This window comes from Vibrio sp. E150_018 (genome assembly GCF_053544035.1).
This window is the reverse complement of record NZ_JBHGNY010000011.1, coordinates 1-115,343: the sequence shown is the minus strand read 5'-3', so window position 1 is coordinate 115,343 and position 115,343 is coordinate 1. Positions and strand designations below refer to the sequence as shown.

Genomic DNA, 115,343 nt, shown 5'->3' with positions numbered 1-115,343 from the left:
AACTTGGATATATTAATTCTGATCGTCATGCTAACGAAAAGCGTGACATGATGAAAGCTGAGTTTAACTCAGAAGTTCATTGCTTATATCAGTAGAATACTAACTACTCTGCATTTTGAGCTCTCTTGGGTATATAATAGCCCCTAATTGACACAAAATGACAGGTAATATCCGCGTGATCAAAAATGCTCAACTGGATTGGAATGAATCCGGCACTCCCGTTTCCCACCAATTTGATGATGTTTATTTCTCTAATGCCAATGGATTAGAAGAAAGCCGCTATGTATTCATCCAGCAAAATCATCTACCTGCGCGCTGGCAACAAGCCTCACAATCTCGTTTTGTGATTGCGGAAACCGGATTTGGTACTGGGCTTAATTTTCTCGCCGTTTGGAAAGAGTTTGAAACATTTAAACAAAACCAACCTGACTCACCATTAACTCAATTGCATTTTATTAGTTTCGAAAAATTTCCGGTGCATATAAATGATCTGATTAAGGCTCATGCCGTTTGGCCAGAACTAGCTGACTACGCAAAACAATTGCAAGCGTACTACCCTATCGCAGTTCCTGAATGTCATCGCTTAATACTCGCCGATGGCATGATCACGTTAGATTTATGGTTTGGTGATATTCATAACAGCTTGCCGAAACTGGCGCAAACCGAAGCCGGTCTTGTGGATGCTTGGTTCTTAGATGGCTTTGCACCCAGTAAAAACCAAGACATGTGGAATGATACGTTATTTCAACACATGGCACGCTTGACCAAAGATGAAGGTACTTGCGCCACTTTTACCGCGGCAGGGTTTGTGCGTCGTGGGCTAATTGAAGCAGGATTTGACATGAAAAAAGTCAAAGGCTTTGGTACTAAACGTGAAATGATTGCTGGCATATTACAACTGTCATTAACTAAACAGCAGTCGTTATCTAAAAACACCTTTGCTCCTTGGTTTCAACGCTACCCTATTAAGCAATTTGATCGTCAGAAACCTATCGCAATTATCGGTGGTGGAGTAGCGAGTGCTACATTAGCATTAGCCTTATATCGTCGAGGTCATAGTATCAGCCTTTATTGTGCAGATGATAAGCCAGCGCTGGGTGCATCAGGTAATCGACAAGGTGCACTTTACCCACTGATTGCAGAGCCAGAATCGCCGCTTAATCGTTTCTTTGCGCCCGCTTTCTTGTTTGCTCGTCAATTGGTTAAGCAAGCCGCTCAACAACTTGAATTTGATTACGACTTATGTGGCGTCACTCAATTAGCTTGGAGTGGTAAAGCCAAGAAAAAGCTCGATAAAATGCTACTCAATAATTACCCACAAGAATTGCTGCATAGTCTAACCACAGAGCAAACTGCACACATCATCGGTTTAGATATCGACCAAGAAAGTATTCACTATCCTCTTGGAGGCTGGTTATGTCCGCAGCAACTCACGCAAGCGATTATTTATGAGCTTTCCCAGCAAGCAAACGTTGATGTTCGCTTTAATACTCAAATTGAATCACTTTCTTATAATGAAATAGATCAAACTTGGACACTTCATCACTCACAGAAGAATTTCCAACACCAAGCCGTTGTGGTCGCCAATGGCCACCAGTTTTCTCGCTTTGAACAATTAAAAGCGATTGCAGCAACCTCGGTAAAGGGCCAAGTCAGTCATATTCCAACGACGGAATCGCTGAGTAAGCTCAAAACCGTCTTATGTTATGACGGCTATATGACCCCGCAAAATCCAAACAACGGTCATCATTGTATTGGCGCAAGTTATGATAGAAATAATATCGACCAAGAATTTGATCCTATGGCGCAACTCAGCAACGGCGAGCGTTTGAAGCAATGCTTACCGAATCAATCCTGGCCGAATGAGGTCGATACTAGTGAAAACCTTTCTCGACAAGGTATTCGCAGCGTCACTCGTGACCACCTACCTTTTGTTGGCAACGTGTTTAAATTCGAACCTGTGATCGAAAGCTACGCTAAACTCGACCCACAAATCTTACGGAAACGTCCCGATTTAATGCCAGAGATCCCACATTATCCGAATCTATTTTGTATGGTAGGGTTAGGTGCGCGTGGGTTGTGCTCTGCGCCATTACTAGCCGAAGTATTGGCTTCACAAATAGCTGGTGATCCACTTCCTCTTCCGCTCGAAGTATTAGAAAAAATTCATCCGGCAAGAATGTGGGTTCGTAAAATGCTAAAAGGTCGACCGATCACCGAAGAGTGAACTTGCCTCTTCGGCAAATAACTAGAAGCCATACAATATAAAAACGGGATGAACCATCACAGTTCATCCCGTTTTTGAATATATTTCGTCCTCGGATATGTTTGTTCAAAGAAGCGAATTACGCTTTTAGGCTTGCCGCGGCATCCGCTAGTTGCTTTGCAATGTCAGCATCTGTCACTTCGCCTTTTTCCATATCAAACACATCATAAAAACTTGGTACTGAAACCGATGCTTTCACTTCCGCGTGGAAAAAATCGGCGGAACCAACCGCTTGGGCTAAAACGCTTTGTGCGCCACCTGGGCCAGGGCTAGTTGAAAGATACACAACTGGCTTATGAGCAAACATTTGTTGATTAATTCGAGATGCCCAATCAAACAAGTTTTTATAAGCAGCAGTATAAGTACCATTATGTTCAGCCAAAGAAATCACAAAGGCATCAGCACTTTCTAACTTTGCAAAATAAGACTGTGCACCGTCTGGGCGACCAAGTTCTTTCTCTGTGTCTTCACTAAATAGTGGCACAGGGAAATCATTAAGATCTAACACTTCAACTTCTGCACCATCAACAAGGTTAGCAGTATAAGTCGCTAATGCTTTATTGATTGAATTAAAACTTGTACTTGCACCGAATGCGATAATTTTCATAATTAGTCCTATCAAAACTGGCTGTTGTTTACGATGGATATTACTTTACGATATTACTCATCGCTTACCAGACAACTTCCTATATCAACTTGTTCAAAAAATCAGAACAACTACATTTTCACAACCAATAATTGCCACATATCCGCTACGATCACTTGGTCCGCTGGCGTTAGCTCATTACGAGCTTGATCTAAACTACTTTGAATACGTTGCTTAAACACCTCAACATCTTGCACACCTTCTGCTTCACAACCAGCGGCAGAAAGAGAGATATGTCCTCGTAAATAACCACCTGCAAACAATTCATCGTCAGATGCCGTTGCCACAGTTTGGTCAATCGCTTCCAGAAGTTTTTCTTCCAATTCTATAATCATCTTTCTCTCTACTCTTTCATTAAATCACTATTTATCTAACTATAAACTGCTCAGGTGTTAGCGGAAGTGTTTGATAATGCGATTGTAACGCATTCGATAACATAGCAACACGTACCGGTAATCCTTGTTGTAAAATTCGCAGCACTTCGTTATGTACTTTCGTCATAAACCCTAAACGGTCTGGCTCAAAATCACCATTTAAATTGTCACAACTCACTGAAAATGGGAAACCGGCACTGGCTGATAATATCCATTCATACGCTTGAGGACGTATCTCTACTTTTTCAAACTCAGCCTGCACTCTTTCAGTTCGGCCGTCCGGTTCATACCAATAACCAAAATCTTCTAATAAGCGACGTTCAGCCCCTGCTACGCACCAATGAGCTGCCTCTAATAACATCATAATCATTAATGTACATACATAACTATATGATATGATTATAAATAACAAAAACAACCTGAGGACAGCTAATATGCTTAAAAGTGTACAAAAAAAGACTAAATGAAACTGGTTTGTACATCAAAATCAATGACTGATGTGATTTACTCAAACCGATCCATTCCGGCACGTTTATGCTAAAAATCACTCAGCGAAATGTGTATGGAAAATCGGACAAATATTGAAAGGTTAATGAATCGTGGAACTGAATTTCGAGATAATTCCCTTTCACTCAGTCATATTGATGACTATTTCATATCAGCGATAATGATCGTGACAATTCTTAATGAAGGGGAAATTAATCCGGCAAAACGAGAGATTCGATATTTGATTGATTCTAGCATGCGGTATTTGTATGTAGACCAACAACTGTGGCGTGGAACAATTAAAGAAAAGCTTGTGAATATGTTCATGCATCCACAAAGCAGATTGAGGAATGCTTCTCATTATACGAACAAGGCATTACCATCGGTCTTGATCGAGCAGAACAACTCCGAGAAGTGACTGAATTACTAATAGAGGTGTATTCCTCACTTCTGGTTTTTACATTTCACGCTGCAGGCGTAAGTACAGTAGGTGATCTTATGGTTGATATCCTCTCGCCCCAAGAGAATTGGGTATACAATAGTAATCGATATATTACTGAAATTGATCGTCACTTTGACTACAAGCATGAAAGAAAAGAGTTTCTCGCTACATTGGAAGAAACACGTTTAAGCAGAGCATGGCCTAACAAGTCAAATCACTCGGACTTGTAAATACTGTCACTTTTTTGAAAAAACACTCAAAAAACTGCCAACATTCACGAGCTGGTGTTTGAGGTGTTAGGTTTATGAGGTTCAATATGATTCACGAATACTTCACAATATCAATAAGCATTGTAAGTCTGATTGTTGCAGCATTAGCTCTTTATCTAAATTATAGAAATAATCGTGTTACACGAAACTCCTATCTTATAAACAGGGAGCGACTCCGTAATGGAAATATATATCTTGATTACATAAAAGCAACTCAACTAGATGATCGGCACGTTATACATCTGGTTGTTTTTAATCCTTCCGAAATAGGATTGCTTTTGCATAGTTTTTCAGTCTACAAACAGGTTGAACGTAAAGGCTTCATACATAGCCTGTTTAACAGGCTGGAATGGAAAAGGATTAATGAAGCGGTATGGTGGCCAACTACAAACCTTGAAGATCTGGAAGTTAAATATCGGGAAGAAGAGTATAAAAATATGTTTGTAGATAATATGCGAGACATATTTGTATCTATTCCAGGAGACATTACGGGGTCTGAACATCGGTTTGAAATTGTGACAAACCAAGGTTCTTCTTCACAAAAATTGCGTCTTTCCGTAGGGAATAGTTATTTTTCACATAATTTTCAACAGGTTTGGCATGAAAAATAAAGCTTCATACTAATTTGTACAACCGAGTTTTAATCGAGCTACCGCTGAGTATTAAAGTATCATTCTGGTTGTCATGGCCATTAAATAGAACACGTTTCATGGACAATTATCAGCTAGAGTTAGGACTCTAAACTGTAAGCATCGCATAAGCTGAGTTTGGGCAAAGAAAGGTTCGAAAGTGTCTACTGATTATGTAGCCATTCTGACAATATTATTGATAAAGGCGGGAAAATACAGAATATCTTCGCCAAACAAACGAAACAAATACAGAAAACCCCATAAATACAGTAATATGACTCCGTCACATTGGCAGCAAGGAGTTCATGTGAGTCAAGAAGATGAAAAATACCCAGTCAGCGCGATATCTTCGTGGAGCGGGTTCGTTTATCAAGGAAAAGTTGCACTATATCATTCACTTAAGCTTATTCATGGTGGTGATTTGGACTTCGAGCTTCAGCTAGATAGTAGTGACGACTTCGCTATTTATAAAGATGGAAAGCTACAAACCGTCCATCAAGTAAAAGCGAAGATTAGTAAATATCGTAGTGGCTACTCCAAGGCTCTGGAGCAATCCACGTTGATCGAACACGACAAAATAAAAGGGACGCCCCGTTACTTTCACGTATCTGTACAGCTAGACAACACTGATGATCACAAAGGCACTAGCGGAGAAATAGTGAAATTCTACCGCTATGGAGGCAACTTTCATTGTGGACTGGGTGAAATTGAGGAACTGACCAAAGCACTGATAAAAAATATATGTAAGAAACAGTCCATCACGGTCAGTGATAATCTCATAAATTTTAACTATTGCTTACTCTCAGAAAAAATAAGTACCAAGGCAATACACAATCATAAACTAAATCAAGAGGACGGCTTTTCAGAAAACAAAGCTGCTTACGAAGGCCGTATCGAGGCAAAAGATATCCTAGAGGAATTGCTGACCGAAAACCCCTATCAGAATCGCGACTACTATGCCGTTGAGTTGAAGGCCAGGCTTCAAACCTACCTAGAAGAATGGCTAGATCAGGCGCTACCAACAATGAATGACACCACCTATGAAAGAGCCAGGCGTCTGTGCGAGCACCTGCGCGATACACATATCAATGAATTAAAAAACTTATGCCAGATGATGAAGCCATCCGAGCGGTTTCAAAATATTCAGAAGAACGATATCAGGCGCTACACCAAGCTCATTCAGGTTATTTCAGTGGAGCCCATATTCAACCATCTTCCGCATTACATCGACAGCGAAAATAGGTTCTACGTACCTACAGCGCTTGACGTAGATGAAAGTGAAGAGTGTGAGTCTGACATGAACCATGAAATGAAAAACAACAGTGACCTACTGAGACTCCTTTTTGAGTACAACCATTTAATTGCCAGCAAAGTAGAAACCTCATTTACCTTTGATACAAAATTCACGAACTCAGATAACTTCGACGATAAGTTGGCTACTGAAAAGCTTGAAAGCAACATTACCAAGTCACTATGCATTAGCGTAATGACAAAAGACGACGCGGAGGGTCGATTGAATGATAAAGCAACTCATTGATGAAGCACTTGTTTCTCATGGCTTTGTGAATAAGCGTGAATTGGACACCACAAGTTTTTATATTCGTGATTCTGGGTCTGCCATTAGATTTGCCATCGTACATAACCTTGACGAACTCATTACACCAGCCGATTTGAATAGCCAGATCAACCAGCTTGCTCCTGAGGAATTTCTCCGAAACCCAAGCTTCAAGAAAAACTGTGACTTGATTTGTATTTATCGCCTTGACGTTTTGGCTGAGTTCAAAAAGTACGAAGAAGAAATCTTCGATATCGAGGAAGACCCACATTTTTATAAAAAATATGTCCTCTACTACAGTATTGCTGAAGAAAGCGCTCTCACTGATTTTACCTACGACAAACTCGTATCCGTGATTGCTGACAAAAAGGAATTTATTGATTACAAAGAAAATCCTCTTGTAGCTTCACAATACAGCTTCGCTGCGAAGACCTTTATTAAGCTTCCTTTCTTGGAGCTACCTAGTCACCAAGGAAGCCTTGTCTCCTTGAGACAGCAAGCAACTGAGGCCGTTGCAGAAGCCGGCCTGAACGATACGTATTCGACTATTCAGCAAGTCACAGACGCAAACGCCGACGAAATAATTAAGGAAATGATTAAAAATGAACTGGCAAATATCCAAGATTGAAGTCTCTAGCTTCAAAGCATTCAAGCATATCTACTTGGATCTTGGCGAGTCGTCCTTGCTAACTCTTGATGGACCGAACGGTTATGGCAAGACCAGCATATTCGACGCCATTGAACTGCTGCTCACTGGTCAAATCAATCGAATACAAAACCTGTTCTCTACATTATTAACCAAGAAAAAGAGAGACTATGCGGACAACCTCTTTTGGAACAGTCGCTCTGGTGAAAATGACTTATTGATTAAAATTGAATTTATTAATGATGGTCAAAAGCTTATTTTAGCCAGACATTGCCAAGCAGCGGTGTTCAAGAAACCAGCATACAATCGTGCTGACAAATACGAAAACTTCAAGCTTTACGAGCTACCAGAGTTTGAATCATCTGCCTTCACGAAAGCCAATCAGCGCGATGATAACTTCCTTGACGAAGTTTTTGGGAAAAATTTTAGGGAAAACTTTTCTTTCCTTAACTATCTGGAACAAGGACAAAACCGGCTGTTACATACGCGGGTAGACGAACGCAAGGAAAAACTAGGAAACCTCTTTAATATCAGTGATATTGAAGCTGAGATTGAAAACTGCAATACCATATACAATAAGTTCACAAGGTACATCAACAATCCTGAACGCGCGGCAAAAGTTATATCACTTAAAGAAGAGATAGATACCCTACAAAGCACATTACAGGCAGAGATTGGGATTGTTGAGTACAAAAAGCTCTCGACGACTGATATCCAATCAGGATGGGACAAGGAGATCTTGTTCTCAACGTACTCAGCGGTCGACCATGCTGCATACCTAGAGTCAGTTCGTAGAATTATTGCCCTTTTACCGCTCAAAGCCACGATCAAAACCAGAGTTCACAATGAGACAATCGATGCCGACATTCAACGTAACGAAGAATCTCTGAGGAACTTGGCACAGTTCGGTAAAGACCTTGGCAAACTTGATGAGCTCGAAGTAATCAAGAAGGGGATTGATGAATTGGATCGCTCAGCGACCATCATCAAGCGAGGAGCCTCGATGATCCAGGCCGAAGAAGCCCAATCACTGCCAAACTGGGGGGAAGGGCGTCTTGAGTGGTTTGAGTCAAAAATTGAAACCCGAAATAGGCTACGAGAAAAAAGTAGTGCCAACGCGAAAGTCGCTGCTGAATTGGAACGCCTAAAAAGGCAACTGCTTGAGGAGCATAAAAAGTCTTATCCTGATGATCAGATGTGCCCTCTTTGTGGAGCTGATTGGGAGACTCACAGATCAATGGTGGATGCCATTGAAACAAGAAGCAAGCAGATCTCTAACTCGCTATCTCAAGACGGCAAAGATTTACTTAACCTTATCGCAGCCATGGACGCAGAGCTGAAGCTCATCGACACCCATGTACAAAATAGGCTGAAAGTTATCAAGCCCAAATTTGAACCAAATCTTTATGCGGCACTTACAAAAGTTAGGCTTCAGCTCCCAGCTATAATTCAGTTGAAGGAGAAGCTGCAAAACGAAAACATTCAATTCACTGACCCATTTACGAAAATTGATGATGTAGTGGTGGAGCGACTGGAAAAGCTAAAGGAGACTCTAAGAAATAAAAAAGAGGTTGAATCGGATGCTTTAGCTCTGCCTGAGGACTGGCGAGACACAATAAGCATCACCTTCAAAGACCTGCAGGATTTCTACATAATCACTGCTGAGGACTTGAGGAATAAAGAGCAGTATATATCGATTAAAGCTAACGAGGCTCAAAATGTCAGGCTCCAAACCTGTATTTCCGACCTTAAACTTATCGAAAAAGAAACCTTAGCCGCGCAAAAAGCTCAAAGTAAAATCAAAAGGCTCCGAGACACACTGAAGGAGACAGAGCAAAGGTATACCGACCAGACGATTTCGGCTATTGAGCTCATATTCCATATCTACAGTGGACGACTGATCCAAAACTACCAACGTGGTTTGGGCCTATTTATCGAGAGTCGCGAAGGTACGCAGTTGAGGTTTCTGACTGCTGAGAAGTCAGAACACGACGCAGTCATGTCCATGAGTTCCGGTCAGGTGTGCGCTCTTGGCCTTGCCTTCTTTCTTTCACTCAATAAGGTCTATGCTAAGGTACCTCTTATCTTGATAGATGATCCGTCGCAGTCTCTGGATGAAATCAACGTTGCATCCTTAACCGATTTACTCCGTTGCGAACTCAAGCATTGCCAGTTGATTGTTTCCTCGCATGAGGATGATATTTCTGCCTATATGCGGTACCGGTTCGACAGAGCGGGCTTGAAAACGAGTTCACTGAACATGCAGCTCTTGGCGAAAGAAGCTTTGTAAAAGTAGCCCATAGTATGCAGTAGAGCTTGGTGACAGTGATGTTTATATTGATGGGTTAGCCATCATGAAGAAGATGTCAAAAACAACAATAGGATTTGGTTTTGCGCTTTCCTTCATTAGATTAAGTATTGCAAAATCAGATCTCTATTAATGGACCTTCTGTCAAGACATAACTTACTTTGGGGCATGCTCGTGACAGAAGTGATTGGCCTGACACGAGCGTGGACATTTGTTTGTCAGTACCTTTACTAAATTAGTATTTAATGGATTATTTTAAGTACTGCAATACCTCTAGTTAAGTAGCCAAATTCATTCATCTACTACAGTATAAACCAAAGGTGATGAATAGACGTAGGACACCCGAATTCAGCGTATTCATACGGCTTTGTTGCGTAATTCGATGGAACTAAATCAGAAAGTTACGATCTGATCGGCTAAATCAGCTAATCTTCGTAGCCTTATGCCAAAACCTCGTTACAAAACAACCAACTGGAAACAGTACAATAAAGCCTTAATCAATCGTGGCTCACTCACCTTCTGGATTGATGAAGAAGCGATAAGAGAGTGGAAACAAAGCAAACAAAAAAAACGTGGAAGACCTCGTTTCATTAGCGACCTAGCTATCACAACTGCGTTGATGATGAAGCGTATCTTTTCAATGCCTTTACGAACTCGGCAAGGATTCATTAACTCAGTATTTATGCTTGCTAGTGTTCCATTGCAGTGTCCACATTACACCTGTATCAGTCGCCGAGCTAAACAGGTCGAAGTGTCATTCAAACCTCAAACGTCTGGTGTGATAAGGCATTTGGCCATCGATGCTACTGGTCTCAAGGTTTACGGCGAAGGGGAATGGAAAGTCAAAAAGCATGGCACAGACGGTAAACGTAGAGTTTGGCGAAAGCTCCATCTTGCCGTTGATACGAATACCCACGAAATTATCGCTGCGGAATTGAGTTTATCGAACGTTACTGATGCTGAAGTGCTGCCAAATCTACTTAAGCAAACACGCAGAAAGATCGCAGAGATATCAGGTGACGGAGCTTATGACACCAAGGACTGCTACGAAGCTATCCGTATAAAACGAGCAGTCGCACTCATTCCTCCACGAGACGGAGCCGCATTCTGGGAGCGAGGTCACCCCCGAAATCTTGGTGTGGCCTGTCAGAAGTTGTATGGCTCAAATAAACACTGGAAACAGAAGTATGGTTACCACAAGCGTTCTATCTCAGAAACGGCTATGTATAGAGTGAAGCAGTTGCTAGGTAGAAAATTAAGCCTGAGAGACTACAACGCTCAGGTTGGTGAGACTTACGCCATGATCAAAGCGTTAAACAAGCTTACAGGGTTAGGTATGCCTAAAACTTGTCGTGTTGGCTAACAATCAACCGAAATGGGTCTGATCTGCTTCGAAAATGAATTACGCAACAAAGCCTATTCATACTAGGAAGCTTAACGTTAATACAAGCCGCAATATAAAACGGCTTGATGCTTCACGAATAATACCGTTACGACTCGTAACTACTTTTTGCGCTAGAAAACTCAGCTATAGTCGCATTTTTTCTCCGGTGAAGAGTCAGAATTTCGTTGAAAAACAAAATGTATAGGTAGGGCATCAGCACCGCAGATACAAGTACAAAACTAAATTTGTATCGCAAGGGCATTGTCTGCTTACGTCCTTGGTCGAAAATCGTCGACCCTGTAAAAACAAAAAATACGATAGTGTAGATTGTCGCTAGGTAACCTAAAATCAAATAGGTTATTTTTACAAAAGTATAGATATGTTCCATATTAAATCTCCTTTAAAAATGACTTATTCACCGTAGTTCTTATCAGGCTTGGCTATTTGGGCTTAGCCGGCTGATAACAAAATGTTGACTCAGCTAAAATATCGTTCGCATATATCGACTACACTGCGAAAGTTCGCTGCCATCCAAGTTGGGCTAGCTTTATTAAGTTCCGTTTCAGAATGAATACCATAATTCACAGCAATGGCTTTGCATCCGAGATTATTCGCCATAAAAATGTCATGTGTGGTATCCCCGACCATCAATGCTTGTTCTTTTGAGGCTTGGAAGTGAGCTAGAATCTTCTGACCAGATTCAGGTGCTGGCTTTTTCTCTTTAACTTCATCCGCGCAAACAACGACATCAAAAAAATCTGCGATCCCCGCTGCTGCAAGTAACGCGTTTGCACTGCGTGAAAACTTATTAGTGGTAACAGCAAGCTTAAACTGATGATTTTTTAGATGACTTAACCCATCGAGCACACCAGGAAATAACAGCTGTTTTGCGGCAGGAAGTATTAACTCCTGAAACTGACGCTGATATTCAGTTACGCACTCCGCCACAATCGGAGTGTGCTCCGGTTGATTGAGAAGGTGGGAAAACGCTTTTTCTAGCGGTAACCCTATCGTATCGCAGATATCCTTAGTCTCCTTTGCTGGCAATTGCTTAGATGCAAACGTAGCGTTAAATGCGGTAGCAATTGCTTGGGCAGTGTCGAACAATGTGCCATCTAGATCGAACATAATGATCGGGGAGCTGTGTTTCATTTATTATTCCTTCCTTAACTCAGGAGCCCCGAGTCCATCGGGGCTCTAGATGACTAGTAGTTCGGTTGCTTGATTAAGTACTGGCGTTTAGCTGCGATCTCTGGTTGATAAACATCAGCCGTCCAGTCCTCTGGCGCAACTTCCTCCATAGAAACTGAAATCACGTCTTCACTGCATTGAAGCGCGCTTTGAATAGAAGAAGAGATAACGTCGGATAAGTATTTTCTCTCCTGCAGAGTCAATTCGACAGGAAAATGCTTAATAGATATGTGTGGCATGGGGCTCTCCTTGTTACATACCAAATGGGAATTGCTGCACGTCTTCTTGCAGTGTTGCGCGAACCGTACCGATTGCTTTCGCGTAAGCCTTTAGTGACTTCATGGTGTATTTGGCTCGGCGATCGAATTGCTCATCACTGACAGCGTTATCAGATAAAAAAAGGCTCTCGCAATGACGGAAAATCAAATGATCCGGGATAAAACAGGCATGATTGTTTTTACTACCAGTCATCCGTAACTCACTGATTGGATAAACACCATTAACGCTTGCAGACACACTAACAAGTAGTACAGGCTTATGGCCCAACTCTTGATTAGTGCAAAGTAGAAGAAAGTTCTTCAAAGCCGGTGTCACCATGCCATGCCATTCTGGCGTAACCAGTACGATGGCATCTGATTGCTGCAACTCTTGAGCGATAGCTCTCCAATCGTTCCACTGTTCGCTGCCATTCCAAACGCCTTCATTCCAAAAAGGAAAATCTAGGACACTCAAATCCATGATTTGTGTCTCTTGAAACTCTTCCAACCGGGCCAGACGCTGTAAATAGGTAGCTGCCTTTAAGCTGTATGAGTTGCTTCGGTGGCTTCCTGAAATAATACTAAGTTTCATGGTTCAATCTCTTATCGGTGTAAAGATGTCACTGGCGCTTGAGTTAACGCGCTCGGTTGTTTTTCTGGTTTCGGACGAGCCATATAGACAGAGACAATAATGGCAACTGAACCAACAATTTGTAGCTGAGTAAACGACTGACCAAGGAAGATATACCCCAGCAAACAGGCGGAGACTGAACTGAGAAAACCAAGAAACGACGTCGTGACCGGATTTAACTTTTCAATACCACGGAACCAAACAAAGTAACCAAAGACCCCACCGATCAGACTTAAATAGGCATAACCAGTAATATTTAGAGCCGTCAGTGTTTGAGGGAAATCCTCATACCAAAGGGCAATCGGCAACAGCATCAAACCACCCAGCGTCAATTGCCAGCCAGTAAAACCAAGTAAAGACATGCCTTTTGGGCGTCCCCAATGCTTAGTCAGTAAAATGCCCAGTGCCATACTGCATGTACCGATTAAACCGATTAAAACTCCCCACCAATTCAATTCGACCGCGCTGTTCAGAACTAAGAGGCTAATACCAGCGACACCTACCACGGCAGAGGCGACATGAGTTACGCTGAGTTTGTTTTGAAAGAAAACCGCCCCCAATCCCATAACAATGAGCGGTTGAATCGACATAACCAGAGCTGCGAGTCCACCAGGCAAGTAGTACGCCGCGGCAAACAAGCAATAAAAGAACAACCCAATATTAAGCAGCCCAAGCACTGCTATTTTCCCCCACCAAATGCCACTTGGCCGGATCTTGCAAAACAACAATAGAACCAATCCCGCACCAAGTGCCCGAATAACAGAGGCTAATAAAGGCAGGTCTGCAGGCAGCAGCTCTGTTGTGACGATATACGTACTGCCCCATACAATGGGAGCCAGTGCTGTCAAAGCCACATTCATCAAGGTTTGATATTTATTCATAGCTTTGTACCGGGTATGTACCGAAATAGCGGTCTCCGAAATCTCCAATGCCAGGTCGCATGAAGGCTTCATCATTCATGGTCTCTTCGATAGATGCGGTGATCAGTTGAACGGAAGGATGTGTGGTCATTAACCGATCCAGCCCTGCGGGAGACGCCAGAAAATTCACCACAATAATATTTTTGATAGAAACGCCCTGATCCAGCAGTACATCGATCGCTTTAAGCAACGATCCCCCCGTTGCAAGCATAGGTTCAAACAAGAACACGGTTTTTTGTGCGATCTCTGAAGGAAAGTGAGAATAGAAATATTCTGGTAGTTTGGTGACTTTATCCCTTTGAATCAGGATCTTGCCGATAGGTTGTTCTGGAAACATCTGCTTAAACTCACGCTCCATACTTTCGCCAGCACGAATAACGGAGACGCCACAGAGACCTTTTGATAGCACTTTTCCCTGATACACATCACCAATCGGTGTAGTGACATGCTGCTCTGAATATTCCAGCAATTCTGATGCTTTAATCAGCAACTGACGAATCACCTGATCACTGAAATGCATGAATGTACTTAAGTCAGCGTGCTTGTCGCGGATTTTAGTATGCAGATAGGCCAAATAGGAGGTGTGGGGCAAAACATGAACATTTCCTTGAAGACGCATAATACTTTTCCTTTTATGCTTGTTACTGACAAGATTGGTGGTAGAATACCAATAACTTTTAAGTAAGTATCTTTATCAAAAGATACAATACAGACAATACCGATCAAAAATCTTTTTTTCAAGTATCTTTTCAAAAAAATATTTTAAGGAGTGAAAATGCATTACGATCATGTAGACCGGTTGTTGGTACAATGGCAACATCAACGACCAGATCTAGACTGCTCACCGATGGGGGTCATTGGCCGCTTAAGTCGAATGAGTAGAATCGTTGATAAGAAACTAAATAAGACATTTAAAAATAACAACTTAAGTTCAGTGGAGTTCGATATACTAGCCACATTGAGACGCTTTAACGAACCGATGACCCCCACCGAGCTGTATCAGACACTGATGCTATCCTCCGGCGCAATGAGTACGCGTATTGAGCAGTTAGTGAAACGGGAGTTGATTGAACGTATCGCAAGCCCAGAAGACAGAAGAAGCTGTAGTGTTGTACTAACAAAAGAAGGTAAGAAATTGATAGATAAGGTTCTTGAGGAGCATGTTATCAATGAAAAGGCCATCCTTGACCCACTTACTGACGAACAACGTGAGCAATTGGCCAGCCTACTTAGAACCTGGCTGTTAACCAACGAATCTTAATTTCTCAAGCCTGCAGTTTTGCAGGTTTTTTTTACTCCAACTCAATAGCTCTAAATAAAGTATCTCTTTAAAAAGATACTTGACAGAATGCAACATGTTGGTATCTTACCTTCCGACACACTAATTGCATATAGGGAAATTAACTTGCTATGAGTACTTTATTAGATCAACTTGAGACTCTGCCGGAGCTAGATTCAGAGCTCCTCACCACCATCCATCAGCCATGCTTATTCACTATGCTTGACTCTCAAGTGGAGATGTACCCAGAGCATATTGCGGTCCAAGATGGTGATTCATCTATTGATTACGCGACGTTTAAGGCATTGGTGGCACACAATGCACAGCTTATCAATCAACATATCAAAGTCGATGAGCCATATATTGGTCTTTACTGTGACCCGTCATTAGAAATGATAACGGGCGCATGGAGTATTCTCGCATCCGAGCACGCGTACCTGCCTCTGGCACCTGAATACCCAGAAGAGCGAATCAGGTATATGGTTGCCGACTCTGGTGTTCGAGTGATCCTCACTCAACCACACCTAAAATCCCAGTTAGAGTCTATTGTTCCGCGAGATGTCACTGTATTGACACAAGCTGAGCTGGAGGGCCTAGACAAGAGTGACACTATACATACGGTTGAGCGCAGTGTTCCCGATGACAATCAGCTGGCCTACATCATCTATACCTCAGGCAGCTCAGGTAAACCTAAGGGGGTGATGGTGACCTACGCCAATGTCTCTCATCAAATCGCCTTTATGAAAGAACAGTTTAATTTCAATCAGCATGATCGGATCCTTCAGAAGACGCCAGCCAGCTTTGATGCCGCTCAGTGGGAAATTCTCGCGCCAGCATTTGGTAGCCAAGTCGTGGTCGGCCCGAAAGATTGCTACCGCGATCCAGATGCCATGATTGATACTTTGCTAAATCATGATATTTCTATACTACAGTGTGTACCGACGCTCCTTCAGGCATTGGTGGACCACCCGCTATTTACTGATTGCCTTCGCTTGAACAAGGTATTTAGTGGTGGTGAAACATTAACTCGCAAGCTGGCTGGTGAATTCTTGCAATGTTTGCCTCATGCTGAGTTGACCAACCTGTACGGGCCGACTGAATGTACGATCAACTCTTCTACATTTACTCTATCTCGCGATGCGTTGGCCAATTACCCAGACGCCATTTCGATTGGTAAGCCGGTCGCGAACACCTTGTACCATGTATTGCGAGAAGATGGTCAGCCAGCGCGAGTCGGTGAAATCGGTGAATTGCATATTTCCGGCGTACAAGTTGCGAAAGGCTACTATCAACGCCCTGATATGACGAATGAAAAGTTCATTGCTAATCCAAGCCCCTATTTACCAGGTCATGAAGTGATGTATAAAACCGGAGATCTTGTGAAACAAGATATTCAGGGCTATACACACTTTGTCGGCAGATCTGATAGTCAAATAAAACTCCGTGGGTACCGCGTTGAACTCGATGAAATACGCTTGGCGATAGAGAATCATCAATGGGTTAAAAGGGTCGCTATGGTGGTCAAAAATGATCCACGTACTGGTCACCAGAGCTTAATCGCCTGCGTAGAGCTCGATGAAAGACAAGCAGCCCTGATGGATCAAGGCAATCATGACAGCCATCATCAATCAAAATCCAATAAGCTTCAGGTAAAAGCACAACTATCGAACTCCGGATGCCGCGATCTGAACCACTGTGACGCCATTGATGTCCTTCCATTACCGGGAAAAACCGCAACAGCCACTCAACGAGCGAACGCCTTTGGCCGAAAAACGTACCGTTTTTTCGAAGGCGAAACTCCCATGTCAAAAGCAATACTGCTAAGTGTATTAAAACGCCAGCCTATGTCCGCACAACCTTCACGTGATGTTGAGACTCTTTCCCTTTCTGCATTTGGTCTCCTCATAAGAAACTTTGGCCAGTTCATCAGTGAAGAGCGTCTGCTTCCAAAATACGCCTATGCATCGCCAGGTGCCTTATACGCGACACAAATGTATTTTGAGATCCGTGGACTGCTCGGGATTACACCAGGGATTTACTATTATCATCCTGCAGAACACTGCTTGATCAAAATCCACACCCTGCCAACATCACATGTTCCTACGCTGAATGTCCACTTCATCGGAAAATGGAATGCTATCGAGCCTGTATATAAAAACAATCTGTTAGAAGTACTGGAGATGGAAACTGGTCATATGCTGGGTCTATTTGATGAATTACTGCCCGAACATGGCCTCTCGCTACTTCAAGACCGCTCGATTGAACGCGACAAGTTACCGACTTGGTATGATGGGGAAAGTGAAGACGTTTACCTCGGTAACTACCGATTTGAACCCTACCGAGTCACTCATCAACCAACCAGTCCGCAATGCCTTGTACAAATACATGACGATAAAGTAGCGGGACTGCTACCTGGCCTTTATCAATATCAAGATGGTGACCTACATTGGTTAACTGAACAGATGTTACAAAAGAATGATGTCATTGCTATCAACCAGAAAGTCTTCGAACGCTCAAGTTTTGGTATCGGTCTTGTGTGTAATGACGAAAACATAGATGACCACTATATCAACCTAGGTCGTGCACTTCACCGCCTGCAAAGCAACACATCACGAATTGGGGTCATGTCTTCGGGGTACAGCTCTAAAACCAATAATGATCTTTTAGCCGCTATCAAAATGCGGACCATCCTAGCCGAGCATGGCCAACCGATGAAGAGTCTTTACTTTGGTGTCGGCGGACCGATTAGCGAAGCTCAGTATACGAGTGAAGGCATGAATGAAGATCGAGTCCATATGCAGGGGCCAACTGAAATACTCAAAGACGAACTGGCCTTATTATTGCCACAGTACATGATTCCAAACAAAGTTCTGCTGCTGAATAAATTGCCGCAAACAGCCAATGGAAAGATCGACTATATTGCTCTGTCCCAGTTAGACGAACTCAAGCAGATTAATGCTAATCGACCACTCGAGCCACTCACTACAGAGACGGAACAGAAAATTGGTGAGATTTGGTGCCGTATAATGAAATGGGAGTCGGTTTCTGCCACAGACAACTTCTTTGAGTCTGGCGGAAACTCTCTAACAGCAGTGGCTCTCGTCAACCGTATAAATAATCATTTTGGGATCAAAATGCCGCTGCAGGTTTTGTTCCATACACCAAGCGTCAGCGGTTTGGCTCATTGGATTGATAATAACTCATCAGCACAAGTCCCATGTTCAAGATTAGTCCATCTAAACCAAAGTCTTCACAGTCCAGTATTCTGCTGGCCCGGTCTTGGTGGCTATCCGCTTAATCTTAAGCACCTTGCCAATGAGTTGTTCACCGAGCGAGCCTTCTATGGCGTTCAGGCTGAAGGAATTAATGCCGATGAAACACCACTCGCGTCGATCAGTGACATGGCTAAAGCAGACATCCAACAAATGAAAAAAGTCCAACCTGAAGGTCCCTATACACTTTGGGGATACTCCTTTGGTGCGCGAGTAGCGTTCGAAGCCGCTGCACAATTGGAAAGCATGGGCGAAACTGTTGAAGCACTCTACCTGCTGGCCCCCGGTGCTCCGATCACACAGATGGAAAGAGAGCAAAAATTTGAGCATAACGCCAGCTTCAAAAATCCAGTATTTCTGGCCATTTTGTTCTCTGTGTTTGCTCACAAAGTGGACGGTCGCCTGATGGAGCGCTGTCTGGAACTGTGTCATTCAGAGCAAGACTTTGTCGCATTCATCTGTGAACGATTCCCTATGTTGGATCCCGATTTAGTCAAACGTATTATTCGTATCGTCACCATGACGTATGGCTTTAGCTATCAGTTCGAGGAGTTAAAAAATCGCTGCTTAAATGCACCAGTTACCATTGTTAAGGCACAAGATGATCATTATTCATTCCTTGAAAAAGCAACAACCTTTAGCAGAGAAAGTCCAACCTATGTTGAGCTAGATGCCGACCACTATCAGGTCCTAAAAGCCCTCGGAGTGCAGGAGCTCAAACAAAAACTGTGGGCCAACAACCAAGAACAACAAAAGTAGGATGAAGGAAATGATTACACTTGAATTTCACCCAGAAGTAAAAGCTGCACTTAAAACAGGTCAACCCGTCGTAGCACTGGAATCTAATGTGATTACTCATGGGTTAGACTATCCTGACAACGTTAACACGGCCCTCAAAGTAGAAGAAGCCGTGCGTGAATCTGGTGCCATACCCGCAACAATCGGCATCGACAATGGCGTGGTGTTAGTAGGTATGAATCGCGAACAGATCGAGCGCTTTGCATCAACCCCAAATATTCCGAAAGTCTCGAGCAGAGACCTACCTTTTATTTTGGCTTCAGGCAAAATGGGGGCAACAACCGTAGCGTCCTCCCTTGTTATAGCAGAACTCGCCGGCATCTTGTTTTTCAGTTCTGCAGGAATAGGAGGTGTTCACCGCGGAGCTGAAACCTCGATGGATATATCTTCGGATTTGATTCAATTTACGCGCTCCAAAGTGGCTATCGTCTGTGCCGGAGCAAAAAATATTCTCGATATCGGTCTGACTCTGGAATATTTAGAAACCCAATGCGTACCAGTAGTGTCATACCGATCTGACGATTTTCCAGCGTTTTACTGTCAGAGCAGTGGACACAAAAGCCCAGTGAGAATGGATCATGCAGATGAGATAGCCAGAGCCATTGAAATCAACCGATCTCTACCTGGATCAGGTGGTTTAGTGATTACAACGCCAACCCGAGATGAAGATGCTATCGATAGTCAGGATATCCAGCTGTTGGTTCAAGACGCTGTAGCGAGAGCAAAACGAGAGGTAGTAACAGGAAATTCGGTGACCAAGTTCATTATGAAAGCGATCGAAAAAGCCACTGAGGGGCGTTCTGCTGAAGCAAATCAAGCAGTGCTGATTAATACGGCTCGAGTAGCAGGAGAACTCGCAGTAGCACACCACCGTCATTATCCACAGAAATAACCCTGCTCAGATTCCCTTCTGACGCCATTCGGCCTGAAGTCACTTATCAATGAAAGGTTGCTATATGACCTTCAGGCCACAGAAACATCAAAACACATCGACAAGGAAAATGTGCTGTGATAATGAAAGATCCTGCCCGTACTGGAGACAATTGCGCGGTGCGCCTTTATCATCAGTTTAGGAAACTTACTAACTACATCAACGATCTACAACGGACAGAGCTCAAACATCATCGAATCTCCCTTAACGAGTTTACGATTCTTGACGTTTTACAACAGCATAGCACCAAGGAGGATCTCAAACCCTCTGAGCTTGCTTACTACACAGGAGTCACTACCGGGACGATTACGGGACGCTTGGACTCGCTAGAGCGCAAAGAACTCACTTTACGTTACTCTGATCCGGTTGACCGTCGAAGCATCAGAGTTCAGTTAACCGAGAAAGGTCAGGAGCGAACACTTCAATATCGCGAGGGCTTGAATCAGATTTGTAAACGTACTTTCCGCTCCCTCAGCCAAGCAGAGCTCAAGAGTACTCTATCTAAAATATCACTTAGCTCTAGTGACAAGGCCTCTTCTTGACCAAGATTAACGCGAAATTAAACAACTTTTTGGCCAACATCAAAAACTTGGTTCGCTTCTGGAAAACCGTTATCGACGATCTGAAAGAGGCTCTCGGTACAATGACATCATCAACACCTGGCATCTCACTAACCTTAGTTGATTCTCTGGTTACGTTAGAAGTCAACTCCAAAGCGAACCAACAACTTGTCGTGAGAAGGGGGTAACCTCAATGCAACTACAAATTGTTTTCACCAGAAGTCCTTTCGATCTGGAGAAGTGTTTAGATGCCACTGAATATCAGCGCTTCAATCGATTTCAGTTTGAAAAAGAACGGATCGAATACGCTTTTGCACATAGCTTGAAACGCCACATACTAAGTCAAAATTACCCAAAGAACGGAAAAATGGCCTGGCAGTTCTTTACAAATAAGAACGGTAAGCCATTTGTAAAAGAACCATTATCATTTAACTTAAGTCATAGTTCGGGAGCAGTCGCCTTAGCTGTTCTAAAGGGGAAAAGCCAACTTGAGGTAGGCATAGATATTGAGGTCTATAAAAATAGGGAGGATATATCGGAGCTCGCAGAGGCCATATTGCACCCGGCAGAAAGGAATCACTTAATTACCACTCCTAATATAAATCAGGGCTTTCTTAAAATATGGACAGCTAAAGAGTCCCTACTTAAAGCCGTTGGCTGTGGGCTAGGTGATAGGCTAAACACCATAAACTGTGCAGCGAGTTTAGAGGACCAACCGTATAAACTACGCTGGCAAGAAAAGAGCTACAAGACAAAAACCATTTGTCTAGGTTGGGGAGCTCTCAGTGTCTGCTGGCAAAGTGACATACCAATCGGGGATATTAGTTTCACACAAATCGACAACATAGGATTTTATACTCCGATAAAGTCTTGACGACCTAATTTAAAAAAGAAGGTGTAGTGGATAAAGTTTGTATTGGAATAGATATGCAAAAACTAATCACAGAAGAAATTGTTAAAAGCGAAATAAACTTGGAGGTTGTGAGCAGCACTAAACTGTACTATGCCCAGCTATAACTACAAGTATTGCAAACTCAACAGCGTGAACCATTGCTGAGTAATCGCACTAACGCGCTATGGGGCAGAACCGTCTTAGAGCCATAACATCCGTAATCACAAAAGGCAGCGTACCTATTGAAGAACTCTGCCTTTTAGTATGAAACTTTAATTCTACTCACACACAACTATTCACAGAAAACGTTCAGCACTGTAGAGGAAGCCAGTGGAAAAGTTACTCAAGTGTTTCGGCTACTCGAAACGAAAAAGAAGCGAATATGCACCAATACAGTATAAATAGCCTTTATCTCTGGAAGAGAATACGAAAGAATTTCGTAAGCTTGTTACCGACAGTAACAAATGGATTCTTCAAAGAACAACTGAAGCAAATGAGCAGATTGGACGTTTTCTTAACATTGTTCTTTTATTAGAACATAAGTTAGATTTGCTGCTGAATAGCTTCGATGTCGATATTGCAGACAAAACATTCGGTGCCAAGATAGAGACATTCAAGGACTTCATAAAAACATATAACTACGAAGATAATAGTGAAAAAAGGGAGTATAGGAAGCTAATCCCGCCTCTACATGAAATAAGACGAACTCGAAACGAACTGGCACACGATATACGAATCTCTGGTTTTTCACCATCGCAATTTCCTCAAATGCATGCGTATGTTAAGAACACCTTGCCAGAAAAGCTAGACCTACTCACTGCGTTCAATAGTGAAGAGGATAAAGCCACTCTAATCCTAGTAAACTTCTGTTTTATAGCATCTATTGAGATTGCTCATCTCCGTCTGTCAATCAAGCAATAGATATAGGAAGCACTATCTTGAGACTAGATATGCTTTTAACAGGAACAGGTCAACTGAGCTAGATTACATTCTCTAGCTCAGTTTTTATTCACAAGTAGCTTATTTGTAAGACCAATACTTATGTTTTAGGAAGCGTTAGAAACAGAGCTGTTTGCAGGAGATACTGGTTTAGAAATAACAACCTTTGGAACTATGTCATCAGTTTTAGGCTCGCTATTTTCAGGCGTTGTAGTGCTGATTGATTGTTGCGGAGCTTGCGCTTGAACTTCGCTTGCATCGTCTCTATTAAGTACAATAACAATAAAGGCTACAGCTAGAAAGCAGATAAACCAGATAGACTTTTTCATAAAGCTAGAGTTTGCCTTTGCCTTACCTAGTAAGCCTGAAAGGTCAGTTATTGTCTGTTGTGCCCTCTGTCTTATTTCTACTTTTTCATTTAAGACGTCATATCGTTTGAACTCAGCTGTAATCTGTTTCTCGATATGCATGAATGTACTGTTGTGAACCTCTAGAGAGCGATGCACAATTATAGTTGTAACCAGTATACCAATTGCAACTGCAATCCCATCTACCATCTGATCAATCTTCATCACTGCGCCAATTACGATTAAAGCACCAGGGATAGTTAAGGCTTTATTCTGGGCACTAGATAAAATTTCATTTATCTTAGAGGTGTAAGTCAAGTCTTTCTCATTAATTTCATGAAGAACTTTGTTTATGCTAAAACGCCTAACAAAAAGATCGTGATGTTCCTCATAACGTTTATGAAAATTTTCAATTGAACCTAAGATTTTTTTGAATATTTCTGAATTAGAGTGACAAGTAGAAATAATCTCATGAAATGCAGAACGCATCACAGATATTCTTTCTGAATCTTGGCTATCACCGAGAGCAATTAACTTACGCAGCTTTTCAACCAAAGAAAGTTGCCCGTTTTCGGTCAGTATTTCCTTTAGTTCACTCCACTTTAGGGTAGGTTTAAAGTCGTATTTAGCTACACCATCGTCAGTTTCGATAATATAGAATAATTTTCGAGAACCTTTTGCACATCCGTCTTGAGGAGGCTCACACTGATCAGCTAAAGAAGCAAGTAATTGTCTGACCGAACAAAATAGCTCCAGTGCTCGCTTATTTTGCGTATCGTCAAATGAGGATTGATTAGCCTCTAATATGTAAAAGTATAGTGGTAGCTTCGACGTATTTTCAACTATTGAGAATAGGTCATCCCAACTCTTGTGAATCGGGCAGGTTTCTGACCAGCTCGCTGCACTCAATGAGATATTTGCATTGCCTTGACGAATAGTTCTCACTTCATCAAATGAGTACCCAACGCTTTTTAATGTCTCTTCAACCATTTGACAAGCAGTAGCTTCTGAAGACAATAAAACCTTCAGTTCGCCATCACTAATCGATAGCGAGTTTTCACTTAAAATATTGACAAACGACTGAAAAATATCGTTATTCATCTTTGGCATTAGCAGTTGCAAGCTTCATCAACTCTTTTTTCTGCTCCTGATCAACAATTAAAAATGTTAGTCGACCATCTTCATACTCGACTACATGACCTGAACTCGCTGGTCCAATTTGCTTTTTCAAAATCTTAGCTGAAAAGCTTTTATCTCCGGCAACCAGCTCTATTGACTGTCCAGCCTTAACACTATTCAAGGTAGGCTCGATATGATGATTGATCTCATATCCGTTGTTGTTGATAAAAGACTCAAATGTTCCTTTCAATGGTGAGTCATCAGGAAGTAAGCCATCAACAGCATTACACAAAGTCGATAAAGAGATAGGTTTTCCGCTCTTATGGGCTGCTTCAAGCAGTGTTTCAACTTTAGAGGTAGCATCCATATAGAAATCGTTAGAGAGCTGGTATCGATCTTGGTAATCACTTACCGCATGGCGAAGGTTCTTGATTGAATCGACGTTACCTACGTTTCTCTCATCACACCCAAATGCGGTTTTAAAAAATGCACCTGTTGATGTTCCCTTAATAAACTTTAGATAAGTATCATCAGTCGGTACATTCGGATAAACTTCGTCAAATAACGTGAGGTCAAATAATGCAGCTTGTCTTAGCGCATCAAGATTCAAGTGACTGCTGTCCTTTGGAACCAAGCTTTCCTCGTCGAAATCGAAACCATCTTTCTTGGTCACCCAGATGGCTAGTAATCGACCGATATCAGTGTCTTCGTGGCCTTTATAGTGCATAAACACGATATTACCACCAGCAACTTTGTGTACACCGACTTCCTTCGCTGCAGCAACAAGGGAATCCATGAACGTCTTCACCAGCCCTGAGAATGTAATTTCTTTGCCAATGTAAGTTTTCAGGAGGCTAGGAGCAGAACCCAGAGAGTTGTTCTCTGTAAAATAGCCATGAAACTTGTTCTTACCTTTAAACTTTTTCTCTACTTCAGATATGAGTTTGAAACTAACATCATCATTCTTAGGCCAAAGATCACCGATCTTAGCTTCAAGCTTGGAGCTACCAGCTTGCGTGATAAATTCCGCAGTCATAGCTGCTACAGCGACAAGCTCTGGTCGCTCAACCTGTTCTAACTCAGCACAACGAGGGCACTCTTCTAAAGTATCCTCGTAGGAAAAATCACACTCAACACAACTCAGCACATGAATTCCTTAATAAAGTATATGTTTGACTATCTAAAACTGCACACCCAGAAACCTGTATATAAACACAGAGTACATTATTATTCATTATAATGAATAATACAGGGTGTTGAAATTTCTGGTCAAACAGAACATCTGAGAATTGTTCTGTTTGACGTTGTAGAGTTACAAAAGTAGAAGACACGTCGCTGCTTCTCGTCGTCAGCTTTGTTTTTCTAACCTAAATTGATAAAGTTAGAGTAAAGTATCTAGCTCATTATTGCCCAAAAATGAGATTCATACTTACTATAGCCGACTGGCTTTAAAGGTCGGTGCTGAACTGGTCTAAAGAAAATTAGACGTGATAAACATTCAAGTGACCTTGCTCATATTATTTCATGCTTGCAAGCATTAGGTAGATATTGTGGATATCGGTTTATATAACTTAATGCCCTCATCAGTACCTATACTTTGATATGTCGGTAAAACCAGGCCATTAGTTTTCCAGTAACGTTTCAAACCAGAGAGTACCTTGTCGGCGGTGGGAGGTGGACTTAACAGCATTTCTTGATAGGCTAGCTCTAAATGTTGCAGAAAGCTTTCCGACGGAGGCCGTCCTGAAAAATCGTCAAGGCTTGGTGAAAACTTAATCCCAACAATCTCACATATTGCTTTTTCCAATCCTTGTGGCCTAGCTTCAACCACTTCAAAACGTTGCTGTTCCTCCGCGTTTCTTCCGCACGGAGTATACCAGTAACCGAAATCGTCCAAACTTCTTCGCCGATCGCCAGCTAAACAATAGTGGGAAATTTCATGTAAAAGGCTGCGTGGATAGTTGCTTCTAAAATAAAGAACTGCATTGGTATTTGCCCGTGGAGCTTTGTAAAACGGCTCCTCGGCTTCGCCTTTTAATGTTAAATTAGGAAAAATACTCGCAAACGCGTCTATCAAATTTTTACAGTATTCATCATCGGTACTACTTATATTCATTTCTTTATTTCCAGATACAACTTGACTGTTCGAGATGAAACATCCAAAAAGATAAAAATTCATTAATATACGCTCATTTAGCGTACATTAGGCATTCGAGTCATTTTAACATCCTTAGCCTCTACCAACCCAGTTTCAAGCTCAAAATTACGCCTTACTACATTCAGGTACTCGACCATTAACAGGTCGTAGCCTTGCTTAAGCTGATTATAGTCTCTAATTACTTTTTGCTTTAATTCTTTCTGCTGCTCAATTTTAGCTCTAGCCGTTAGCGTTATTGGTGCGTATTTCTTTCTCGCTTCCTCAGCATCAGCAATGGCGTCACACAGTAATGGGTACCTTTCATAGCGCACATAACCTTTTCCGCGGCCAGCCTCACGCCCCACTGCATCTTTAGTGATTCTAAATCTCGTCGACTTGGTATCAACAATTTTGGTTTTTCCGCTTTTTAAGCGGTCAAGGGCTCCCCAATATTCATTTTCAATCTTACTTCGTGTCTTCAAGTGACCTCCTCGGATTCAATGAGTCTCAGCAGAAAACGATCAATTTGCTTAATATTATCCTTGTACTCTTGTCGTGCACGCTTAGGAGCACCTTTGGCTAGCTGAGCCTCATAGAACTCTTTTGTTTGCTCGAGTGCAGCTCTGGAACCAGGCAGGAATACGGCATTTTCGCAACTAATACAGGCGGATGCGAGTACACCTGCGCCTTTATTACAAGCCGCTACAGATACACATCCTCCCACCAATGTAGAACGATAACGAAACTTCCCATTTTTTACCGCTTGTTTTGTATCTTCACGATTTTTTAAGAACTGAGGCAACTCATCTCTATCCTTTTGGGCTCTCAGTCTTTTTCCTGCGATACCTTCTAATGGCTGTTCCCTTTCTAGAAGTGTGTAGAAACTATCCGCTTCAGCACGCGCTTTGGCATCTGACCACTCAGCACGTAAGGCTTTGATCTCAATTTCATCACCCAGAATATTTATGGCTCTTGAATTTGAATCTGAGTAATATACTGTCATCACCATGCTGATATGTTTAAGCTGCGCCTTGAGTACCGGATATGACACCATTCCGCTAACTGCCGCATAGACTGTCATTGACCGTCTCAACTGATGGAACGTAAGAGGCCAAGCTTTACCCAGCTTGATAGCACTTGGCACTCCCTCCCCATACAAAAACCAACTTGTTTCCGCTATATCCTGCTCTCTAATTTCCAGCTCTTTCTTGTAGATTTTTTCATTTATATACTTTAAGCATAAAAATGTTGTTGTAAAATTAAAATTCCTATGAGGAATACCGCTTATTCCTTGTTCAACGGACAAGAAAAGAGGTGTTTCCTGTTCAGAGATATCAGTTATTCGCCTGTCGCCAGACCATTCAAGTACACCTTCAGTGATTATCTTTGCAACTTTAAAAGCGACTTCTACGACAGAGCATGTCACCCACTTAGTAAACCTAGGAACTCCATTGGGCTCAAGCTTTGTTGTTGTCGACCAAACGACAGGAATAGGACCATTTTCAGTATTTATTGTTTTTAATCCGTTTAAGGGAATTGCCAACAACTCACTCTTTCTCATACCAGTAAATGCAGAAATTAAAATGGCACACCTAAGCTGCCACCCCTTTAATTTATCTACAAGCCCCCCCCAACTTTCATTTTTTGAAATACCGGCTTCATAAATCTCTTTTAAGGCTTTAGAAGCATCTACATTTTCACGCAATAATTTTCTCCAATGGTGTGGGATTCGTGCACTTTGATTCCTTGTTATTGCAGTCGCTACCAGACCTCTATCAAACTCAACGCCTTTATCTCTCGCTATACTTCGCAACGCAAAAACAAGCTTTATGGCTTTCTCGTGCTGTAAGAAACAATCTAGATCTTCGATAGTTTTCTTGAGCACACTTTGATATATTTCCGATGGAATGAGGAGAGTCTGTAATGATTCCGTGGTTTCTGGGAATTTTTTTCTGGTTCTCTTTAATCTGTCTATAAATTCAATCGACGGACTTACTTCTTGCCAGAACATATTACTACTGAGTGCCGTTGCGGTATCTGCGATGCGTTGTATTTTTCCGAGCAATAGCCCAGTCTGTTTTGTTGTTGAAGCTCGACTCGTTAGAAAATCTATTGCGTCGGGAGTAGAGAATATATTCTTAGGTGAAATACCACAATCTAGACAGTAACGTATCAAAAACGAAACTGCAGTTACATCACCGTTAAGCTTAGACATTGAGCACCCACCCACTGCACTTATCCAATATAACGTTAGAATTTTAATAAATTCATTGGCTACATCAAATTTATGTCTGCTCTCTACTCTACCTCCATCAGCAGGGGTAATGTTCTCGATCTTTGTTCTGAAATTAATGAATCGAATTGTTGAACTTGTAGCACTATAATCCCAAATATCATCACTAAATATTGATTTAGGGCTTCCATCTTTGTTAATCGTAACCACCATATCATCAGCAGGCTTTACTGATGAAAGGTCACTTGGTGGATAGACCTCCATAACAATTGGGTTACGTAACATTAATTTCGACAAACTATACCTCTCTTCCAGAACGGTTTGCTCGACGTAGCAAGATTTCAATTTGCCTACCCCAATGTTGATTGAAGTTACCCATTTCTATATTGTCCTCGGCCAGCCTTATGACTTCTCTAAGCTCATGATTATTATTGCTTACAAAATCCAAAATTTCTTCAATTCTAAATATTGCAGGCTTAACAACTGCTTCATGGTGCTCTGAATCATTTCTGATCATTGAAGTGGTATTCAACGCTTCTTTGAGACTTAAGAGTTTATGGATATCTTCAAAATCCTCATGGATTGCGAAGTATTCACAGAAAAGGCAACTTTCAAACGTACCACAGGCTGGCTCAGGAGCTTTAGAATTAAACCCCTTGGCTCTCGACGGTACTACCCCATCTATGTTAGAGCATGATCCGGTAGCTATTCTTTCCGATTCATCTTCACTTGCAAAAATCACGGGAATGGAGCTATGAGTTGTGCGATTAAAATACCGAACTTGAGAACTCAGCTCTTCATGATAACGGTTCATTTCTTGAGCCTGCGTTTCTATATCAATTGACGTATAAGATTTTGCTGTCGTTGTAATCGAATTGTTTAATTTCTTTGCAATCAAAGAAACTTTACCTTGTGATTTTCGAATGAAATATTCACCCGCCAGTTGCCTTATATCCCTTGATGAAACATTAGCAACTCCTTTAAATAAAAAAGATTTTCTGGTGAGTGATACATTGTTACTTCTATCAAATCGTTTTAACTTACTACCCTCCCCAATTTTGACGAACAAATACTTTTGCACATCCCCAGGTAGTCCAAGACTTTCAGCCCATGCTCTTAACTTTAAATATTTTAATACCTCTCGCTTCAACTGACTGGGCGCTTCAAATTTAATAGATCTGCCCGCTCGAAATTTGTGCTTCTTTGCGAAAGCGCTAAAGCCTACCTTATTGGTGTCTATATCCGATATTTGAAGATCAAGTGTGGGCTGAACATTTGCCGCAGTGAATGCAAGATAAATCTGAAAAAAGCAAAATACGCTCAAATTATAGGCGTAGATCTTTTGAGGTGTTAACTTCCCCTGTATCCATTTGTTTCTATTGTGAATAAGCGCTCTATCATAAAATTCTGCCTTCGTTGCGAACGTACCTTGAAAATTTTTTGCTAGGACATCTTTTATTTCTTGATACGGGAGCGGCTCACCTTTTTGAGTAAAGCAGTTTGGCAAACTCACCAAAGAGTTCCCTTTATATGAATGCCAATATAGATGCTCACGTTCATCATACGGAGGGCTCACCGGAATAGGGTATTGGTTATCTAAAATAGAGTCAGCAAATTGATTGAAATAAACAGCACACGTACGTAAGTAAACCTGTCCATCTTTAAGGCTTACAGACCTGCTCTCGTTTACTGTATGAGACTGCCGGCTACGTTGCTTCGGTATAAGAGCAAGAATTTCATTGTTCGATAACTGAAATGCCCACTGAATGAAGTTTCGTGCAGTATTTAAGCGTTTAAAAATAGACGATGATTTTAAAGAAGAATTACCACTCACACAGCCCCTTTGATCAAGTATGTTTTGATAACGCTGATATTCACTCACCAACTCGTCTCGTGTGATTGGCTTTAAACCTCCGTCAAAATCACAAAAATGAAAAAAGTGCCGCAAACAGTGCAGATTCTGCCGAAGCGTTTCATCACGCCACCCTCTGTGAAATGCTGTATACAAATAGTTTCGAAGCCACTCAACTCTTACTGATGATAAAGAATTTCTATTCACTGAGCTGGGGATATAGTGTTTACCACTCAGGTGGTGTGCTGAGTCCATTTCACGATCTAGATAACACACTCTGCCAATATCAACTTTAAAGTGTATACCATCTGATCTGACCCCTTTAACCACCACTGCCTGAGGAGAATACACTTTGGGCAAGTAATTAGGGTTAACTTCAATTAAGGGACGGCAGTCGATAGAGTCATTCATAGTCATCTCCACACATCATCTCGCCAAATGCTTCTTGTATGTCATTAAACTCGGAAAGTTCAGAGTCAAAGTTTAGATAACCTTCTGTCGTTTTAAAATTACTGTGATTCAAACGCTGCCTAACATGATCGAAAATCTTTGAATCAGAATAACCTTTTGCTCTCATATGCCTCACGATATTCATGCCCATAGTCGCCCTGAGGTCGTGAAAAGTGAACACTTTAAAGTTTGGTTCAGCTTTTTGGATTCGACAAATAAACCTTTTCAGTTCATTCCTAAGAGATTGACCATTCTTGGGCACCATCATAGATGCTTTAATATTCCAGGAAGCTTTAGGGTCTTGGCGAGCTAGGAGTTCTCTTTGAGCTGTATAGTAAGGATTGCCCCCTCGGGTTAAAAATACATAGTTGTCATCTGTATCACCATAAAAACTATTGTCATTGCGCCTTCGGTCTTCGGCACGCTCACAGTCAATATAAGCCATCAAATCATAAATTAGCTCACGTCTAAAAATCAGCCGATTTAATCTGCTTCCTTTAGTATCAGCTTTGTAGCGTTGACCTCCATTTATAACAACATAAGACATTGATGGGGTTGTTACTAATTCACTATAAGCTTTCTTAATACAGCCGATACTTAATGTGCATACAGTTTGTTGTCTTGCTCCTGTTTCAAGTGCTACTCGAATCATTAACTCAAGCTCTACCGATGCGTAATTTTTTCTAAAGCTATCGAACATGATCTGTTGTTCCTCTCCGGTTAGAGGACGCAATCTTCCTCCATCTCTTAGCTTCCCTATCGGAGAATTGTGATTCCTGCTGCTCTTAATTCTAAGGTCATTCGTAATGACCTGAGTGCTTCGAACTAAACCAACTCGGTTAGTAGCCATAATCGACTTTCTTATCTTTGTGAATGGCTGATTATCTAAACTAGCTTCTGTCACTAACGATTCATAGCGGATGTTTTTATAGAAATGGGCAACCGTAGAAAGTACATTATTAATGCTTTCAGCACTAAAATCATGGTTGTTCAAAGCTTGAATCATGAACAACCTGAACTTTTGGGGTGCACGCTCATAGTAAAGCTTGGGAAGATCGAGAAAATGCTGACCAGTATCCTCTAAGTACTGTAAGTAGTACTTCAAGTGAATTGCTCGAGCGGTGAGTGTTCTCATATTTGAGAGATTTGGCTTTTCTAGTTGGCCTAATAAATAGGCGTTGCCAATATCCCAAGGTAGACCGTTTGATTGAAGGATGACAGGCATCTTTGGAAAATAACCACTGCTTTCTATCTGGGAAAAGCGATATTCATATTCGTCAATCTCTTCCCCAGCCTCCCACATCAGCCACCCCTTATAAAAGTGACCTAAATGGATAACTCTCGCTGTTGATTTAAACAGATCATTGAGGGTGTTTTTCACCTATAGAATCTCCTTAGGATGTACATTATTCCTAGTATGAGTTTCTTAGTATGTCAACCTTTAAAGAGATGCATGAATTTCATGCATGGCTGAAGCAAAAAAGCCATGAGCAAAAATAATGCGGTGGTAATCTATTGTTTCATCTGCCGGCAGGTAAATAGGCTCATCATCTCCACGAATCAACTTGGTGTTATAAGAAGGGTAAAAAGTCTGATTAAAGATAGAAATAATCGCTTCTGGAGTATGACGATGTTTATTCTGATGGTTATTAGCGCTCATTGGAAATTATGACAACATAAAATAAAACACACCATCTATTGTCCTTACTTTTTCCTATAAGGTAAAGCCTCGCTACCTAACTTAACGACTCAAATGTTACGCAGCTATCTATAGGCGATAACAAAATTGTAAAACCATTATTTTTTCTAATCAATTAGCCCCAAAAATCACGATAATTCTCATTCGTCAGTCTGTCATAGAGCGCATACAATCACGGCCTTACTTCAAACCTAACAACAATGAGAATGCCATGTTATTAAGCATTATTTTTATTATTGGTATTACAGCAGAAGCCATGACAGGCGCATTAAGTGCAGGTCGTAAAAACATGGATTGGTTTGGCGTGATGTTAGTGGCAAGTGCCACGGCAATCGGCGGTGGTACCGTACGTGACATTTTATTAGGTCACTACCCTTTAACTTGGGTTAAGCATCCAGAATATTTGCTGATCACTTGCTTGGCAGGGATCTTAACCACCTGGTTGGCTAAATGGGTGGTCAAGTTTAAAGGCGTGTTCATCCGTTTAGATGCACTAGGGCTTGCTGCATTTAGCATTATTGGTTGCCAGGTCGGCCTTAATATGGGGCTGCATTTTGGTATTTGCATCGTGGCCGCCATTGTTACTGGTATCTTTGGTGGACTACTACGTGATTTAATTTGTCGACAAGTACCATTGGTATTACACCAAGAGTTATATGCTTCTGTTTCTCTGATTGTTGCTGGGTTGTATTTATTACTACAACATTATGCTGTGGATGAAAACCTAGCGATTATTGTGAGCCTCGTTTCAGGCTATTTACTACGAATGGCTTCGGTTCGCTTCAATTGGCGCCTACCTGTATTCCAACTCGAGGTTGAAGGTTCGGTTCACTAATCAGAACCTCTCACCCATAAAATATTTTGAATAAACAAAAAGCCAGCAGGTATGAATTTCCCCCTACTGGCTTTGATTTTCGATTGAAAGAAATTAGGTTATCAACTATGGCGCTACATAATCAGGGTTAGGTTGAGTGTCATCAATGTCACACGCAAGGCCTAGACCGATTAATCCCAATATCGTCACTTTAGTTAAGCAATCCGCATTAATTTCATTTTCACTCACCAATGATTGGTAAGTACCCGTGATCACCGCAGAGCCAATCACATCTGCATTCGCAAGACTAATTACATTCGCATCAATATCGATTAGCTCATTATTGCTTGAACTAAAGGTCACTTCATTCGGATCCAATACTTGCTGTGAACCATCGGAAAAATACGCGGTTGATTGTATTCTAAATAGCTCATCACCTTGGGTTAGAGTCAAGCGAATCAACCCTAGAATATTTAATGAATTATCAACGGCTTGAAGACGCAGTCTATCAGCCCGTGCAGCACCTACGGTCACGTTAACATTTGGTGATGCCACATTAACTGCAGCTACCGGATCGGAATAAGTGGCTGTTAATATTGCCGATCCCTGCTCTACCCCCTCTGCTTCATCATTGGAATTAACCCTCACAATATTAGGATCATCCGAAGCCCAAGACACTTGGCTGGTGACATCTTGAGTACTGCTGTCAGATAACGTTGCCGTTGCTATAAGTGGTTCTGTGTCCCCTTTAGCAAGACTTAATGGATTCGGTGTTACTGCCAATGAAGCAACAGTTGCACTGGTAATAACAACATTAAGGTTATCACTTTGTCCTCCGAAACTTGCCGTAACATCAGTTCCTGCGGTAACACCTTCGCCTTTGGCTAAGCCTGATGAACTGACCGACACCAAGGCAGAATCCGCGGTACTCCAACTGACCTCACTCGTTACATCACGTGAGCTAGCATCGCTGAACTCCGCTGTTGCCGTTAATTGCTGCTGAGTCCCTTTTGCTAAAGATAGCGGATCGGGAGTAATTGTTAATGTGCTCACCGTCGCATCAGTCACCGTGACCGGAATAGGATCAGAGTCGCTACTATTGAATGTCGCAGTAACATTCGCACTGCCAACACCAACCGCTTGTATTGAATTATCAGCATTAATGGATGTCACTGCAGGGGCATCGCTTGTAATTGTTGCTAGAGAGGTAACATTTTGGCTAGAACCGTTCGAATAATTCGCTGTAACCGTGATAGCCGCTTTACCACCTTTGGCGATAGTAAGTGAGTCAGGCTCAACGACTAAAGATAAAATAGTCGCATCAGTTACCGTTAAGTTAGACGTCGAGGTTTGGGCACCATATTCGGCAGTAATAACCGTGCTTCCTGTCATAGCAGCAGAAGCTAAACCTAAAGCATCAATAGAGGCAACATTAGGAGCAGAGCTTGACCAAGTTACGCTGCTCGTGACATTTTGTGTCGTCCCATCCGAAAAGTTTGCGGTTGCCGTAAATTGTTGAGTCAACCCATTGGCTAAGCTCACCGTAGCAGGAGAAATACTAATATTCGATACAGTTGCGTTGGTAACATTCACATTAGCAGTGCTTGTTGTTGCGTTATAATCGCCTGTAATGACAGCACTTCCCACTCCAGTCCCAGTGACCAAACCCGTCGAATCGACGTCGGCAATACCAGTTGCTGGGTTAGTTGTCCAAGTAGTTTGCTCAGAAACATCCACACTAGAACCATCACTAAATACAGCGGTAGCGGTTAATTTATCACTGGTACCATTAGCTAAATTTAAACTAGCAGGACTAATATTCAATGATGAAAGTGTGGCATTTGTTACCTCTAGATCTGCACTGCCAGAAAACCCTTCCCACTCTGCACTGATTTGAACGTCAGCTGGTGCAATCGTGATCACTTCACCTAAGTTGACTGTAGCAGCCGATTCATTTGAACTAGACCAAGTCGCTTGTTGCGAAACATTTTTGTTACTCCCATCAGAATACAACCCTTGAGCAACAAAATTAATCACCACTCCACTAGCTACGCTAGTCACTTGTGGCAATACCTGCAACCCTATGGGCGTAGGCGGAGAAATGGTGACCGTCACAATTGTTTCTTGGCCTTGATAAACGGCGGTCACTTTAGCAGTACCTTCTTTTATACCTTTCATCACGCCATCTTTATTAACGGTAACAATCGACTGATCACTTGAAAACCAACTGACCTCAGAAGCATCAATGTCAATAACTTCACCATCAGATTGAGTCGCCTTAACGCTTAGTTGCAACTCTTCACCAGCTGCAACACTTGGGTTTTCAGGCATAATCATTAGGCTCACGATACTGCCATCATCGCTATCGCCCACCGGCTCACCATCACCCCCCTGAGATGGTAAACCACTACTTTCATTACCACATGCAGCTAAAACTAAAAGGAAAAAAAGAGAAAATAAGGCGCTCATGTATTTTTTTAAATTTATCATTTTTCAGCTCCTTGAACAGAAGACTCACTACTTTGTGTATTTTTATTCACCACATCTTGTTTTTCAAAAGACGGCGAAAATAGCACTACACGTCGGTTTGTCGCACGATTCTCAGCCGACGTGTTGGGTACAAGAGGCCTTGTCTCGCCATAAGCGCTCACTGTAATTCGATCAGCGGAAATACCTTTATTGGTAAAATAATCTTTTAATGCATCACCACGTCGTTGTGATAATTTTTGATTATAAGCATCAGAACCTACGCTATCAGTATGGCTTTCAATAGTTAACAAAGCTTCAGGGTTATCATTCAAACGATTTTCCATTGGAGTAAGTAAAGAATACATATCAGGATTAAGTGTTGAAGAATCAAAACCAAACAGCACAGTAGAATTATTTTCTCCTAGATTCAGCGTCATACTGTTTTCTGTCACGGTGACATACTTGGTTTCGGTTACCGTCTGAACGATGGTTTCAGGTTCCGACGCGCCAAAACGATACCCTAACCCAAGAAATACTTGATTAATATCCGCGCCACCCGTTGAATCGGCTCCAACACCATACACATACTGGTAACCCAGCTCTAAATAACTACTTTTTGACATATTGTATTGGTAGGCCAATGAAGCAAAAGGCGAAATCCCTTTATTATCATTATCAACTTTACTTCCAAGTTCATCCCCTTCAACATCGATATACCAAGGCATTGCCCCTATTTGAGCAACGATATTTTGGTTTTCCGTTAGTGAAAAAATACGCCCTGCTGATACTCCAATAGCAAATACATTGCCTTTATATTTCGCGCCTACACTCGGATTGGATAATGCAGGATAGATGGCTTCATATTGGCCTAAATATTCAAAACCAATTTGATAAAAATAAGGTTGATAAATATTGTGTCGGAAATAAATCCCACCACCTAACGACTGATCATCACAATCTAAGTTGTCACTTTCACAACTAGAATGAGCAAAGTTATAATCTAACTTCACGCCAACAGACTTATTAGATTCTGCTGACACAGTGTAAAAAGGCAATCCTAACAACACCGAAACTCCACTTATATAAGCTAACTTTCTAAGCATATATTCACCACTCCGTGTGTATATTTACATGAATAATAAAAATCTGATAACTAGATTATCAACCACAAATAAAAAATCCCCAAAAATAAAAATAGATAGATATAAAAAACAAAGATAAAAAGTAAAAAATCTAACAATAAAAATATAGAAAACAGATAAAATGTAAATAAACATACATTTCAATCTAAGGTTTTAGAAAATTACCCTATCTAACAAATCTCACCAACATAAGCCCTTAACCGGTTAATATTATTTATCTTTATTGTTCCATAACCAAAGGACAGCAAGTCCAATTCAGTGTATTTATTTAGATAAGGAATGATGGACTGACGAGTTTGACCAATTAAGGCTGCAAGATGAGCTTTTGTTAGTCTAAGTTCGATGCACTCCGGAGAAGATTTGTATGAAGAAAACATCTCTATTTGATTTAAAATCTGCTTTCCTATTTTTGATAATGTGTTGTTATCAATATGACTTAATGCAAAACGACTAATTGCAAAAACCCTATCGGACAAACACATCATGACATTATTCATGATGACTCCATCTGTAGCCATTGCGTCAAACAATACTGACTTTGGAATAAAGATAACACTTGAATTTTCTGTTGTCTTTGCTGATACCAAACTATTATTTGTCGAAAAACCACTTTCACCAAACCATTCAAGTGGTTTTATTTTTGCTATTGGAATAGCTTGATCTTGATGGGTTCGATAAGTAACTTCTAATTCACCATCAACTAAAATACCAATATCGCGATTTTTATTACCTTGCCTAACAACTTCTGTATCTTTTTCAAAATGTTCTAAATTCGTATTATTGCTTAATAACAATATATTCTCACTTTTCGCACCAACAAAAAGACAGCATTGCGAAAGAACTGAATGTTTCACATAATCCATTATCATATAAGCCCCTTATCGTTCTAAGTATAGAGCTTGCTCATACATAAGTTATAGCTTCAAATTTGAAATATTCACTAATTTTAAACTAGTTACATTGTGTTCATTATTAAATGAGACATCACTAACATTTATCGAGCAATAAACACCTTAATACATACTATTTAAAAGGTTTAAACCATCATAATTAAATATAAAGAAGGAAGTAATCGGCTTCTATCCAAGCCCTAATAACGCCACCTTGTGTAACGATTAAAGCAGAAAAAGAAGAAGCAATATAAAGTGACTCACTAACATCTTGACTCATACCATCGTCCAGTATCGCGGCAAGAGTGGCTTTAATAAAGGTAATCATAGGGAATCGATCAGTTTTCTTTTTCATACAAAAACGCCCCGAAAAATATACATTTCGAGGCGCTAGGGATTAGTTTAGAAAATTAGCCCGATTAAATAATCGGAGTCTCTGTGGCCACTCCGTGATTTTGACCACGATGTCTTAAAAGATGATCCATCAACACAATCGCTAGCATAGCTTCAGCAATAGGGACGGCACGAATACCAACACATGGGTCGTGACGACCTTTAGTAATCAATGAAGTCGATTCACCTTGACGATTAATGGTTTCACCCGGTACGGTAATGCTTGAGGTTGGCTTCAATGCAATGTTCGCAACGATATCTTGCCCAGAAGAAATACCACCTAATATGCCACCAGCATGGTTCGATTTAAAACCTTGTGGCGTCATTTCATCACGGTGTTGACTGCCTTTTTGGTTGGCAACTGCAAAGCCATCGCCAATCTCAACGCCTTTAACCGCATTAATACCCATTAAAGCATGTGCAATATCGGCATCTAAACGGTCAAAAATCGGCTCGCCTAGGCCTACTGGTACATTGGTTGCGACGACAGAAAGTTTCGCCCCAATAGAATCACCCTGCTTTTTCAAGTCACGGATTAATTCATCAAGCGCATCAACTTTATCAACATCTGGGCAGAAGAATGGGTTATTTTCAATTTCATCCCAATCGACTTTATCGATCGTCACATCACCCATTTGTAATAAATAAGCACGAACTTCAATACCAAACTCTTGCTTTAAATATTTTTTAGCAATACCGCCTGCCGCAACACGCATCGCCGTTTCACGAGCAGAAGAACGACCGCCGCCACGATAATCACGTACGCCATATTTTTGATGGTAGGTATAGTCAGCGTGACCGGGACGAAATTTATCCATAATTTCAGAATAATCTTTAGAACGCTGATCGGTGTTTTTAATCATCAAGCCGATAGAAGTTCCGGTGGTTTGTCCTTCAAACACGCCTGAAAGGATTTCCACTTCATCAGGTTCGCGACGAGCAGTGGTATAACGTGAAGTGCCTGGGCGACGACGATCGAGATCTTTTTGTAAATCTTCTTCTGAAATTTGTAATCCCGGAGGACAACCGTCAACAATACAACCTAAGGCTTTACCGTGGCTTTCACCAAATGTAGTCACTCGAAAGTGCTGACCAATACTATTCCCTGCCATGAATTCCTCTTAATCAATCTTTTGCATTTATTTGCTATATCTTTAGATAGTGTCGTCAAGCCTTAAACTTGTAAACCCTATTTTTAAAAATAATCGTCACATTCTCCAGAAATCACCCAATAAAAATGCCAACCCCAGAAAAAAAGGTTGGCATTACAACGTTCATTTATCGCTAATCAAGCCTACTTTTTATAAATCGAAAACTCACTAGCATGTTCAACTAGCTGCTCACGAGTTAATAGAAATACTCCATGACCGCCATTTTCAAACTCTAACCAAGTAAACGGAACTTGTGGATATTGCTCAATCACATGCACCATTGAATTACCCACTTCACAAATTAAAATACCATTGTCGGTTAGGTAGTCTGGGGCATCGGCTAAAATACGGCGCATCAGTTTCAAACCATCGCTACCTGCTGCTAAGCCTAATTCAGGCTCATGCTTAAATTCTTCCGGTAGGCTGTCCATATCTTCTTGGTCAACATACGGCGGATTGGTCACGATGATGTTGTATTTGTCTTGCGGAATATCATTAAAGAGATCCGAACGCAGTGGGTACACTTGCTGCTCTAAGCCATGGTCGTGAATATTTTGCTCGGCCACTTCTAACGCATCAAGTGAAATATCAACCGCATCCACTTCCGCATCTTCAAAAGCATAAGCACAAGCAATCGCAATACAACCACTACCTGTACACAGATCCATAATGCGCGTTGGCTCTTCTGTTAACCAAGGTTGGAACTGCTGCTGAATAAGCTCACCGATTGGCGAACGTGGCACAAGTACGCGCTCATCCACATAAAACTCAAGACCACAAAACCATGCTTTGTTGGTTAAGTATGCGGTTGGTGTGCGTTCATTAATACGCTGAATAACACGCTCAACAATACGCATACGCTCGCTGGTAATTAAACGAGAGTTCAGGACATGCGGCGGAACATCAATTGGCAAATATAACGTTGGAAGAATTAATTGCACAGCCTCATCCCAAGAGTTATCTGTGCCATGACCATAAAACAGTCCTGCCGCATTGAATCGGCTCACTGTCCAACGAATCATGTCTTGAAGGGTATGTAGTTCTGATACCGCTTCATCTATAAAAATTTTATCCAAGAGTGCCTCCGCATGGATTTTAACCAAGTTGCTTGATTGCGATTCTAAATATTTTAGACGTTCACATCTTAGCTAAGTTACAATAGCGCCCTTATTGTAAAGGATCTGTCATGAGCGAAAAAGACACCAACATTGATGACGATTTTGCGCTATTTCAACAAGAAATGAAGGGCGTAAAAAAGTTGTCACAGGATACCATAATCCAACAACCGAAAAATAACTTACAACAAAAAGAAATTCGCCGAACATTCCGTGAAGCAAAAGATAATGAGTTTTATTTTTCTGACGAGTTCGTACCGCTATTAAATGAAGATGGCCCCACTCGTTACGCTCGTGATGATGTGTCAAAATATGAGTTGAAACGCTTACGCCGTGGTGTGTATATGCCTGATGTGTTTTTAGATTTACACGGCATGACGCAAATGGAAGCCAAACGTGAGCTTGGTGCGATGATCGCCCACTGTGTGAAAGAAGGAATTGACTGTGCCAGTGTAATGCATGGTATTGGCAAGCACATCTTAAAACAAAAAGTCCCACTATGGTTGGCGCAACATCCTGATGTAATGGCTTATCATCAAGCACCATTAGAGTTTGGCGGCAATGGGGCGTTATTAGTATTACTCAGTATTCCGGAGAAATAACAAAGGAGACGCGTTGGACTCCTTGATTAAAGTTGTAAATTCACTACAACAACTATTCATTCACTACAACTATGGCTGAGCTTGCCATAATAACTTCCCTTTACGTGTATCGACATCAAAATCAATACAAGCCATACCCGAAGTAGGGAACATTGGGGGTGGAATATCAGTGACAAAATCTGCAGTTAAATACCCGACTAGAGGTAAGTGAGAAACCAACAAGATATTTTGCAAGAATTGCGTTTCCGCTAAAGCACACACATACTCTACAACGGATTCAGAATCCCCATACGGCGTAATATCCGCACAATCTTCTACCTTTTCAACTTTCAATAAAGGTTCAATGGTTTGCCATGTTTGTTGAGCGCGTAAATATGGGCTAACTAACACCAGATCAAATTCATCATGACCCTGCTCCTTGCAATACTGCGCCATTTGATAAGAGCCATCTCGCCCCATTGAACTCAATGGACGCTCAGCATCCGATGCCGCAAAAGTTTCCGCATCACCGTGGCGCATAATAAAAATTTGCATACTCAATCCTACATAACAGCTTAAATATTGATCGAACTAGGTAGACTTTAGTATAACAACTCCAAAGTAGATGTTATCTAAAATCGTAATGTTAAGACGAAAAAATTGTAGAAATGGTCACTTGACCACAATAATCGAGACTATTATTTGATTTCATCTTAATAACTCGCATAAATCGTTTGCAGCCAAACGGCTAGGCGTCATACTTGATATTAGAATTAAGAGCTTAATAGCGTTATTAAATTTTCTATACTCAAAATCATCTATCAAAGTTGCAGTTTCACGCACTAAGTCTTCTAGCGGCTCATCGTTATTAGTGCTCTAAACGGCTCATCTCAAGGAGTGTATCGTGCACATCAGTCCAAACGATCAAAAACAATATCGTCATATTACACTCAACAACCAATTGCGCGTCTTGCTCGTCCATGATGAGCATTCGCAAAAATCCGCAACTGCTCTCGCCGTTAATGTTGGCCACTTCGATGATCCTTACCATCGTGAAGGTTTAGCCCATTATTTAGAACACATGCTGTTTCTAGGGACAGAAAAGTACCCCGCCATTGGTGAGTTTCAATCCTTTATCAATCAAAACGGTGGCAAAAATAACGCATGGACAGGCACTGAACACACTTGTTTCTTTTTTGATGTGGTTCCCGAAGCCTACCCAGAAGCACTCGATCGCTTCAGTCAGTTTTTTATCGCCCCTCTTTTCAATCAAGAAGCCTTAGAAAAAGAACGTCAAGCCGTCGAATCCGAGTTTCGCTTAAAACTTAAAGACGACATGAGACGCTTATACCAAGTGCATAAAGAAGTGGTAAACCCTGAACATCCATTCGCTAAGTTTTCGGTCGGTAATGTCGAAACACTGAGTGATTTATTTGATGAGAACGGTGAACCAACGACCTCCATTCGTGATGAAATTATCGACTTTTACCGCCAGCAATACTCGGCAGACCTAATGACCGTCACTTTAGTTGGCCCTCATTCTCTCGATCAATTAGAAGAAGCGGCTCACAACTACTTTGCTCCTATCATTAACAACCAACGCGCAGGCAAAAACATAAATATCCCACTGGTTCGTGAGCAGGATGCGGCTAAGTTTGTTTGTGTCGAGCCAGAAAAAGACTCTCGTAAATTAATGATGACGTTTAACTTTCCAAGTATGGACAAGTTCTACCAATCTAAGCCTTTATCGTACTTTGCCCATCTACTTGGAGATGAAAGCGAAGGTAGCCTACTTCAACACCTTAAAACTACAGAACTGATTACCTCGCTAACTGCCGGTGGTGGTATTAGTGGCAGTAATTTTCGAGAGTTTTCGATCAGTTGTAGCCTCACCAAACAAGGGTTAACTGAAATTGAATATATTATTCAACGTCTCTTTGAATTTATTGAGTTAATTCGCCAACAAGGACTTGCTGAATGGCGCTATAGTGAAAAACAAGCGGTACTAGAATCGGCCTTCCGTTTCCAAGAAGCATCGCGCCCTATTGATATTGCCAGTCACCTGGTCATCAATTTACAAAACTACCAACCTGATGATGTGATCTATGGCGACTACATGATGAGCCATTACGATGAAGATCATCTACGCCAACTATTACGTCATTTTACCCCGTACAATATGCGCGTTATGTTGATCGCAAAGGGTTTGCAATACGACCGCCAAGCGAAATGGTACAACACGCCTTATTCGATTCGCTCGATTGCTCAACATGAGCTTAATGCTTGGACACAACCTGAGATCACCGGTGAGCTTAAACTTCCTGAGCCCAATCCCTACATTTGTTATGAGCTTGACCCTGCACCACTAGAAAGTGAATCAGCCCTACCAGAGCTTATTGAAGATAAACCAGGCTTTCGTTTATGGCATCTACAAGAGCCAGAATTTCGCGTACCAAAAGGGCTAGCTTTTATCGCCATTGATAGTCCACATGCGGTTTCAACAGCACGAACCATAGTCAAAACTCGCTTGTGTGTTGAGATGTTCCTCGACTCGCTGGCGAAAGAAACCTACCAAGCTGAAATTGCGGGTATGGGTTACAATCTCTATGCCCACCAAGGCGGCGTGACATTGATGCTGTCTGGCTTTACACAAAAGCAAGATCAATTACTGGATGTGATTATTGAGCGCTTTGCCTCACGCGAATTTAGCCAATCACGTTTTGATTCGATTAAACGACAAATGCTGCGTAACTGGAAAAATACCGCGAAAGATCGCCCTGTTTCTCAGCTATTTAATGCGATGACCGGCATTTTGCAACCAAACAATCCACCCTATCCAGTACTGATTGAAGCATTGGAATCAATTGAAGTCGATGAACTGCCTTCTTTTGTCAGTGCGATGTTGGCTGAGTTGCATATTGAAATGTTTGTCTATGGCGATTGGACAAGGCAAGCGGCAACAAATTTGGCCACCAGCTTGAAGTCAGCCTTGCATATGAAAGATCAACAATACGAGGAGTCTCTGCGACCATTAGTGATGTTAGGTGATAGCGGAACCTTCCAACGAGAAATTCATTGTGATCAAGCAGATTCAGCTTTGGTGGTGTATTACCAATCACCAGAAATCTCGCCTGAAAATGTTGCGCTTTATACGCTCGCCAACCATTTAATGTCTGCCGGATTCTTCCATGAAATTCGCACTAAGCAACAGCTCGGTTATATGGTGGGCACAGGTAATATGCCACTCAATCGTCATCCCGGTTTGGCTCTGTATGTACAGTCACCCAATGCTGCACCGAGTGAGTTAGTCACCTCAGTCGATGAATTCTTAAATGCTTTTTATATGGTGTTATTAGAGTTAAACGAACAACAATGGCAAAACAGTAAACAAGGTTTACTCAATCAAATCATGTCGCCAGACAGTAATCTACGTGCACGAGGCCAACGTTTATGGGTAGCGATAGGTAACAAAGATTATGAATTTAATAACCGAGAAACGGTAGTTGAAGAAATCTTGAAATTAGACCGAAGTGAAATGATCCGCTTTGTCGTCAATACTTTAAAACCAAGAACCGCCAACCGCTTAATCATGCATTCAAAAGGCACCGAACATGCTGATGCACCCGATTTAGAGGCGGGCTTAGAAATTGGTTCTATCGATGAGTTTCAATTGCGACCAAAAGATGTCGATCTAGGTTAAGCCACGAGCCACGAGCCACGAGCCACGAGCCACGAGCCACGAAATAGTAAAAAAGCTTTGCACTCAACATGCAAAGCTTTTTGTTTATTATCACCGTTCAAATATAGGCTTATGGGTAGAACTTATCTCCAGTTCCAGCGCGAGTTAACAATCCATCACACGGAGCAAAACGACTGCCGTATTTCTCAGCATACTCGTTCATGATATCGACTAATTTCACTGCACCGATTTGATCAATATAACGGAACGGGCCACCTAAGAATGGTGGGAAACCAATACCAAAAATGGCACCAATATCCCCATCTCTCGGGCTAGCAATAATGCCATCATCTAATGCTCGAACCGCTTCATTGATCATTAGAAGCACACAGCGCATCGCGACCACTTCTTCATTAAGAATCGACTCAGGCGTCAGGTTGAGTAAGCGATAAACCGATTTATCGACTTCTTTCTTCTTACCTTTATAAGTGTAGAAACCTTTGCCGCTCTTACGCCCTTTACGGCCATCTTTTAGCAAGGTATCAAACACATCTGGCGCTTTAAAACGCTCGCCTAGTTCTTCAACGAGAATTGGCGTGATTTTAGCCCCAATATCAACGCCAACTTCATCTAGCAGCGCAGTTGGCCCAACCGGGAAACCAAAGTTGAGTAATGACTCGTCAATATGTTCAATCGGCTCACCAGACAGAAGAATTTTTGCCGCTTCATTCATATAAGGTGCCAAAATACGGTTCACATAGAAACCCGCTTTATCTTTAACCACTATCGGCGTTTTACCTTGCTTACGAGCAAATTTCACTGTGGTGGCAATCACTTCCTCAGAGGTACCTTGATGGGGGATCACTTCTACTAATGGCATTTTATCTACTGGACTAAAGTAATGCAGACCAATCACATTCTCAGGTTTTACCGCACCCTGAGCAATGTTACTAATGGGTAATGATGAGGTATTGGTAGCAAAGATAACACCTTTTTTAGCCTGTGCTTCAATATCACGCACCATGCTTTGTTTTAGTGATAAATCTTCAAACACCGCCTCAATAACCATATCTTTTTGGCTAAAACCGGTAAAGTCCGTACCACCAGAAATTGACTGCATCTTCTTTTGTAGCTGGGTTTTGCTAATGACGCGACGTTTAAGCAACTTGGTTAACAGATTATAGCTGTAGTTCATAGCATGTAATACGCTATCATTCGATACATCTTTAAAGCGTACTGGCACATTTGCTTTAGTAGCCGAAACATAACCAATGCCTGCGCCCATCAAGCCACCGCCAAGAACGCCAACACCTTGAATATTTTTAGGTTGTGCAGAACTACCAAAGTCTTTTTTCATTTCAGTAGTAGCAAAGAAAATCGAACGTAAAGCACGAGATTCAGAAGTCATGACCAACTGACCAAACTCTTGAGCTTCTTTAGCGAGTCCTTCTTTAATGCCTTTCTCAAGACCATATTGAATCACTTGTAAAATAGCCTTAATCGCCGGGTAGTTGCCACGGCTCTTTTGATTGGCTTTTTTCGCGGCTTGTTCAAAAATCACTTTACGACCAAACCCCGTATTGGCCATTAATGATTCTTTGATATCTTTCTTAGCTTTACGCTTTGATTTACTAATAAACTGTTGAGCAGCTTGCAACAAGATAGATTGCGGTACACAAGCGTCCACTAAGCCTAATTTTAATGCTTTCTTCGCACGCAGTTGCTTGCCAGTTAAAATCATATCTAGGCTATCAAGCAAACCCACAAGACGAGGTAAACGTTGAGTACCGCCCGATCCCGGTAACAAACCTAATTGAACTTCAGGTAAACCTAAACGCGTTGCATCACTATCACTACAAACACGGTAGTCACAAGCAAGTGCTAACTCTAAACCGCCCCCTAAACAAGGACCATGAATCGCCGCCACAACGGTAAAAGGTAGTGATGAAAGACGATTAAACATCTCTTGGCCTTGAGTGGCTAAGCTTTCTGCTTCTTGCGCAGATTGACAAGCATCCAACATGCGAACATCGGCACCAGCAATAAAGTTATCCGGTTTTAAGGAGTGAATAATCATGCCCTTAATATCTGATTTCTTTTGCTCTAATTGATCAAAAATCGCCTGCATTTGTTCAGCAAATTCTGCCTGCAACGTATTCATTTTTTCATTCGGTACATCCACCGAAAGCCAAGCGACTTGGTTATCATCCACGGTTAAGGTAAACGCATTATTGGTCGAAGCATGCTCTGCTGAAAGTTGATTATCCATTGTCATTATTCCGCTCCTTCCATTTGTGCTTCATCTTTATCTACTTCTAATTTATCAACTTCTAGAATGACAGCTGCCCCTAATCCGCCGGCCGCACATGCGGTAGTTAATGCAAGCCCTCCGCCACGACGTTTTAACTCACGTAAGGTTTGAGTCATTAAGCGAGCGCCAGTCGCAGCAAATGGGTGACCATAAGCTAATGAACCGCCTAGCACATTAAACTTCTCCATATCAATCACGCCGATTGCTTTATCTCGACCAAGCTTTTCTTTGGCGAAGGTTTCTGAAGCAAACATTTTCACATTGGCAAGGGTTTGAGCTGCGAAGGCTTCATGCATCTCGATCAAGTCAAGATCATCGAGCTCGATCCCCGCTCTATCAAGCGCAATTGGGGTGGCATAAGATGGCCCCATTAACATGTCTTCTTCTACTTGAATCGCTGAGAAAGCATAAGACCGAATATAACCAAGCACTTCTAAGCCGAGTTCTTTCGCTTTACTTTCGCTCATCATCAATACTGCCGCAGCACCATCGGTTAACGGTGTACTGGTTGCGGCGGTCACACTACCAAAATTACGGTCAAAGGCTGGGCGAAGTTTGGCATATTGCTCAACCTGTGAATTTTTCCGAATATTGTTATCCTGATGAATCCACTCTTTATAAGGTTCAGGATAAGCCGTCATTACTTCATCTTGAATGAAACCATCTTCCCACGCTTGCGTAGCTAGAGTATGAGAACGGTGCGCTAACGCGTCTTGATCTTCTCGGGCAATTTGGTAAGACTTAGCCATTTGCTCGGCCGTTTGTCCCATGGATAATCCAGTCGAATACTCGGCAACGGCAGGTGGAACTGGCATGAGATCTTTGAAAGATAATTTACGTAAAATCGATAATTTCTGAGGTAGTGTTTTGGCTTTGCTGATTTCTAATAATCCTTGAGCAAGTGATTTAGACACACCAATCGGAAGAACGGAAGACGAATCTGCTCCACCAGCAATCCCAATTTCAATATTGCCTGCCATAATACTTTCCGCGACATTAATTGCAGATTGAAAACTAGTCGCACAAGCACGCGTAACACTGTAAGCATCCGTTGAGACGTTCATGCCAGTGCCAAGCACAATTTCTCGAGCGATATTTGGCGCAGCCGGCATTTGAACGACTTGACCAAATACCACTTGATCGACCAGTTTAGGGTCAATTTGAGTACGAGCAAGTAATTCACTCACCACCATTTTACCAAGATCTACCGCGGGGACTTCTTTGAAAGCAGTGCCTTGACGAGCAAATGGGGTTCGAAGACCGGAAACAATAGCGATTCGGTCACCATTGCGAGTTTTTACTTCCTGATGAGTCATATTCTTTCCTTTTTAATGTCCATGTCTTTACGAAATGAATTGCTTAACCGTAAAGAAAAATCATGTGGTCAGACCTCTTATTGTATACAAAGCTTTTTAAACATCCAACTAAAGAGACCAGTTTACTAAAGTACAAATAAAAACTTGTGACATAAACAATCAAATGCAGAATTAACAGTAAAACAACATCACTTGACCACAAGCACTACAAATAGTTAGCAATTTTCATCTTTCCCTCTTCCTTTCTACAGTAAAAACAAACACACTAATTATATTAGAGGCAATTTTAAGGATTTAGATGGCCATTTCTAAAATATTTGGAAAGAAAACCGACCATAGCACGGTCAATAAAGATATGAATAAACAAAAACGTTATGAGTCCCTAGTGAGGGCATACCATCGCGATTTATATCGTTATGCATATTGGTTATGTAAAGATCAACATATTGCCGAAGATTTGGTGCAAGAAACTTGTCTTCGTGCTTGGAAAGCCATCGACAGCCTAAAAGATGAGAAAGCGGCAAAGCCATGGTTAATCACTATTTTACGGCGTGAAAATGCCCGACGATTTGAACGTAAACAATTCAATTTGGTTGATATTGATGAACCAGGTAATAGTGGTAAAACCGATGATAGTGAGCATCATCAGCAAAAATGGTTACAAAAGCAGATCATGAATTTAGATGTTGAATATCGAGAGCCATTATTCTTGCAAGTGATTGGAGGATTCACCGGTGATGAAATTAGCCAAATCCTTGACCTCAATAAGAACACCGTGATGACTCGTTTATTCCGTGCTCGTAATCAAATCAAAGAGCAACTTGATGCAACTTCACCATTTCAGGGGGCCAACCATGGATGATTTAGAATTTAGACGTCGTTTACTCTCTGATCCGAATGATAAGAGTGATGATATTTTGGCTGAACTTGGTACTAATCCGCAAAATAAAAAATATGCCGAAAGCCTACAAGAACTGGATAAGAAAATTGAGCAAGCATTCAAAGTCGAAGTGCCTGACGATTTGGCAGATAAAATTATTTTCCAAAATGCACCAATCCAACCTACATTGCATTTAACCAGAAAGGTTTGGGCTTTAGCGGCTTCAATTATCTTTACTTTCGGTTTATTAATTGGCCAGGTCAATTGGGGTAACTTGTTAGTGAAACCCGCTTATGCCCAACTCGATAAAATGGCAATCAACCATATTCTGAATGAAGAACCATTTATTGCCAAGATGAATGAAGGAAGCACTAAACAAGAAATACAATCAAAGCTCAATATGTATTCTTACCAACTTAATGGTGATTTCCCATATCATATCTATTATTTGAACCATTGTGGTTTTAGCCAAGATCATCATGCTCTACATATGGTGTTTCAAGGAAAAAAAGGCCGTGTTACTGCCTTTGTTTCCAACATTGAAGCTAAGAAAACCAGTCAGTTTACGCAAGATCATATGCAAGGTGAGATCATACCGCTTACCAAAGGCAGCTTAATACTAGTTGGTGAAAAAGGTGAGGATATTGCTGCTTTATCGCAAAAGATCGCGCCAATGTTTCACTTTGACCAATAAAATTCAATAAAAAGTCACCATCAATAATATAGTAACTACTGTCTCATAAAGCAGATGAGTAGTTACTATTATTGAACAATAATTCGTCAACTAAAGACTCAATCATTAGTTTTGCTTACCTATTAAGCATCAACATGGATCTTCATTAAGAGATTACAAGTATTCATGCCGTAACCTATACTGATGCTATTACCCCTTGTATTCAATATAACAAACCATTCTAGTTCGAATTAAAACTCAAAAAATGAAATCTTACTGCAAATATGTATTAAGGCTTTTTTGTTTAGTTGCTCATTTGAATTCGTCTCAAGATAGTTAGTAATCTTGCCCTAGATATTCTTCCAAAAGATCGTCGTCTAAAGCAGTTTCTGGCTGTTTGGTAATTTCAGCTTTAAAATCTTGATGTTGTATATAGATACTTTTACTTAACTGATAAGAATCCGGTGAATTACGTAACAGCTCTTCTTGGCTTATCAATTCATAGCGCGACTCTAGCCCCTGAAATGCCCACTTACCAGCTTTTTGCCAGAAGGTTAGCCAGTTTAACGGGATGTACAATCCATCGATGGTATCGGCAGCGTCACGTACGGTAACAGGCCCGTAAGCTGGCAGCATCAAGTAGGTTCCATTGCCAACTCCATAATGCCCTATTACATCACCAAACTCTCGACTCGTGCTGGATATATTAGCCATTGATGCCACATCAATTAAACCAAGTAAGCCAATCGTGCTGTTAATCCAAAAACGACTAAAATTCTCCACCGCTTGGTCACCATTGCCCATCAGCAAGTTATTCACTGCATTGGCTGGCTCATCAAGATTATTTAGAAAGTTATTCAGCCCTGTATGTATGGGCCACGGCGTCCATTCCATGTAGGCAATAGAAAGCGGTCGAACAACATAAGGGTCGAGTACTTTAAAATTAAAATCCCACATCAAACGATTGAAACCTTCAAAGAAGTCACCATCGTCATGATCTGTAGTCATTTTTTCCGAGGAAGGAGCCGTACTGCTTTGAGTTGTGGAAGCTTGTTCTTCAGGTGTAGAACTACACCCTAACATCAACGTTGATGAGAGTAAGATAAGCGAAAATGAATAATTGGTTTTTATATCACCCAAGCCACTACATCCTATGTCAACTTAAAAATTGATTAATACCAATCACACTAATTAGATAGCCAGAAATTGCGTAGGAAAAAGGCTTGAGAACAAGGCAAAAATTTTAATGCAGTTATCGAGTCTTTTAACAAGCAAGAATGATCAGATAATTAGTATGATTAGTATAACTTATCCCTGAGAAAATTAGAGTTATAGGTGCACGATCGACAAAACTATAACTTCAAATACCAATAAAATAAAAAAGGCAACGTAATTCAATACATTGCCTTTCTATAATTAAAGAAAATATGCAATAACGTTAATTGTATTGTATCTGAATATTAATTATCAATATTTCTTATCAATTGTAATTACCGCGTCATCACCAAGATGAATTGGCAAGCTTTCGCCATGCCAATCACCTTCACGAGTAGCGACATTACCATCACTATCAATACGTGCTTTCACCATGATGTCAGACAAGCTCGATAGCTTACGGCTTTCAATCATGCTGTTGTTATCATCTAAAACCACTGTCACAGGGAATTGAGAGAGCGGGTAACGTGCAGCTGCGATCGGCATTGGCGCACCATTAGCAGTATGAACAGAAACAATCAACACACCAGATTCTGGTAGCTTCACTTCTGGTGATAACGAAACCGTGACTTTAACCGGTGTACCTTGGTAAGTTTTTTGTTCTGGATGATTAATCGCATCTAACTCACGCTGAGCCGTTTTAATACTGCGAGAAAGCATGTCGTAACGAGCATCATCTTTACCAATCTTAACTTGAAGCTGTTCCCAGTAATCGACAGCTTTGGCGTAATCACCACTTTCATAAGCACTAAATGCCAACAAAGAGTAGACGCGCAAATCGACGTCAGGCTGTTTCATCAATTGCGCTAAAATCGAATCAGCTTTTTGTAAATCTGCTTGATCCGATGAGAACATTAATGCTTGAGCTAGGCTTAATTGCACATCTTGATTATTCGGCATCAGGTCATCGGCTTTAGTCAACGCACCAATCGCGGTTTCAATATCACGATTCGCTAAACCAATACGACCAAGTAATACCCACCCCGTTGCATCGTTTGCATTATATTGCAGACGAGAACGTAGTGCTAAAGTTAAATCTGTCATATCTTGTTCAGTTAATTCAACACCTTGAGGATTCATCAACTTTTGCGATAAAACAGGTAAGTTATTTTCAACTTGCTTCCAATGAACAACCTTACTATGCGCACCATATAAGGCATACCCTCCATAAGAAGCTACCGCCATAAAGATCACTAACGGTACTGCCATCCACTTAACCGCGGCAGAATCTTTCTTTTGTTGCTCGGCAACCGGAATATCATCCAATAAAGACTGTTTTAAATCTAAAACGAGATCATCTTTATTACCGACGATACCTGCCTGATCTTCAGACTCTAATTCGGCTAAACGGTCACGGAAAAACGCTTTGTTTAAATCATCACGTTGTGCCGCTTCATCCACCTCTTTTGGCTTTAGTAGTGGATATAAAACAAACACACAAGAGATGGCGAGTAAGATTATTGTACCAATCCAAAATGCTATCATGAATCACTGCCCTTCTTGTCGTTTGAATCAGATTCTTCTAAAAGCTCTTTTAAACGTTGCTCTTGTTCTTTATCCAATGATGTTGAATTTTTCACTTGAGCAGCGGCTGATTTTCGGCGGCTACGTATCACAATAAAGCCGAACCCAAAGATCACTATGCCTAACGGTGCAAGCCACAAGACTGCTGTTGATGGTGTTAATGGTGGATTGTAGGTTACGAAATTACCGTAGCGAGCCACCATGTAATCAACGATTTCTTGCTTCGACTTACCGTCTTTGGTCATTTGATACACTTTCAAACGTAAGTCTTTTGCCAATTCAGCATTGGAATCTGAAATTGAGTTATTTTGACACTTCGGACAACGCAGCGTATGGCTCAACTCTTGAAATTGCGCTTCTTGCTCTGGTGTATCAAAGTCGAACACTTCAATCGCAGACATCGCGGGCACTGCAAATAACATGCATAGCAGCATTAATAGTGAAGATTTTTTCATCATTGGGCACGCTCCATAGGAATTCGCGGCAATGCTGTTTTTTGACCTTCTAGCTTGTTATACAAAGGCAATAAAGTTTCGTTCCAGTTTTCAACATTCACATCCCCCACATGGCGGTACTGAATATGACCATTGGCATCAATCAAGAACGTTTCTGGTGCGCCGTAGACCCCAAGATCTAAGCCAAACATGCCACTACCATCAAATAGCACGACCTGATATGGGTTACCGAGATCTCTTAACCATTTCTTAGCTTTCTCACGGTCATCTTTGTAATTCAAACCAACGATTTTTACGCCTTGCTCTGAAAGCTTATTCAAGAACTGATGTTCCGCATAACACGTTGGGCACCAAGTTGCCCACACATTAAGTAATAAAGGCTGGCCTTGAAATAAACGTTGATCATAAGTTTTATTTTCTTGAAATAAATCTTCTAGCTTAAATTCAGGTACTGGCTTACCTACCAATACTGATTCTAGTTTAGTGGGATCATCACCATCAGCATTACGAGTAAGTTGCGTAGCAAATACCACAACCAAGATGGCAAATAACGCTAAAGGTGCAAACAAGATTTTACGGTTCATGATTACGCCTCCTTCTCAGCTGATTTCGTTGATTTTTCGGTTTTTTTACGAAAGCGATAACGTTTATCACTGATCGCTAATGCACCACCAATCGACATTAAAATCGCACCAAACCAAATCCAGCGAATAAACGGTTTATAGTAGATACGAACCGCCCATGCATCGGTACCTTCTAAACGCTCCCCCATTGCAACATACAAGTCACGAGTGAAACCGCGGTCAATTGCCGCTTCGGTCATCATAGAACGGGCCGTATGGTAGAAACGTTTTTCAGCATGCAGTTCGTTTACATAGTTACCATCTTCACTAATGATGAAATCAGCAATAAAGCCTTCATAGTTCGGGCCGTCATGGTCACGTACACCAGCAAAGTCAAACTGATAACCATGAATATCAAACTTATCACCCGGTGCTAAACGAACATCACGTTCAATGCTGTAGTTTTGCACCATCGCAATACCAATGATGGTTACCGCCAAGCCAATATGACCTAACATCATCGCCCAATGGCTACGCTGTAATTTGGTTAGACCTTTAAAGAAAGTATGACGGTGTGTCGCACGTTGATATAACTCAAAGCCATGCATCGTAAAAATCCAAATCGCCATGAACCAACCTAGTGTTGCAAGCGGCATAAATTGTTTAGACGAAATTAAAGCAATCACCGTTGCGCCAACGACTGAAACCACCAGTGACACTAGCATCGGTACTTTCACTTCCGCCAAGTTATCACGCTTCCAACGAACCATTGGGCCAATACCGAGAATCAAGGTAAATGGCACGATTAACCAAGTGAACAAGGTATTAAAGAATGGTGCACCAATCGATACAGACCCCATACCAATTTGCTTATGAACAAGCGGTAATAAAGTACCAATCAGAACCACGACCAATGCCGCTATTAACAAAATATTATTAGATAACAAGGCGTTCTCACGTGAGATAAGTGAGTAGTTACCACGTACACGAACTGACGCTCCTTTGAGAGCAAACAGTAGCAGCGAACCACCAATCACTAGTGCAAGGAAAGCCAGAATAAACATGCCGCGAGCTGGATCCGATGCGAATGAATGCACCGATACCAAAATCCCCGAACGAACTAAGAAGGTACCCAGTAAACTTAATGAGAATGCGCTGATCGCTAGCAATACTGTCCAAGCTTTAAAGGTGCCGCGTTTTTCGGTTACAGCCAATGAGTGCATCAGTGCGGTACCCGCTAGCCAAGGCATGAAAGATGCGTTTTCAACGGGATCCCAGAACCACCAGCCGCCCCAGCCTAATTCATAATATGCCCACCATGAACCTAGAGCGATACCAACAGTCAAAAATACCCATGCTGCCGTTGTCCAAGGACGAGACCAACGAGCCCAAGCCGTATCTAGACGACCTGTCATTAATGATGCAATAGCAAATGAGAACGCGACTGAAAAACCTACATAACCCATATACAGCATTGGTGGGTGAATAATTAAGCCCGGATCTTGTAGTAGAGGGTTTAAGTCACGGCCATCAATTGGGAAGTAAGGCAAGGTGCGTAAAAATGGATTTGAGGTCAGAATGATAAATAGCAAGAAGCCAATCGAAATCATCCCCATTACCGCTAATACGCGAGATACCGACTCTTGTGGCATTCCGCGACTAAAGGTTGCCACCGCAACAGTCCAAATAGCTTGAATAAGTACCCAAAGAAGCAGAGAGCCTTCGTGCGCGCCCCATACAGCAGTTAAGCGATAGTACCAAGGCAGCAAACTGTTCGAGTTACTCGCCACATACTGCAAGGTAAAGTCGTTACTATAAAACGCCCAAAGTAGCGTCCCGAATGAAAACGCTAGCGTTAGAAACATTCCCCAAGACAGAGGACGCGCCATGCCCATTAAAGTGCGGTTATTAACACTCGCACCATACATAGGCAATGCACTTAGTAAAATAGAAAACCCTAATGCAAGAATTAAGGCAAAATGTCCAAGTTCAGCAATCATTGCACTTATTCCTGATTTTTCATGGTGTGGGTTTCGTAGTCATAATCAGCATTATGGCCTTTCTTCATTGCATCTTCGATTTCTGAAGGCATGTAGTTTTCATCATGCTTAGCTAACACTTCAAATGCTTCAATGGTTGTTGCATCAACCAATGTTCCTTGAGCAACGATGCCCTGACCTTCACGGAATAAATCAGGCAAGATACCTTCGTAAGTTACCGTCACCGTAGGGCCAAGGTCTTTAAGATCAAAACTCACTTTTAAAGAATCAGGGTCACGTTTAACTGAACCTTCAACCACCATACCACCGATACGCAAACGCTCACCAATGTGTGGCATGGTACCATCGGGCTTACCGTTGACCAGCTCTGTCGGTGTATAAAATAAGTTCATATTCTGATTAAGCGCATACATGGTTAAACCAACCGTTCCTGCTACACCGATTAGAATAGCCAAAATGATTGCGAGTCTTTTTTTGCGTCTAGGTGTCATAATGTGTTTTCCATCTTTTTTGCCGCTTGACGACGTTCTTCACGGTCAATTTTTTGTTGGATTTCTTTCAATAAAGCTTTGCCATCTGAAGCACTTTTCCAGCACACAATAAACATACTAAAAAATGTGATCCCAAAAGAAGCCCAAACATAAGCGGCATACCCCCCCATATTTAAGAAATCACTCAATGAGTCAAAATACATTTATTTCACCTCCGTTAATTTTGAGCCTTTGGCTGCATTTTGTTTTACTAATTGCAAAACCCAAGGACGGTGACTTTCACGGCGAATAATTTCAGTACGGAAACGAATCATAGTGACCGCACCAAAGAAGAAGGCAAAACCAAAAATATTACACAATAACGGCCATAGCATGCCTGGAGCAATCGAAGGCTTACCAATTTTAGTAATGGTGGCACCTTGATGTAGGGTATTCCACCACTCTACTGAATAGTGAATGATAGGAATATTGACGACACCCACAACCGCCAAAATACCGGCGGCCTTTGCTGCTGTCTTTTGATCATCAAAGGCGTGATAAAGCGCAATCACACCTAGATAGAGAAATAATAGAATCAATTCAGAGGTTAAGCGAGCATCCCATACCCACCAAGCACCCCACATCGGTTTCCCCCAGACTGCACCGGTAATGAGAGCAATAAAGGTATAAACCGCGCCAATTGGAGCCATTGCAGAAGCGGCCATATTCGACAACTTAAGCTGCCAAACTAAGCCAATAAATGCCGCGATAGCCATTGACATATAAATTCCCATCGACCAAATAGCAGCAGGTACATGGATATAAATAATACGAAAGCTATCACCTTGTTGGTAATCAGCAGGCGCAAACGCAAGCCCCCAAATCGTACCCACCAGCAATAGTCCAAATGCCAAGACAGAAAACCAAGGCAGTAAGGTTCCGCACAACTGATAGGTTTTTTCAGCTTTTGCGTATGGATGTAACCATTTCCACATTTTGCTTCTCACTTTGTTTTGTAGGCTATTTTTGCTCTACTTTATAATTTTTTAACTTAAATCGTACTTGCTTGCCTTTGCTCATCACAAATGGTTCACCACAAGCTCTATTTATCATTAATTGATTTATTATTAATTCACACTGATACGTAACGATGCGCTAATCGCAAATGGCGTTAAGGTTGCAGCCCCCAATAACATCGCCCCTAGAATCGCGAGTTGGCCTGAATAGCCAAAACCACTAGTGGCAGCTTCAATCGCAGAAGTAGCAAAAATAAGTACCGGAATATACAAAGGTAAAACCAGTAAGCTTAACAGTACGCCACCTTTTTGCAGCCCCACCGTTAACCCAACACCAATCGCACCAATAAAACTCAAGGTCGGTGTACCAAGTAGTAAGGTAATGACCACCGCCAACCAAGTCTGAAAATCTAGCGATAGTAGTATTGCGAGTAATGGACTAATTAAAATTAACGGCAAGCCTGTCAACAACCAATGAGCAATCACTTTAGAGATCACCACCAGTGGTAAAGGAATTGGCAACAGCATTAATTGCTCTAATGCCCCATCGTTAAAGTCATCTCGAAATAAGCGCTCTAAAGATAACAGAGCCGAAAGCAAAGCAGCTACCCAAATAATGCCAGCTGCAATACGCGCTAACAAATTCGGCTCAGGACCAATACTTAAAGGAAACAGCGTAATAACAATGATAAAGAACCATAAAGGGTTAAATACATCAGCTTGACGACGATAAGCAATTAACAACTCGCGGCGAACAATGACCAGCATACTTGAGATCATTATTTACTCTCCCAACCGAATGGTTTTAAGTTGATCCATTTCGGTAAACATATCTTGGTGAGTCGTAAACAATACCATTCCACCCTTTTGTGTATGTTCAACAAACAAAGCTTCAATCACTTTTATGCCTTGCTTATCAATGGCCGTCAGCGGCTCATCTAAAATCCAAAGGGAATGACGACTTAACCATAAGCGCGCGAGTGCGACACGTCGTTGCTGCCCCGCCGATAACTTACCGGCTGGAATATCTTCTTTACCGGCCAAACCAACTTTAGCTAACGCCATCCAAATATCATCTTCTGTGACGCCTATTGAGCCATTTAGTTTCTGATAAAAGGAAAGGTTTTCAAATGCGGTCAGTTCTTTTTTAACGCCAGTTTGATGTCCGATAAACAATAAATCTTGATGAAAAGCATCGCGGTCTATACAAGTTTCAATGCCTTTCCAAAGTACTTTTCCAGCTTCACTATCGCCTAATCCAGTAATAATTCGCAACATAGTCGTTTTGCCCGAACCATTACGTCCCTCAACTTGAACGAGATCACCAGCCGAAACAGAAAAGCTCACTGACTCAAATAATTCTCTGTCATCACGAATCGCTGTTAAATCACGCACTTCCAGCATAAATCTTCATCTATAATTAAATTAAGGGGCACTCATGTTACCACAGGAAAACACTCTCGGAAGAGTTAACATGTAAAGCATTTAATGAATGTTCAGATAATCACAAAAATAACAAAAATACAGCTTATTCAGTCAATAAAAACTCAACGTCAAATTACATTACGAGTATAAATCTCTTCTCGATAATAACGGACTGATATAGCATACCCATAACCCCAAAGAGGTATAGTGGTTGTCAACTGAGATTTTAATGATTTGAGTCAAAAAGGTGTTCAAAAGCACACCGGCAAGAAGATAACAATGAGCACGGACATTAACGGTGAGTTTAAAGATAAAATGGGTAAATACCAAAAAGGGCACTTCATTTGGCTAACCGGACAACACGAGCATACTCCCACCACTACTACGGGTTGTTTATGTTTCACCATATCCAATAATGCACTACAATTTACCCAAGGGATCTCAAAGCTATTAGCCCCTATCGGGCAATTTATTAAATTCACTTAGTCTTAGGCAGCAAGGAGTCGCCATAGTATGAAGCTACTAGTGGAGGAAAAACCGACAATTGGTATCAGTGCCTGTGTCGCCGGAGAGCAAGTGCGCTTTGATAAAGGACACAAACGCTCTGATTTCTGTATGAGTCAACTCGCCCCTTTTGTTCACTACCAAACCTTTTGCCCAGAAGTGGCGATTGGCTTGCCGGTCCCTCGCCCTACTATTCGTCAGGTTCAACTAAGTGATGGCATACATGTCAGTCGTCCTGATGGCGATGGTGATGTCACACAAGACTTAACCGAATACGGTCAAACCGTTGCTAGTCAAATCGAGCACCTTAGCGGCTTTATCTTTTGTCAAAAAAGCCCTAGCTGTGGTATGGAAAGAGTTAAGGTTTATCAAGAAGACGGTAAAGGCAGCACCGCCTCTGGCATAGGCTTATTCGCCAAGCAAATCATGATGCAGAACCCAAACCTACCTTGTGAAGAAAATGGCCGTTTAATGGACCCCGCACTACGCGAGAATTTCATGATCCGAGTGTTCACTTATCGACATTGGCAAGATTTATTATCCTCTGGCCTGACTAAACACAAACTGATTGAGTTTCATAGCGAACGTAAGTACTTACTAATGAGCCACCACCTGATTAGCTATAAAGAAACTGGCCGTCTCCTTGCTCGTGCCGACCTCGAACTAGAGGAGATGGCACAACAATACATCTCGTTGTTAATGTCTGGCTTAAAGCATGTAGCAACGCATAAAAGCCACACCAATACGCTGCAACACCTGCAAGGCTACTTCAAAAAAGTGCTCACCAAACAGCAAAAAAGTGAACTATCCACTCATATTAATGACTTCCGAGCAGGGTTAGTTCCTCTACTAGTACCGCTAACTTTGATCAATCACTATCTAAAAGAATTTCCCCAACAATATTTAGCGGCTCAAGTGTATTTATCACCCTATCCACAAGAGCTGAAATTACGTTACATCTAAAATTGTTATTCTGCTCTATATAAAATTCATAAGCAAAAGGTAAGCCATGAATCTTGTTTGGTTTCGCAATGATCTAAGAATCGACGATAACCCAGCCTTATACCACGCGATTGCCGCGGGTCAGCCATTTCACGCTTTGTTTATTTCTACGCCTTCACAATGGCAAACGCATGATATGGCACCAATAAAAATTGATTTGATTGAAAGACATGTCAACTTGCTGTCTGAGCAACTCGGCCAACGTGGCATTCATTTTAAACACATTGAAGCCAGCGATTTTGCCGAGCAAGCACAAGCGCTCATCGCATATTGTCAGCAGCAAAACATCGAGACCATTTTTGCCACCCAAGAAGTTGAATTTAACGAGCAGCAGCGCGACCAAGCCTTGTTAGATGATGGCCTACCCTTAACTTTGTTTGAAGCTGACGTCATTGTATCTAAAGGAGCCGTTCTCAATGGTCGGAATGAAATGTACAAAGTATTTACGCCATTTAAAAAAGCGTGGGCAAGTTCATTAGAAAGAGCCCATGCCGCGCCTTTACAAATTTCCTTGCCATCATTAAAACCTGTTAGCAACCCTGCCATTACGTTTAACGCTACTAAGCAAGATTCTACCAAGTGGCCTTTGGCGAATACCGTATTGCAGCAAGTGCTTCCGAATTTTCTAACCATTAAATACCAAGACTACCATCAAGACCGAGACTACCCGGCGATAAAAGGAACCTCCGGTTTATCCCCCTATTTAGCCATTGGTGCAATCAGTGCAAAACGCGTGTTTGCCGAACTCTCTCACCATTACCCCAATACTCTGGAAATGATTTCACAGCCGCACGGGAGTTGGCTCAACGAATTAGCGTGGCGTGATTTTTATCGTCATTTACTACACCACTTTCCAAAGCTCAATAAGCATCATAATTTCAATGACAAATATGACCATTTGCCTTGGCCCAATTCGCCTCAATTATTAGCCGCCTGGCAACAAGCCAAAACTGGTTATCCAATTGTCGATGCCGCAATGAGGCAGTTAGTACAAACCGGTTGGATGCATAATCGCTTAAGAATGATTGTCGCGAGCTTTCTCACCAAGCATTGCCTAGTGGATTGGCGACTAGGTGAAAAATTTTTCATGCAACACTTAATTGATGGCGATCTCAGTGCCAATAACGGCGGTTGGCAATGGGCGGCAGGCACAGGTTGTGATGCTCAGCCCTACTTTCGAATATTTAACCCCATCACTCAAAGTGAAAAATATGATCCAGATGGCAGCTTCATCCGTAAGTATTTACCAGAGTTAGAAAATGTACCTTTGAAACACCTACATTTTCCACACGAATATATAAAACAAAACAATATTGATACTTATTGGCCAGCCATTGTCGACCATCCAACCGCAAGACAACAAGCATTAAATTTCTATAAAGCAGAATAGAAGATCGATAAAGGGACAAGACATGATGCTGGCTTCGGAACGGATTTCCAGCCTTATTATTTACAACTTTATAGAAACCTACCAAACACTTAATAAAGACCATTTGTATTTATTAGCAGAGATCTATGATTCGTCAATCGAATTTCAAAATCCACTATACCAAATTAGTGGCCTAGATAGCCTTCATTGCGACTTTGAAAAACGGTAATGGGCGAAAGGTAATCGTGAGCGATATGCTTAAACTGATTAATCTCGCCCAAGCATACTGGCACTTTTAACGGCTTGTAGATCTTCATCTAAGGACAACGCTATCTGACTACGTTTTAATGAAAGCTCAACATGACGTTTCGCTGCCGCTTTCATTTTATCATCGCCAACCATGCACAACGCAGTCAGTGCTTTTTGTAAATGAATTTCACGAATTAATTAAAGAGTTAAGGAAGACATTAAGCAATTAAAATTCATCAAGAATTGAACTTGTGAACAAAAAAACAACGCTTGTGCAGCATTCAGCTGTAGAAAACTATATGAGTATTGGATTATCTAGTTAAAATCCGTATTATTCTCAAGGTTAGTCTTTTGGTCCCCATAGCTCAGCTGGATAGAGCGTCCCCCTCCTAAGGGGAAGGCCGTAGGTTCGACTCCTACTGGGGACGCCATAAGACATGAAAAACCACCAAAAAAAGACCTGCCACCGAAGCAACAAGCCTTTCATTTAATATATACCCAATTAATCAGCTACGATACTGTTTCATCCTCAACTGAATCATCTTCATCGCTCCCTAAGAACCCACCAGTTTGGTGTGCCCAAAGTTGTGCGTAAATACCGCCTTGTGACAATAGCTCTTGATGCGAGCCTTGCTCCAAAATTTCACCTTGATCAAGTACGATTAAGCGATCCATTGCCGCAATGGTGGATAAACGGTGTGCAATCGCGATAACGGTTTTACCTTCCATCAATTCATATAAGCTTTCTTGAATCGCGGCTTCGACTTCTGAATCAAGTGCTGATGTGGCTTCATCCATAATTAAGATTGGTGCATCTTTTAACAACACGCGAGAAATCGCGATACGTTGACGTTGACCACCAGACAATTTCACCCCACGTTCACCCACTTGAGCATCGTAGCCTACGTTGCCAAAAGTATCGGTTAAGCTTTCAATAAACTCATGCGCATGAGCTTGCTTGGTTGCCGCAAGAAGTTCTTCTTCTGTCGCATCAGGACGACCATATAGAATATTCTCACGAATCGTGCGGTGCAATAACGAGGTATCTTGCGTGATCATACCAATCTTGCCGCGCAGCGAGTCTTGTTGAACTTTAGAAATGTCTTGGCCATCAATACGGATCGTGCCACTTTCCAAATCATAAAAACGCAGCAGTAGGTTAACCAGTGTCGATTTACCCGCACCTGAACGCCCGACTAAACCAACCTTTTCACCCGGCTTAATATTCAAGTTCAAATCAGTGATCACAGCTTTGTTTGATTCCCCATAGTGGAAGCTGATCTTATCAAATTCAATTTGACCTTTATCGACTTTAAGTGCTGGCGCATTTTCAACATCTTGAGTGACTACTGGTTTAGAAAGCGTATTCATGCCATCGACTACGGTACCGATATTTTCAAAAATGGCGCTGATTTCCCACATAATCCATTTCGACATACCTTGAATACGCAAAGCTAAGCTGATCGCCACCGCAATGGCACCAACGGTGATCATGCTGTTCATCCATAAGCCAATAGACAGAGCGGCTACCGAGAAAAGCAGCATGTAATTAAGCATGTCAATACTGAATAAGAACACGGTTGCGAGACGCATTTGCGCGTACACTGTTTTCAAAAATGACTTCATGCCTTTTTCTGCATAGTCCGTTTCACGGTTAGTGTGTGAGAACAGTTTCACCGTCGCAATATTGGTATAACTATCAACGATACGGCCAGTCATTAATGAACGTGCATCAGCCTGTTCAGTGGCAATTCGCTTCATTTTTGGAACAAAATAAACCTGAGTCAGAACATAAGCCACTAGCCAAACAAATACCGGAACCATCAGCCATAAATCAGCCTGCGCCATTAATACAAACATCGACACAAAATAGACAGTGATATAAACCAGCATATCGGCGAACTTCATCACTGTTTCACGGATAGCGAGCGACGTTTGCATCACTTTAGTGGCAATTCGCCCGGCAAAATCATCTTGGTAGAAAGTCACACTTTGATTGAGTAGGTACCGGTGCGCTAACCAACGAATCGACATTGGGAAGTTACCTAGTAACGTTTGGTGCATGATCATCGAGTGGAAGAAGCCAATTACAGGAATCACCACAACAATCACCAAACCCATACCGATAATGCGCATGCCCTCTGCATCCCATAATGTTTCTGGGGTATGAGTTGAAAGCATATCTACAATCGAACCCATGAAGCCCATCAACGAGACTTCAATAATGGCGATACACGCACTCAAAATCGACATAAATAGAATAGGTAATAAAAAATCACGGCTGTAATGCATGCAAAAAGCAAACAAGGTACTCGGCGGAGTGTTGACTGTATCTTTAGGAAAAGGTTTCGTTAAACCTTCAAAAAACTTGAACATAAAGTAGTTCCATTCAGAAATGAGACGTTCAAAAATTAAATCGAGTGAAACTCAATAAAGACATGTGCTACCGACTAATGCCACAGTAGAAATGTGCCGCTATCATAAAGGGAAAATGGTTAATTTCCCACCCCCTATTGATATCGGTCATGATCTACTTTCCTTTATTCATGATTTTGCAAATAAACTCTAGGCAGAACCTATAAAAATGAATACAATTCTAAACAATAATGATTATCAATTAATGAAACAATGGATTGATTTATGTCTTTCACTTTGAACCCTACTTCACAAGCCGTTTCTCACATTATGAAACCTGCTCTTGGACTTTCTTTAGCCCTTATCGCTCTCCCTTCTTTTGCTGAAGAAAAAGCTACAACAGAAAATTTAGATACCATCACAGTAACCGCTTCAGCATTAAAAGTTGAGACACCACTCGCCGAAACTCCGCGCAGTGTATCCGTGATCGATGAAGAGCAACTATCTGTTCAACAACCAACAAAATTAGACGAAGTCTTGCGTTATCAACCAGGTGTTATGACTCAACCGTATGGTTCTGATAATGATACCGATTGGTTTAAAATCCGTGGTTTTGATGCCGCAACTTATTTAGATGGAAATCGCCTTTATCAAGTAGGCTACTACGTTTGGACATTGGAGCCTTACGGTCTAGAACAAGTTGAAGTATTAAAAGGTCCTGCTGCGATCTTATATGGTGAAGCGCCTCCAGGTGGTGTAGTTAATGCTGTAAGCAAACACCCTGGGTATACAGAAGGTGGAGAATTACAACTCCAAGCAGGTACGAACAATCAGCAACAAGTTGGCGTCGATGTCACAAGCTTTGTTGATCAAGATGGTGATGTTCGTTTTCGTTTAGTCGGTATGATGAGCCACCGTGATGGTACTCTAGATGAAACTTACACCGACCGTGTTTATCTTGCTCCTAGCCTAGCCTGGGATATCAGCCCTGATACCAATATCACTTTCCTTGCCTCTTATAAAAAAGATGATGGCGTACCGACTAACCCATTTAAACCCGCTTACGGCACCTTGATTGATACGCCACAAGGTAAGCTCGACCCAAGCACCAATTTAGGTGAGCCTGATTATGATAAAAATGAAAATGAACAGTTCTCTCTTGCTTACGAATTAGAACATCACTTTAATGACATTTGGCAATTCAAGCAAAACACTCGTTATGCCCATACAGATTTACTATTACGTAGCACTTACGCTTTCGGCAGTGAAACAAGTGCCGATCTATCAAGAGGGATCATCTATCGAAATGGTTCAACTGATTCCTATAGTATGGATAACCAAACTATCGCTAATTGGAGCACATCTAGAACAGATAATACTTTCTTATTTGGCATTGATTTACAGCACTATCAAAATGACAGTATGGAAGCAGATGATTGGGGGGTAGCTTGGGGGGGGACTACTGGTAGTATCAACGCATTCAACCCGGAATATGGCAATTATCAACCTATTGATGACCGTGCTACCCCTGTTGATATCACTAAGGATCAAGCAGGATTTTATGCTCAACAACAAATTAAATTAGATAATAAGTGGATTATGAAAGTCGGTGGTCGTTATGACATCGTACGTCTTCAAAATGACAGTGCTGGTACCAAAGAAGATTTGCATAATACCAACTTTGCTTTAAGTGGTGGTCTTATGTATGTCAGTGATTTCGGTGTAACACCATACATTAGCTACGATGAATCCTTTGAAGTTCTGGCCTCCGTTGATCCGACAACAGGAAAAGCCTACAAACCACTTGAAGGACAACAAACAGAAGCGGGTTTCAAATATGAGCCAAGCTTTATCAATGGCTACTTTAATCTCGCTTGGTTCAATATTACTCAGAAAAATGGCCTGGTCACAACTCAAAGTGTCGCTACACAAAGCGGTGAATTAACCTCTCAAGGTGTTGAGTTTGATGCTGTCGTATATGTGACCGAAGATTTACTCGCAAAAGCAAACTATACCTATACAGATGCTAAAACAGATATGAGTGCGGATAGCGATCCCATTCGTACCCCACTCATTCCTCGTCATATGGCATCATCTTGGTTAGAGTATGATTTTAGCCACTTAGGTTTAGATAGCTTTGTTCTTGGTGCAGGTGTTCGCTATATGGGTAGTTCTGTTGGACACGATTCTACTGGTGTTGGAATACTCAATGTTCCAAGTGTCACCTTATTCGACGCCATGGCTCGCTACGACATTACACCTAAATGGCGTGCGCAAGTTAATGTTAATAATGTGACTGATAAAAAGTACGTTTCTAGCTGTGATTACTACTGTTACTACGGTGAAGAATTGACCGCTACCGCTACTATTAACTATACGTGGTAACGAAACACCTTAAACGCACTAGGGCTATTGAGTTCAATGGCCCTAGTTTTTGTTTTCTAGTACCCAATAAATAACCCCAGAGAAAAAGATGTTCAAACTCAACCAAGTTCGTGTTCACCGAAATAATCGCGATATTTTATCGATTGATGAACTTTCCATTCCGAGTGATGGATTGACGGTTATGCTGGGCCATAATGGTAGCGGTAAATCGACACTGGTTAACCTGCTTTCAGGACAATCGAAAGCCGACTCTGGACAAGTGACACTCAACGAGACTGAAATTTCAACTTTTTCTCAAAAACAATTAGCCAAAGAAATTGCTTTTTTACCGCAAAAATTGCCAGATGTTGCAGGGCTTACGGTGCAAGAATTGGTACGCTTAGGTCGTTTCCCTTGGCGTGGTGTGTTTGGTCGTTGGCAAAATGATGATGAGAAAATTATTGTCGAAGCGATGCAAAAAACTGGCGTTGAACAATATGCTAATAACCTTGCCGATAAACTCTCTGGCGGTGAACGTCAGCGCGCTTGGGTTGCCATGTTATTGGCGCAGCAATCTCCAGTGCTGATCCTCGATGAACCGACCTCTGCCCTCGATATTCATCATCAATACCATTTAATGGATTTGCTACAAGAACTGAATCAGCAAACTGGCTGCGGCATTTTAGTTATCTTACACGATCTGAATTTGGCGCTCCGTTATGCCACTCATATCGTGGCGCTAAAGCAAGGCAAGGTAGCTTTTAGCGGCGCAAAAGAATTACTACTCGATGATCAACGACTAACGGATTTATACGAAACCGATATTCAACTTTTAGATCACCCACAGCAAGATGATCAAAAAATAGCCGTCGTGATTTAAAAGCCCAAAAGATTTACCAATGATCGCTGTTCCCAGAACCTAGGAAACATTTTCAATATGAAAACATTCTTGAAACTATTCTCTTTAATCATAGCGTTATTTAGCCTACCAAGTTTCGCGTCGATTACCGTCACCGATAGTCTAGGTGAACATCAATTAGATAGTCACCCGAAACGTATTGTCGCTTTAAACTGGGATCTCGCTGAACAATTACTCGAACTTGATGTTACTCCCATTGGTGTGCCAAATATCAAAGACTACACCACTTGGGTCGTCAAACCGGCCATTCCTGAATCTGTACAAGATCTCGGCACCCGCGCTGAACCGAATATGCAAAAGCTAGCGGAATTAAAACCAGACCTCATTTTGGCAGCTTCACCACAAAAAGATCTGATCCCTCGTCTGCAGACCATTGCACCAGTGTTGTATTATCAAACCTACAATGCCGATCAAGACAGCGCTAAAGCCGCCATTGAGAATTTCCGCAACATTGCAGTCGTGGTTAACAAAAGCGATTTAGCAGAACAAAAACTCAATACCATGTATCAGCGCTTTGCCGACTTAAAAGTACAACTCGAAACCGCATTTAATGGTGAAATGCCAAGTGTCGCGGCAATGCGCTTTGCTAACCAAACCTCAATTTATTTATATGCGAACAACTCGACTACTGACTACGTGATCCACCAACTCGGTTTAAGCACTGCACTTCCTCAACCAGCTAAAGAATGGGGTATCGTGCAAAAACGAATGACCGACCTACAGCATATTAAAGATGGTTATGTAATCTACTTTGGCCCATTTACCGACGCGCAAAAAGCTCAATTAAATAAATCTATGCTCTGGAAAGCGATGCCATTTGTTCGTAATGGCCATGTTAATGAAGCAGACTCAGTATGGAATTATGGTGGTGCAATGTCGATGTTGTATATTGCAGAATCAATTACCAAAAGTTTGTTGGAAGTAAAGGGTCCCTAGGTTCTAGTCCCTAGATTCGAGTTCCTAGACTCTAGGAAAAGAAATAAGTCGCAGACACACCACTTCACGAAAAATTAAATATAAACACCTAGTTCTTTACGTGCACACTTAGGAACTAGGTACTAGAAACCTAGGAACTCTTGATGCTCCGCTTTCCAACGATTATCACAATTGTCCTCGCATTCGCTATTATCGCGGTCGCTAGCCTACAAATCGCCAATCCACTTACCATTTCTCAACAATGGCATTTATTGATGGGTGCGGAAGCGCAAGAGTTTGCTGATTTCAATTTTGTTTACGCGCAACTTCCTCGTGCGGTGATGGCGATTATCGTAGGTGCGATGCTTGGTTTAGTTGGCAGCTTGATGCAGCAATTAACTCAAAACTCGCTGACTTCCCCACTTACGCTTGGAACTTCTTCTGGTGCTTGGCTGGCTCTCATCGTGGTCAACGTCTGGTTTCCGAATCTTGCTAGCGATTACATGGCACTTTCCGCAATGGTCGGGGCAATGTTTGCGATGGGACTGGTAATTACTATTGCTGGGCCGAAAAACATCACTGGTCTACCGCTTATTTTATCCGGTATGGTCGTCAACATATTGTTTGGCGCAATTGCCACAGCGATTATTTTGCTGAACGACCAATACGCTAAAAATGTATTTATTTGGGGTGCTGGCGATCTTGCGCAAAATGGCTGGGAAATGGTGCAATGGCTCTTCCCTAGACTCTCGGTTGCTCTAGTCTTACTGGTTATCGCGCCACGTATTTTAAATTTAATGCGTTTAGGGCATCAGGGAGCAGCCGCTCGTGGTCTCAATGTTATTCCTTATTTCATTGTTTTGATCGCACTGGGCCTATGGGTAGTTTCCGCTTCGATTACTGCGGTTGGTGTAATTAGCTTTATTGGTTTATTGTCACCTAATATTGCCCGCGCTATTGGTGCAAGAACACCGAAAGCTGAGCTGTATACCAGCATGCTCATTGGTAGTATCGCCCTTCTAGCCACTGACATACTGGCGCTGTTAATTAGCCAATTCACTCAAGAAATGATACCAAGTGGCACAACTGCGGCAGCCATCGGTGCGCCCGCCTTGGTTTGGTTCAGCCGCCGAGCATTAAAAGCACAAGACCAGATCTCCATAAAACTTCCGCCAAGTAAGACGCAGCTTTCAAATTTAGTGATACCCAGCTTAATTATCATGACAAGCGTGATGTTAATTATCAGCGCCACACTATCAATGACAGACAATGGCTTACTCTGGGCGATTCCCGATAGCTTTACGTGGGACTTGCGCTGGCCTCGCTTTGTGACTGCGCTTGCTGCAGGTGTTGCCTTAGCGGCCGCCGGTACTGTATTGCAACGCCTGATTTACAACCCATTAGCGAGCCCTGATATTCTTGGTATTTCCGCTGGCGCAACCTTCGCATTAGTCGGTTCGACCGTATTTTTAGGTACGAATATTTTTGCATCAGGTTCATTCATTGCCTTTGCCGGCAGTATGATTGTACTTGCTGTTCTACTACTTCTAGGGCGTAAAAATCAATTTGCGCCATCGAGTATGATCTTAATTGGTATCGCCATCAGTGCATTAATCGAATCTTTGGTTCAATTTGCACTAGCAAAAGGTACTCAGGATAGTTACACCATTATCGGTTGGCTAGCGGGTTCAACATACCGAGTTTCCGGAAAAAGTGCCATTATGTTAGCGCTTAGCGTCACCGTCATTTTTGCTGCATTAGTCAGCGTTTCTCGGTGGTTAACACTTATTTCTGCAGGCCGCCAATTTGCTTCCGCTCGCGGTTTGAATGTACAAGCTACTAGCGTCATTCTACTTTGTAGTGTCGCTCTACTTTGCGCTTTGGTTACCAGCACCATGGGCCCTGTTGCATTTGTTGGTTTATTAGCACCACATATGGCTGTAATGCTTGGCGCGAAACAAGCACGGTCTCAATTATTAGTTGCTGGGCTTACAGGTGGTTTACTTATGTTAATTGCTGATTGGATTGGGCAGAGCATTTTATTCCCAATGCAAGTGGCAGCGGGTACCGTTGTTTCAATTGTTGGTGGAAGCTACTTCTTACTATTATTAATTAGAGGGCAAAAGAGACATTAATATTCCCGTGATATTTTTTAAAAAAAATCAGGATAAGGTAAGTACCTCAACCCAAATATCACTCTTTTTATGAAAAATAACATACATTTAACAGGGTTTAATTGGTAAATGCTTGTTTTTCATTTATGATTACCCATACTATAAGTGGATGTTGAAGCCATACATAAATAAAATACAACTAGTTGTAATTAAATGTCATCTTCAACTATATTTAGAATCTCTCATTGATGGCTCTAAAGGAATCTGCTTAGTTGTAGAGCTACAAAACGACAACGTTTTATAGTTAAAATCGGAGTAACAATAATGGAAAAAAATATGAAAAAGAATGTTTTAGGAATGGCTTGTGCTCTAGGTCTAATGGCAACACTAGCAGGTTGTAGCTCAAGTGAAGAAGTAGCAGAAGCTCCAACGACTACACAAACTGAAGCGCCAGCACCAGTAATGGCTCCTGTAAGTCTAAGTGCAGACCTACTATTTGATTTCGATTCTGCAAAACTAAAAACAACGGATGAAATTGATCAAGCTGTTAGCCAAGCAACGGCTGCTAACCTAAAATCAATCACTATTGTTGGTCACACTGACAGCGTTGGTACTGAAGAATACAACCAAAAGCTATCTGAAGAGCGTGCTCAAGCAGTTGCAGATTACCTAACGAGTAAAGGTTTTGACGCTAACCTAATGTCAGTAAGCGGTGACGGTGAAATGTCCCCAGTTGCTGACAATAATACTTCTGATGGCCGCGCTAAAAACCGTCGTGCAGACGTAAGCGTGACAATTGAAGTTGAGCAACCTGTTGAAATGCCGACAGATACTATGGCGGAATAATCAAGAGTACGACTCCTCACTATATCTTCTATAAATAGTGAATTCGAGTACACAAAAAGAGTGGAGCCTTCATAGCTCCACCTTTTTATTACATTGAACAGATACCCATTCAAACTTTGAACCAAACTAAAAGAAAATTATTAGCAGGCATTAGAAAAATACGGAGCAATCACATCTAAAATCGGTTGTTTATTTCTCTCACACGATGGTGCATTTTGCTTAGCCATTTATAAAACTCCCCAAATTAGAATAGCAAAATCAGCATAACATTTGTTATTCGTTAATCCTGAACTTTCTTGTCTGTTCTTTAAGCAATAAGTCTGTATAATCCGCCGCCTATTTACACTTCAATTTTGATGCGTTCTACCTGCTATTCAGTGCTACCCATCACCTAAGGATATTTCTTTGATTTCAACCGCAAACATCACCATGCAATTTGGTGCTGAACCTTTATTCGAAAACATCTCAGCCAAGTTTGGCAACGGCAATCGTTATGGCTTAATTGGCGCTAATGGCTGCGGCAAGTCAACTTTCATGAAAATCCTTAGTGGTGCACTTACTCCTAGTTCAGGTAATGTTTCTATTACTCCAGGATTAAAACTTGGCGTACTAAGCCAAGATCAATTTGCCTTTGAACAGCATAATGTTATTGATGTTGTGATCATGGGAGATCGCAAATTATGGGAAATCAAACAAGAGCGTGACCGCATTTATTCTTTACTTGAAATGAGTGAAGAAGAGGGTATGAAAGTCGCAGAACTTGAAAGCGAATTTGCCGAGATGGATGGCTACACTGCCGAAAGCCGTGCCGGTGATATTCTGATCCAAGCGGGTATCGAAGAAGAATTCCATTTTGACTTAATGCAGCGTGTTGCACCGGGTTGGAAATTACGTGTGTTGCTAGCTCAAGCGCTATTTGCTAACCCAGATATTTTGTTGCTCGATGAGCCAACCAATAACTTGGACATTCACACCATCAACTGGCTAGCAGAAGAATTGAACCAGCGTAAGTGCACGATGATCATCATCTCGCATGACCGCCACTTCTTAAACTCAGTGTGTACTCACATGGCGGATATCGATTATGGCGAACTGCGTATTTATCCGGGTAATTACGAATATTTCCTTGAAGCATCGAGCTTGATCCGTGAGCAATTACTTTCAAGTAACGCTAAGAAAGAAGCCGAAATTAACGAACTACAAGATTTTGTGAACCGTTTTGGTGCTAATGCATCTAAAGCTAAGCAAGCTAGCTCTCGTGCTAAGAAAATGGATAAAATCAAACTCGATGAAGTGAAATCATCAAGTCGTATTAGCCCATCAATTGATTTTGGTGAAGGAAAAAAACTGCACCGTTTAGCATTAGAGCTTCAAGAACTCGGCCACGCGTTTGAAGATGAATTACTGTTTGAAGGCGGTAATCTATTACTTGAAGCCGGAACTCGCCTTGCAGTCATTGGTGAGAACGGTGTAGGTAAAACCACTCTACTACGTTGCCTAGTTAAAGATTTAGAGCAAAACCAAGGTGTGGTGAAATGGTCGGAAAATGCCTCTATCGGTTACTGCCCACAAGACAGCACCAAAGATTTCGATAACGACTTGAGCATCTTTGACTGGATTTCACAATGGCGTACCACCAAGCATGATGACTTAATGGTGCGTGGCATTTTAGGTCGTCTACTCTTTACTGCGGATGACGCGAATAAAAAAGCGCGTAACTGTTCTGGTGGTGAAAAGAACCGTCTATTGTTTGGCAAGCTAATGATGCAAGACATTAACGTATTAGTGATGGATGAGCCAACCAACCATATGGATATGGAAGCGATTGAAGCTTTAAACTCAGCGCTTAAAGTCTACAAAGGTACTTTGATCTTTGTTAGCCACGACCGCGAGTTTGTTTCCTCGCTTGCGACCTCAATCATTGATGTGAAAGACAAGAAATTAGTGAGCTTCCAAGGTACTTATGATGAGTACTTAGATCATCAGAAGAAGATGATGGCTGTGGCGTAAAAAAGCTTAACCCAAAAATCAAAGCAAATAAATAAAGGCAATAATCCTAGCGATCACTGCCTTTTTTATTGATACGGCTGACTCATCAAAATTCAGATCAAGCAAACACTGTCTGCGCCCAGCGAGCTAAACCTGCGGTCACCGAACCAAAATAGTTTCCGCTAACAATTGGTATATTAGGTAGTTGTTGCTCTAGTGCTTGGCGTAAAAATGGCGAACGAGCACTACCGCCAGTCATAAAGATCACATCCGGTTTTTTAGTCGCTTGGTTCATCACTTCGGTAACTAAGTCCATCATCTTTTGCATTGGTGTACCCACTGCTTCCACCATTTGGTCTAGACTGATATCAAGCTCGAGCATCTCTGACGCTACAGGCATTATCAGTGAGTGTTTCTGAGCATCCGATAAGCTAATCTTAGCTTCTTCCGCTTTACGCACAATTTGATAGCCTAGTGTATGTTGGTAAGCGGCTAATAATCGGGCTAACTTCTCTGGCTCTTTGGCTTCTTTTTGTAATCGCTTTAATGACTTGTGATTTGCTGTTTCGTAAAAATCTTTTTGCGCCACCACGTTGTTAATTGCGATGGGGTTCCAAAATTGAGTGATCGGCATTTCAATCCCGCTATTCATTTGCGAACCAAAGCCAAACAAAGGCATGATTTGTTTAAACGCCAGATAAATATCTAAATCATTTCCACCTACACGCTGTCCACTATGCCCTAATAAGCTCTCTGTTCGGTCGGTTTTTTGTTGCCAATCTGGGCCCATTTCAATCAATGAACAATCAGTTGTACCACCGCCGATATCCACCACGAGTACGGTTTGATTTTGGCTCAGGGTACTTTCATATTCTAAACCAGCAGCAACCGGTTCAAATTGAAATTCAATGTCTTTAAAACCTGCCCGAGTGGCGGCGTGTAATAGAATGCTTTCGGCTTGACGGTTGGCATCAATACCACCACGTCCGTGAAAGTTTATCGGACGCCCAATCACTGCTTGAGTAATATCTTGCTGGCTAGAAAGCTCGGCTTGGCTCTTGATGTTCTTCATCATGCTACAAACTAGATCTTCAAAAAACACCAGTTGAGTCTCATGCAAACCGCTCGCCCCTAAAAAAGATTTCGGCGATTTTACATAATAGACTTCTTGCGGGTCGGAAAGGTAAGTATCCAGTGCTTGCTGACCAAATTGAACATCGCCTAGTTGCAATTGGATATCTTCTTCTCGATTGAGATTGATAGCGCGTCGCAGTGCTTGTTCACCCGCTGTATCTTTAGGTTGAACTTGCATGAAGCGGTAGAGGTATTCAGCGATCGATTCACGTGTAGGCGCACAAATAGTCGAGGGTATGTAATGGCTATCGCCTTCTAGTGACAATAAACGCGGCTCGCCTTTATCCATCATTGCGACAGAACAGTTTGCCGTTCCATAATCAAAGCCAATAAACATATCTACCTCTACAACGCTCAAAAAAGGGCGCTGATAGTAGCGTATTTAGGGAGAAATGTGCAGGGAATTATAAGGCTATAGCAAGCAATTATTTGCTGCGTGGGCAGTTGTCACACAGGTCACGTCCTTCGCAGCGATACACCATACAACAGGTGGTGCGAACGTAATGCCATTTGCTTTCTACTAAATCGTAATGCAGTGAATCCATTGCTTTTGTCGATAATCCAAAGGCTTCTAACCAGCGTTTAGCATGCTCTGGAATATACTCTTGCGGTAGGTCTTTGTGTAAATCTTGTAAGCGTAATAATGCCATTACCAATAAATCGGCAAGAACATGTTTGGTAAAGCCCGGACGAATTCGAACATTCTCATCAAGCTGAGTACGGTAATCTTCAAATAACGGTAATAACTCGTTAGCAGCAATCTTGATAAGCTCTTCAGGTTCGCCATCATGCATCGGCACATCTTGCAGCGTAAAACCTGCTACAAAATTCGCATCTCCTCGCCATTGTTGACTAATGCTCGACATCACAGGTAAAGCACGAATACCATAAATACTGATAAAACTTACATAAACTGGCTGCCAAACTAACAAAGTCCAGGTACGGTTTAACCAATAGGCATGACCCGCTTCGGGATGAGAAAGCTGAAGTTTGGCGTAGATGTCTTGTAGCAGTTCTTGATTGTTATGATCTGAGAGTAACCAATCATCACCTAGCGACGCTTGCACCAGTTCGCTGCCAAATAATTCACCTCGGAGATAAGGCGTCACATGATCGGCATAATGGAATAATTGTTGGTATCTAGGATCACTCACAGCAAGGCTCATCAAACTTAATTACGTTAAGCGCAATGATACTAATTTTCATTTAGATTTAAAAGATAAAGTTGCGTGATTCGGGCCTCGTACTTATTCCATGTCGTCATCCCCTACATGAGCCTAAGCGAAGAAGATAGGGGATCTACTTAAAGCCAGCTGAATCCTTGAGTCCGTAATGCTCTATAACGCGTGGTAAGTAGATCCCCGGTTCCTCGTTGTTTGAGTACATTGATGTGGTTAATAACATTGTTACTCGGCCCGAGGATGACGGTTTTTTTTGGTGCCGAGTAGCGTGTTTCGAGTTACGTGAAAAAGCAAAAAGCGATCTTTACCTGCTTCTCGTGTCTCGATCAAAGCGTCCTCCGCTCTCGCCCCGCATCACTCAACAAAAAAGAGCTAACCAACGGCTAGCTCTTTACAGTGATTTGCTAAGTGATGCTATACGTTAGAACTTATAATCAAACTTAAATTCTACGGTACGCTCTTCGCCATACCAGCAGTTTGCTGAGTCATAACAAGTGAACGTATCTTCATCAAATAAGTTATTAACGCTTAAGTTAACCGCTGCGCCTTGTAGGCTGTTGGTTAAATATGCCAAATCATAACCTAGAGACAAATCAACTACCGTGTAATCGGGCACTGTATCGGTATTCGCAGCATCCATTTGACGTTCGCCAATATAACGTGCACCTGCACCAAAGCGAGAACCGCCTAAGATACCGTTATACACGTAGTAGTTAGTCCATAGCGTAGCAGCGTGTTCAGGTACGTAAATCGGTGTTTTGCCTTCAAGCCCTGTCGTGTCTTTGGTGATTTCCATATCAGTATAGGTGTAGCTTGCCGATACATCCCAATTATCTGTCAGCATGGTACGGCCTTCAAACTCAGCACCTTGTGAGCGAATTTCACCCACTTGGATCTTATCTTGGAATGTTGGGTCATTAGGATCAGCAACCACTACATCACTTTTCACAATATGGAACAACGAAGCCGTCATTGATGTTGCATAATCTGCTGATAAATACTTCACACCACCTTCGATTTGTTGGCCTGTTGATGGGTCAAATTTATCACCGTTTGTATCAACACCGGCTACCGGCTCAAAGCTTGTAGCATAATTGATATATGGAGACCAACCAGAATCAAATTCATACATGGCACCAACACGGTATGAGAAATTATTTTGATCAATCTTGGTTACCGTACCAACGTAATCACTGGTAGACTTATAATTATCAAAACGCCCGCCCGCCATTAATACTACGCGGTCAATTCGCATCTGGTCTTGAAAATAAAATCCTAATTGATCCACTTTAACATCATCAATATAGATACCATCTACAGCAACTTGAGAACGATCTATTTGATTATTGTTTGGAGCAAAAGCATTAAAGCTTGGCGCAGTGTAACTACCGTTGTAGGTATAGCTGGTGTAATTAGAGCTACCTTCTAAGTGTTGATAGTCCACACCAAATAATAGGTTATGCTCAACTGGCCCAGTCACTACACGTCCAGACAACTGGTTATCAATGGTGAAGCCTTCTGACTCTTCATCTGTGCTATAAATATAGCGATCTAGATTTCCTGTCGTTGAATTCCACCCTGTCGAAGCATGGTAAGTATTCTCTTGATACAAGTCAGCTTTCATATAACGAGCATTTTGCAAGAACGACCAGTTTTCATTGAATGAGTGATCGATCTTATAACCAGCCATCCAGAATTCACGTTCAAACTGACTCCAGTTTTTATCCCCCATGGAAGCATTTTTATCTATGTTGCCGTTCGGGTTATCCCATACCGAACCAGACGCTGGCATCGCTGAGTTCATGCCCATATTGGGATCGTTCTGATAATAAAAATTGAAGTTTACTAAGGTATTATCAGTCACATACCAATCGATAGACGGTGCAATAACGTAGCGTTCTTCTTCGGTGTAATCGACTTGCCCATCACGATGAGAAGCGGAACCGATCAAGCGGTAATACACATTTGAATCACCAAACTGACCCGTTGTATCAATCGAAGCTTTGACTAAGTTACGAGAACCTGTCGCAATTGAAACATCGGTACTGCGTTCTTTTTGAGGAGACTTGGCAATTAGGTTAACCATACCACCCGGTGGCATAGCTCCATATAAAACAGAGCTTGGACCTTTAAAGATCTCAACACGCTCTAAAGCAATTGGGTCAATTTGTGGCTGTAAGTTCCAACCAACTAGGTATTGTAAAACCAGCCCATCGTAATACATTTGGTTGTTTTCAAAACCGCGGATGTTGTAGTTGTCATACATGGTGACACTACCGCCTTTCAGCTCTGCATTCACACCCGGTGCATAACGCAGCGCTTGCTGAACCGATGACACACCACGGTTTTCAAAGTCATCAGAATTGATCACTGAAATAGCCTGAGGCGTTTCTTCTGGTTCAAGTGACGTTTTAGTCGCAGTATTACGGTAGGTTTGGCCTAGAACCGTAATGGTTTCTTGTTCTGTCGCCGCTGCATCTGCTTCTTCAGCCATCAAATTAGAGGCAAATAGAATACTGGTAATCGCTAAAGCCAGTGGGCTAGCAGTAAGTAACTTTGATGTGTGAAAAGCGGATTTTGTATTTTTCAAACGAGGCATTTTCCCTTCCTACAAATGGTTGCTCATTATTAATCGATAATCATTATCATTTCTAAATGATATCTATTTGCAACAATGGAAAGTTAACAATTTGGTGCATCTTTGAGTTTGGAGGGAACTTTTTGTGATATCGACTTTCGCGCTTCAAAGTGAAATTATTAGCGCACAAAGAAACGTTACGATTTATGATTCTCAATCGGTAACCAATACTCCATATAAGCATCCGGTGAGTTCAATTGATAGTTAGCTGAATAGATTTCCAATTCAAAACCGTCTACCCCACTGTAGCCACTTTGAGGTAACCAATCGCTAAATAACCATTCCAATTTTGATTTAAGCTGCGCAATCTCACCACGATGAGGTAGAACCACATATTGTTGATCGGGAATGTGTAACTGCTTTAAATTTGCCGGTAAATGATCACTACACTCTTCCGATGCCCAATAAGTTAAGCGGTCATCATGCAGTGATAACGTATCGATAACCCCATAACGAAGAACCGGTGTGTTATTCACTTTTGTGGAATGGCTTACTCGATTATCCATTGCTGCATGACCAATAGCATCTTGTGATTTTAAACGTTCAAACTCATGCCAAATAATAGGCACTAATTGCTGAAAATCAGGCTGAGAAGAAAATAACCCTCCGATCTCTCCTCGATAACCAGCTAAACAAAATGCGGGCTTATGCTCAATTCTGATTTGGGTGAAATCATGTTGGTCAACCCCCAAGGGTAACGCTTGAACATTCGGACTTGAAGAAATATGACTACCTGAAGGGACAATATAAGTAATAGGCTGGCGTAATCCAGTACGAATACCACGCTTACGGTACTCTCTTGGTGAGCAACCAAAAAATTGTTTGAAGGAACGACTAAAACTAATTTCAGAGTTAAAACCAAAGGTCAATGCAATATCCAGCACCCGCTCTGTAGGTGAATCCAAAAGACTTTCAGCGGCACCACTGAGTTTTAACTCTCGGATATATTGCGCGACGTTGACCCCAGTTTTGGCAGTAAATACGCGTTGTAGCTGCCAACGAGACCAACAACTTTTTTTCGCTATATCATCCAAAGATAAAGGCAGAAATAGATGGTGGTGAATAAACTCTAACACCTTTTCGATTCGAGTAAACTGTGTTGATTGCACGCTACGCCTTACTACCTCAGTCCTGCCATTAAGAAGACATTCCTTGAGGTTCATCTTGTGGTTGACTTTGCAGTTTATTGTTTAGAAATACAATCCAGGTTTGTGCAGAAGCCGAAGGTTGTACTTCATTAAGGCGCTTGGCCTCTGCCAGTGCATCGTTATACTTTTCTATGCGATACAATAGTTGGATCTTCGCTAAACCAAATTCAGATTTTTTGGCATAAGGTTGCGCTTTGTCGATCACTTGGCTGGCTTTATTGTAATCTTTTTGTTGAATATATAACTGAGTTAGCGGCCAGTAGTACTGAGCATTACGTTTAGCTAATGCTTCCCAACTTGCAATGGCTTGTGACCATTCACGCGCCATTTGATAATAATAAGCTTGCGTTTTTTGATTGGTAATCGTCTTACTCTCTGGGTAGGCTTTGAACATTTCTTCTAAAATTCGTGCGCCACGCTCTGGAATCTTATTTTGTGCATACAGTTGAGATAACGACTTATAGTCATTAATAGTAAATTCGAGATTTTGTTTTTTCGCCAAAGAATACGTTTCAAGTGCCGATTGGTTTTTATGCTGTTGCAGTTGAGTGGAAATTTGCTGTTGCCACCATGCTTTATTATCAGGCTCAAGACGGATCAGATTGCTCAACGTATCTTCCGCATTTCTCCATTGCTTTAATCTAAATTCCGCGATAACTTGCATGCGTAATGCTTGTAAACGTTTTTTAGGATCGGGAGCTTGATACTTAATGACGGCACTACGAACTTGTGTCCATTGTTGCAGTTGGTAATAAGTGGCAGCTAAACGAAAGTACACTTCATTAGTGTCTTTTTTAAATTGTGCTTTATCAGCACTGTTTGGGGTATATTTTACCGTTAGCGTATTACGATACTCTTTGGCTGCATTGGCAAAGTCTTGCTCAGAATACAAGATATCTCCCAACATTCGATTCGCTTGCCACTGAACTTTAGGCTCTAAAACGTTTAAGCCAACCGCTTTTTTTAACACTGATATTGAAGATTTTGGTTGGTCCGCTTGCCAGTAGTAGATCGCCAAAACTCGATTGACAAACGCTTTGTCATAATCCGCTTTAGGATCATAAGACGTTAACACTCGAATCGCTTTATCAAGATGATCATTTTGTGCCAACTCACTCGCTTGAGTCAGTTTTTTACCAGTATAAGGCGTCACCCCTGCGGCACTACTATTGAATGACACAGCAAGTAGGCTGGTTACCAGATACACCAATATTGCCTTCTTATTTACCAAAGAAAGCGAAAGATTGTGAAATAACTTATCTATATTCAACATTATAAGTTTGACCATCATTCTCTATAATCTTCTGACTATTCATTACCATAATGACAATGAGTTTATTGGCTGATCTTAAATTCAATTTTCACTTGTTGCCCTGGTTGCTTCACTGCATTACCACCTTCAATTTGAGGTTGATATTTCCAGTTTCGCAGCGCTTGAACGGCTGGACGAACAAAAGCTTTAGAAGGCTCAACCTCAACCACTTCAATATCTTCAGGGCGACCTTGCTCATTGATGGTAAATGACATCACCACATAGCCTTCAATTCGACGCTTCAACATTCGTTGTGGGTAGGTTGGCTGAGCACGATATAACGGCATCGCTTGCTGTTGTTGACCTACCCCTTGAGAAATATTGTTGCTGACATTAACGTTAGGCATATTGATCGCCACACCTACATCCGAGAATGCCATATTGGTATCTAGTGCCGCTTGAGGCGCTTGAACTGATGGCATCGACACAACTGGCGTCGCTGGTGTTGCTAATGCTTGTGGCTGCTCTGGTACTTTTGGTGGTTCAGGCAGTCGGCGCTGACGACGTTGTGAATCGGAATCTTGTTCTTGCATCACGACATCAAACGCCAGTGGTCCTTGGTCATCAGTCACACCAGTTTTGACGCTTCCGACCATCCAAGACATAAATGCAAATAACGCCACTGCCGTGACTAGGCCAAGTGGAATGGCAATCAATAAACGTAACGATGCGTTATTTATATTGTGAGCTGTACTACTGTCACTCATCATCCATTCTCGCTTAAGACTTATCAGCCGTAGCTAAAGCAATTTTTGAAATCCCTGCACCTTTGGCAGCATCCATCACTTCCACTACTGTACCGTTATAAGCATGTTTGTCCGCTTGGATAACTAAGCTTGCATCCGGTTTATCAATCGCGATTTTTTCTAATGCGGCTTCTACGCGTTCAACATCGACACGACGCTTATCGATATACACATCGTTAGCGGCCGTTACGGCAATAAAAATTCCCGCATCTTTTTGTGCTGTCGCATGAGAGGCTTGAGGTCGATTGACTTCAACACCCGATTCATTAACAAATGAGCTGGTTACGATGAAGAAAATCAACATGATAAACACGATATCAAGCATCGAGGTTAAATCGACTTGCGCTTCTTCTTTTGCTTTTGTGGGACGAACTAATCTCATTCGCCGCTCCTTAATTGTTGTTCCAAGTGCATCTCTTTACGAGTTGCGACTTTCACTAAACGAGAATGGGCAAACATTCCAACTAATGCGGCAACCATGCCTGCCATTGTTGGTAATGTTGCCATTGAAATACCTGAAGCCATTAATTTTGGGTCGTTGCTACCTGAAATCGACATCAAATCAAATACGGTGATCATGCCGGTTACTGTACCGAGTAAACCAAGCATTGGGCATAGACTAACCAGCACTTTAATAAGGTCTAGGTTTTGATTCAGCACTACATGAGCTTGCTGCAACATACCTTGTTTTTGTGCTAGTGCGTACCAAGAATCATGTTCGTAGCGCTGCTTCCATTGATCTACCCAATCTGCCTTAGCATGACGGTAAGACACACTCAAAAACAAAATACGCTCAATAATCAATACCCAGCATAAAAGCACAACCGCACCTAGCCACCACAACACTTGCCCACCGCGAGCCATGAACTCTAAAAGATGAGAGCCCATCAACTCAGGGAATTGAGTGGAAATCCAAGCCAACATTACGCATTAGCTCCGGATAAATTGGTTGCCGATAAATTGGCTTTATCTGATTCAATTTCCGCACGACGAGCCACTAAGCTTACTCCTTGTTTTTCAAGCGTATTGCGGATCACTTCTGCGCGGTTTGAAAGAATATTATGTGCTAGCAACAGCGGCATCGCAGCGACTAAACCAAGTACCGTAGTGATCAAGGCCATCGAAATACCACCCGCCATCACTTTCGGATCGCCATTACCAAATTGAGTGATCACTTGGAAGGTTTCGATCATGCCGGTTACGGTACCTAGTAAGCCCAACATTGGCGCAAGTGCCGCGAATAACTTCAGCATTGACAAACCACGCTCTAAGCCTTGCTGCTCATCAAGAATACTTTCTAGTAGGCGCAGTTCTAATGATTCCACTGACTGCTTTTTTTCTTTGTTATACACATTAAGAATGCGACCTAGCGGGTTGTCGTCCGTTGGATTTTCAGGTTGTTTTAACTGCTTTGAAATTTGTTGCTGCGTCATCATTAAGCGAACACCGCGAACCAACGCAATGATTAAGCCAATCACTAAAATGACAATGATGACTTTACCAACAATACCTGCTTGCTCGATGCGTTGCATCAAGGTTGGCTTATGCGCATATTGCTCAAGCATCACACCACGAGTAGGGTCGATAAGCATGGCTTGATTAGCATCTTGCTTAAAGCTTGCCAACGTTGGTGCATCCGATGGTAGTGCTAAATAATTGGAAGCTTGTTGATGAGCAAAATCCCATTTCACATAACCTTGCTCGGTGAGTAGTGCCATATCGCCAATACGTAGTGCCTTCACTTGCTGGGTTTTACCATCACCTTGCACGAAAGGAAGTATCACAGAAGCCACTTCACTACCTGTCGCCACCTTATATTGCATCGCTTGCCATAGACCATTCAGCAATTTTAAAGATGGTAGCGTATCAGTGCTGATCACTTTATCTAATGTGGTATTAAATGCTTTACCTTGTTCACCAAGTAGTGACGTTTCATAACTTGGCTGAACATCTTTAGCTGCTTGACGAACTACGCCAAATAATTCACCTAAACTACCCGTCGCTAACTGAAGCTCTTTTTCTTTCTCTGCCAGAATTTCTTCGTTGGCAGAAAAAGTCTCACTCAACTGAGCATTTTCTTGTTCAATTTTTGCCAGTTGTTTGGCAAGTTGATCACGCTTAGCTTGCAGCGCAGCACGTTGCTTAGCACTTAACGCCACACGCTGTTGATTATGTGCATTTTCCGTTTGTTGTTCTACTTTCGCTTTGTTATCTAGGCTTGCAAGATCATCGGCTGATGCACTGATACTTACAATCGCTAAACTTATTGAAGTAATAAAAAGAGACAGTAACTTCATTATTTTGTCTCCTGAGTTAAAGAATTAGACGCGGATGCTTGAGTCACAGAAAGTGGTAAATTCAATAAGCTTGGCGCTTGTTGTTTATTAGCCAATGCATAAGCCTGATTGATATCCGGCTTTTGATCCGCTGACACTTCTTGCCATTGTTTTTGAGATTGTGACCACAACCACGCATGCTGCGCATCTTTGCTACGAGCCAGTAATACGACTTTACCAACATACAATAAATCTACTTGGCGTGTATCATCTTGGCCATCATTATCTTGGTTTAGCTTAATCTGACCTTCATAGACACCAAGCTTTGAGCCGTAGTCTATTTCAATTTGGTAGGCTTCTAAAATTCTGCGGTATTTTTCTGCATCAGAAATATCTGAACGTCCCATTAGGGTTTTCAATTCATCAAGACGTTTTTCACGGCTATCAAAACGAACTGGGATCCCTTGCTCTAAAGAGAGTTGCAGACCATCAATCATGTGATACATCAAAGGCACTACCCCTTGACGTGTTTCCTCAATATTAGTCAATTGATCATCAATACTGACTTTTTCAGCTTCTTGGCTTTCTACCAGCTTTTTCAGGTGAGTTTGATATAAAGATAGGTTATCAACTTGATCTTGCAGGCGTTCTATTTCGCCTTGCAATTGGAAACTCTGGTCGGAATTCGCATCAATCTTTTGCTGTGCATTTTTCGCCACTTGATTGGTCTGACGCTCAATATTGCGTGCATTATCCAAAGAATCTGCCTGAGCTGAAAAACTAGAAATGGCCAATAGCGCTAACGTAATACCTTTAAGCTTGGTACTCGATTGTGCATAACGAGAAAGTGTTATTGATGATGGAAACTGCATGATTAAGTCCGTTCAATATAAGACGTCAGATAAACCAACGGATTTCAGTGAAGAAAACATTCTATATGATAAAAACGCAAAAGTTAATGATAATAGTTACCATTAAGAATAAATATTAAAAATAACCTTAATATAACTCAGGTTTATATCATTTTTATAGAAAAGCTCCGTAAGTTTAAAGCAAAAAAAGCCGATCAATCGATCGACTTTTTATAAAGTATTTTATTGCAATTTCACCGAACTCAAAGTAATTGAAGTTGCAGCGAGGCGACAAGTGAATGAGACCTCATGAGGATAGCTCGCCTATGTGATTAAGGCGAGTGAACGCAGTCAACAAAGCTGCAGCTTCAAGTACGAAGGGTTAAGCGTTTGCTTCACGCTCTGCAATAAATGCTAATGCCATTTTGATGCGAGCAATGACACGCTCTTGACCAATTAATTGCATGACTGCATCAACAGATGGAGATTGACCACCACCGGTTACTGCAACGCGAAGTGGCATACCAATTTTACCCATTCCGATTTCTAGCTCTTCACATACCTGTGCAATCATGCCGTGTAGGTTTTCAGTCGTCCAGTCGCTCAAGGCTTCCACTTTGCTTAATGCTAACTCAAGAGGACCTTTCGCTACGCCACGTAAGTGTTTCTTCGCTGCGCCCGCTTCAAACTCAGAGAAATCTTCATAGAAGTAGCGAGATTGTTCCGCTAATTCAATAAGAGTATTACAACGCTCGCCAACCAGTTTGATCACATCAGTAATCGCAGGGCCATTTTCGACGTTGATATTTTGGTTATCTAGGTGCCATTGTAGGTGCTCTGCTACGTACTCAGGCTCAGACGTTTTGATGTAGTGGTTGTTCAACCAAAGTAGTTTATCCGTGTTAAATGCTGATGCTGATTTGCTGATTGCATTTAAGCTGAAGAACTCAATCATCTCTTCGCGAGAAAAGATTTCTTGGTCACCATGAGACCAACCTAGACGAACTAAGTAGTTATTTAGTGCATTCGGCAAGTAACCTTCATCACGATATTGCATTACGCTTACTGCGCCATGACGTTTTGAAAGTTTGGCACCGTCATCACCTAAGATCATTGCACAGTGAGCGAAAGTCGGAACCGGCGCACCTAGTGCTTCATAAATGTTGATTTGGCGAGGTGTGTTGTTGATATGATCTTCACCACGAACCACGTGTGTAATACCCATATCCCAATCATCAACTACTACACAAAAGTTGTAAGTCGGAGAGCCGTCAGTACGACGAATGATTAAGTCATCCAATTGGGTGTTTGAAATTTCGATACGGCCACGGATTTGATCGTCAAAGACTACCGAACCTTCTTTCGGGTTACGGAAACGAATTACGCATGGGTCCCCTTCTTTCGCTGCTTGGTTTACGGCAACAATTTTTGGGTGATTGGCATCGTAACGCGCCATTTCTTTATTCGCTTCTTGTTCCGCGCGAATTTCATCAAGGAGTTCTTTTGATGCGTAGCATTTGTAAGCTTTATCTTCAGCGAGTAGCTTATCAACCATTTCGTTGTAACGATCAAAGCGCTTAGTTTGATAATAAGGACCTTCATCCCAATCCAAACCCATCCATTGCATACCTTCTAAAATTGCATCAACCGCTTCTTGGGTTGAACGTTCAATGTCAGTATCTTCGATACGTAAAACAAATTCACCGCCTTGGCTTTTTGCGTATAACCAAGAATAAAGAGCAGTACGAGCACCGCCTACGTGAAGATAGCCTGTTGGGCTAGGAGCAAAACGTGTTTTAACCGTCATCAAAATTACCTTATCGAGTGTTTTACAAAACAGGTTTTTGACTCACTGCGTGGTGAAACCAATACAGTGGCAAAATGTTGGGCACATTCTAGCACCCAATGCTAGGCACTAAAATAGCCAACCAATAAATTGCTTCCAACTAATCACATCTTCGGATAACTAAAAAAGGAAACCTTCATACCTCAAGAAATTCTAAGTTGGTAAATATATCCCACCATTTTCTTGACCCTCCCCTTGTGGGAAGGTTTATAGTGCAGCTATTCCTTAATTAACTCGTGCTTGAGAGGCCGTTATGAATCATTATCAACTAACTTTGCATGGGCTAAATTGCATGGGGTGTGCTAAAAAAGCGCGCGCTAAATTAGAATCGCTCGCCAATACTCAAGTTGAGTCGATAAGCCCTACTCAAGCAGAACTGAATACTGAAGCAACATTAGGCGAGATTAATCATGCGCTAAGCGAGTTTGGTTATCGCGCAGAGCAAACCTTGCATTTTGAACTCACTGGCTTAAATTGCGGACGCTGTGTGGCAAAACTAGAAACCGCTTTAAGTGAGCTTCCTGACATTAGCCAAATGGAAGTGAATAAGCATTCACTACAACTCACTAGTAATCATGAAGCCTCTAATATTACTGATATTATTGAACAGCTTGGCTATCAAGCCAAACAAGTAGAAAGTGCAACATTTGAGACAGAAAAACTCGTTACTTCTACTGAATCCACGACTACGCCACAAATAGAGCAATCCGCTCCTCAAGTAGAAGAAGCCAGAGATTCATCAACCGCTTTGCATTTCTTAATTTCTGGTATGACGTGCGCCAGTTGCGTCTCATCTGTTGAAAAAGCCATCGCTTCCCATCCACAAATAACTCGCGCTCAAGTTAATTTGGCCGAACAAACCGCATGGGCTTATCTTGAGAACAGTAGTCTTGATCAAGCCAATGAAAACATTGCTGAACAAGTTATCCAACAAGTAAAAGCCGCCGGTTACCAAGCAGAACGCATTCAAAATGACGACCAAATGCGTGAGCAACAACAAGCACAATTTAGCAAAACCCAAAAATCGCATCGTAACAGTGCGATTGCTGGCATTGTAATTGGCGTTCCTTTAATGTTGTGGGGCGTACTAGGTGGCAGCATGATGATCACTAGCCTTCAATCTCAGTGGGCTTGGGGCATTATTGGTATCATTTGTTTCGCGCTGCTTGCTACTGCTGGCAAACCGTTTTTCATTAATGCGTGGCAGGCGCTGACTCACAAGCGCGCCACTATGGATACTTTAGTCGCGCTAGGTACGGGCGCTGCTTGGTTATATTCTATGTTGATAGTCATTGCGCCAAATTGGTTTCCGGAACAAGCACGCCATGTCTATTTTGAAGCCAGTGCCATGATCATTGGTTTAATCTCGCTCGGCCACTATATAGAAGCTAAAGCCAAAGCCAGAACCACCGATGCGCTGCAAGGTTTAATCAATCTACAGCCTAAAACCGCGACGCTTTATCAAGATGGTGAAGAAAAACAAATTGCCGTAAAAGATATCCAAACCGGCATGGTAGTACGAGTCAAACCCGGTGAGCGCATTCCAATTGATGGTGTGGTTGTCGAAGGTTCATCTTATCTTGATGAAGCCATGCTCACTGGTGAACCGATTGCTGCGCTTAAACAAAAAGACGACAAAGTGTTTACTGGCACCATCAACCAAGACGGCAGCTTATTGATTAAAGCCACTATGGTTGGCGAACAGACTACCCTTTCGCGCATCATACAGTTAGTCCGCCAAGCTCAAAGCAGTAAGCCAGCACTAGCCCGTTTAGCGGATCAAATTTCCTCGGTATTTGTACCAACAGTCATTATGATCGCCATCATTGCTGCGGCAGCTTGGTATCTATTTGGCCCAACGCCACAAGCCAGTTATATGTTGGTCGTCGTCACCACAGTTCTGATTATTGCTTGTCCTTGTGCGCTTGGGCTTGCCACTCCACTATCGATTACGGTTGGAGTCGGTAAAGCAGCAGAGCTTGGAATCTTAATTAAAGATGCCGAAGTGTTACAAACTGCTAGCCAAATTCAAACTATCGTCTTTGATAAAACCGGCACACTAACCCAAGGCAAACCAAGTGTACAGAGTGAAACTTGCCTACTTTCAAACTCGGCTAATCTATGGCGTGATGTTTATCAGTTAGAAGCACAATCGGAACATCCATTGGCTCAAGCGGTATGCCAGTATATTAAGCAAACCTATACAGATATTGATACCGTAAACACTAAGGTAGATCATTACCAAACCGAGCGTGGCTTAGGGGTGCAAGGTAAAGTAAGCGGTCATCAATATTGGATTGGTAGCCCGCGTTACCTAGAGGAAAATCAAGTATCGCTAACGGAACATCGCGATGCACTTGCACGGCTTGAAAAAAATGCCGAAACGCCAATTCTAATCGCTCAAAATGGTGAACTTGCTGCCATCATTGGGGTATCGGATCCATTGCGTGAAGAATCGAAACAAACCGTCAAGCAATTGCATAAAATAGGCATCGAAGTCGTACTACTGTCGGGCGATCATCCATCGGTAGCCAATGCGATTGGTCAACAACTTGGAATTGATAAAGTGATTGCAGGTGTACTACCTGATCAAAAAGCGCAGCATATTCGCGCACTGCAAAATTCAGATGAAGGTAAGCGTGTAGTGGCGATGGTAGGCGATGGCATTAATGATGCGCCGGCATTAGCTCAAGCCGATGTGGGCATTGCAATGGGCAGTGGCTCTGATATTGCAATAGAAAATGCCAATATGACACTACTAAAGTCGTCACCACTCGCGGTAGTACATGCTATTGAATTATCTAAAGCGACGGTGAAAAACATCAAGCAGAACTTGCTCGGCGCCTTTCTTTATAACAGCTTAGGGATTCCGGTGGCGGCAGGTGTGCTGTATCCATTTTTTGGTATTATGCTCAGCCCAGTCGTCGCTGGTGCGGCAATGGCGCTGTCATCGATTACCGTGGTGAGTAATGCCAACCGCTTAAGACTATTTAAACCGAAACAATAACTAGAACGAGAACGGAATAGCATGATACCACTTTCATCATGCTATTCTATCTTTAAGACAAAACCGAACTCTATTTCCAAGTGATTCAAGGTATATAGCTAATATGAAAAACTGGCGCCCTCTTCTGCTTTCTTTATTGTCACTGCCCTCTTTATTGTTCGCCACAACAAGCCACGCTGAGCCATTGGTTTGGAAAGCGACTAAAGGACAACAACAATTAATGTTGATCGGTACCATTCACCTTGGGCATAAAAGCATGTACCCATTACCAAAAATATTAGAGCAATTTTTGAAAACCAGTGATGGATTAGTATTAGAAGCCAACCTTGAAGAGGGCATGCCACAAATAAACTTTGATGGCGTAACACTCACCAAGCAAGTGTTAACTTCAGAACAAAGAAAACAACTTGAGAAAACCGCCAAACACCTAAAACTCAATCCAATGACCTTGCTCAACTTACCGCCTTGGTTAACTGCGGTCAGCATTGAGAGTCAAACCTTTGAATCGCTTGGTTATAATGTCACTGAAGGCGTTGATCAAACCATACAAAAACAAGCCCAAGCATTAAAAGTTCCATTACTGACATTTGAAAGCCTTGCTCAACAACTTGATGTATTGCAAAACCTACCAGATAACGGCAAAAGCTTATTGCTTGATGCGATCAGTGATGAACAGCAGCAAACTGAAGATATTTATTCGTGCATGATTCAAAGCTGGCAAGATGGTGATCAAGACAACTTACGTAAATTACTGGAAACATCAGAATGGGATCAGAAAACCAGCGATGATCTACTGTATAGCCGTAACCGAGATTGGATAAACAAAATTATTGACCCATCGTTTTTATCTCCGACAGGCCAATATGTGATTGCGGTTGGCGCTCTGCATTTAATCGCTGAACAAAACTTGATTCAAGCACTGACAGAGCATGGTTATCAGGTTACTCTGATCTCCACCAGCACAGACAGTTATTGTCCACTTTAACCCATATCCATCGAACTTGAAGCTGCAGTTTTGTTGACTGCAACTCCAATTACTTTAGGTATATTTTGAAAAATCAAACGACTTGCAAGTGATTGCGGTTATCGCGGCTTTTACGAATTAACTCATCGCCTTGTTCAATGTTTGATGATTTAGCTAAGCGGTCATACAGCAAGACATTGACCGTCGCAGCTAGATTCATACACCCCACCGTTGGCACATACACCACTGCATCGGCTTTCGATACCACGGACTGCTCGATGCTGCCATCTTCAGGACCAAATACGTATAACGCTTTTTCTGGATGTTCAAACTCAGGTAGCGCAATCGCCCCTTCGGCTAGCTCAACACACACTATTTTGGTATCCACATCTAAGCCTTGCAGCATATCATCTACCCCATCAAGTGGAATATGACGGGCAACGCTTTTAGTATCAGTATGAAACTTGGCGGCTTTTTCATATCGTACGCCAGTATAACGAACCGCATCCGCGCGATAACAACCAGCAGCACGCATCACCGCACCAACATTAGACGGACTTTTTGGATTGGTTAAACCGAGAATGATGTGAGTATGATTAATAGACATAAAGAAAGTCATAGTAGAAAACAGTCGCGCGATAATAGCAAAACCAATATGCATCATCAAAGTGTTAAGTTGCGACGCTTAACAAGCCATCCGGTTGTTATGATTGAATCTCAATCAAAAGTAGCATTAAATAATCACACGATCATAATTTTAGCCATATCAAGGAAGTATAAATGACTCATATTCACGATACCATTTCCTCACTACAGCACACCAGCCCTGCTCAAAAAGAATTTTATCAAGCTGTTGAGGATGTTTTGCATTCACTTGTTCCTCTAATTGAAAGTAACAAACAATACCAGGAACAAGCCATACTCCAAAGAATTGTCGAACCGGAGCGTCAAATCATGTTTCGTGTTCCTTGGGTGGATGATGCAGGCCAAGTTCAAGTAAACAAAGGTTACCGAATTGAATTTAACTCAGCCCTTGGCCCATACAAAGGCGGCTTAAGATTTCACCATTCAGTCAATGCTGGCATTATTAAATTTCTTGGTTTTGAGCAAATATTCAAAAATGCACTGACTGGATTACCTATTGGTGGTGGCAAAGGTGGGTCGAACTTCAACCCTAAAGGCAAATCTGATGGAGAGATCATGCGTTTTTGTCAGTCCTTTATGAATGAACTATATCGCCATATCGGTCCAACAACAGACGTTCCTGCAGGGGATATAGGGGTTGGGGCTCGTGAGATCGGCTATTTGTTTGGTCAATATAAGCGTTTAACTGGTCGTTATGAAGGCGTTCTTACCGGAAAAAGCCTGCTATGGGGTGGTTCACTAGTAAGAAAAGAAGCCACCGGCTATGGCGCGGTTTATTTCGCAGAATACATGCTCAATGATCGTCAAAGCTCATTAAAAGGAAAAAGGTGTTTAGTTTCCGGTGCGGGTAACGTGGCTATTTACGCTATCGAAAAACTGTATCAAATCGGTGCGATCCCGGTATCTTGCAGTGATTCAAGAGGTACAATTTACCATGAACAAGGTATCGACCTTGAACTACTCAAACAACTCAAAGAAGTGCAACGTACCAGCTTAGAAACCTATTTAGACACCTACCCAGAAGCAAAATATACTCCCGTGGACGACTACCCTGAAGATGGTCATAGTGTATGGCGTTATCAAGCCGACGCAGCTTTCCCATGTGCAACACAAAATGAACTGACATTGTCTGATGCCCAAGCATTGATCAGTAATGGATGTCACCTAATTAGTGAAGGTGCAAATATGCCAACTACGCCAGAAGCGGTTCAAACTATTATTGAATCTAAAATCGCTTACGGTCCAGCAAAAGCAGCGAATGCAGGTGGAGTCGCAACCAGTCAGCTTGAAATGGCACAAAATGCCAGTATGCAGAATTGGACTTTCGAGAAAGTAGATACCCACTTACAAGCAATTATGAAAAACATTTTTGACAATGTGAACGAAACCAGTAAAGAGTTTGGTCAACCTGGTAACTTAGTGTTAGGTGCTAATATTGCTGGCTTTAGAAAGGTTGCTGATGCAATGCTTGAGCAAGGTATCGTCTAAAGAAAGTCAACGCTACGCTCATTGAAGATGGCGTTTGATTAATGTTCTAATATCAGACGAGCCTCCGACCTATTGGGATTAAATGCAAAAAGGCCTCACATTGCTGTGAGGCCTTTTTAAAAGTGGTCGGTGAAGAGGGATTCGAACCCCCGACCCTCTGGTCCCAAACCAGATGCGCTACCAAACTGCGCTATTCACCGAGATTTTGTATTCGCTTTTAGTTTTTTGTACCAAGGGTCGCCCTCTGGTCCCGCTATTCCTAAAAGCCGGAGATGCGCTACAAAACTGCGCTATTCACCGAAATTCATGTCAGCAATGTGTCGCTGAATGAGCTGCGTATAATACGGATTTTATTAGTAAGCGCAAGAGTTTTTAAGCAATTATTTTACGATTTTAAAAAATAACGTTCATTTGCTGATTTTATAAGCAGATACGATTCCCATATCACTCTCTACCGTTATAATTTTCCTATAACAGCTTTCCATCAAGTGGTAATGATTATGACAAACGATAATGACTTAGACTTATTTCAACAAATGATGGGTGATGTTAAACCGATAAAGCAAGATACGACCATTCGAACCAAAGCGCGAACTCTTACTGAAGCGCACCTTGCCCGACGCAAAGCAGCCGTATCTTTAACAGAAGAGTATGACGAATATCTATCGTTGGATAATGCGCCTATGCTGAAGCCTGATGATATTTTGGAATACAAAAAAGATGGCGTTCAAGATGGCGTATTCCGCAAATTACGTTTAGGTAAGTACCCGATTACCGCCAAGTTAGATTTACACCGTCGGACTTTAGAGCAAGCTCGTGAAGATGTGGTGTCGTTTTTACGCCAAGCACAGCGTCTTGATACTCGCAGTGTCTTAATTGTGCACGGTAAAGGTGAGCGTTCTAATCCACCCGCCTTAATGAAAAGCTATGTTGCCGCATGGCTTGAGCAGATTTCTGATGTGATGTGTTTTCATAGTGCTCAACCTTTTCATGGTGGCAGCGGTGCGGTGTATGTCTTAATTAAGAAAAGTGCTGAAATGAAATTAGATAACCGCGAACGCCACCAAAAACGAATGAGTTAAATCAGCAAATCTGCTAAGCTCTATCACCTTCATCGCTCAAGCTATCTTTTTAATATATCGCTGAGCATTTCCGTTGTGAAACGTCAAAAGAGATCACTATGACTAATCAAACTTCTGCTATTCGTCTTAATAAATTCATCAGCGATTCGGGCTTTTGCTCACGCCGTGAAGCCGATAAGCTTATCAATCAAGGCCGTGTCACTATTAATGGCATCGTGCCGGAAATGGGTACTAAAGTGCTGCCGGGCGATGATGTTCAGGTTGATAACAAGCCAATTAAGACCAAAGAAAAGCCTATCTATATTGCGCTAAATAAACCAACGGGAATTACTTGTACTACCGAGCGTCACGTTGAAGGCAATATTGTTGATTTTATTGGTCACCGTAAACGTATCTTCCCAATTGGTCGCCTAGATAAACCTTCTGATGGTTTGATTTTCTTAACCAATGACGGAGATATCGTCAACAAGATCTTACGTGCGGGTAATGCCCACGAAAAAGAATATGTAGTACGTGTTGATAAGCCGATTACCGAAGAGTTTATAACCAAGATGAGCTCAGGTGTCGATATTTTGGATACCACAACCCTACCTTGTAAGGTAAGCAAAGAAACCGATTTTTCTTTCCGTATGACTTTGACTCAAGGCTTAAACCGTCAAATTCGCCGTATGTGTGAAGCCTTAGGTTACGATGTTTATAAACTACGCCGCGTTCGTATTATGAACATCACCATTGATGGACTACCAAACGGCAAATGGCGTTACTTAACCGATGCTGAAATCACTGAAATTCATAATATGATTGAAGGTTCAGTAGGTACAGAAGAAGCCTCTAAAGTCGCCGCTGATGGTCATAGCATTGCGAAAGCAACAGACGCTAAATTACACGATGCACGCAAGCAAGCGGAAAAAGAACGTGAAACTCAATTTAAAACTTACCGAGGTAAAGGTGAGTTTGAACGTAAACCACGTACCAAAGGTAAAGAAAGTGATCGCACTGGTGGTAATCGTAGCCGTAATCAAGATAAGCCCAAAGCAGCGACACCTAGAAAGCCTGCTAGCAAAGGCTCTCGTTTTGGTAACTCAAATAGCAGTACTATCAAAAAATGGACACCAAAGAAGTAACCATTAAGTAATACCCAATCCAACAAATAACTAATCCGGTAGCGACTTATTAAAACGCTGCCGGTATTTTTTTACTGCTCATCACTTCTTGTTAATCATTAATCAAGCGTTTTCTTAAATCTCAACGCGGCAACCGCAATCCCTACCACGGTGAAACCCAACAACCACAGCACATCTTTATACAAATCTCCTAACTCTGCACCTTTTAACACCAGTGCCCGAATAATCCGCATATAGTGTGTGGCTGGCAATCCTTCGGCTATCCACTGTGCCAATACTGGCATGCCTTCGATTGGAAACATAAAGCCCGACAATAAAATGGAAGGCAAAATAATAAACAGTGTCAATTGCATTGCTTGAAGTTGTGTTTTAGCAATCGTAGAAATCACTAAACCTAGTGTCAAACTTGCTGAAATAAAGACCAGTGAACCAAGAAAAACATCAATTAATGACGCGTTTATTGGTACATCAAAAATAAAGTAGCCTAAGCCTAAAACAATCGCGACTTGCAGTAGACCAACAAATATATAGGGAATGATTTTAGCGATCATTAATTCAAATGAATTCACCGGCGTTGTGATCAATAACTCCAAGTTCCCTTGTTCTGATTCTCTAACGATAGCAATACTAGTAAATAGCACCATCGTCATCGTTAAAATAACGCCTAGCAATCCCGGTACAATATTGATCGCCGACCGTTGCGCGGGGTTATAAAACATTGTCATTTCAAAGGTTTGATTGGTCGCTTTGGAATCAACCGGTAGATTAGACAATTTGTAGGTATTGGTCACAGGCATGTTTTCTAATCCTAAAATTGCCGAACCTATCATGCTGTCAGAACCATCAATCATCCATTGTGCTTGAACTCTTTGCTGCGCTTGCCTTTGCTCTAAATCATAAGGGATCACTAAAACGGCTCGTACTTCACCGGTTTGAATCCCCTTCTGACCTTCAGCTGTCGATTGATAATTTTTCACCACATCAACCACTTGTGATGCTTTCATCGACGCCACTAGCCAACGTGAAGCTTGGCTATGACTTTGATCGACCACCGCGACTGGAATGTGGCGCACAACAGTATTAATCGCATAACCAAATAATAACAACTGAATCAATGGGATCATGACTATCATGGCGTAGGTGAGTTTATCTCGTGACAGTTGACGAAATTCCTTCACCATTATTGCTTTCATACGGAAAAGGCTACTCATTGACGGCCCTCTCCAGTCACACTAACAAACACATCCTCTAATGTTGGGCGCACTAAACTCATTTCACAATCGGCTAATTGAGAGAATCTTTGTCGCAACCAATCAATAGGATCATTGACCGATTGATAGACTAAAACTCGTAATCTCACTCCGAGTTGTGCTGCAGTACGGATCTCTGGCTGACTCAATAAAGTTGCTTTCAACTGACGAAGGTTATCTGCTTTAATTTCCACAATATTAACCCCCATCTTGTCCATGAGCTCTTCCGGTTCACCATCCGCTCGCATCTTGCCCGCTTCCATAATGGCCAAACGATGGCACTTTTCGGCTTCATCCATATAATGCGTGGTAATTAAAATTGTGGTGCCTTGATCAGATAAATCGAATAGCTTTTCCCAAAAGTCGCGGCGATTTTCCGGATCGACCGCCGACGTAGGCTCATCAAGGAACAAAAGTTCAGGGTTGTTCATCGTGGCCGAAGCAAGAGATAAGCGTTGTTTTTGTCCACCACTCATGCCTTTTACTCGTTGATTACGTAATTGATCTAAGCCATACGTTTTTAGTTGTTGCTCTAGACGTTCAGCTAACTTGCGTTTATCCATGCCATAAATTTGTCCTATAAAGATCAAGTTTTCTTCAACACTTAGATCATCATAAAGTGAAAATTTTTGGGTCATATAGCCAATATTTAAACGCAACTTTTCAGCATCTTTGGGAATGCGTAACCCTAGAACATCAATTTCACCAGAAGTCGGCGTGAGCAAGCCAGTCAGTGTACGGATCATAGTTGATTTACCGCATCCATTCGGACCAAGAAAACCATAAATACACCCTTTAGGCACAGATATGGAAATGTCATCAATCGCAGTAAAATGACCAAACTTCTTCACAACATTACGAGCGTAAATAGCAATCTCACTCATGCTCAGACTCCAAGTCCACCTGCAGAGGAATACCGGCGGCATATTGTGAAGCTTCTTTAGGCAAATCAATTTCCGCTAAATACACTAAACGAGAACGATCTTCTTCCGTCATGTTTCGATAAGGTGTAAAAGCAGGGTCAACGGAAATCCAACGAAGTTTTCCACGTAATGCTTGCTTGACTCCATCAATATGTACCATTAATGAACTGCCGACTTGAATTGAATGCTTATATTGCTCAGGCAGGTAAACACGAGCGTATGGCGCAGAATTAGATTGAATGATCGCCACCACCGAATTCTGTGTGACTCGTTCACCCAAGTTATAAGGTAACGAATCAAGAATGCCATTTCGGGTTGCGACAACCGTTAATTGTTGGAGTTTATGCTGTTGCAACATGACTTCTGCTTTTGCCGCGGCCAACTGCGCTTTAGCAAATTCAATATCTTCAATTCGGTTTCCGTTGGTGAGCTTCAACCATGTTTTGTAAGCAGAGTCATACTGGCCTTGCTTAGTATCTCTTTCGTATAAGGCATTATCTTGATCTGCGATTGAAGCGAGTTTTCTGTTCACTAATTCATTGATACGTTTTAAATGCTTTTGTGCATCCAACAGTTCCGCTTTCGCGCTATTTAAATTCGCTGTCGCAACATCAATATCTTCTGAACGTTCACCATTAAGCATCTTATTTAAATTGGCTTGTTGTTGATCTCGTTCAGCCTTGGCTTTAGCTAAAATAGCTTTTTGTGTAGTAGGATCTAATTGAGCAATTACTTGGCCAACTTTCACTACACTGCCTTGTTTGATAGGCAATGATGTGATGATTTCGCTTGAGGTGGCAAGCAAGCGAATACGCTCTCGTTCTAATGTTCCTGACGCTTGTGGAGATTCGGTTGGCGAGCAAGCATTTAGAGTCAACAAGACCAAACTGATCCCGAAAATCATCCGCCAGTTTTGAATAGCCAAAATACTCACCTTAAAAATAGTCATCACTTTATTCCCCTGAGAAGGTGCATAAGTAAACATGATAAAAAAATAGTAGAGAGTATATAATGCACCTCACTTTGACTATAAACAAAGCAAAAAGCCTAAAAAGCAGACACTTAAACCTTGTTTTTGAAAAAAAATGTTTACCTCTGCGTTGAATACTATAAAGTATGCCTCGTCTTCAAGCGAAGATGATGGTGTTCTAACTTTTCAGTTTAAGTGCCCTGTAATTTAGATTACATGTGCCCTGGTGGTGGAATTGGTAGACACAAGGGATTTAAAATCCCTCGGCGTTCGCGCTGTGCCGGTTCAAGTCCGGCCCGGGGCACCATCTAAAAGATTCTCGATAAACTCTTCAAAAGTTTCTTCAAAAAACACCCAATACAAAATGGCGCCTTGGCAGAGTGGCTATGCAGCGGATTGCAAATCCGTGGACCTCGGTTCGACTCCGGGAGGCGCCTCCAGATTTAGAAAGCCTGACTAGAAATAGTCAGGCTTTTTTACGTCTATTGAAAAGGGGTTTAAGGTTCGACAGTTTTACTAGCACACTTTGCCCTATGTACCTCATATATCTAGAAACTTCTTATGTCAGAATGTAGTTTATTTATCTAGTGAGGTGAGTTTATCGCTGATCTATCCATATCAACGAACCAGCTCCTTCCCTTTACCAGTAAAATTATAGTTTGGCTAGTTTGGCGTAACCAACTCCATCCAGCTTCCCCTTATGTCGACTTCTGTTGCCAAGTAACATCATCTATCAAGGGAAAGAGCTGATCTTTGCCGCTTTTACTCTCATACTCACTATGGTTAATCGCATGCTATAAGCAACTAAAGTAGTCATTACATTGGAGACTAAGCGATTCAGAAATCAGCTTATTTAGTGCGGAATCTTGAAAACTTGAGACAGGAGAATATTGAATATATGCAGCTAAACAACAAGCGTTCACAAATAACTCCCTCCCTTTATCAATGAAAAATACTTGGTATCAAGACTTACAGCCAAGGGAGGACTGGGGAGGGTTGATGTAAGTTACTTATTTATGCCCCATTACGTGCCAGAAGGAAATTGAGGCTGATTTCAAGACCCTGCGATTTAATTTTCTCATGTCTAGAACTCTAACTCTGTGCCTAATTACTTAATCTACTACAAAAAGTAGCGACTCCCTAGAGAGCCGCTTCTCACCTAATCATCACCTAAGTAATCATCATTATTTGGGTTATGTGCATCAGACCAATCATCCATATCAGCATCGTTATTTGGGTTATTGATATCTGACCATATATCGAGCTCGTCTTGGGACATTTCACTTGAGTTAGGCATACTATTTCTTCCCTTGTTGGTTAGGGTTGAGTTGCTTACCACGATTGCCTTGGTTTTGGTCGTATTGCTTATTCGTACCAGAGGAACCTTTGTTTGAGTTTGGCATGTTCGCTGAATTATTTGTTGGTGTAATTTTTTTAGACATGTTCTGATTTCCTTATTTAGCAACTAGCCTTACGAATTTGCTTAAGTATTCGTTCAAATCCCTGCCTAGTTGTAATTGCTGTGGGTTGTAGCCCATCAGAGGTGTTATGCCAAATAAATCGAAATCCTCTTCCTAATTTAAACCTTATAAAGGTTGGGCAAGAGCGAATCTTCCTACCTCCTAAACTAAGATATGAAGTTCCCGATCCAAGTTGCTTTTCGATAGTAAAAGCTCGCTTTATATGGCACGAAGGAATTCGAGCTTGAAATGTGTCAACTAACTGTTTGGTCGAAGTCATTCTTGCTCTCCCTGATGAACTAACGGCAAGAATGATTGAGTGCACTGCACTCGCAACAACTAATTTAATAAATTATGTAATAGGTCATCGAACTCAACGGCTTCGAGATATTTCTGTTTAATATGGGATTGGTATCTAGCCAATGCAGGAGTTGTACTTTTCAGGGAGCATGCGGCAAGGTAGGCTTTTTCTATATCCTGATTGAAAAAGTGCATGACCATTGATTCGCCTTGTGTTAGCTGGGCGCTTTGAGCCAATAGAGCTTGCATCACACTGGTTACGCCATTGAGATAAAGTTGGGGTAACTCTTTAAAAGGGTTGGGCAGTTTTTCTTTATTTAGATCAATATGTTCTGATTTTAATTTTACGATCAATTCTGACAGCGTGATTGTTTGAATACCTACCGTGAGGATTGATTGTCTACCTATGATGATAGTTTCTAAAAAGGCTGCTGCTTCTATGCGTTTTTTAGGATGAGCAAAAGTATCTTTGATTCGTTTACTATCAGCAAAAAAACCTTGTAGCAAAACGGCGTTATGAAGTTTGGTTAGGCTACTACTTGCAATAAGCAAGTGGTGCTTTGTTGAGCCTAATGCCATAGGCTCTTTTTTAACTTCCAAAAAGCCTTTGCTTCTTACTAGCGGGTACACCAAATCTTTGAATGATTTATGTTCGGCTAACTTTATGTTGAATAGCTTCCATATTGCATCAGGTGTTGAGATGTAACTATCGTCAGATTTCACACGACAGCTCCAATAGTTTGCGTTCTGGCAAAGGCCTATCTTTTAATGACTCGCGAGCAATAAACTGTGCTCGGTCATACCAATCTGAACGGCAGCCGTATTCGGATTTAGCATATTGCTCAATCACTCCTAAACAATACCCTGCACGTAAACTCTCCGAAAGAGATGTAGTTTGTGCTGCAAGTAAGTGTTTTGAATTTTTAGATTCATAAATATTCACAAGTTCAACACAGCTATCGACTAAAGTGATCGCAGCAGCACTCGAAGCCATTGGTAAGCTGCCTAATGTCATAGCTAGCATGAAGTTTTTTTTATTGAGCATTTTAAATTTAAGTCTCCGTTTATGCTTGTTTAATATCGTCGTTATTTGTTTTTTTTAATGGGATGTTAGAGTCTGAGTTTTGGAGCATAATCAGACTCTGGCTTGGAATCGCAATATATAAACACAATAATATAATGCCGAAAGAAAAGATTTGCTCGTAACTTTGTTTTAGCAATAGCAAGTTTTTAAAGTGCTCGGTACCTTGAAATAGGTCAATGAAAGCAATCGTACTTACACAAAGCAAAGCAGCGGTTATGAACCTTCCGTGCCATAAAAATGGGGTACTAATGATATGCCACCAGCGAAGTGAGGTTTGTTTTGTATATACCCAATAGCGTTTTAACAACACTAAAAATGAGATAAAAAAGATAATCTCGATAGTTGATACATCAGCTAGTCCATCTTGATACTCAAAAATATTGAGCAATTCAAAACTGACGACAGTAATGCTTATACTGACTAAAAAAATAAAGACTAACGCCTTTAAAATAAACCCAAGCAAGCGACTTAATGTCCAGTCTGCCTGCTGTAAATAGTGTATTAAAGAGGGCCTAGCCAATTTTAGCTTTGGGATATCGTTGTTGATAGTGTTCTTACTCATGATTTATTTGCCTAATAGATACTTTACATAAACCACTGATATTTCAGTATATAAAAATCAGATATTAATATAAAATGTTACGCAAATCATGGATTGCATCGATAACTTGTAGTGTTTGCACTCTTTAATTGCCCCAGCAGTCACTTCCTCGTAAAATTAATATCAATATCTGTTCGTACTGATATGAGAACGTACACCTTCGTACTGTAGTGGGTCAGTAAATTTAGCCATCGTTTGGTAGTTTATTTGTATAATTGGCATTATCTTAAATATCGTCATATCAGGGATATCGTAAGAAGGTTCTGCTCAAAAACAATTTACCCCTGACACAAATCCACAAACTTCCCCCTAGTTAAACCAGCCAGATCCTGTGGCGCAAGTTCGATCTCCAAGCCTCGTTTACCGGCTGACACACAGATGGTGTCAAAGTTGGTGGCGGATTGATGAATAAATGTTGGTAAGGCTTTCTTTTGGCCTAGCGGACTAATTCCCCCTACTACATAGCCTGTGGTTTTTTGTGCGATGTCAGGATCGGCCATTTCGGCTTTTTTAGCACCGGCGGCTTTGGCGGCTTGTTTAAGGTTTAATTTGTTTTCAACCGGAATGATCGCTACCGCAAGGTTCTTCGCTTCACCATTAAGACAAAATAATAAGGTTTTAAATACTTGCGCGGGATCTTGTCCAAGGACTTCAGCTGCCTCTAGCCCATAACTTGTTGCATTAGGATCATGCTTATATTGATGAACCGTATGCGGGATTTTCTTCTTTTTCGCGAGATTAATTGCCGGTGTCATAATTTGTCCTTAATAAGCGATTACCTTAACAAACAAAAACAGCGCTTGATTCAGCGCTGTTTTATACTCAGTTTGCTCGAATACATTCTTAAATAAACTGAATTTCAGTTCAATGCTTTAGGTTAGTTAAGGTATTTAATTTCACCATTTGGCTCGTAATCAGCAACATTGATTGGGTTGTGTTTTTCTAAGTAGTCTTTTAATACTTCGGCATCAACAAACCCTGTATTCACAAAACCCGGTTTATCATCAATTTTTGGATAGCCATCGCCACCTGCAGCATTAAAGCTTGGGATAGAGAAACGGTAAACTTTGTTTGGATCGAGTGGCTTACCGCCAATGACGACATTGCTCACTTTGTCTTTGGCAACTGTCATGGATATACCCGCAAACTGCACGTAGGCACCTGAATCAACCGGCTTGGTCGCTACAACATTGAGGTAATCCAACAGTTCGCTGCCTTTCATATCCATGTAGGTGACGATATTGCCAAATGGTTGCACTTTAAGAACGTCTTTGTAAGTGATATCACCTGCGGCAATAGAATCACGCACACCGCCAGAGTTCATCACGGCAAAGTCGGCATTCACTCGCTCCATGTGTGACATACCAATCAAGCGACCTAAGTTTGTTTGCTTAAAGCGCACTACGTTACGATCTCCTTCAAGCTTGCCATTTGAATAAGAGATTTGCACGTTTAGTTGCTCTTGGCCTTTATCTTGATATGGCTGTAGGAAAGCTTTTAACTCGAGATCTTGTGGGATTTCAGCTTGTACTAATTCTTTTTTCTTCTCACCATTGACATTAATGGTTTTCTTTAAATTTACAGGAATAAGGTTATAGCTCACCATGTTGAGTTCACCATTTTTGAACTCAAAATCGGCGCGACCGACATATTTACCCCATTCGTGAGCTTGAACAATCCAAGTGCCATTTTGTTTATCTGGCGCACATTCATCACCAGGCTTGTAGTCTTGTTTTCTGTGGTTTTCAGACTCCATGCACACTGGCTCTTGTGAGTGTCCACCGACAATCATATCCAACTCACCTTGTGGTAAATAACGAGCGAGAGTAACATCACCCGGCGCATTAGCACCGCTTAAACCATTGTCATAATGCCCCATGTGAGTTACAGCAAAAATCAGATCGGGTTTTTCATTAGCTTGTAGTTGTTCAATGACTTTCTTAGCTTCAGATTTCGGATCTCGAAATTCCACATCGCCAATATATTCAGGGTTACCAATCTTGGCGGTATCTTCGGTAGTTAAACCAATAACCGCAATTTTGATCCCTTGTTCATCGAAAATTTTATAAGGCTGGAATAGTCGCTCACCGGTTTTTTTATCGTAGATATTGGCAGAAAGCATTGGGAAATTAACCCAATCACGCTGCTTCATCAGTACCGATAATGGATTATCAAATTCATGGTTCCCGACTGCCATTGCATCGTAACCAATTTTATCCATGCCTTTAAAATCAGGCTCAGCATCTTGTAAGTCTGATTCAGGTACACCAGTATTGATATCACCCCCAGAGAACAACAAAACATTGCCTCCTTCTGCTTGTACTTGCTTACGAATGCTATCAATCAAGGTTTTACGTGCCGCCATCCCATATTCACCATCTTGGTTATGCCAGAAGCGACCATGGTTATCATTGGTATGTAGTACAGTAAGCTTATAGGTTTTATCCGCTTGCCACTCATGCCCTGATTGATTAGAACAAGCGACAACTGAAGCTAAAGCAATCGCGACGACTGACGTTTTTAATACAAAATGTTTCATCGATGAATACCTGTAAAGTGAGAAATTAAAAAGAAAAGAACAACGCTAATGTGAAGGTATAAAGACACAAAGTGTAATAGATTGATTAACTTTAAGAATAGTTAACAAAAAGAATTGATGTCACGATCACAAGAAAACGATTCTATCCATTATAAGAATACCAACTCCAGCAAATAATTGATCATCTTAGCTTATTAAAAAGCTTGCTAACTACGTTAATCTAACCCACTCATTTATTGGAATCAGTATAATAAAACCAGTCACATAAATGACTGGTTTTTAACGTTTATCGATAAAGTCTATGTGAGTTATCGAATATCGATATGCTCAAAGCCTTTGATTAAATCATCAAGATCTTTCATTTGCTTCAAGAATGGTTCTAGCTTATCGAGTGGCAATGCAGACGGACCATCGCATTTCGCTTGGTCTGGATTTGGATGCGCTTCGATAAATAGACCCGCAATACCTGTAGCTAGGCCGGCTTTTGCTAGCTCTACTGTTTGCTCACGACGGCCACCAGAAGCGGCACCTGAAGGATCGCGCATTTGTAGTGAGTGGGTTACATCAAAAATGATTGGGCTGCCGTTTGATGCATTTTTCATTACACCAAAACCAAGCATATCAACGACTAGGTTGTCGTAACCCATGCATGAACCGCGTTCACATAAGATGATTTTATCGTTACCGCATTCTGCGAATTTATCCACGATATTCCCCACTTGGTTCGGGCTCATAAATTGTGGTTTCTTCACGTTAATGACTGCGCCCGTTTTTGCCATTGCTTCAACTAAGTCAGTTTGACGAGCTAAGAAAGCTGGCAATTGAATAACATCAACCACATCCGCAACGGGTTGTGCTTGCGCTTCCGTATGCACGTCAGTAATAATTTTCACACCGAAAGTATCTTTCAGCTCTTGGAAGATTTTCATGCCTTCTTCCAAGCCAGGGCCACGGTAAGAATGCACTGAAGAACGGTTAGCTTTATCAAAAGACGCTTTAAATACGTATGGAATGCCTAGCTTTTCAGTAACGTTTACATAGTGCTCACAGATTTGCATCGCAAGGTCACGAGACTCAAGTACGTTCATACCAGCAAAAAGAGTAAAAGGTTTATTATTAGCAACTGGGATGTTGCCGATATTAACGGTTTTCTGTTGCATACTGTTCGCTCCGTCCTTCAAACGCTATGTTTGAAATTAATGAATAAGTTATAGTGAGCCGCTATTAGTAAATCTCTACTAATGCATCTCTACTAATGAATAGTTACTTGGTGCCCGCTTAATGCGTTCACCTGAATTTTAAGCATTTCAGAAGAGGGATCTTCCGGGCAGCTATCAATAAAAAACTGGAAATCTTCCATTGCTAATTGCTGACAATCAAGCTGTTGGTAAATAAAACCGCGGTCGCGTATTTCATAAGGATCGTCAGGTACAAAGCTTAGCGCAATATCTGTGCACATTAATGCTTGAGCAAAATTATCTTCACGTATCAAAGCCCCTTTAATGACCGCAAGCCAACGCCCCAAAACACTTGGATTATCACAAGCGGCAAGATCTTGAGGTTTTACTTTAGCTAATGGACCTTCATAACCAATCAACCAAGCACGTAAAATAGACTTAGACACATACTCGCCATTAAATGGATTGATGTACAGCGGCGCCTCATGCGGCCAATTCACTTTAACAATAAATTGACTCGGAAAGCTGACGCCTACAATTGGAAAGCCTAAACGCTCACCAAAATAAACCAACAGCGCACCTAAACTAACGGGGATCCCTTTACGGCGTTTTAATACCAACTCCACTCGAGCATTAGATGAGTCAAAAAACTGCTCGCTGTCACCGGAAAAGTTCCAATCGTGGTAGAAAAAGCGTAGGAAAGATTCGAACTTTTGCTTTTCATCCGTTTCATGCACTAACGCATGTTCAAGCTCTTCAAACATGGCATTTAACGTATGCATCACCCACGGCTTATCGGTTTCAGGGAAAATTAACGCATTTAACGCTAACGCTCCTTCCAGCAAACTGCATTCATCAATTTCTTGTTCAAATAATTCTAAATCAGTCATTACGTCAAACTACTCAAGTTAAAGCTATCGGTTTCAAGTTGAAGTTATCAATTTCAAGTTAAAACAATGCTTACAATGTCGGAACTTTGGTCATCGCAAGGTGTGCGGCCCAATACAACCAACCTAAAGCACCAAAGAATGCCACGCTGCGAATCACTTTATTTTTACCCAGCTTCAGAGCGACAAATCCAAGTGCGATATACACTAAAACGCAGCTGATTTTTTCAGTTAGCCAAGCGCCCGCAGCGGTAAATGGCATAAAACCTGTGATGAAAATAAGAAAAATACCCGATAGTAATAAAACGGTATCAACAATATGAGGCGTGACTTTGAAGAACTTTTTATTAAGTAATGGCGAATCCATCATCATTAAAATATAACGAACTGTTAAGAATAAAACACTGAGTGCAATAGCCAATAAATGTACGTGTTTCATTGAGGTATATAACATTGTTTATCTCTTCTTTTGATAGTCAGCATCATGCCAACTGTTATCTTTATTCAATAGTTAATCGTTCAGCCAACAACCTAGTGTTACGCGGTCATTGTGACCATAATCTTGTTCAGTCGTTACTTGCTGGTAACCTGCATCCTGTAGAATCTGGCGAACATCAGTTCCCTGATCATAGCCATGTTCCATTAATAACCACCCCCCCGATTTTAAATATTGACGCGCATTGGCAGCAATATACCTGAGATCGGCAAGCCCTTTTTCTTCAGCGACCAGCGCCGTCAGAGGTTCAAAACGAACATCTCCTTGTACAAGATGTGGATCCATCTTATCAATATAAGGAGGGTTACTCACAATACAGGAAAATTCAGTTTTATCATCCAATGGTTCAAACCAACTACCTTGCAAGAACGATGCATTAGCTAGGTTGAGTTTTTGGGCATTACGGGTAGCTAGCTGTTGGGCTTGTAATTGTAAATCGATCCCAATCACACGACGTTCAGGAAATTCAGAAGCGAGTGCCAAAGCAATGGCTCCCGTACCGGTACCGAGATCCAAAATATCCCCGTCAATAGACGGAATTTTTTCTAGTGCTAATTCCACCAGCCTTTCAGTATCCGCGCGCGGGATTAAAGTAGCAGGCGCAACGTCCAACGGTAATGACCAGAATTCTCGCTCACCTAGAATATAAGCTACTGGTTGACCTTCAATACGCTTAGCTAATAGTTCATCAAATTGAACTTGTTGAGCCGCATCAAGCTCGCGCTCTGGCCAAGTAAGCAAATAGCTGCGCGGTTTATCCAATACGCGACACAACAGTACTGCGGCATCCAGTGCTGGCGTATCAGAACCACTGGCGATCAATGCTTCAATCGCCGTTTGTAAGTTAGCTTCAATGCTGATCATTGAGATTAATATTGCTCTGATAGTGCGGCTAGCTGGTCGGCTTGATATTCTTGAATCACTGGATCCACCAAGCTTTGTAGATCGCCTTCCATCACTTCACTTAAACGGTACAAGGTTAAGTTAATGCGGTGATCCGATACACGGCCTTGTGGGTAGTTATAAGTACGAATACGGTCGCTACGGTCACCAGAGCCTAATAAGTTACGACGAGTATCAGACTCTTCTGCCGCACGTTTGGCTTCTTCTGCTTGAATAATACGCGCAGCAAGTACTGCCATCGCTTTGGCTTTGTTTTTATGCTGTGAACGCTCATCCTGGCACTCAACTACCGTACCAGTTGGTAAGTGGGTAATACGAATCGCTGAGTCGGTGGTGTTAACGTGCTGACCACCCGCGCCGGATGAACGGAAGGTATCAATTTTCAGATCTGATGCTTTAATCTCTGGTATTTCCGCTTCTGGAATTTCCGCCATAACCGCAACGGTACAAGCTGAAGTATGAACGCGACCTTGTGATTCAGTCGCAGGAACACGTTGTACGCGGTGACCGCCTGATTCAAATTTCAATACGCCATAAGCACCATCGCCATTCACTTTAGCGATCATTTCTTTGTAACCACCATGTTCAGCTTCATTACTGCTGATCACTTCAATCCGCCAACCTTTTTTCTCAGCAAAACGGCTATACATACGGAATAAATCACCAGCAAAAATGCCCGCTTCATCACCACCGGCACCAGCACGAATCTCTAAGAAACAGTTACGCTCATCATTGGGATCTTTTGGAATCAATAAGATTTGCAATTCATCCGCGAGACGCTCAATCATCACTTTTGACTCTTTGATTTCTTCTTGCGCCATTTCACGCATTTCAGCGTCATCTTCTTGTGCCATTTCTTCAGCCGCGACTAAATCTTCTTGCGCTTGCTGGTAAGCTTGGAAGCATTTAGTGACTTCTTCTAGCTGAGAATATTCTTTAGATAAAGTGCGGAATTTATTTTGGTCGCCAATAACATCAGGGTCACCAAGTAAGTGCTGAACTTCTTCATAGCGTTCAACCAGTGTTTCTAATTTAGTCAAAATTGACGATTTCATAATTTAATTCTTTTTTAGTATCAATAAAATGGAAGGCATAAATCATAACAAGGCTAAAAATAAGCGTCGCTACAACTCTTCTAAACCTAAACTTTGGCGGATAACGATCAGCTTTTCAGGCTCACCTTGCTCTGCAACAATTTGCATCGCTCGTGTTGGGGGATGAATTAAACGATTAGTCAGTTTATTACTTAATTCTCGTAATACTCTCTCTGGATCGCCACCAGCTGCGAGTACATTGAGGCTTTTTTCTAATAAATCATTTTTGATGTCATTGGCTTGTTCACGATAATCACGGATGCTATCGACCGCTTGCAATGAACGCAACCAAGTCATAAAGGCCGCACTTTCTTCAGAAACAATCGCCTCTGCTTGAATAGCTTCTACTTTTCGCTGCTCAATGTTTTTATTCACGATGCCTTGCAGATCATCCACACTATACAAATAAGCATCATCTAAATCACCCACTTGGGATTCGATGTCACGGGGAACCGCAATATCAACTAATAGCATCGGCTGGTGTTTGCGTTTTTTCAAAGCGGATTCAACCATACCTTTGCCGATAATCGGCAGTGGACTGGCGGTCGAACTGATCACAATATCAGCCTCGGCTAAATGCTCTGGAATTTCAGATAGAGTAATGGTTTCGCCACAAAATTGATCAGCTAAGATTTTCGCACGTTCCAACGTACGGTTGGCAACGATAATTTTTTTACATTCTGTCGATGATATGTGTTTTGCGACTAGCTCAATCGTCTCACCCGCACCAACGAGTAACACGGTAACATTTTTCATCGATTCAAAAATTTGTTTGGCTAAAATGCACGCCGCGTAAGCCACGGAAACCGCACTACCGCCGATTGCGGTTTCCGTACGGACTCGTTTTGCCACTGAGAATGCTTTGTGAAATAGCTTTTCTGTCATGCCATTAACTGCATTAAGCTCAGTAGATTCAGCATAAGCTTGCTTTACTTGACCGAGAATTTGCGGCTCACCAAGTACCAAAGAATCTAATCCACATGCCACACGCATTAAATGACGCACGGCCGCTTGTTCTTCGTAGGTATAAATACTCGACATTAATTCATCAGAATCTAGTTGATGAAAATTCATCAACCATTCAATGATATAACCTTTAGCTGTACCTTTTTTTACATCGCAATAAATTTCAGTTCGATTGCATGTGGAAACTATCACACCACTTTTTATGGTGTCACTAATCGCTATCTGCGCTAAAGCTTCAGACAGTTTTTCCGGTGAAAATGCAATTTTTTCTCGCAACTCAACCGACGCTGTATTGTGATTGATACCAATAGCAAGCAAGGACATCTAGTGAGGACACTCTGAAATTTATTATAAAAGGGACGCAATTTTACTTGATGGGACTTATTAATGAAAGAGGCATCCGTTTTTATTAGTACTTTTCTAACCCCCTTCCTTGTTATTACGTGATGTAAAAGATTGAAACAACGTCATTGTTGACTCTCTAATTACAGCAGAAAGTTAAATATTTCATTACTAATGCTCTCACCATAAATAGAATGGTATAGTTAGCACTCAATTACGAACTGCCAAAGGAAGCCACTTTGTTTTCTCATTTCGCTTTTATTCGCACCATAGTAAGTGCTCGTTATCCTGTTCAACGCCTAACCACAACAATATTGGCTACATTGGTACTTATTCTGTCAGGTTGTAGCAGCGTACCACCGACCCAAGAAAATTACTCTGTCGATTGGCAGAACCAAAAAGCCGTACTCAAGCAGATCAACACTTTTAAAGCAACCGGTAAAATTGGCTATAAAGATCCAGAGCACCGTCAATCGCTAAATTTTATTCTTAAACAGGTCAATTCTTTCAGTGAGCTCAAATTATTGTCCGTTTTTGGGCAAACCGTTCTCACTATTCAAATGACTCCAACAGGCGCGATGGTGACCAATTCCGATGGCAAAGTTCAAACCGCGCAACAAGCTAACGCCCTCATCCAAAACTTAACCGGCTTAGCGATTCCTGTAAGTCAATTACCCGACTGGATAAAAGGTTTACCAACCCAAGCGGATAACGTCACATTCAATCAATCGAATACCGTAGAAAGTTTAAATAAAATGATCGATGGTCGCGATTGGACACTGTCTTACTTAAATTATCAAAGCGTGATAAATCAACAACAAAGCATCACTTTGCCAAAACAATTGCTGTTACACCAAAGTGACACCGAAATTAAAATCTTGATCAGTAAATGGATTCTATAATGTTTCAACACTCAACGCTTACTCAGATTGAATGGCCTTCCCCTGCAAAACTGAATTTATTTTTATATATCACTGGGCGTCTCGATAATGGCTACCATGAATTACAGACTTTATTCCAATTCATTGATTTCGGTGACACCTTAAAGTTCTCGCCTAACCTATCTGGCAACGTCACGATAACACCGGAAATTTCTGGAGTACCTCTGGAAAGCAATTTAATTTGGAAAGCAGCACAAGCACTGAAAGATGAAGCTGAACGAAAAAATATATCGAATGCGCAAGCTTTAGGTGCTGAGATTAACCTACATAAAGTAATACCAATGGGCGGCGGATTGGGCGGTGGATCTTCAAATGCGGCAACAACCTTAGTGATATTAAATACTGCATGGGACTTAAATTTCTCATTAGACAAACTTGCTGAACTCGGCCTTAAACTCGGTGCGGATGTGCCAGTGTTTGTTCGCGGCCAAGCAGCATTTGCAGAAGGTGTAGGTGAAAAACTCACCTCAGCGACACCTGATGAGAAGTGGTACCTTGTGATCAAGCCTGAAGAAAATATAACAACTGCAGAAATTTTCACTCATCCAGATTTAACAAGAAATACGCCAAAGCAAGCTCTTACAACACTTTTGCAGCAGCCTTACGGAAACGATTGCGAAAAAATCGTCACTTTACTCTATCCGGAGGTTGCTAAGCAACTTTCATGGCTGCTACAATACGCGCCGTCGAGATTAACTGGAACGGGCTCATGTCTTTTCGCTGAGTTTGATACTCAAGAAGAAGCTGAAAGTGTTCTTACGAAATTAAACGACCAAACAGAATCAACCCAAACTAAGTTAAATACCCAAACTCAGTTAGGTAATAGTGTCTTCGGCTTTATCGCCAAAGGGGTGAATACTTCACCACTTCATAAGACTTTGGCTGACTACAAACAAGCCAACCACAACTCAATTTAAAACTGGACGCAACCCGAGGTTTCCACCGTGCCTGATATGAAGCTATTTGCTGGTAACGCCACACCTGAACTAGCCCAACGTATTGCAGATCGTCTTTACATTTCCCTTGGTGACGCAACTGTTAACCGTTTTTCCGACGGCGAAGTCGCTGTACAAATCAATGAAAATGTTCGTGGTAGTGATGTATTCATCATTCAATCTACCTGTGCCCCAACCAACGACAACTTAATGGAATTAGTAGTAATGATCGATGCAATGCGCCGTGCTTCTGCAGGTCGAATTACAGCGGTCATTCCTTATTTTGGTTACGCACGTCAAGACCGTCGTGTCCGTTCAGCTCGTGTTCCAATCACTGCAAAAGTAGTTGCAGACTTCCTTTCTAACGTTGGTGTAGACCGCGTTTTAACTATCGACTTACATGCTGAGCAAATTCAAGGCTTCTTCGATGTGCCTGTCGATAACATCTTCGGTACACCAGTACTAATGGAAGATATGAAGTCTCGTAACCTTGAAGATCCTGTTGTTGTATCTCCTGACCTTGGCGGTGTTGTACGTGCTCGTGCAACAGCAAAAATGTTAGATGATACTGACATCGCGATTGTTGATAAGCGTCGTCCTCGTGCTAACGTTTCTGAAGTGATGAACTTAATTGGTGATGTTAAAGATCGCGACTGTGTGATTGTTGATGACATGATCGATACCGGTGGCACGCTATGTAAAGCAGCTGAAGCGTTGAAAGAACGTGGTGCGAAACGTGTATTTGCATACGCCACGCATGCCGTATTCTCTGGCAAAGCCGCTGAAAACATCCAAAACTCTGTACTTGACCAAGTAATCATCACTGACTCAATCAAGTTATCAGAAGAAATGAAAGCTACGGGCAAAGTAACGCAGCTAACGCTTTCAAGCATGCTTGCTGAAGCTATTCGTCGTATTAGCAACGAAGAATCTATTTCTGCGATGTTTAACTAATACTCGAAACTCAAAGTTCTAAATAAATGAAACCACTTTGCTTTACGGTAAAGTGGTTTTTTATTGTTTCCAGCTTTGCCCATCCGTGAAAAAAATATGCTATCATGCCGCGCTTTTTAAATTTGAAAAGAGAACTAAACTTTGACTCAACCTATCAAATTACTCGTTGGTCTGGCGAACCCTGGGCCTGAATATGCAAAAACACGCCATAATGCAGGTGCATGGGTGGTTGAAGAATTAGCTCGCGTTCACAACGTGACACTAAAAGACGAAAATAAGTTTTATGGCTACACTGGTCGCATTCTGGTTAATGGTCAAGATCTGCGGTTACTGATCCCGACGACCTTTATGAACCTGTCGGGAAAATCCGTCTCTGCTCTTGCGAAATTTTATCAAATAAAACCTGAGGAGATCATGGTTGCTCATGATGAACTGGATCTTCCTCCCGGTGTTGCTAAATTCAAAAAAGGTGGCGGACATGGCGGTCATAACGGCTTAAAAGATATTATTGCAAAGCAAGCCAACAACAAAGATTTTTACCGACTTAGAATTGGAATTGGTCACCCAGGCCATAAAGACCGTGTGGCAGGTTATGTACTCGGTAAAGCCCCAGCCAAAGAACAAGAATTACTCGATGCAGTGGTCGATGAGTCAGTAAGAAGTTTAGACATTCTCCTCAAAGATGGCTTATCAAAAGCTCAAAATAGATTACATACTTTTAAAGCTGAATAAGTCGCTTTAAGAGTCAGAAAATTACAACATAAGTCGGCTAATGATGCTGAATGAAAGAAGGTTAATATCATGGGTTTCAAATGTGGAATCGTCGGTTTACCAAACGTAGGTAAATCAACTCTATTTAATGCACTAACTAAAGCTGGTATTGAAGCGGCTAACTTCCCTTTCTGTACAATTGAGCCAAATACGGGTGTCGTACCAGTGCCAGATCTACGTCTAGATGCGTTAGCTGAAATTGTTAACCCTAAACGTATTCTGCCAACTACTATGGAATTCGTTGATATTGCAGGCTTAGTTGCCGGTGCATCAAAAGGTGAAGGGTTAGGTAACAAATTCCTAGCTAACATCCGTGAAACTGATGCGATTGGTCATGTTGTTCGCTGCTTTGAGAACGAAAACATCGTCCACGTTGCAGGTCGGATTTCACCAATTGAAGATATTGAAATTATTAACCTTGAGCTTGCTCTAGCCGATTTAGATAGCTGTGAACGTGCCATTCAACGCCAAGCGAAAAAAGCAAAAGGCGGCGATAAAGACGCAAAATATGAAATCACAGTACTAGAAAAACTACTTCCAGTATTCACTGAAGGTGGCATGGCTCGTTCTGTTGAGTTAAGTAAAGAAGAGCTTGCTGCGGTAGGTTACTTAAACTTCCTGACATTAAAACCAACTATGTACATTGCTAACGTAAACGAAGATGGTTTTGAAAATAACCCATTCTTAGACCAAGTTCGTGAATACGCAAAAGGCGAAAATGCCGTTGTGGTACCGGTTTGTGCAGCAATTGAATCTGAAATGTCAGAACTAGACGAAGAAGATCGTAACGAATTCTTAGCTGATTTGGGTATTGAAGAACCGGGCCTAAACCGCGTAATTCGTTCTGGTTATGAACTACTCGACTTACAAACCTACTTCACCGCTGGCGTACAAGAAGTTCGCGCTTGGACTATCCCTGTTGGTGCAACGGCCCCTCAATCAGCGGGTAAAATCCATACAGACTTTGAAAAAGGCTTCATTCGTGCTGAAGTTGTTGGTTATGAAGACTTCATCCAATTTAAAGGTGAAAGTGGCGCTAAAGAAGCGGGCAAATGGCGTTTAGAAGGTAAAGATTACATCGTAAAAGATGGTGATGTTGTCCATTTCCGCTTTAACGTATAAATAACAAACATTATTTTTTTAACGTTTGTATAAAGCCAGTCATTTTCTGGCTTTTTTATTATTTGAATTAAGTCTTTGAAAGACGGTTCTTTTGAGAAAAATTCGCTTTAAGTACTAGTATTTGCTCACAAACAAAGCTTTTTGTTTAAAAAAAAGTCGAACAATTCAAGAATGCCAATTTATTAAAAAAAACTGTTGACGCTTGCGGCCCAGATACGCATAATGCGCTCCGTCCTTGAGACACAGGGACAATAAAATTTAGGCTACGTAGCTCAGTTGGTTAGAGCACATCACTCATAATGATGGGGTCACAGGTTCGAATCCCGTCGTAGCCACCATATTTTAAATGATGCTTTTCTAAAGGATCGTTATTCGATAAGTAAGTTTAACCAATCAACTTACCATTAATGTCGAAGAGCTAGGATTTATCCTAGTCACGAATTTGCGGTCGTGGCGGAATTGGTAGACGCACCAGATTTAGGTTCTGGCGCCGCAAGGTGTGAGAGTTCAAGTCTCTCCGACCGCACCATAATTAAAACGTTTCTCGAGTATCGAGTTCCGTCAACTGGGCTATCGCCAAGCGGTAAGGCACCGGCTTTTGATGCCGGCATTCCCTGGTTCGAATCCAGGTAGCCCAGCCAAATTTTAACGAATCTCGGTTATCGAGGCTCGTGTCTCGAAAAGATAACTTTGAGACTAGATGTTGAGTTTGTATTTAGTTATACTTCTCGGCTCACAACGTTACTCAGTAACGCATGGCTACGTAGCTCAGTTGGTTAGAGCACATCACTCATAATGATGGGGTCACAGGTTCGAATCCCGTCGTAGCCACCATATTTTAAACGATGCTTTTCTAAAGGATCGTTATTCGATAAGTAAGTTTAACCAATCAACTTACCATTAATGTCGAAGAGCTAGGATTTATCCTAGTCACGAATTTGCGGTCGTGGCGGAATTGGTAGACG

General features: G+C 41.7%; 100 protein-coding genes, 8 tRNA genes and 2 pseudogenes. 43 read left to right on the top strand and 67 right to left on the bottom strand.

Annotation, left to right across the window (positions count from 1 at the left end; genetic code table 11):
• Positions 1 to 157: 157 nt before the first annotated feature.
• Positions 158 to 2,227, top strand: a complete 2,070-nt coding sequence (mnmC, locus tag ACE3G9_RS11920) for a bifunctional tRNA (5-methylaminomethyl-2-thiouridine)(34)-methyltransferase MnmD/FAD-dependent 5-carboxymethylaminomethyl-2-thiouridine(34) oxidoreductase MnmC (protein WP_449219242.1) — start codon at positions 158 to 160, stop codon at positions 2,225 to 2,227.
• Positions 2,228 to 2,345: 118 nt separating this feature from the next.
• Here the strand turns inward: mnmC and ACE3G9_RS11915 are convergent, their stop codons facing one another.
• The 3 genes and pseudogenes from ACE3G9_RS11915 to ACE3G9_RS11905 all read right to left on the bottom strand — a co-directional run.
• Positions 2,346 to 2,873 carry an NADPH-dependent FMN reductase gene (locus ACE3G9_RS11915; protein ID WP_417881083.1) on the bottom strand — a complete coding sequence of 176 codons (528 nt, stop codon included), beginning with the start codon at positions 2,871 to 2,873 and terminating at the stop codon, positions 2,346 to 2,348.
• A gap of 110 nt (positions 2,874 to 2,983) precedes the next feature.
• Positions 2,984 to 3,247, bottom strand: a complete 264-nt coding sequence (locus ACE3G9_RS11910; protein WP_449219241.1) for a YfcL family protein — start codon at positions 3,245 to 3,247, stop codon at positions 2,984 to 2,986.
• Between the two features lie 31 nt (positions 3,248 to 3,278).
• A pseudogene (locus ACE3G9_RS11905) lies at positions 3,279 to 3,644 on the bottom strand (elongation factor P hydroxylase); the annotation flags it as partial.
• Between the two features lie 886 nt (positions 3,645 to 4,530).
• Between ACE3G9_RS11905 and ACE3G9_RS11900 the strand changes: the two are divergent.
• From ACE3G9_RS11900 to ACE3G9_RS11880, 5 genes are all read left to right on the top strand, one after another.
• Positions 4,531 to 5,094 carry a hypothetical protein gene (locus ACE3G9_RS11900; RefSeq protein WP_449219240.1) on the top strand — a complete coding sequence of 188 codons (564 nt, stop codon included), beginning with the start codon at positions 4,531 to 4,533 and terminating at the stop codon, positions 5,092 to 5,094.
• A gap of 325 nt (positions 5,095 to 5,419) precedes the next feature.
• Entirely contained in the window at positions 5,420 to 6,649 is a 1,230-nt protein-coding gene (locus ACE3G9_RS11895) for an ABC-three component system protein (protein ID WP_449219239.1), read from the top strand.
• On the top strand, positions 6,630 to 7,295 hold the full coding sequence (locus ACE3G9_RS11890; protein WP_449219238.1) for an ABC-three component system middle component 1: 666 nt from the start codon (positions 6,630 to 6,632) through the stop codon (positions 7,293 to 7,295). Before ACE3G9_RS11895 ends, ACE3G9_RS11890 begins: the two co-directional genes overlap by 20 nt.
• Complete coding sequence (locus ACE3G9_RS11885) at positions 7,270 to 9,603, top strand: AAA family ATPase (RefSeq protein WP_449219237.1); 2,334 nt, start codon at positions 7,270 to 7,272, stop codon at positions 9,601 to 9,603. The genes ACE3G9_RS11890 and ACE3G9_RS11885 overlap by 26 nt, the downstream gene beginning before the upstream one ends.
• A gap of 460 nt (positions 9,604 to 10,063) precedes the next feature.
• Positions 10,064 to 10,984, top strand: a complete 921-nt coding sequence (locus tag ACE3G9_RS11880; RefSeq protein WP_449219236.1) for an IS5 family transposase — start codon at positions 10,064 to 10,066, stop codon at positions 10,982 to 10,984.
• A 498-nt stretch (positions 10,985 to 11,482) separates the two neighbouring features.
• Here ACE3G9_RS11880 and ACE3G9_RS11875 read toward each other — a convergent pair whose 3' ends face one another.
• Genes ACE3G9_RS11875 through upp form a run of 5 tightly spaced genes read right to left on the bottom strand, consistent with a single transcriptional unit; the run spans position 11,483 to position 14,623 of the window.
• Complete coding sequence (locus tag ACE3G9_RS11875; RefSeq protein ID WP_088720805.1) at positions 11,483 to 12,157, bottom strand: HAD family hydrolase; 675 nt, start codon at positions 12,155 to 12,157, stop codon at positions 11,483 to 11,485.
• A 53-nt stretch (positions 12,158 to 12,210) separates the two neighbouring features.
• On the bottom strand, positions 12,211 to 12,435 hold the full coding sequence (pptA, locus tag ACE3G9_RS11870; RefSeq protein WP_449219235.1) for a tautomerase PptA: 225 nt from the start codon (positions 12,433 to 12,435) through the stop codon (positions 12,211 to 12,213).
• Positions 12,436 to 12,448: 13 nt separating this feature from the next.
• Positions 12,449 to 13,045, bottom strand: coding sequence for an NADPH-dependent FMN reductase (locus ACE3G9_RS11865; RefSeq protein WP_088720803.1), 597 nt, complete (start codon positions 13,043 to 13,045; stop codon positions 12,449 to 12,451).
• An 11-nt stretch (positions 13,046 to 13,056) separates the two neighbouring features.
• The gene (locus ACE3G9_RS11860; RefSeq protein WP_239832915.1) at positions 13,057 to 13,965 is read right to left on the bottom strand and encodes an EamA family transporter; all 909 of its coding nucleotides are present in this window, start codon (positions 13,963 to 13,965) and stop codon (positions 13,057 to 13,059) included.
• Positions 13,958 to 14,623 carry a uracil phosphoribosyltransferase gene (gene upp / locus ACE3G9_RS11855; RefSeq protein WP_088720801.1) on the bottom strand — a complete coding sequence of 222 codons (666 nt, stop codon included), beginning with the start codon at positions 14,621 to 14,623 and terminating at the stop codon, positions 13,958 to 13,960. Before upp ends, ACE3G9_RS11860 begins: the two co-directional genes overlap by 8 nt.
• A 156-nt stretch (positions 14,624 to 14,779) precedes the next feature.
• Here upp and ACE3G9_RS11850 point away from each other — a divergent pair, with 156 nt between their 5' ends.
• The 6 genes from ACE3G9_RS11850 to ACE3G9_RS11825 all read left to right on the top strand — a co-directional run bounded on the left by ACE3G9_RS11850 (position 14,780) and on the right by ACE3G9_RS11825 (position 21,718).
• Entirely contained in the window at positions 14,780 to 15,265 is a 486-nt protein-coding gene (locus ACE3G9_RS11850; protein WP_088720800.1) for a MarR family winged helix-turn-helix transcriptional regulator, read from the top strand.
• 149 nt (positions 15,266 to 15,414) lie between these two features.
• Positions 15,415 to 19,314 carry an amino acid adenylation domain-containing protein gene (locus tag ACE3G9_RS11845; RefSeq protein WP_449219234.1) on the top strand — a complete coding sequence of 1,300 codons (3,900 nt, stop codon included), beginning with the start codon at positions 15,415 to 15,417 and terminating at the stop codon, positions 19,312 to 19,314.
• 10 nt (positions 19,315 to 19,324) lie between these two features.
• Entirely contained in the window at positions 19,325 to 20,245 is a 921-nt protein-coding gene (locus ACE3G9_RS11840) for a pseudouridine-5'-phosphate glycosidase (protein ID WP_449219233.1), read from the top strand.
• A 122-nt stretch (positions 20,246 to 20,367) separates the two neighbouring features.
• Positions 20,368 to 20,826, top strand: a complete 459-nt coding sequence (locus ACE3G9_RS11835) for a MarR family winged helix-turn-helix transcriptional regulator (RefSeq protein WP_449219232.1) — start codon at positions 20,368 to 20,370, stop codon at positions 20,824 to 20,826.
• Positions 20,823 to 21,032 carry a hypothetical protein gene (locus tag ACE3G9_RS11830; protein ID WP_088720797.1) on the top strand — a complete coding sequence of 70 codons (210 nt, stop codon included), beginning with the start codon at positions 20,823 to 20,825 and terminating at the stop codon, positions 21,030 to 21,032. The genes ACE3G9_RS11835 and ACE3G9_RS11830 overlap by 4 nt, the downstream gene beginning before the upstream one ends.
• 5 nt (positions 21,033 to 21,037) lie before the next feature.
• A complete protein-coding gene (locus ACE3G9_RS11825) occupies positions 21,038 to 21,718 on the top strand; it encodes a 4'-phosphopantetheinyl transferase family protein (protein ID WP_449219231.1) in 681 nt (226 codons plus the stop codon).
• Positions 21,719 to 22,782: 1,064 nt separating this feature from the next.
• Here ACE3G9_RS11825 and ACE3G9_RS11820 read toward each other — a convergent pair.
• From ACE3G9_RS11820 to ACE3G9_RS11785, 8 genes and pseudogenes are all read right to left on the bottom strand, one after another.
• Positions 22,783 to 24,132 carry a hypothetical protein gene (locus ACE3G9_RS11820; RefSeq protein WP_449219230.1) on the bottom strand — a complete coding sequence of 450 codons (1,350 nt, stop codon included), beginning with the start codon at positions 24,130 to 24,132 and terminating at the stop codon, positions 22,783 to 22,785.
• Positions 24,116 to 25,288: a nucleoid-associated protein gene (locus tag ACE3G9_RS11815; protein WP_449219229.1), complete on the bottom strand. Its 1,173-nt coding sequence runs from the start codon at positions 25,286 to 25,288 to the stop codon at positions 24,116 to 24,118. Before ACE3G9_RS11815 ends, ACE3G9_RS11820 begins: the two co-directional genes overlap by 17 nt.
• Before the next feature lie 390 nt (positions 25,289 to 25,678).
• Positions 25,679 to 26,320 carry an elongation factor P hydroxylase gene (locus ACE3G9_RS11810; RefSeq protein WP_449219228.1) on the bottom strand — a complete coding sequence of 214 codons (642 nt, stop codon included), beginning with the start codon at positions 26,318 to 26,320 and terminating at the stop codon, positions 25,679 to 25,681.
• A 14-nt stretch (positions 26,321 to 26,334) separates the two neighbouring features.
• Positions 26,335 to 26,760, bottom strand: a complete 426-nt coding sequence (locus tag ACE3G9_RS11805; protein WP_449219227.1) for a hypothetical protein — start codon at positions 26,758 to 26,760, stop codon at positions 26,335 to 26,337.
• Positions 26,757 to 28,808 (bottom strand): hypothetical protein, encoded by a 2,052-nt coding sequence (locus tag ACE3G9_RS11800; protein ID WP_449219226.1) that lies wholly within the window; start codon positions 28,806 to 28,808, stop codon positions 26,757 to 26,759. The genes ACE3G9_RS11805 and ACE3G9_RS11800 overlap by 4 nt, the downstream gene beginning before the upstream one ends.
• A 1-nt stretch (position 28,809) precedes the next feature.
• Positions 28,810 to 30,774 carry a hypothetical protein gene (locus ACE3G9_RS11795; RefSeq protein WP_449219225.1) on the bottom strand — a complete coding sequence of 655 codons (1,965 nt, stop codon included), beginning with the start codon at positions 30,772 to 30,774 and terminating at the stop codon, positions 28,810 to 28,812.
• The gene (locus ACE3G9_RS11790) at positions 30,767 to 32,194 is read right to left on the bottom strand and encodes a tyrosine-type recombinase/integrase (protein WP_449219224.1); all 1,428 of its coding nucleotides are present in this window, start codon (positions 32,192 to 32,194) and stop codon (positions 30,767 to 30,769) included. The genes ACE3G9_RS11795 and ACE3G9_RS11790 overlap by 8 nt, the downstream gene beginning before the upstream one ends.
• Positions 32,195 to 32,269: 75 nt before the next feature.
• A pseudogene (locus ACE3G9_RS11785) lies at positions 32,270 to 32,473 on the bottom strand (elongation factor P hydroxylase); the annotation flags it as partial.
• A gap of 250 nt (positions 32,474 to 32,723) precedes the next feature.
• On the opposite strand from ACE3G9_RS11785, the gene ACE3G9_RS11780 reads away from it, so the two are divergent.
• Positions 32,724 to 33,347, top strand: coding sequence for a trimeric intracellular cation channel family protein (locus ACE3G9_RS11780; RefSeq protein ID WP_449219223.1), 624 nt, complete (start codon positions 32,724 to 32,726; stop codon positions 33,345 to 33,347).
• A 105-nt stretch (positions 33,348 to 33,452) separates the two neighbouring features.
• Here the strand turns inward: ACE3G9_RS11780 and ACE3G9_RS11775 are convergent, their stop codons facing one another.
• The 6 genes from ACE3G9_RS11775 to prmB form a co-directional block, all read right to left on the bottom strand.
• On the bottom strand, positions 33,453 to 35,816 hold the full coding sequence (locus ACE3G9_RS11775; RefSeq protein WP_449219222.1) for an Ig-like domain-containing protein: 2,364 nt from the start codon (positions 35,814 to 35,816) through the stop codon (positions 33,453 to 33,455).
• The gene (locus ACE3G9_RS11770) at positions 35,813 to 36,898 is read right to left on the bottom strand and encodes an OmpA family protein (protein WP_449219221.1); all 1,086 of its coding nucleotides are present in this window, start codon (positions 36,896 to 36,898) and stop codon (positions 35,813 to 35,815) included. Before ACE3G9_RS11770 ends, ACE3G9_RS11775 begins: the two co-directional genes overlap by 4 nt.
• A 209-nt stretch (positions 36,899 to 37,107) precedes the next feature.
• On the bottom strand, positions 37,108 to 37,806 hold the full coding sequence (locus ACE3G9_RS11765; protein ID WP_449219220.1) for a Crp/Fnr family transcriptional regulator: 699 nt from the start codon (positions 37,804 to 37,806) through the stop codon (positions 37,108 to 37,110).
• A gap of 181 nt (positions 37,807 to 37,987) precedes the next feature.
• Positions 37,988 to 38,182: a hypothetical protein gene (locus tag ACE3G9_RS11760; RefSeq protein ID WP_449219219.1), complete on the bottom strand. Its 195-nt coding sequence runs from the start codon at positions 38,180 to 38,182 to the stop codon at positions 37,988 to 37,990.
• Positions 38,183 to 38,246: 64 nt separating this feature from the next.
• Complete coding sequence (gene aroC, locus ACE3G9_RS11755) at positions 38,247 to 39,332, bottom strand: chorismate synthase (protein WP_449219218.1); 1,086 nt, start codon at positions 39,330 to 39,332, stop codon at positions 38,247 to 38,249.
• A 182-nt stretch (positions 39,333 to 39,514) separates the two neighbouring features.
• Positions 39,515 to 40,447, bottom strand: coding sequence for a 50S ribosomal protein L3 N(5)-glutamine methyltransferase (gene prmB / locus ACE3G9_RS11750; protein WP_449219217.1), 933 nt, complete (start codon positions 40,445 to 40,447; stop codon positions 39,515 to 39,517).
• Between the two features lie 110 nt (positions 40,448 to 40,557).
• On the opposite strand from prmB, the gene smrB reads away from it, so the two are divergent.
• Positions 40,558 to 41,088, top strand: a complete 531-nt coding sequence (gene smrB, locus ACE3G9_RS11745) for an endonuclease SmrB (protein WP_449219216.1) — start codon at positions 40,558 to 40,560, stop codon at positions 41,086 to 41,088.
• Between the two features lie 69 nt (positions 41,089 to 41,157).
• Here smrB and sixA read toward each other — a convergent pair whose 3' ends face one another.
• Positions 41,158 to 41,622: a phosphohistidine phosphatase SixA gene (sixA, locus tag ACE3G9_RS11740; protein WP_449219215.1), complete on the bottom strand. Its 465-nt coding sequence runs from the start codon at positions 41,620 to 41,622 to the stop codon at positions 41,158 to 41,160.
• A 349-nt stretch (positions 41,623 to 41,971) separates the two neighbouring features.
• Here sixA and ACE3G9_RS11735 point away from each other — a divergent pair, with 349 nt between their 5' ends.
• Entirely contained in the window at positions 41,972 to 44,767 is a 2,796-nt protein-coding gene (locus tag ACE3G9_RS11735) for an insulinase family protein (protein ID WP_449219214.1), read from the top strand.
• Between the two features lie 109 nt (positions 44,768 to 44,876).
• Here the strand turns inward: ACE3G9_RS11735 and fadJ are convergent, their stop codons facing one another.
• Positions 44,877 to 47,021 (bottom strand): fatty acid oxidation complex subunit alpha FadJ, encoded by a 2,145-nt coding sequence (gene fadJ / locus ACE3G9_RS11730; RefSeq protein ID WP_449219213.1) that lies wholly within the window; start codon positions 47,019 to 47,021, stop codon positions 44,877 to 44,879.
• Complete coding sequence (gene fadI / locus ACE3G9_RS11725) at positions 47,021 to 48,373, bottom strand: acetyl-CoA C-acyltransferase FadI (RefSeq protein WP_417881069.1); 1,353 nt, start codon at positions 48,371 to 48,373, stop codon at positions 47,021 to 47,023. The genes fadJ and fadI overlap by 1 nt, the downstream gene beginning before the upstream one ends.
• A gap of 298 nt (positions 48,374 to 48,671) precedes the next feature.
• Here fadI and ACE3G9_RS11720 point away from each other — a divergent pair, with 298 nt between their 5' ends.
• On the top strand, positions 48,672 to 49,235 hold the full coding sequence (locus ACE3G9_RS11720; RefSeq protein WP_449219212.1) for a sigma-70 family RNA polymerase sigma factor: 564 nt from the start codon (positions 48,672 to 48,674) through the stop codon (positions 49,233 to 49,235).
• Positions 49,228 to 49,947, top strand: a complete 720-nt coding sequence (locus ACE3G9_RS11715) for a DUF3379 family protein (protein WP_417881067.1) — start codon at positions 49,228 to 49,230, stop codon at positions 49,945 to 49,947. The genes ACE3G9_RS11720 and ACE3G9_RS11715 overlap by 8 nt, the downstream gene beginning before the upstream one ends.
• A 315-nt stretch (positions 49,948 to 50,262) precedes the next feature.
• Here ACE3G9_RS11715 and ACE3G9_RS11710 read toward each other — a convergent pair whose 3' ends face one another.
• From ACE3G9_RS11710 to ccmA, 10 genes are all read right to left on the bottom strand, one after another.
• On the bottom strand, positions 50,263 to 51,009 hold the full coding sequence (locus tag ACE3G9_RS11710) for an MlaA family lipoprotein (protein WP_449219246.1): 747 nt from the start codon (positions 51,007 to 51,009) through the stop codon (positions 50,263 to 50,265).
• A 384-nt stretch (positions 51,010 to 51,393) separates the two neighbouring features.
• Positions 51,394 to 52,626 carry a c-type cytochrome biogenesis protein CcmI gene (gene ccmI / locus ACE3G9_RS11705; protein WP_449219211.1) on the bottom strand — a complete coding sequence of 411 codons (1,233 nt, stop codon included), beginning with the start codon at positions 52,624 to 52,626 and terminating at the stop codon, positions 51,394 to 51,396.
• On the bottom strand, positions 52,623 to 53,120 hold the full coding sequence (locus ACE3G9_RS11700; protein ID WP_417881104.1) for a cytochrome c-type biogenesis protein: 498 nt from the start codon (positions 53,118 to 53,120) through the stop codon (positions 52,623 to 52,625). The genes ccmI and ACE3G9_RS11700 overlap by 4 nt, the downstream gene beginning before the upstream one ends.
• The gene (locus ACE3G9_RS11695; protein WP_449219210.1) at positions 53,120 to 53,704 is read right to left on the bottom strand and encodes a DsbE family thiol:disulfide interchange protein; all 585 of its coding nucleotides are present in this window, start codon (positions 53,702 to 53,704) and stop codon (positions 53,120 to 53,122) included. The genes ACE3G9_RS11700 and ACE3G9_RS11695 overlap by 1 nt, the downstream gene beginning before the upstream one ends.
• A 2-nt stretch (positions 53,705 to 53,706) precedes the next feature.
• Complete coding sequence (locus ACE3G9_RS11690) at positions 53,707 to 55,683, bottom strand: heme lyase CcmF/NrfE family subunit (RefSeq protein ID WP_417881064.1); 1,977 nt, start codon at positions 55,681 to 55,683, stop codon at positions 53,707 to 53,709.
• A 5-nt stretch (positions 55,684 to 55,688) separates the two neighbouring features.
• Positions 55,689 to 56,174 carry a cytochrome c maturation protein CcmE gene (gene ccmE, locus ACE3G9_RS11685; RefSeq protein ID WP_417881063.1) on the bottom strand — a complete coding sequence of 162 codons (486 nt, stop codon included), beginning with the start codon at positions 56,172 to 56,174 and terminating at the stop codon, positions 55,689 to 55,691.
• The gene (ccmD, locus tag ACE3G9_RS11680; RefSeq protein ID WP_449219209.1) at positions 56,171 to 56,377 is read right to left on the bottom strand and encodes a heme exporter protein CcmD; all 207 of its coding nucleotides are present in this window, start codon (positions 56,375 to 56,377) and stop codon (positions 56,171 to 56,173) included. The genes ccmE and ccmD overlap by 4 nt, the downstream gene beginning before the upstream one ends.
• Positions 56,378 to 57,148 carry a heme ABC transporter permease gene (locus ACE3G9_RS11675; RefSeq protein WP_449219208.1) on the bottom strand — a complete coding sequence of 257 codons (771 nt, stop codon included), beginning with the start codon at positions 57,146 to 57,148 and terminating at the stop codon, positions 56,378 to 56,380.
• Positions 57,149 to 57,280: 132 nt separating this feature from the next.
• Positions 57,281 to 57,949: a heme exporter protein CcmB gene (gene ccmB, locus ACE3G9_RS11670; RefSeq protein WP_417881060.1), complete on the bottom strand. Its 669-nt coding sequence runs from the start codon at positions 57,947 to 57,949 to the stop codon at positions 57,281 to 57,283.
• A gap of 3 nt (positions 57,950 to 57,952) precedes the next feature.
• The gene (gene ccmA, locus ACE3G9_RS11665) at positions 57,953 to 58,573 is read right to left on the bottom strand and encodes a cytochrome c biogenesis heme-transporting ATPase CcmA (RefSeq protein WP_449219207.1); all 621 of its coding nucleotides are present in this window, start codon (positions 58,571 to 58,573) and stop codon (positions 57,953 to 57,955) included.
• Positions 58,574 to 58,873: 300 nt separating this feature from the next.
• Between ccmA and ACE3G9_RS11660 the strand changes: the two genes are divergently transcribed.
• Genes ACE3G9_RS11660 through phrB form a run of 3 tightly spaced genes read left to right on the top strand, consistent with a single transcriptional unit; the run spans position 58,874 to position 61,490 of the window.
• Positions 58,874 to 59,080, top strand: coding sequence for a hypothetical protein (locus ACE3G9_RS11660; protein ID WP_449219206.1), 207 nt, complete (start codon positions 58,874 to 58,876; stop codon positions 59,078 to 59,080).
• A gap of 39 nt (positions 59,081 to 59,119) precedes the next feature.
• Positions 59,120 to 60,061 (top strand): YbgA family protein, encoded by a 942-nt coding sequence (locus ACE3G9_RS11655; protein ID WP_449219245.1) that lies wholly within the window; start codon positions 59,120 to 59,122, stop codon positions 60,059 to 60,061.
• 46 nt (positions 60,062 to 60,107) lie between these two features.
• Positions 60,108 to 61,490 carry a deoxyribodipyrimidine photo-lyase gene (gene phrB, locus ACE3G9_RS11650; protein WP_449219205.1) on the top strand — a complete coding sequence of 461 codons (1,383 nt, stop codon included), beginning with the start codon at positions 60,108 to 60,110 and terminating at the stop codon, positions 61,488 to 61,490.
• Positions 61,491 to 61,736: 246 nt separating this feature from the next.
• Here phrB and ACE3G9_RS11645 read toward each other — a convergent pair whose 3' ends face one another.
• Positions 61,737 to 61,871, bottom strand: coding sequence for a hypothetical protein (locus ACE3G9_RS11645; RefSeq protein ID WP_449219204.1), 135 nt, complete (start codon positions 61,869 to 61,871; stop codon positions 61,737 to 61,739).
• A 201-nt stretch (positions 61,872 to 62,072) separates the two neighbouring features.
• On the opposite strand from ACE3G9_RS11645, the gene ACE3G9_RS11640 reads away from it, so the two are divergent.
• Positions 62,073 to 62,149, top strand: a tRNA-Arg gene (locus ACE3G9_RS11640).
• 79 nt (positions 62,150 to 62,228) lie between these two features.
• On the opposite strand, the gene ACE3G9_RS11635 is transcribed toward ACE3G9_RS11640, so the two are convergent.
• A complete protein-coding gene (locus ACE3G9_RS11635; protein WP_417881054.1) occupies positions 62,229 to 64,094 on the bottom strand; it encodes an ABC transporter ATP-binding protein in 1,866 nt (621 codons plus the stop codon).
• A gap of 264 nt (positions 64,095 to 64,358) precedes the next feature.
• On the opposite strand from ACE3G9_RS11635, the gene ACE3G9_RS11630 reads away from it, so the two are divergent.
• The 6 genes from ACE3G9_RS11630 (at position 64,359) to ACE3G9_RS11605 (ending at position 73,241) form a co-directional block, all read left to right on the top strand.
• Positions 64,359 to 66,458 carry a TonB-dependent siderophore receptor gene (locus ACE3G9_RS11630; protein WP_449219203.1) on the top strand — a complete coding sequence of 700 codons (2,100 nt, stop codon included), beginning with the start codon at positions 64,359 to 64,361 and terminating at the stop codon, positions 66,456 to 66,458.
• Positions 66,459 to 66,546: 88 nt separating this feature from the next.
• On the top strand, positions 66,547 to 67,317 hold the full coding sequence (locus ACE3G9_RS11625) for an ABC transporter ATP-binding protein (RefSeq protein ID WP_449219202.1): 771 nt from the start codon (positions 66,547 to 66,549) through the stop codon (positions 67,315 to 67,317).
• 57 nt (positions 67,318 to 67,374) lie between these two features.
• Positions 67,375 to 68,292 carry an iron-siderophore ABC transporter substrate-binding protein gene (locus tag ACE3G9_RS11620; protein ID WP_449219201.1) on the top strand — a complete coding sequence of 306 codons (918 nt, stop codon included), beginning with the start codon at positions 67,375 to 67,377 and terminating at the stop codon, positions 68,290 to 68,292.
• Positions 68,293 to 68,435: 143 nt separating this feature from the next.
• A complete protein-coding gene (gene fhuB, locus ACE3G9_RS11615) occupies positions 68,436 to 70,406 on the top strand; it encodes a Fe(3+)-hydroxamate ABC transporter permease FhuB (RefSeq protein ID WP_449219200.1) in 1,971 nt (656 codons plus the stop codon).
• A 315-nt stretch (positions 70,407 to 70,721) separates the two neighbouring features.
• The gene (locus tag ACE3G9_RS11610) at positions 70,722 to 71,231 is read left to right on the top strand and encodes an OmpA family protein (protein ID WP_417881049.1); all 510 of its coding nucleotides are present in this window, start codon (positions 70,722 to 70,724) and stop codon (positions 71,229 to 71,231) included.
• 405 nt (positions 71,232 to 71,636) lie between these two features.
• The gene (locus tag ACE3G9_RS11605) at positions 71,637 to 73,241 is read left to right on the top strand and encodes an ABC-F family ATPase (RefSeq protein ID WP_417881048.1); all 1,605 of its coding nucleotides are present in this window, start codon (positions 71,637 to 71,639) and stop codon (positions 73,239 to 73,241) included.
• A gap of 97 nt (positions 73,242 to 73,338) precedes the next feature.
• Here the strand turns inward: ACE3G9_RS11605 and yegD are convergent, their stop codons facing one another.
• From yegD to gltX, 11 genes are all read right to left on the bottom strand, one after another.
• Complete coding sequence (gene yegD, locus ACE3G9_RS11600; RefSeq protein WP_449219199.1) at positions 73,339 to 74,691, bottom strand: molecular chaperone; 1,353 nt, start codon at positions 74,689 to 74,691, stop codon at positions 73,339 to 73,341.
• 88 nt (positions 74,692 to 74,779) lie between these two features.
• On the bottom strand, positions 74,780 to 75,508 hold the full coding sequence (locus tag ACE3G9_RS11595) for a siderophore ferric iron reductase (protein ID WP_449219198.1): 729 nt from the start codon (positions 75,506 to 75,508) through the stop codon (positions 74,780 to 74,782).
• Positions 75,509 to 75,956: 448 nt separating this feature from the next.
• On the bottom strand, positions 75,957 to 78,134 hold the full coding sequence (locus tag ACE3G9_RS11590; RefSeq protein WP_449219197.1) for a TonB-dependent siderophore receptor: 2,178 nt from the start codon (positions 78,132 to 78,134) through the stop codon (positions 75,957 to 75,959).
• Between the two features lie 176 nt (positions 78,135 to 78,310).
• Positions 78,311 to 79,282: a helix-turn-helix domain-containing protein gene (locus tag ACE3G9_RS11585; RefSeq protein ID WP_449219196.1), complete on the bottom strand. Its 972-nt coding sequence runs from the start codon at positions 79,280 to 79,282 to the stop codon at positions 78,311 to 78,313.
• Between the two features lie 28 nt (positions 79,283 to 79,310).
• Positions 79,311 to 80,528, bottom strand: coding sequence for a tetratricopeptide repeat protein (locus ACE3G9_RS11580; RefSeq protein ID WP_449219195.1), 1,218 nt, complete (start codon positions 80,526 to 80,528; stop codon positions 79,311 to 79,313).
• A gap of 128 nt (positions 80,529 to 80,656) precedes the next feature.
• Positions 80,657 to 81,340, bottom strand: a complete 684-nt coding sequence (locus tag ACE3G9_RS11575; protein ID WP_449219194.1) for an energy transducer TonB — start codon at positions 81,338 to 81,340, stop codon at positions 80,657 to 80,659.
• A gap of 13 nt (positions 81,341 to 81,353) precedes the next feature.
• Complete coding sequence (locus ACE3G9_RS11570; RefSeq protein ID WP_027697458.1) at positions 81,354 to 81,761, bottom strand: ExbD/TolR family protein; 408 nt, start codon at positions 81,759 to 81,761, stop codon at positions 81,354 to 81,356.
• Positions 81,758 to 82,267, bottom strand: coding sequence for a MotA/TolQ/ExbB proton channel family protein (locus ACE3G9_RS11565; RefSeq protein ID WP_449219244.1), 510 nt, complete (start codon positions 82,265 to 82,267; stop codon positions 81,758 to 81,760). The genes ACE3G9_RS11570 and ACE3G9_RS11565 overlap by 4 nt, the downstream gene beginning before the upstream one ends.
• A gap of 35 nt (positions 82,268 to 82,302) precedes the next feature.
• A complete protein-coding gene (locus tag ACE3G9_RS11560) occupies positions 82,303 to 83,676 on the bottom strand; it encodes a MotA/TolQ/ExbB proton channel family protein (RefSeq protein ID WP_449219193.1) in 1,374 nt (457 codons plus the stop codon).
• Positions 83,676 to 84,527: a DUF3450 domain-containing protein gene (locus ACE3G9_RS11555; RefSeq protein ID WP_449219192.1), complete on the bottom strand. Its 852-nt coding sequence runs from the start codon at positions 84,525 to 84,527 to the stop codon at positions 83,676 to 83,678. The genes ACE3G9_RS11560 and ACE3G9_RS11555 overlap by 1 nt, the downstream gene beginning before the upstream one ends.
• A 361-nt stretch (positions 84,528 to 84,888) precedes the next feature.
• Positions 84,889 to 86,313 carry a glutamate--tRNA ligase gene (gene gltX, locus ACE3G9_RS11550; protein WP_417881039.1) on the bottom strand — a complete coding sequence of 475 codons (1,425 nt, stop codon included), beginning with the start codon at positions 86,311 to 86,313 and terminating at the stop codon, positions 84,889 to 84,891.
• Between the two features lie 292 nt (positions 86,314 to 86,605).
• On the opposite strand from gltX, the gene ACE3G9_RS11545 reads away from it, so the two are divergent.
• The gene (locus ACE3G9_RS11545; RefSeq protein ID WP_449219191.1) at positions 86,606 to 89,359 is read left to right on the top strand and encodes a copper-translocating P-type ATPase; all 2,754 of its coding nucleotides are present in this window, start codon (positions 86,606 to 86,608) and stop codon (positions 89,357 to 89,359) included.
• A 103-nt stretch (positions 89,360 to 89,462) separates the two neighbouring features.
• Entirely contained in the window at positions 89,463 to 90,344 is an 882-nt protein-coding gene (locus ACE3G9_RS11540; RefSeq protein ID WP_449219190.1) for a TraB/GumN family protein, read from the top strand.
• Between the two features lie 73 nt (positions 90,345 to 90,417).
• On the opposite strand, the gene ACE3G9_RS11535 is transcribed toward ACE3G9_RS11540, so the two are convergent.
• On the bottom strand, positions 90,418 to 90,930 hold the full coding sequence (locus ACE3G9_RS11535; protein ID WP_417881036.1) for an RNA methyltransferase: 513 nt from the start codon (positions 90,928 to 90,930) through the stop codon (positions 90,418 to 90,420).
• A gap of 173 nt (positions 90,931 to 91,103) precedes the next feature.
• On the opposite strand from ACE3G9_RS11535, the gene gdhA reads away from it, so the two are divergent.
• On the top strand, positions 91,104 to 92,456 hold the full coding sequence (gene gdhA, locus ACE3G9_RS11530) for an NADP-specific glutamate dehydrogenase (protein ID WP_449219189.1): 1,353 nt from the start codon (positions 91,104 to 91,106) through the stop codon (positions 92,454 to 92,456).
• Between the two features lie 123 nt (positions 92,457 to 92,579).
• Here the strand turns inward: gdhA and ACE3G9_RS11525 are convergent.
• Positions 92,580 to 92,656, bottom strand: a tRNA-Pro gene (locus ACE3G9_RS11525).
• A 300-nt stretch (positions 92,657 to 92,956) separates the two neighbouring features.
• Between ACE3G9_RS11525 and smrA the strand changes: the two genes are divergently transcribed.
• Positions 92,957 to 93,538, top strand: coding sequence for a DNA endonuclease SmrA (gene smrA, locus ACE3G9_RS11520; protein WP_449219188.1), 582 nt, complete (start codon positions 92,957 to 92,959; stop codon positions 93,536 to 93,538).
• 98 nt (positions 93,539 to 93,636) lie between these two features.
• The gene (rluF, locus tag ACE3G9_RS11515) at positions 93,637 to 94,662 is read left to right on the top strand and encodes a 23S rRNA pseudouridine(2604) synthase RluF (RefSeq protein ID WP_449219187.1); all 1,026 of its coding nucleotides are present in this window, start codon (positions 93,637 to 93,639) and stop codon (positions 94,660 to 94,662) included.
• A 98-nt stretch (positions 94,663 to 94,760) separates the two neighbouring features.
• Here the strand turns inward: rluF and ACE3G9_RS11510 are convergent, their stop codons facing one another.
• Genes ACE3G9_RS11510 through ACE3G9_RS11500 form a run of 3 tightly spaced genes read right to left on the bottom strand, consistent with a single transcriptional unit; the run spans position 94,761 to position 97,784 of the window.
• Positions 94,761 to 95,873, bottom strand: a complete 1,113-nt coding sequence (locus tag ACE3G9_RS11510) for an ABC transporter permease (protein ID WP_417881032.1) — start codon at positions 95,871 to 95,873, stop codon at positions 94,761 to 94,763.
• Positions 95,870 to 96,796 carry an ABC transporter ATP-binding protein gene (locus ACE3G9_RS11505; RefSeq protein WP_417881031.1) on the bottom strand — a complete coding sequence of 309 codons (927 nt, stop codon included), beginning with the start codon at positions 96,794 to 96,796 and terminating at the stop codon, positions 95,870 to 95,872. Before ACE3G9_RS11505 ends, ACE3G9_RS11510 begins: the two co-directional genes overlap by 4 nt.
• Positions 96,789 to 97,784, bottom strand: a complete 996-nt coding sequence (locus tag ACE3G9_RS11500; protein WP_449219186.1) for an HlyD family secretion protein — start codon at positions 97,782 to 97,784, stop codon at positions 96,789 to 96,791. Before ACE3G9_RS11500 ends, ACE3G9_RS11505 begins: the two co-directional genes overlap by 8 nt.
• Positions 97,785 to 98,025: 241 nt before the next feature.
• On the opposite strand from ACE3G9_RS11500, the gene ACE3G9_RS11495 reads away from it, so the two are divergent.
• Both ACE3G9_RS11495 and ACE3G9_RS11490 read left to right on the top strand, forming a co-directional pair.
• Positions 98,026 to 98,112: transfer RNA gene (locus ACE3G9_RS11495), tRNA-Leu, on the top strand.
• A gap of 59 nt (positions 98,113 to 98,171) precedes the next feature.
• Positions 98,172 to 98,245 (top strand) — tRNA-Cys (locus tag ACE3G9_RS11490).
• Between the two features lie 719 nt (positions 98,246 to 98,964).
• Here the strand turns inward: ACE3G9_RS11490 and ACE3G9_RS11485 are convergent.
• From ACE3G9_RS11485 to hemA, 14 genes are all read right to left on the bottom strand, one after another.
• Complete coding sequence (locus tag ACE3G9_RS11485; protein ID WP_449219185.1) at positions 98,965 to 99,102, bottom strand: hypothetical protein; 138 nt, start codon at positions 99,100 to 99,102, stop codon at positions 98,965 to 98,967.
• Position 99,103: 1 nt separating this feature from the next.
• On the bottom strand, positions 99,104 to 99,247 hold the full coding sequence (locus tag ACE3G9_RS11480; protein WP_449219184.1) for a hypothetical protein: 144 nt from the start codon (positions 99,245 to 99,247) through the stop codon (positions 99,104 to 99,106).
• A gap of 16 nt (positions 99,248 to 99,263) precedes the next feature.
• Positions 99,264 to 99,545, bottom strand: a complete 282-nt coding sequence (locus tag ACE3G9_RS11475) for a ParE family toxin-like protein (protein WP_449219183.1) — start codon at positions 99,543 to 99,545, stop codon at positions 99,264 to 99,266.
• A gap of 59 nt (positions 99,546 to 99,604) precedes the next feature.
• Positions 99,605 to 100,288, bottom strand: a complete 684-nt coding sequence (locus ACE3G9_RS11470) for a hypothetical protein (RefSeq protein WP_449219182.1) — start codon at positions 100,286 to 100,288, stop codon at positions 99,605 to 99,607.
• On the bottom strand, positions 100,278 to 100,610 hold the full coding sequence (locus ACE3G9_RS11465; RefSeq protein WP_449219181.1) for a hypothetical protein: 333 nt from the start codon (positions 100,608 to 100,610) through the stop codon (positions 100,278 to 100,280). The genes ACE3G9_RS11470 and ACE3G9_RS11465 overlap by 11 nt, the downstream gene beginning before the upstream one ends.
• Positions 100,611 to 100,629: 19 nt before the next feature.
• Positions 100,630 to 101,211 carry a hypothetical protein gene (locus ACE3G9_RS11460; RefSeq protein WP_449219180.1) on the bottom strand — a complete coding sequence of 194 codons (582 nt, stop codon included), beginning with the start codon at positions 101,209 to 101,211 and terminating at the stop codon, positions 100,630 to 100,632.
• A 317-nt stretch (positions 101,212 to 101,528) separates the two neighbouring features.
• Positions 101,529 to 102,005 carry a Cys-tRNA(Pro) deacylase gene (gene ybaK / locus ACE3G9_RS11455; RefSeq protein ID WP_449219179.1) on the bottom strand — a complete coding sequence of 159 codons (477 nt, stop codon included), beginning with the start codon at positions 102,003 to 102,005 and terminating at the stop codon, positions 101,529 to 101,531.
• A 122-nt stretch (positions 102,006 to 102,127) separates the two neighbouring features.
• On the bottom strand, positions 102,128 to 103,789 hold the full coding sequence (gene ushA / locus ACE3G9_RS11450) for a bifunctional UDP-sugar hydrolase/5'-nucleotidase UshA (protein WP_449219178.1): 1,662 nt from the start codon (positions 103,787 to 103,789) through the stop codon (positions 102,128 to 102,130).
• A gap of 308 nt (positions 103,790 to 104,097) precedes the next feature.
• Positions 104,098 to 104,949, bottom strand: a complete 852-nt coding sequence (gene kdsA, locus ACE3G9_RS11445) for a 3-deoxy-8-phosphooctulonate synthase (RefSeq protein ID WP_449219177.1) — start codon at positions 104,947 to 104,949, stop codon at positions 104,098 to 104,100.
• Positions 104,950 to 105,041: 92 nt separating this feature from the next.
• Entirely contained in the window at positions 105,042 to 105,857 is an 816-nt protein-coding gene (locus tag ACE3G9_RS11440; protein WP_449219176.1) for a SirB1 family protein, read from the bottom strand.
• A gap of 70 nt (positions 105,858 to 105,927) precedes the next feature.
• Positions 105,928 to 106,308 (bottom strand): SirB2 family protein, encoded by a 381-nt coding sequence (locus tag ACE3G9_RS11435; RefSeq protein WP_417881023.1) that lies wholly within the window; start codon positions 106,306 to 106,308, stop codon positions 105,928 to 105,930.
• Positions 106,309 to 106,365: 57 nt separating this feature from the next.
• Positions 106,366 to 107,214 carry a peptide chain release factor N(5)-glutamine methyltransferase gene (prmC, locus tag ACE3G9_RS11430; RefSeq protein WP_449219175.1) on the bottom strand — a complete coding sequence of 283 codons (849 nt, stop codon included), beginning with the start codon at positions 107,212 to 107,214 and terminating at the stop codon, positions 106,366 to 106,368.
• A 5-nt stretch (positions 107,215 to 107,219) separates the two neighbouring features.
• On the bottom strand, positions 107,220 to 108,308 hold the full coding sequence (gene prfA, locus ACE3G9_RS11425; RefSeq protein ID WP_417881021.1) for a peptide chain release factor 1: 1,089 nt from the start codon (positions 108,306 to 108,308) through the stop codon (positions 107,220 to 107,222).
• 69 nt (positions 108,309 to 108,377) lie between these two features.
• Positions 108,378 to 109,637, bottom strand: a complete 1,260-nt coding sequence (gene hemA, locus ACE3G9_RS11420) for a glutamyl-tRNA reductase (protein WP_449219174.1) — start codon at positions 109,635 to 109,637, stop codon at positions 108,378 to 108,380.
• A 257-nt stretch (positions 109,638 to 109,894) separates the two neighbouring features.
• Between hemA and lolB the strand changes: the two genes are divergently transcribed.
• The 9 genes from lolB (at position 109,895) to ACE3G9_RS11375 (ending at position 115,212) form a co-directional block, all read left to right on the top strand.
• On the top strand, positions 109,895 to 110,557 hold the full coding sequence (gene lolB / locus ACE3G9_RS11415; protein WP_449219173.1) for a lipoprotein insertase outer membrane protein LolB: 663 nt from the start codon (positions 109,895 to 109,897) through the stop codon (positions 110,555 to 110,557).
• Positions 110,557 to 111,513: a 4-(cytidine 5'-diphospho)-2-C-methyl-D-erythritol kinase gene (gene ispE, locus ACE3G9_RS11410; RefSeq protein ID WP_449219172.1), complete on the top strand. Its 957-nt coding sequence runs from the start codon at positions 110,557 to 110,559 to the stop codon at positions 111,511 to 111,513. The genes lolB and ispE overlap by 1 nt, the downstream gene beginning before the upstream one ends.
• A 27-nt stretch (positions 111,514 to 111,540) precedes the next feature.
• Positions 111,541 to 112,485: a ribose-phosphate pyrophosphokinase gene (locus ACE3G9_RS11405; RefSeq protein ID WP_417881017.1), complete on the top strand. Its 945-nt coding sequence runs from the start codon at positions 111,541 to 111,543 to the stop codon at positions 112,483 to 112,485.
• 141 nt (positions 112,486 to 112,626) lie between these two features.
• Positions 112,627 to 113,217 (top strand): aminoacyl-tRNA hydrolase, encoded by a 591-nt coding sequence (pth, locus tag ACE3G9_RS11400; protein WP_417881016.1) that lies wholly within the window; start codon positions 112,627 to 112,629, stop codon positions 113,215 to 113,217.
• 69 nt (positions 113,218 to 113,286) lie between these two features.
• Positions 113,287 to 114,378, top strand: coding sequence for a redox-regulated ATPase YchF (gene ychF, locus ACE3G9_RS11395; RefSeq protein ID WP_417881015.1), 1,092 nt, complete (start codon positions 113,287 to 113,289; stop codon positions 114,376 to 114,378).
• 261 nt (positions 114,379 to 114,639) lie between these two features.
• Positions 114,640 to 114,716, top strand: a tRNA-Met gene (locus ACE3G9_RS11390).
• A 106-nt stretch (positions 114,717 to 114,822) separates the two neighbouring features.
• Positions 114,823 to 114,907 (top strand) — tRNA-Leu (locus tag ACE3G9_RS11385).
• Positions 114,908 to 114,944: 37 nt separating this feature from the next.
• Positions 114,945 to 115,019, top strand: a tRNA-Gln gene (locus ACE3G9_RS11380).
• Positions 115,020 to 115,135: 116 nt separating this feature from the next.
• Positions 115,136 to 115,212, top strand: a tRNA-Met gene (locus tag ACE3G9_RS11375).
• Positions 115,213 to 115,343 lie beyond the last annotated feature (131 nt).

What these genes read in the sequence shown, in the direction of transcription:
- ACE3G9_RS11760 (WP_449219219.1), bottom strand. Translation starts at nt 38,182, where the DNA reads ATGAAAAAGAAAACTGATCGATTCCCTATGATTACCTTTATTAAAGCC.
- fhuB (WP_449219200.1), top strand. Translation starts at nt 68,436, where the DNA reads ATGCTCCGCTTTCCAACGATTATCACAATTGTCCTCGCATTCGCTATT.
- kdsA (WP_449219177.1), bottom strand. Translation starts at nt 104,949, where the DNA reads ATGCAACAGAAAACCGTTAATATCGGCAACATCCCAGTTGCTAATAAT.
- ACE3G9_RS11535 (WP_417881036.1), bottom strand. Translation starts at nt 90,930, where the DNA reads ATGTCTATTAATCATACTCACATCATTCTCGGTTTAACCAATCCAAAA.
- ACE3G9_RS11715 (WP_417881067.1), top strand. Translation starts at nt 49,228, where the DNA reads ATGGATGATTTAGAATTTAGACGTCGTTTACTCTCTGATCCGAATGAT.
- ACE3G9_RS11625 (WP_449219202.1), top strand. Translation starts at nt 66,547, where the DNA reads ATGTTCAAACTCAACCAAGTTCGTGTTCACCGAAATAATCGCGATATT.
- ybaK (WP_449219179.1), bottom strand. Translation starts at nt 102,005, where the DNA reads ATGACACCGGCAATTAATCTCGCGAAAAAGAAGAAAATCCCGCATACG.
- ACE3G9_RS11465 (WP_449219181.1), bottom strand. Translation starts at nt 100,610, where the DNA reads ATGCTCAATAAAAAAAACTTCATGCTAGCTATGACATTAGGCAGCTTA.
- ACE3G9_RS11485 (WP_449219185.1), bottom strand. Translation starts at nt 99,102, where the DNA reads ATGCCTAACTCAAGTGAAATGTCCCAAGACGAGCTCGATATATGGTCA.
- ACE3G9_RS11505 (WP_417881031.1), bottom strand. Translation starts at nt 96,796, where the DNA reads ATGAGTGAGATTGCTATTTACGCTCGTAATGTTGTGAAGAAGTTTGGT.
- ACE3G9_RS11475 (WP_449219183.1), bottom strand. Translation starts at nt 99,545, where the DNA reads ATGACTTCGACCAAACAGTTAGTTGACACATTTCAAGCTCGAATTCCT.
- ccmI (WP_449219211.1), bottom strand. Translation starts at nt 52,626, where the DNA reads ATGATAGCATTTTGGATTGGTACAATAATCTTACTCGCCATCTCTTGT.
- ACE3G9_RS11875 (WP_088720805.1), bottom strand. Translation starts at nt 12,157, where the DNA reads ATGAAACACAGCTCCCCGATCATTATGTTCGATCTAGATGGCACATTG.
- mnmC (WP_449219242.1), top strand. Translation starts at nt 158, where the DNA reads ATGACAGGTAATATCCGCGTGATCAAAAATGCTCAACTGGATTGGAAT.
- ACE3G9_RS11865 (WP_088720803.1), bottom strand. Translation starts at nt 13,045, where the DNA reads ATGAAACTTAGTATTATTTCAGGAAGCCACCGAAGCAACTCATACAGC.
- ACE3G9_RS11590 (WP_449219197.1), bottom strand. Translation starts at nt 78,134, where the DNA reads ATGCCTCGTTTGAAAAATACAAAATCCGCTTTTCACACATCAAAGTTA.
- ACE3G9_RS11555 (WP_449219192.1), bottom strand. Translation starts at nt 84,527, where the DNA reads ATGCAGTTTCCATCATCAATAACACTTTCTCGTTATGCACAATCGAGT.
- ACE3G9_RS11645 (WP_449219204.1), bottom strand. Translation starts at nt 61,871, where the DNA reads ATGGTTGGCGATGATAAAATGAAAGCGGCAGCGAAACGTCATGTTGAG.
- ACE3G9_RS11695 (WP_449219210.1), bottom strand. Translation starts at nt 53,704, where the DNA reads ATGAACCGTAAAATCTTGTTTGCACCTTTAGCGTTATTTGCCATCTTG.
- prfA (WP_417881021.1), bottom strand. Translation starts at nt 108,308, where the DNA reads ATGAAATCGTCAATTTTGACTAAATTAGAAACACTGGTTGAACGCTAT.
- ACE3G9_RS11720 (WP_449219212.1), top strand. Translation starts at nt 48,672, where the DNA reads ATGGCCATTTCTAAAATATTTGGAAAGAAAACCGACCATAGCACGGTC.
- ACE3G9_RS11630 (WP_449219203.1), top strand. Translation starts at nt 64,359, where the DNA reads ATGTCTTTCACTTTGAACCCTACTTCACAAGCCGTTTCTCACATTATG.
- ychF (WP_417881015.1), top strand. Translation starts at nt 113,287, where the DNA reads ATGGGTTTCAAATGTGGAATCGTCGGTTTACCAAACGTAGGTAAATCA.
- gdhA (WP_449219189.1), top strand. Translation starts at nt 91,104, where the DNA reads ATGACTCATATTCACGATACCATTTCCTCACTACAGCACACCAGCCCT.
- aroC (WP_449219218.1), bottom strand. Translation starts at nt 39,332, where the DNA reads ATGGCAGGGAATAGTATTGGTCAGCACTTTCGAGTGACTACATTTGGT.
- ACE3G9_RS11460 (WP_449219180.1), bottom strand. Translation starts at nt 101,211, where the DNA reads ATGAGTAAGAACACTATCAACAACGATATCCCAAAGCTAAAATTGGCT.
- ACE3G9_RS11850 (WP_088720800.1), top strand. Translation starts at nt 14,780, where the DNA reads ATGCATTACGATCATGTAGACCGGTTGTTGGTACAATGGCAACATCAA.
- ispE (WP_449219172.1), top strand. Translation starts at nt 110,557, where the DNA reads ATGTTTCAACACTCAACGCTTACTCAGATTGAATGGCCTTCCCCTGCA.
- ACE3G9_RS11570 (WP_027697458.1), bottom strand. Translation starts at nt 81,761, where the DNA reads ATGAGATTAGTTCGTCCCACAAAAGCAAAAGAAGAAGCGCAAGTCGAT.
- ccmB (WP_417881060.1), bottom strand. Translation starts at nt 57,949, where the DNA reads ATGATCTCAAGTATGCTGGTCATTGTTCGCCGCGAGTTGTTAATTGCT.
- prmC (WP_449219175.1), bottom strand. Translation starts at nt 107,214, where the DNA reads ATGATCAGCATTGAAGCTAACTTACAAACGGCGATTGAAGCATTGATC.
- ACE3G9_RS11565 (WP_449219244.1), bottom strand. Translation starts at nt 82,267, where the DNA reads ATGGGCTCTCATCTTTTAGAGTTCATGGCTCGCGGTGGGCAAGTGTTG.
- ccmA (WP_449219207.1), bottom strand. Translation starts at nt 58,573, where the DNA reads ATGCTGGAAGTGCGTGATTTAACAGCGATTCGTGATGACAGAGAATTA.
- smrB (WP_449219216.1), top strand. Translation starts at nt 40,558, where the DNA reads ATGAGCGAAAAAGACACCAACATTGATGACGATTTTGCGCTATTTCAA.
- phrB (WP_449219205.1), top strand. Translation starts at nt 60,108, where the DNA reads ATGAATCTTGTTTGGTTTCGCAATGATCTAAGAATCGACGATAACCCA.
- gltX (WP_417881039.1), bottom strand. Translation starts at nt 86,313, where the DNA reads ATGACGGTTAAAACACGTTTTGCTCCTAGCCCAACAGGCTATCTTCAC.
- pptA (WP_449219235.1), bottom strand. Translation starts at nt 12,435, where the DNA reads ATGCCACACATATCTATTAAGCATTTTCCTGTCGAATTGACTCTGCAG.
- ACE3G9_RS11540 (WP_449219190.1), top strand. Translation starts at nt 89,463, where the DNA reads ATGAAAAACTGGCGCCCTCTTCTGCTTTCTTTATTGTCACTGCCCTCT.
- ccmD (WP_449219209.1), bottom strand. Translation starts at nt 56,377, where the DNA reads ATGTATTTTGACTCATTGAGTGATTTCTTAAATATGGGGGGGTATGCC.
- ACE3G9_RS11770 (WP_449219221.1), bottom strand. Translation starts at nt 36,898, where the DNA reads ATGCTTAGAAAGTTAGCTTATATAAGTGGAGTTTCGGTGTTGTTAGGA.
- yegD (WP_449219199.1), bottom strand. Translation starts at nt 74,691, where the DNA reads ATGTTTATTGGCTTTGATTATGGAACGGCAAACTGTTCTGTCGCAATG.
- ACE3G9_RS11560 (WP_449219193.1), bottom strand. Translation starts at nt 83,676, where the DNA reads ATGAAGTTACTGTCTCTTTTTATTACTTCAATAAGTTTAGCGATTGTA.
- ACE3G9_RS11575 (WP_449219194.1), bottom strand. Translation starts at nt 81,340, where the DNA reads ATGAGTGACAGTAGTACAGCTCACAATATAAATAACGCATCGTTACGT.
- ACE3G9_RS11440 (WP_449219176.1), bottom strand. Translation starts at nt 105,857, where the DNA reads ATGACTGATTTAGAATTATTTGAACAAGAAATTGATGAATGCAGTTTG.
- ACE3G9_RS11765 (WP_449219220.1), bottom strand. Translation starts at nt 37,806, where the DNA reads ATGATAATGGATTATGTGAAACATTCAGTTCTTTCGCAATGCTGTCTT.
- hemA (WP_449219174.1), bottom strand. Translation starts at nt 109,637, where the DNA reads ATGTCCTTGCTTGCTATTGGTATCAATCACAATACAGCGTCGGTTGAG.
- ACE3G9_RS11435 (WP_417881023.1), bottom strand. Translation starts at nt 106,308, where the DNA reads ATGTTATATACCTCAATGAAACACGTACATTTATTGGCTATTGCACTC.
- ACE3G9_RS11840 (WP_449219233.1), top strand. Translation starts at nt 19,325, where the DNA reads ATGATTACACTTGAATTTCACCCAGAAGTAAAAGCTGCACTTAAAACA.
- ushA (WP_449219178.1), bottom strand. Translation starts at nt 103,789, where the DNA reads ATGAAACATTTTGTATTAAAAACGTCAGTCGTCGCGATTGCTTTAGCT.
- ACE3G9_RS11780 (WP_449219223.1), top strand. Translation starts at nt 32,724, where the DNA reads ATGTTATTAAGCATTATTTTTATTATTGGTATTACAGCAGAAGCCATG.
- ACE3G9_RS11885 (WP_449219237.1), top strand. Translation starts at nt 7,270, where the DNA reads ATGAACTGGCAAATATCCAAGATTGAAGTCTCTAGCTTCAAAGCATTC.
- ACE3G9_RS11795 (WP_449219225.1), bottom strand. Translation starts at nt 30,774, where the DNA reads ATGAATGACTCTATCGACTGCCGTCCCTTAATTGAAGTTAACCCTAAT.
- ACE3G9_RS11775 (WP_449219222.1), bottom strand. Translation starts at nt 35,816, where the DNA reads ATGATAAATTTAAAAAAATACATGAGCGCCTTATTTTCTCTTTTTTTC.
- ACE3G9_RS11660 (WP_449219206.1), top strand. Translation starts at nt 58,874, where the DNA reads ATGAGCACGGACATTAACGGTGAGTTTAAAGATAAAATGGGTAAATAC.
- ccmE (WP_417881063.1), bottom strand. Translation starts at nt 56,174, where the DNA reads ATGACACCTAGACGCAAAAAAAGACTCGCAATCATTTTGGCTATTCTA.
- ACE3G9_RS11510 (WP_417881032.1), bottom strand. Translation starts at nt 95,873, where the DNA reads ATGAGTAGCCTTTTCCGTATGAAAGCAATAATGGTGAAGGAATTTCGT.
- ACE3G9_RS11845 (WP_449219234.1), top strand. Translation starts at nt 15,415, where the DNA reads ATGAGTACTTTATTAGATCAACTTGAGACTCTGCCGGAGCTAGATTCA.
- sixA (WP_449219215.1), bottom strand. Translation starts at nt 41,622, where the DNA reads ATGCAAATTTTTATTATGCGCCACGGTGATGCGGAAACTTTTGCGGCA.
- upp (WP_088720801.1), bottom strand. Translation starts at nt 14,623, where the DNA reads ATGCGTCTTCAAGGAAATGTTCATGTTTTGCCCCACACCTCCTATTTG.
- ACE3G9_RS11915 (WP_417881083.1), bottom strand. Translation starts at nt 2,873, where the DNA reads ATGAAAATTATCGCATTCGGTGCAAGTACAAGTTTTAATTCAATCAAT.
- ACE3G9_RS11545 (WP_449219191.1), top strand. Translation starts at nt 86,606, where the DNA reads ATGAATCATTATCAACTAACTTTGCATGGGCTAAATTGCATGGGGTGT.
- ACE3G9_RS11880 (WP_449219236.1), top strand. Translation starts at nt 10,064, where the DNA reads ATGCCAAAACCTCGTTACAAAACAACCAACTGGAAACAGTACAATAAA.
- ACE3G9_RS11620 (WP_449219201.1), top strand. Translation starts at nt 67,375, where the DNA reads ATGAAAACATTCTTGAAACTATTCTCTTTAATCATAGCGTTATTTAGC.
- rluF (WP_449219187.1), top strand. Translation starts at nt 93,637, where the DNA reads ATGACTAATCAAACTTCTGCTATTCGTCTTAATAAATTCATCAGCGAT.
- ACE3G9_RS11675 (WP_449219208.1), bottom strand. Translation starts at nt 57,148, where the DNA reads ATGTGGAAATGGTTACATCCATACGCAAAAGCTGAAAAAACCTATCAG.
- ACE3G9_RS11710 (WP_449219246.1), bottom strand. Translation starts at nt 51,009, where the DNA reads ATGTTAGGGTGTAGTTCTACACCTGAAGAACAAGCTTCCACAACTCAA.
- smrA (WP_449219188.1), top strand. Translation starts at nt 92,957, where the DNA reads ATGACAAACGATAATGACTTAGACTTATTTCAACAAATGATGGGTGAT.
- ACE3G9_RS11890 (WP_449219238.1), top strand. Translation starts at nt 6,630, where the DNA reads ATGATAAAGCAACTCATTGATGAAGCACTTGTTTCTCATGGCTTTGTG.
- ACE3G9_RS11910 (WP_449219241.1), bottom strand. Translation starts at nt 3,247, where the DNA reads ATGATTATAGAATTGGAAGAAAAACTTCTGGAAGCGATTGACCAAACT.
- ACE3G9_RS11635 (WP_417881054.1), bottom strand. Translation starts at nt 64,094, where the DNA reads ATGTTCAAGTTTTTTGAAGGTTTAACGAAACCTTTTCCTAAAGATACA.
- ACE3G9_RS11480 (WP_449219184.1), bottom strand. Translation starts at nt 99,247, where the DNA reads ATGTCTAAAAAAATTACACCAACAAATAATTCAGCGAACATGCCAAAC.
- ACE3G9_RS11860 (WP_239832915.1), bottom strand. Translation starts at nt 13,965, where the DNA reads ATGAATAAATATCAAACCTTGATGAATGTGGCTTTGACAGCACTGGCT.
- ACE3G9_RS11610 (WP_417881049.1), top strand. Translation starts at nt 70,722, where the DNA reads ATGAAAAAGAATGTTTTAGGAATGGCTTGTGCTCTAGGTCTAATGGCA.
- fadI (WP_417881069.1), bottom strand. Translation starts at nt 48,373, where the DNA reads ATGACTCATCAGGAAGTAAAAACTCGCAATGGTGACCGAATCGCTATT.
- ACE3G9_RS11700 (WP_417881104.1), bottom strand. Translation starts at nt 53,120, where the DNA reads ATGAAAAAATCTTCACTATTAATGCTGCTATGCATGTTATTTGCAGTG.
- ACE3G9_RS11835 (WP_449219232.1), top strand. Translation starts at nt 20,368, where the DNA reads ATGAAAGATCCTGCCCGTACTGGAGACAATTGCGCGGTGCGCCTTTAT.
- ACE3G9_RS11690 (WP_417881064.1), bottom strand. Translation starts at nt 55,683, where the DNA reads ATGATTGCTGAACTTGGACATTTTGCCTTAATTCTTGCATTAGGGTTT.
- ACE3G9_RS11825 (WP_449219231.1), top strand. Translation starts at nt 21,038, where the DNA reads ATGCAACTACAAATTGTTTTCACCAGAAGTCCTTTCGATCTGGAGAAG.
- ACE3G9_RS11820 (WP_449219230.1), bottom strand. Translation starts at nt 24,132, where the DNA reads ATGCCAAAGATGAATAACGATATTTTTCAGTCGTTTGTCAATATTTTA.
- ACE3G9_RS11900 (WP_449219240.1), top strand. Translation starts at nt 4,531, where the DNA reads ATGATTCACGAATACTTCACAATATCAATAAGCATTGTAAGTCTGATT.
- ACE3G9_RS11810 (WP_449219228.1), bottom strand. Translation starts at nt 26,320, where the DNA reads ATGAATTTTTATCTTTTTGGATGTTTCATCTCGAACAGTCAAGTTGTA.
- ACE3G9_RS11500 (WP_449219186.1), bottom strand. Translation starts at nt 97,784, where the DNA reads ATGACTATTTTTAAGGTGAGTATTTTGGCTATTCAAAACTGGCGGATG.
- fadJ (WP_449219213.1), bottom strand. Translation starts at nt 47,021, where the DNA reads ATGACAATGGATAATCAACTTTCAGCAGAGCATGCTTCGACCAATAAT.